The following is a 109555-nucleotide window of genomic DNA, read 5'->3' on the forward strand; positions in this document are numbered from 1 at the left end:
ATAGGGCACGATCTCCTTGGAGAAATAGAGCGCCCGGTGATCTTCGCCAAATACCGCCGTGGTGCCTCCGACCCGACCGTTCTGGCGGTCTTCGACAAACATGTCATAGGTCGCCGGATCGCATTGCAGCACCGGCGTGGCCATTTGCGCGCCGGGATCGGCCTTCATCGCAGCGATCAGCTCTTCCACGAACCAGGGCGGCGTCAGCGGCGCGTCGCCCTGGAAATTCACCACCAGATCGGCCGAGATCGCGCCATTGGCCAGCGCCTCGGCGCAGCGGGCGGTGCCGTTCTCGGCCTCGGGCGAGGTCATGATCACCGAGGCGCCAAAACCCTCCGAGGCCTCGCGGATGCGGTCGTCATCGGTGACCACATGCACCTCGTCGACGCCGGCGATCTGGCGCGCGGCCTCCCAGGACATCTGGATCAGGCTTTTCCTGCTGCCGTCCTTCTGTGTCAGCTCGGCCAGCGGCTTGCCGGGATAGCGCGCCGAGGCATAGCGGGCGGGGATCAGGATAACGGTTTTCATGCAACACCTGCGCGCAGAACATCGTGGATATGGAGAATGCCGACCGGGCGGCTGTCGTCATCGACAACCATCAGTGCACCGATCTTGCGCTCGTTGAGCAGTGCCAGCGCCTGGGCGGCAAAGACATCCGGCGTCACCGTCACCGGGTTGCGGCTGGCCAGTTCGCCGGCGGTCATCTTCATCAGCCCGGCCATGTTGCGCCGCAGGTCGCCATCCGAGATCACCCCCACCAGCCGGCCGTCCTCGACCACAGCCGCGATGCCAAAGCTTTTCGAGGTCATGGTGATCAGCACATCCGCCATCGCCATGTCGGCCGGCACCAGCGGCAGCATCTCCGGCCCGTGCATCAGGTCTTCCACCCGGCTGAGCTGGGCGCCGAGCTTGCCGCCCGGATGGAACACCTGGAAATCCTCCGAGCCGAAGCCGCGCAGCTCCATCACCGCCACCGCCAGGGCATCGCCCAGCGCCAGGGTCAGCGTGGTCGAGGTGGTGGGAGCGAGGCCCATCGGGCAGGCCTCGGGGAGTTTCGGCAGGGTCAGCTTGAAATCGGCGGCCTGCATCAGCGTGCTGTTCGGGTTCGACGAAATCCCGATCATCGGGATCGAGAACCGCCGTGTGTGCAGCAGGATGTCGCGCAGCTCGGCGGTCTCGCCGGAATTGGAGATCAGCAGGCAAACGTCATGCCGGGTGATCATGCCGAGATCGCCGTGGCTCGCCTCGGAGGCATGCACGAAATAGGACGGCGTGCCGGTCGAGGCCAGGGTGGCCGAGATCTTGCGGCCGATGTGGCCCGACTTGCCGATGCCCGAGACGATCACCCGGCCCTCGAGCGCGGCCAGCAGCTGCGCCGCCGCCTCGAAATCCTCCGGCAGCGCCCGGCCGAGCGCCAGAAGCGCCTCCGCCTCGGTCTGCAACACCCGGCGCCCGGTCTCTGCCACCGCTGCGAAATCCGCCGCTTGTCTGGTCATGCTGCTGCCTTCATCGCTGTCTTTGCCCTCGGATACACCTTTGCCGGCGCAGGCGCCAGCCCGCCGGCCGCTCAGCCCGCCGGGCCGTGACCAAAGATCGCCGAGGCGTGATCGGCCATGTAGATGCGCATCCAGGGGGTGTAGATCTGCGGCATGGCGGCGATCTCGGCCACCAACTCGGCCCGCGTCACCCAGCGCACCGCCTGCACCTCGTCGGGGTTGGGAATGACCGGCAGGTCGCGGCTGGCCTCAACGGTGAAGATCTCCACCACCTCATGCTCGATCATGCCACCGCCGACATCGGCCCGGTATTCCGCCTGGTGCCGCCAGATCGGGGTGACGGCGGTGATGCCCAGTTCCTGCTCCAGCCGCCGCATGGCACAGGTCTCGGCCGCTTCGCCCCAGAGCGGATGGGTGCAGCAGGTGTTGGCCCAGAGCCCTGGCGTGTGGTATTTGCCCGCCGCGCGCTGCTGGATCAGCACTGCATCGCCAGCCAGCACGAAAACTGACACTGCCTTGTGCCGAAGCCCGCGTTCATGCGCCTCGAGCTTGCCAACGGGTGTCAGCTCTCCGTCAACCCAGGCGGGCACCATGTCTTCCATTATGCCCCTCCTGTCGGTGTCAAAGGCCCCCACGCCCCGGCCGGGGCGCGGCATCTTGTCCGACCGCCTACCCTTTCAGCGCCAAGGAAATCAAGGCTCTGGCGCCATGGCGGGCAGGATTTGCCAAAACGTCGCGCTTGACCTAATGGCCCCGAACCTATGTCCTGAAAGAATTGCTGAGGAGATTTGACCGATGAAGACCCTAGCCCTGACATCGCTTCTGGCTATGGCGCTTGCCATGCCCGCGATGGCCGACAGCCACGGCCCCGACCTAACCGCCACCGGCGATGCAGATGCCGGAGAACAGGCGTTCCGCAAGTGCCAGTCCTGCCACGTCGTCACCAACGACGCCGGCGAGGTGCTGGCCGGCAAGAAGGCCAAGACCGGCCCCAACCTCTATGGCGTCGTCGGCCGTACCGCCGGTACCGTCGAGGATTTTCGCTATGGCAAGGACATGATCGCCGCCGGCGAAGCCGGGCTGGTGTTTGACGAGGCGAGCTTCGTGGCCTTCGTGATGGATCCGAAAGGCGCGGTTCAGGAAGCCACCGGCGACGGTTCTGCCCGCTCCAAGATGAGCTTCCGGGTGCGCAAGGAAGACGAGGCGAAAGACCTCTATGCCTTCCTCAAGAAGATCGGCCCCGATATGGGCGCGGATGGCAGCTGACCGGGCATCCGGGCGGCGCGCCAGAGGCTGACACCGGCGCCCGGAAAGAACCGGGCATGTAACACGCGGCGGGGCAATCCCGCCGCGCTGACGTTGCCGGGCCGCGCTCAGCCCGGGATCACCCCAGAACCAGGCTCACCGCAACGCGGGTCTTTTCCGCCACCTCGTCGGCCTCGGCCGGGGTCAGGCAGAACGGCGGCGCAAAGCCCAGGATATCGCCCTGCGGCATCGCCCGGCCGATTACCCCCTGTTCCAACAGCGCGGCGGCGACCCGGGGGCCGACCTTTTCGGAAGCGTCAAAGAAGCCACGGCTGTCGCGGTCCTTGACGAATTCCACGGCGCACATCATGCCCTCGCCGCGCACGTCGCCGACATGGGCATGCCCGCCCAGCGCCTCGGCCATCACCTTGTTGAAATAGGCGCCGGTCTCGCCGGCGTTCTTGACCAGCCCGAGCGTGTCGATCAGCTTGAGGTTGGCCACCCCGGCTGCGGCTCCGATGGGATGGGCGGAATAGGTCCAGCCGTGGCCAATCGGGCCGTTCTCGTCGGTGCCCTGCTCCAGCACCTTCCACATCTTGTCGGACACGATCGAACCCGAGAGCGGAGCATAGGCCGAGGTCAGCCCCTTGGCGATGGTCATCAGGTCGGGCTTCAGCCCGTAGTGATCCGAGCCCATCATCGAGCCCAGACGGCCAAACCCGGTCACCACCTCGTCGGCCACCAGCAGGATGTCGTGCTTTTGCAGCACCTTCTGGATCGCCGGCCAATAGCCCTCCGGCGGCGGCACGATGCCCCCGGTGCCCAGCACCGGCTCGCCGATGAAGGCGGCGATGGTATCGGCGCCTTCGCGCGCGATCAGCGCTTCCAGCTCGGCGACGCAATGCGCCACGAACTCCGCCTCGCTCTGATCGAGATCGTCCCGGCGGAAGTAATAGGGCGCTTCGGTGTGGACCACCTGCGCCAGTGGCAGGTCGAATTTCTTGTGAAACAGCTCGAGCCCGGTGAGCGAGCCGGTCATCAGACCCGAACCGTGATAGCCGCGCCAGCGCGAGATGATCTTCTTCTTTTCGGGCCGGCCGAGAATGTTGTTGTAATACCAGATCAGCTTGACGTTGGTCTCGTTCGCATCCGAGCCAGACAGGCCGAAATAGACCTTGGACATGTGGTCGGGCGCGCGGTCGAGGATCATCTTGGCCAGGGTGATCGAGGCTTCGGTGCCATGGCCGACATAGGCATGGTAATAAGCCAGCTCATGCGCCTGATCCGAGATCGCCTCGGCGATCTCCTTGCGCCCGTAGCCGACATTGACGCAGTACAGCCCGGCAAAGGCATCGAGCAGGCGATTGCCGTCGCGATCCTCGATGTGACAGCCATCGCCGGTGGTCACCACACGATGTGCGACCTCGCCTCGCGCGAAATCGGCCAGATGGGTGGAGGGGTGAAAGAAATTCTCCCGGTCCCATTGTTCGAGCATGTCGTTTTTCAGCATGATCTTCCTTTCCGCAAGAGGCCGCGCCAGCCGCCCGTCCTGCTATTCTCCAAAACAATCCGCAGCCCCGTGGCCGCCCGCGCCTCGCAGCCGGGTAGGAATGCGGCCCGGCTTGCCCGCCGCGATCGCGTCGGGACTTGCGTGGTGCACCCGCAGAGATGCACCCGCATGAGAGGAGCGTTTCACGGCGGATCGGCGATTGCAAGACGGCTTGGATCAGCCGATCAGCTCGTCCTTGCGAAGCTGCGAGATCAGCCCGGCGCGCCGCAGCGTCGGCACCGGATAAGCCGGATCGTTGAGGAAACGGTCGAGGGTGAAATCAGGCTCCAGCGCCTGAATCTGGCGCATGTAGCGTTGCGCCCCCTTGATGTCGCCGGCGTGGGCGCACAGCACCACAAGCTGCCGCTTGGGGGTGATGAACCCGGGCGCGGCACGGCTGGCACGGGCGGCGGCAAGCCGCGCCTCGTCGAGCTTGCCGGCCGAAATGCAGATCAGCGTGTGAAACAGATCCCAGAGGTGGCTGAGATCATCGTCCGGCTCCGAGGCCCGCGCCGCGATCGACAGCCGGTAGGCTTCGGCCGGATTGCCCAGCGTGCTGTGCGCCAGCGCCAGCGTCTGCTGCGCGAACAGGTTGTACTGATTGAATTTCATCGCCTGCATCGCGAGATCGGCGGGGGCTTCGGGATCATGCTGCAACCCGATCCGGGTCAGCGCCACCAGCGAGATCGCCAGCGCATTGTCGGGCGCGCTTTCCAGCGCCTGGGTGATCAGCGCATCGGTCTCTTCGCGGTCGGCGGGGCCGCTGCCGTGTCCGGTCTCGAGCAGTTGCGCCATGCGGACATAGGCCTGCCAGGCGAGGTAGACACCATTGCCGTCAGCTTCATGGGCGCGGCGGAAAAACTGGTTCGCCTCTTGCAGCGAAACCTTGTCGAATTGCGCCAGCTTGCGCATGCCGAGGCTGCCATACCCGGCCGCGGCGGCTTCGGGCCGGTCGAGCGGCACCATGGCGGGCAACCGGTGCAGGATGCGCGCGGCGGCGGAATGGGCCAGCCCGGTGACGGTCTCGGCGCTGATCATCTCGGTCACCGGCCCGGCCATGCTGCGATAGTCCGAAAACATCACCCGCCCGTCGCTGCCGTTCTCCACCCGCAGGAAAGCCACCGCGCGGCCGCCGTCCTCGGCCACGTCGCAGCGCACCTCGATATCGGGAAGCAGGTCGGCCGGCATCTTGTCGCCCCAGGCAAAACGCACCACGGAGAAGCGCTCTTCGAGGCTCTTGGCGACCTGATCGGCGAGGATCTGGCCGGTGATGCGTTCCGCCGCCGGCCCTTCGCCGGCGGGCGCCGAGCGTACCACCAGCCCGACGCTGCCGCGCGGCCGGATGATCTGGGCCATCGACACCTCGGCGGGCGGCGCATGGCGGCGGATCAGATCGGCCTTCCATTTGGTAAATTCGGGGTCGCGGACGGTCAGCCCCTCAAGCATCTCGCGATCGGCCCGCGGCAATCCCCCCGCCGGATCGAGGTCGGTGCGGATGCGCCCAGGCTCGAGCCAGACGTTCAGCCGGCTGGCCTCGAAGATCGTCTCGTCATCAGGCAGAGCGGCGCGGATCTGGCTCAGGGTCTGGCGCAGGCTGCCGCTGGCCTGGGTCTGCGAGCGGTCGCTCCAGAGTTTGCCCTCGAGCCAACGCCGCCCTCGCCGCATGTCCTGCGCCGCCGCCAGCAGCGCCAGAACCGCGCGCGCCTTGGACCCGCGCGGTGTGACATCGCGGCCGTCAGGCGCCTGCATCGAGAAGGTGCCAAAGAATCTGATTTCGTAAACGCCCGCCATCCGTCCGCCCCCATTTTGCGGTCTAGATGACTGTTGTTACACACTTCTGCCAAGAGGCCCACGCGCTTCAATCGTGAAAAAATCGTGAAATCGCACAACTTCCGGTCGCTGGCGAGGGCAGGATGTGATCCCTGCGTTGCTGCCCGCGCAATTTTGCGCGGCAGTTTCATCCCCGTGCCAGGCCAAGGTCAAGCCCGCATGCGGTCGTTTCCGGGATCGTACATCGGCCGCAGCGAAACTTCGGCCGGCACCCGCTGCCCGGCGACGTCGATCTCGTAGCGCGAGGCCTTGACCTCGGCCGCGCTTTCGCCGGCGCAAGGAACATACCCCAGCCCGATGGCGCCGCCCAGATGGTGGCCATAGGCACCCGACGACAGGTAGCCCACGATCTTGCCGTCGCGCAGGATCGGCTCGTTGTGATAGAGCAGCGGCTCGGGATCGGTCAGGCGGAACTGAAGCAGGCGCCGGTCGAGCCCGGCCTCCTTCTTGCGCAGCACCGCGTCGCGGCCGATGAACGCCGGTTTGGCGGACTTGACCGCAAACCCGAGGCCCGCCTCGAGCACGTGATCCTCGCAGGTGATGTCGTGGCCGAAGTGGCGAAAGGCCTTCTCGATCCGGGCGCAATCCATCATGTGCATGCCGCAGAGCTTGAGCCCGTGGTCCGCCCCCGCCGCCCGCAGCGTTTCAAACACATGCGCCGCCATGTCCGAGCTGACGTACAGCTCCCAGCCCAGCTCGCCGACGTAAGAGACGCGATGCGCCCGCGCCAGCCCTAGGCCGATTTCGATCTCCTGCGCCGTGCCGAAGGGGTTGACCGCGTTCGAGAAATCATTGGGCGAGACCGATTGCAGCAGCGCCCGGGCGTTCGGCCCCATCACCGCCAGCACGCCTTCGGCGGCGGTCATGTCGGTGATCGTGGCACGGTATTCGCCCTGGTGGCGGCGCAGCCAGGTCTCGTCGGCCAACCGTGTGGCCGCCGGCGTGACCACCAGATACGCGGTCTCGGAGAGGCGGGTGACGGTGACATCGGCCTCGATCCCGCCGCGCGCATTGAGAAACTGGGTATAGACGATGCGGCCCGCCGGCACCGACATGTCATTGCCGCAGACATGGTTGAGAAAGGCCTCGGCATCCGGCCCCTCGACGCGCAGCTTGCCGAAAGAGGTCATGTCGTACATGCCGACAGAGCTGCGCACCGCGGCCACTTCATCGGCGACATTGTCGAAGAAATTCTGCCGCTTCCAGGAATATTCGTAATCGCGCGCCTGCCCGTCGCGGGCGAACCAGTTGGCGCGTTCCCAGCCCGCCAACTCGCCAAAGACCGCGCCTTCGGCGGCCAGATGCGCATGGAAAGGCGTGCGCCGGATACCGCGCGCGGTGGCCTTCTGGCGAAAGGGGAAGTGATCGGCGTAGAGCAGGCCCAGCGTCTCTTTCGACCGCTCGAACAGGTAATGGCGGTTGTTCTGCACCGGCGCCATGCGGGCGATATCGACGTCCCCCAGGTCGAACGGCTTTTCGCCGCTGCCCATCCAGTCGGCCAGCGCCATGCCGGCGCCACCGGCCGACTGGATGCCGACCGAGTTGAAGCCGGCGGCGACCCAGACATTGTCCATGCCAGGACAGAGGCCCAGGTGATAGGCGTCGTCGGGGGTGAAGCTTTCGGGGCCGTTGAAAAAGGTGTGGATGCCGGCCTCGGCCAGCATCGGCAGGCGATTGACTGCCTGCTCCAGGATCGGCTCGAAATGGTCGAAATCCTCGGGCAACTGGTCGAATTCGAAACTGTCGGGAATGCCCGCCATGCCCCAGGGTTTCGACACCGGCTCGAAGGCGCCCAAAAGGATCTTGCCGGCGTCTTCCTTGTAATAGGCGCATTCATCGGGAACCCGCAGCACCGGCAGCTCGCTGAGCCCGGCAATCGGTTCGGACACGATGTAGAAATGCTCGCAGGCATGCAGCGGCACGTTGGTGCCCAGCATCGCGCCCACCTCGCGGCCCCACATTCCGGCGCAGTTGATGACATGTTCGCAGGCGATATGGCCCTGGCTGCCGTCCTCGGCCTGCCAGTCGACGCCGGTGATGCGGCGGCCCGTGCGGGTGACGCCGGTGGCCTTGGTGCGCTCGGCGATCACCGCGCCGCGCTGGCGCGCGCCCTTGGCCAGCGCCAGCGCGATATTGCCGGGGTCGCCCTGCCCGTCCTTCGGCAGATAGACGCCGCCGACCACATCCTCGCGGTTGAGATGGGCATACCGCCGGCCGATGTCGTCCGGGCCGATCTCTTCGATCTCGACCCCGAAGGCGCGCGCCATGCCGGCGGACCGGGCCAGTTCCTCCATCCGTTCGCCGGTCAATGCCACGGTGATCGACCCGACCCGCTTGAAGCCGGTGGCAACGCCGGTCTCTGCCTCGAGCGCGCCATAGAGCTCCTGACTGTATTTCGCCAGCTTCGTCATGTTGGCGGTGGCGCGGAGCTGGGCGATCAGCCCGGCGGCATGCCATGTGGTGCCCGAGGTGAGTTGTTTGCGTTCAAGCAGCACGACGTCTTTCCAGCCCAGCTTGGTCAAGTGATAGGCGACGGAACAGCCGATGACACCGCCACCGATGATGACGGCGCGGGCGTGAGCGGGAAGATGCGGCATGGGGCAGACTTTCCTGGCAGGCCGGGCCTCGCGGGGCGCGTCCCCGGACCCGGAAAGAGTTGGAACGGGTGAGGGTTCAGACGATGCTGTGGCCTTCGGTTTTCAGGCGGCGGGCGATCTCGGCGATATGGGCGGGGCTGACCTCGCAGCAGCCGCCGATGATGGTGGCGCCCTGGGCAACCCAGCGCAGGGCGTGCCGGGCGTAGATTTCCGGCCCCATGTCGCGGCGCGGCGCCAGCGCGTCGACGGTGGGATTGGCCTTGAGGAACTCCTTGGTGATCTGCGTGAAGCCGTTGGCATAGGCGCCCGTCGGCAGCCCCGCCCCGGCCATGGCATCCAGCGCCGCGGGCATCGCCTCTGGAGCCGAGCAATTGGCCAGCACGGCGGCGGCGCCCTCGCCGACGGAGATCCGGGCGACCTCGGTGACCGGCTCGCCCGAGCGCAGCCGGCTGCCGTCCTCGTCATCCACGGTGCAGGCCAGCCAGACCGGCTTGCCCCCCGGCACCGTCGCGGCGAGGATGTCACGGGCATGGGCCAGAGAGGCGACGGTTTCGCAGAGGATCAGGTCGACCCGCGGAATGTGCAGCGCCGCGATCTCGCGATAGATCGCCACGGCCGCATCCGACGCCGGATGCAGATCGGGGCGGTAGGAGGCGCCGATCGGGCCGATGGCACCGGCAATGCGGCCCGCACCATGCGCCCGGCGCGCGGTCTCGGCCTCGTGCAGGGCCCGGTCATGCAGCGCGGCGAACTGCGCTTCGATGCCGGCCTGGGTCAGCCGATCACGCAGGATGGCATAGCTGTTGGCAGTGGCGACGGTGGCGCCCGCGGCAAAGAAATCGGCATGCACCTGCGCCACCAGGCCGGGATGGTCGCGCATCACCTGGGTCGACCAGAGCGGCGTCGGCCGGTCTCCGGCGCGGTGCACCAGCTCCTGGCCCATGCCGCCGTCGAGGAGGGTGATCCGGCTCATCGTGCCACGCCTCGGCCGGGGTGGGTGCGGCAGGCCGGGCATTCTGCGGCGCCGCCTCTGTCCCCGCGCGCGAGGACACTCCCGAGGGCAATTGGACACAAAAGAAAGGCCGGATCGGTCATGCGCGGATTCTTTCGTTCCTGGGGTCCCAGAGGCCGCCGACCGGGTGAACCCGGGCGGGACAACGTGTGCCGAAAATATCGACTTCGATCTCGCTGCCCGGCGCGGTCAGATCGCTGCGCAGCATCGCCAGCGCGACCGAGCCGCCGACCCGATGACCCCAGTCGCCCGAGGTGACCTCGCCGACCACCTCGTCGCCTTTCCACAGGGTCGCCATGTAAGGCGCGTCGCATTCCCCGGCATCGATTTGCAGCGAGACGCAGCCTTTGACCGAACCCTGCTGTTTCTCTGCCGCCAGGGCTGCCTTGCCGGGAAACTCCTTGGACCAGTCGATAAAGCGGTCCAGCCCGCCTTCGAGCAAGGTGTAATCGGTCGACAGATCGCCCTTCCACGCCCGATAGCCCTTTTCCAGTCGCAAGGCATTGAGAGCGAACATGCCGAAGGGCTTTGCCCCGGCTTTGGTGACGGCATCCCAGATCGTCGGCGCGTCCTCGGTGGCGCAGTGGATTTCCCAGCCCAGCTCGCCGGCGAAGGAAACCCGGAGCAAGGCGCAGGGCCTGCCCGCGACCGCGCCTTCGAAACTGGCCGAAAGCCAGGGTTTCGTCAGGTCGTGATCGGTGAGCGGCCCGAGGATCTCGCGCGCCTTCGGGCCGGTGACCAGCAGGCATTCGACCGCGTCGGAATGATCGGTCACGGTGATGCCCTCGGGCGCCTGCCGCCAGAGCAGCTCGGCGTCGTGCCACTGCGCCACCGCGGCGGTGATCAGCCCGACGTCATCGGGCCCGTGCACCATTGCCGTCATCTCGGTCAGGATCCGGCCGCGTCCATCGGGGAAATAGCAAAGCCCGACCCGGCCTTCGCCAGGCAGCCGCGAGGCGGTGAGACTATCGACGTAATCGCGCGCGCCGGGGCCCTCGACCTTGAGCCGGGTAAAGCCCGAGATCGCGAGAATGCCGCAGTGATCGCGCACCGCCTCGCATTCCTCCTGCACCCGCGGCGCCCAGGGGCCGGAGCGGGCCCAGGTGTGGGTGGCCTCTTCGGAGGTGTCGTCGCCGGGTTTGGCAAACCAGTTCGCCCGTTCCCAGCCGTTGTAATCGCCAAAGACCGCCCCCGCCGCTTGCAACCGGCCATGCAACGGCGACAGCTTGCGGTCGGGTGCGGCGGGCCAGCGATGATGCGGGAAATGCATGGCATATTCGTGGCCATAGACCTCCATCGCCTTGGCCTGGCAATATGCCGGATCGGTGTAGTCGGTGAAACGGCGCGGATCGACGGCCCACATGTCCCATTCGGTCTGGCCCTCGGTGACCCATTCCGCCAGCACCTTGCCGGCGCCCCCCGCCTGGGTGATGCCGAAGGTGAAGACGCAGGCCTCATAGGCCTCCGGCACGCCGGGCATCGGGCCGATCAGCGGCAGCCCGTCGGGGGTATAGGGGATCGGCCCGTTGATGACACGGCCGACACCGGATTGCCCGAGAAGGGGCACCCGCGCCATGGCGTCCTCGATATACCATTCCAGCCGTTCGAGATCGTCGGGGTAGAGCTGGAACGAGAAATCCTCGGGCATCGGATCGTCGGGCGTGACCCAATGTGCCTTGCAGTTGCGCTCGTAGGGGCCGAGGTTGAGACCGAATTTCTCCTGCCGCAGGTAATACGAGCTGTCGACGTCGCGCAGGAGCGGCAGCTTGCCGTTCTCCTGCGACCAGGCCTCGAGTTCGGCCACCGGCTCGGTGAGGAAATACTGGTGGCTCATCACCGTCATCGGCACGCTGCGCCCGCCATAGGGTTTGAACCATTCCCCCACCCGCTGGGCATAGTAACCAGCGGCGTTCACCACCTTTTCGCAGGTGATGTCGCCTTTGTCGGTGTGCACGACCCACTGGTCGTTGCTGCGGCTCACACCGGTCGCCGGGCAGAATCGTTCGATCCGCGCCCCGGCCTGGCGGGCGCCCCGCGCCAAGGCCTGGGTGAGCTGTGCCGGGTCGATATCGCCGTCGTCCGGATCATAGAGCGCGCCCGCCAGATCGTGGGTTTCCATGAAGGGATAGCGGTCTTTTAGGTCAGAGACCTGCATCATCTCGAGCGAGAGGCCCTGGTAGTTGCCCATGCTGCACGCGCGCTCGAACTCCATCATCCGTTCCTTGCCGTGCCCCAGCCGGATCGAGCCGGTGACATGATAGTTCATCGGGTAATCCACCTCGTCCGACAGGCGGCGATAGAGCTCCAGCGAATAGCGCTGCATGTTCATCACCGCCCAGGAGGTGGAGAAGTTCGGGCAATTGCCCGCCGCATGCCAGGTGCTGCCAGCGGTTAGCTCGTTCTTTTCCAGCAGCACAACCTCCCAGCCCGCCTTGGCGATGTGATAGGCGCAAGAGGCGCCGACGGCGCCGCCGCCGATGATGACCACGCGGGCCTGGGTGGGAAAATCGCTCATGGTTCGGTCCTGTGCTTGTCGGTTTCAGTAGACCGGCGGGGCAATCACCCAGATTGCCACCGCCGGCTCGTCATAGGGGTTGATCCAGCGAAACGGCTCGCCACGGATGCGAAAGCTGTCGCCCGGCTCCAGCGTGAAGCGGCGCGCGCCGATCTCGAGATCGAGCCTGCCGGTGATCAGATACCCCACCTCCTGGGTCGGGCGGCGGACGGTCTCGCCGATCTCGCTCCGGGGCAGAAAGGTGGAATGCACCATCTCGAAATCATCGGTCAGATCGGGCGAGAGCAGCTCTTCCACCAGCCCGGCCGCGCCGGAACCCAGCCGCCGCCGGGCATCGCGGCGCACCACCAGGCCGGCTTCTTCGGCGGGAATCGGCGTATGGCCGAACAACATCGAGATCGGCGCCTCAAGCACCGCGCCGATCTGGCGCAGATCGTCGATCGAAGGCTCCGAGAGATCGCGTTCGACCTGGCTCAGCCAGCCCACCGACCTTTCGAGCCGCGCCGCCAGTTCGGCCAGAGTCAGCCCCCGCGCCCGGCGCAAAGCGCGCAGGTCGGCCCCGAGGCTCTGACTGTTGGTGCTGTGATGGTCCATCGGCCTTCCCGTGCGAACGATCCCGGTGAAAATCCGGGCCTGTTTTTCACGGTGAACCGAGTCGTGAAATTTCGCAAGAAAATTTCACGCCGCGCTGCGGCGCTCAGACTTGGCCGAAAACCTGCGTCAGCAGGCCGGCCAATCCCCGGGCATCCGCTTGCGTGAAGGCCGCCGGCCGGTCGCTGTCGATGTCGAGCACGCCGATCAGCCGGCCATCGCCGCGCCGGACCGGCAACACGATTTCCGACCGGGTCGACGTGGCGCAGGCGATGTGGCCGGAAAAATCCTCCACATCCTCGACAAGCTGCACCTCGCCGGTCCGCGCCGCCGCACCACAGACCCCGCGCGAAAATGGAATGGTCAGGCAGCCATGGCCGCCCTGATAAGGCCCGATCTTGAGCACCTCCGGCCCGGTCACGCGGTAGAATCCGGTCCAGTCGAAGCGGTCGTCGGCGTGATGCAGCTCGCAGGCCATTGTTGCCATGAGCGCGACCTCGTCGCTTTCCCCTTCGGTCAAGGCGGCAAGCGTCTTGGAAATCTCGGAATACTCAATGCGTGTCATCGCGTGCGCCCCGGCTGTCACAAAAGAGCCGCAGGGCTCTTTTTCTGTTCGATAGTACCCTCAGCGGAAGGCCGCAGGCCGGGGGGCAAAGCCCCCCGTACCCGTCGTCTCAGATCTCTTTCTTCAGCGCGTCGACCAGATCGGTCTTTTCCCAGCTGAAGCCGCCGTCGGCCTCCGGCTCGCGACCGAAGTGGCCATAAGCCGCGGTGCGGGCATAGATCGGCTTGGCGAGGTCCAGGTGCTCGCGAATGCCGCGCGGCGTCAGGTCCATCACCTTGGGGATCGCCCGTTCGATCGCTTCGACATCGGCCTTTTCGGTGCCGAAGGTGTCGACGTAGATCGACAGCGGCTTGGCCACGCCGATGGCATAGGAAAGCTGCACGTTGCACTTGTCGGCCAGACCGGCCGCGACGACGTTCTTGGCGACGTAGCGCGCGGCATAAGCCGCCGAACGGTCCACCTTGGTCGGATCCTTGCCGGAGAATGCGCCGCCGCCGTGCGGGGCGGCGCCGCCATAGGTGTCGACGATGATCTTGCGGCCGGTGAGGCCGGCGTCCCCATCCGGGCCGCCGATCACGAAGGTGCCGGTCGGGTTGACCCACCATTCGGTTTCCTCGGTGATCCAGTCGGCGGGCAGCACTTCGCGGATGTAGGGCTCGACGATGGCGCGGATGTCGGCGGATTTCTGGTATTCGCTCTCGTGCTGGGTCGAGAGCACGATCGAGGTCACGCCCACCGGCTTGCCGTCTTCATAGCGCACCGAGATCTGCGATTTCGCGTCCGGGCGCAGGGTCGGCTCATCGCCGGATTTGCGCGCCTCGGTCAGCCGGCGCAGGATGGCATGGGCGTATTGGATCGGCGCCGGCATCAGCTCGGGCGTCTCGTTGGCGGCATAACCGAACATGATGCCCTGGTCGCCGGCCCCGTCCTTGTCGACACCCTGCGCGATATGCGCCGATTGCTCGTGCAGGAAGTTCAGCACGTGGCAGGTGTTCCAGTGGAACTTCTCCTGCTCGTAGCCGATCTCGCGGATACAGTCGCGGGCGATCTGGCCGATGCGGCCCATGTAGTTCTTGAGCAATTCCTGATCGGTCAGCCCGACCTCGCCGCCAATGACGACAAGCCCCGAGGTGGCGAAGGTTTCGCAGGCGACGCGGGCCATCGCATCTTCGGCCAGCAGCGCGTCAAGCACGGCGTCCGAGATTCGGTCGCAGACCTTGTCGGGGTGCCCTTCCGAGACGGACTCGGAGGTGAAAATGTAGTTCTGACGAGACATTGGGATTGCTCCATTGATTGCCGGCGTCACGCCAGGAAGCCGTTGTGACGCCCGAATGAATTGACGCGCTATGCCGCGCCGGGGGCAAGGTCAACCAGGAATGCGCCGGCGCCGCGCGATTGCGGCAAGTCCGAGAGCAATCAGCAACACCAGCAGCGGCATGTCGCCCGTCCGGGCATAAGGCGTGGGCGGCAGCGCGGGGGGCAGCGCCGCGTCGAAATAGCCGGCCGCGTTCAGCGGCAGCGCCTCGACGATGCGGCCCTTGGCGTCGATCACCGCCGAGACGCCGGTATTGGCTGCGCGCACCAGCGGCAGCCCGGTCTCGATGGCGCGCATCCTTGCCTGTGCCAGATGCTGATAGGGCCCGGTATGGGCGCCGAACCAGGCGTCATTTGTGAGCTGGATCAGCACGTCCGGGCGCGGCCGGTAGCGGGCATATTGCGGAAAGACCGCCTCGTAACAGATCAGGGGCAAGGCCTGGGCAAAGCCGAGGTCGAGCAACGCCGGACCGGGGCCCGCCGCATAGCCGCTCTCGACCCGCGCGGCGAGACCGGTGATGCCGAGACGCTGCCAGAAGCCGGGAAAGGGCATGTATTCGCCGAACGGCACCAGGTGATGCTTGTCATAGACCTGCCCGGCACGGCCCTCTGCGTCCGCCAGCACGGCGGAGTTGTAGAACGCCCGCCCTTCGGCCCGCTGGATGCCCAGCAGCAGCGGCACGCCCCCCACCTGCTCGGAAATATAGGCCAGAGTCGGCGCCGCATCCTCGAGCAGCACCGGCACCGCGCTTTCCGGCCAGAGGATCAGATCGGGCCGCGGGCCCTCGGCCGAAAACGCCACCATGCGATTGAAAAAGACCGGGATCATGTCGGGATCCCATTTCTGATACTGCGGTGCATTGGGCTGGATCAGACGCAGCACCGGCGCCGCCTCGGACGTCTCTGGCAGCACCCGGGCCTCGAGCGTCACCGCCGCATACCACAGCAGCGTGCCCAGCCCGACGGTGAGACCGAAGACCCGGCCGGCCTTGAGCAGCGGCAGCGAGACCGTGAGGCGCTGCCAGAGCCAGACCGGCAGGGCCGCCATGGCAAGGGTCAGGGCCGTCAGGCCGTAGGGGCCGATCCAGGCCGCCAGCTGGGCAAAGACCGTCTCGATCCAGATGTAGCCCGGCAGCGCCCAGGGAAATCCGGTCAGAACATAGCCCCGCGCCAACTCCACAGCGGCCAACCCGAGGGCAAGGCGCAGCGGCCCGCCGCCCAGCCGCGCCGCGCCCCAGAAGGCCAGCGCCCAGAACAGCGCCAGCCCGCCGGCAAGGCCGATCAGGCCGAAGGGTGCCATCCAACCGTAGGTCTCCGGCTCGACGAGAAAGGGCTCGACGATCCAGTTCAGCCCGGCGGCGAAATAACCGGTGCCGGCGAACCAGCCGAGGACGGCCGCCCGGCGCGGCGCCATCGGCTCACTGGCGAGGGCGAAAACGCCGATCAGCGCGACAAAGCCCAGCGCCGCCCAGCCCAGAGGCGCCAGGCCGGTGGCGGCAAGCGCGCCCAGCAAGGCGGCGCAGAGCCGCTGACGCCAGGGATGCCGGCGAAGCCCTCGGGCCAGGCCCTGCGCCATGCCATCTGCCGGAGCTGCCGGCATCGCTAGGAGGCGTCCGCGACGGGGGGCTGACCCACACCGTTTCGTGCCAGCGCCTGGAGCCGCACCCGCAGCCGCTTGATGCGGCGCGGATCGGCGTCCACCACCTCGAATTCGGGCCCGTCGGGATGCGGCACCATCTCGCCGCGCGCCGGCACATGGCCGGCCAGCACGAAAACCAGCCCGCCGAGGGTGTCGATCTCTTCGGCGTCGACCTCGTCGGTGGCGGTGAGATCCATGCCGATCTCGGCCTGGAACTCATCCAGCGGGGTCTTGGCCAGGGCCAGGTAAGTGCCGGATTTCTCTACCGTCCAGAGCTTGTCCTCGTCGAGATCGTGTTCGTCCTCGATCTCGCCGATCACCTGTTCGATCAAGTCCTCGATGGTCACCAGCCCGTCGACGCCGCCGTATTCGTCGATCACCAGCGCCATGTGGCGGCGCTCGGCCTGCATCTTGGTGAGCAGCACGCCGATCGGCATCGAAGGCGGCACATAGAGCAGCGGCCGCAACATCGCCTTGAGCGAGAATCGCCCGCCCTTACCGTTGAAGCCGTGCTTGAGGGCAAAATCCTTGAGGTGGACCATGCCGACGGGCGTGTCGAGCGTGCCGTTGTACACCGGCAGCCGCGACAAACCGCTGTCGCGAAAGACATCGACAAGATCGTCGCGGGTGATGGTGATCGGCACGGCGACGATATCGGCCTTGGGGATGGCCACGTCCTCGACCGCGAGGCGGCGGAGGTTGATCATGCCGTGGGTCTGTGGCAGCGGCGCCGGGAGGTTGGCGCGAAGGTCTGCCGCTTCGTCGGTGTCCGACGGGCGCAACACCTGGAACATCCTGCCAAAGAGGCCGGGACGCTGGGGTGTGTCTGTGTCGAGGTCGGGAAGCGCGCTTTGCGCTGCCTTAGAGCTGGGGTCTATGTCGTCCATCAATCTGTCCGTTGCGGGCCTGACGGGCCCTGATCGCTCCTATATGGGTCTGAAATACCCAGTTTGCCAAGTATGGCACGTTCATGTGCCTCCATCACAGTGGCATCCTTGTCGCGGATATGGTCAAACCCGAGCAAATGTAACACCCCATGCACCATCAGATGGGTGACATGAGCGGCAAATGGCTTGTCCTGCTCTGCCGCCTCGCGCTGGCAGGTCTCCCAGGCGATGGCGACATCGCCGAGGTGATGCGGATCGGCTTCGTCGCCCGGTTCCGGCGCCTCGGGGGCGGCGCCCGCCGCTTCGGGGGCCAGATCCTCATCGGGCCAGCTCAGCACATTGGTGGGCCGGGGCTTGCCGCGGAAATCGGCGTTGAGCACGGCGATGCGGGCGTCGTCACAGGCCAGAACGGCAATCTCGTATTCCGCCGCCCTGTGGCCGAGATGCGCCAGAGTCGCCGCCGCGGCGGTTTCGGCCAGCGTCTCGAGGCCGGCCTCCTGCCAGCGGTCGTCTTCGAAGATGGTTTCGGTGAGCATATGGCTGATCGCCGGGGCGCTGCCCCGGACCCCGCGGTATTTTCAAACAGAAGAAGACGGATGGGCGGTGCCCGCCCGGCGGCCGGTCACGGCGTCTCGGCATCCTTGTCATAGGCCTCGATGATGGCGGCAACCAGCGGATGGCGGACCACGTCCTTGGCGGTGAAATAGTTGAAGGCAATCTTGGGGATGGTCTTGAGCAGCCGTTCGGCATCGGCCAACCCCGATTGCACGCCGCGCGGCAGGTCGACCTGGGTGCGGTCGCCGGTGATCACCATGCGCGAGCCTTCGCCCAGACGGGTGAGGAACATCTTCATCTGCATCGAGGTGGCGTTCTGTGCCTCGTCGAGCACTACGAAGGCATTAGCGAGCGTCCGGCCGCGCATGAAGGCCAGTGGCGCGATCTCGATCTTCTTTTCCTCGATCAGCTTGCCCAACTGCTTGGCCGGAAGGAAATCGTTCAGCGCGTCATAGAGCGGCTGCATGTAGGGATCGACCTTGTCCTTCATGTCGCCGGGCAGGTAGCCGAGCTTTTCGCCGGCCTCGACCGCCGGGCGCGACAGGATGATCCGGTCGACATGGCCGTTGATGAACATGTTCACCCCGACGGCCACCGCGAGATAGGTCTTGCCGGTGCCGGCGGGGCCGATGCCAAAGGCCAGCTCTTTTTCGAACAGGCTCTGCACATAGGCCTTCTGCGCCTCGGTGCGCGGCTCGACCAGCTTCTTGCGGGTCTTGATCTCGACCGCGCCCTTGGGAAACATGTCGAGCTGATCGCCGTCGCGGGCGCCGGTGGCCTCGGCGGGGCCGCCCATGCGCAGCTCGCGGTCGATGTCGGCGGGCTCGACCGGGCGGCCGGCTTCGAGCCGCTCGTAAAGCGCGGTGAGCACGGCGGCAGCCTGGTCGCGAGCCTCGGTCTCGCCAATCACGGCAAGCTGGTTGCCGCGGCGCAGAATCTGCACCGATAGCCGCGCCTCGAGCGCCGCGAGATTGGCGTCGAATTCACCGCAGAGGTCGATCAGCAGGCGATTGTCGGGGAACTCAAGCACCGTCTCCTGTAGGGTGTCAGGGGTGATCGGGTCGTCGAGATGCGGTGCGCTCAAGGGGGTCTCCGTCGTGTATCCAGGTCGAGCGTGGCCGAGTGTGCGGGGCTTGGCAAGGGGGCGGATGGAAATGTCATTGCCGGGTCACGAAAAACAGCCGCGGAGCGGTTCCGCGGCTGTCGGCTTCGTCAGGCGCCCTGCCCCGGATCAGTTGGGATCGGCGATCGGCGAGCCGCCCTTGAAATCGCCGGCGGTATAGGTCGGCGGGGCCACGCCCGAGCACACCGGTTTGCCGTAGCGGTCGAGACGGTTGACCTGATAGCCCTCGACGCCATCGTCGGAGATCCAGTGATCGCAGCCGTCGGGATCGACATAGACGCCCCACTTCAGCGATTTCAGCGAATGCGCATTGATTCCGCGGTCGATGGTCTTGTCGGCGGGATAGCCGCGCGGACCTTCGTCACAGGCCGAAACCGCAAAGCCCAGCGTCAGGGCGGCACAGAGTTTGACGATGTTCATATCTCTTGTCCCCTTACTGGAAGCACAGGATTTCGACGCGGCGGTTGCGCGCCATGCCTTCGACCGAGCTGTTCGGTGCGACCGGCGCGGTTTCGCCCATGCCGCGGACATCGGCGATCTTGGCGCCGACCGATTCCGCCACCTTGGCCACGGCGATGGCGCGGTTGTAGCTGAGGCGGAGGTTGTATTCATGGCTGGCGCGGCTGTCGGTATGGCCGACGATGGTATAGGCGAAGGCCGAAGACCCCCGGAAGAACTCTTGCAGCCGGGCGCGGCCGTTGGCGTGAATGCGATAGCTGTCGGTGGCAAAGAACTGATCGGTGTTGACCCGCCCGCAGGGCGTCACGTCGTGGCAGATCGGCGTGCCCTTGCGCGTCAGCCGGTTGGAGGCATAGCCCTCGGCACCGTCATCGGCGGCCCAGACCTCGCAGCCATCCGGCGTGAGCACGATATTGGGTATGTACTGGCCCTGATCGCGCCCCTGTTGCGACGGCGTGTCGCGTGCGAAACCCTGTGCATTGGCCAAAGTGGCCGTCAGCAGGGCGGCCGCGGCAACGGCGGCGCATCCGGTGGCAGCGGCCCGAAAGGCTTTGGTGATTGTGATCCCCACAGCGTCTGTCCCTTGTTCGAAATTGTTTCCCCCAGAGATCCCGGCACGAGAATCGCTGCACCGGGACCTGAACTCATTTGACATCAACACATTAGCAAACAATTGATAGGTGTGAAGGAGAAAATCCAGATATTGCGGTGACTTGCGGGTCATGCCGCTATATCGTCCATTGCCGCCGGGTTCGGTCGCAGAATAGTGCAAAGATTCTCAGGCGGTTAGACAACCGTGACGAGATGTTCATCATCGGCCGCTGGCGCGCCCACACCACAGGATTGCGCAGAAAGACAGGACAATCGCCATAAAATGGCGTGTTTGGCGCGCTGCGGGCAACAAAGTTAAAAATTTCTTTTGAAAATCTTAACGGACCGGTACTCTGCCGCACAGTCTCGTTGAGATGCGCTGGATGGGCTGCCCCGCGAAACCGGGCAGACAGCGTTTGTCTGGGCGTATGCTTGGCCGAAGAATTGGCCTATGATTTAGGTTAGGGTAAACTTATGAAAAAAGCACTTGTACTGGCCGCTGTCTGCGCGGCGCTCGCGGCCCCCGCCATGGCCGGCGGCAAATATCACAAGAAACACAACCGCGAATATGGCCCGACCGACAACACGATCGTCGTGAGCTGCTTTCGCGGTCCGTGGAACGAGGTGATCTGGGATCGTCCGAACGCGGTCTTCGTCGACAGCCTGGTGGCGGTCGGCTACGAATACCCCACCGCACATGCCATTGCCGAGCGGGTCTGCCGCGACAAGGCGCTGGTGGGCAATCCCGAGGGGCTGAAATCGACGATGCGGAACATCTATCGCAACCGCGCCTCGCACCGGAAACACAACTACTGACACCCCGCAGGGGAGCAGGAGATGCAGGGGCGGGCCTCGGTCCGCCCTTTTGTTGTGACGGGCCGGCGGGCCGCGCCGCCTAGATCAAGACGCCTGCGAGGGAATTCGCGGCGCTATCGACGATGCGGACGCGGGCGATCTCGCCCCGGGCGACATTGGCCTTGGCGACATGAACGGCGTGCAGATATTCCGACTTGCCGACCATCTGGCCGGGCAGACGGCCTTCCTTTTCGAACAGCACCGAAACCTCGCGGCCGACCATGGCGTCCTGCAATTCACGCTGCTGCTGATTGATCAGCGCCTGGAGACGCTGGAGCCGGTCGCTCTTGACGTCCTCGGCCACCTGATCGCGCTCGGCGGCCGGGGTGCCGGGGCGGGTGGAATACTTGAAGGAAAATGCGGTGCCGTAGCGGGCGGCCCGGATCAGATCAAGCGTGGCCTGGAAATCCTCTTCGGTCTCTTCGGGGAAACCGACGATGAAATCGCCAGACAGATGCAGATCGGGACGCACCTCGCGCAGCCGGTCGATCAGCTTCAGATAGCTTTCGGCGGTATGGGCGCGGTTCATCCGCTTGAGGATCTTGTCCGAACCGGCCTGCACCGGCAGGTGCAGATAGGGCATCAGCTTGTCACACTCGCCATGCGCCGCGATCAGATCGTCGGTCATGTCGTTGGGATGCGAGGTGGTGTAGCGGATTCGGGCCAGCCCGTCGATCTTGCTCAGGCCCCGGACCAGCCGCGCCAGCGACCAGTCGCCGCCTTCTCCGGCGCCGTGATAGGCGTTGACGTTCTGCCCCAGCAGGGTGATCTCGCGCACCCCGCGATCCACCAGATCGCGGGCCTCGTCGAGCACCTGCGACGCCGGGCGCGAGACCTCGGCGCCGCGGGTGTAGGGCACGACACAGAAGGCGCAAAACTTGTCGCAGCCTTCCTGGACAGTGAGAAAGGCGGTCGGGCCGCGCGCCGCCTTGGGGCGCGATTTCAGCCGTTCGAACTTGTCTTCCTCGGGGAAATCGGTGTCGAGCGCCTTGGCCCCCTCGCGCGTCTTCGCCTCCATCTCGGGCAGGCGGTGATAGCTCTGCGGGCCGACCACCAGATCGACCAGCGGCTGGCGGCGCATGATCTCCTGGCCCTCGGCCTGCGCGACGCAGCCGGCAACGCCGATCTTGAGATCGGGTTTCTCGGCCTTCAGCCCCTTGTAGCGGCCCAGCTCGGAATAGACCTTTTCCGCCGCCTTTTCACGGATATGGCAGGTGTTGAGCAGGATCATGTCGGCGTCGTCCGGCGAAGACGTCTCGACATAGCCCTGCCCGCCCAGCGTCTCGGCCATGCGTTCGCTGTCATAGACGTTCATCTGACAGCCATAGGTCTTGATAAAGAGCTTCTTCGGTTCGGGCTTCAATTCGGACATTGGGGGATTCCTCGGACGCGCGTCTGAGCCGCGTGCCTACATCAAAAGCCCCCTCTCTTGCAATGCACACAAAATTCACCGATTCTCCGGCAAAACGAGGCCGAGATGCAGTATTCGTCGCTTTCCGATTTCCTCGCCCGAGGCAAAGACGCGCTGGCCAGAGGGCCCGTGGCGCTGATCCTCTGCGAGGATGAGGCCGAGGTTGCCTCGACCCTGCGCCACCACCAATATCAGGGCTTCGAGGCGGTCGTGGGGTTCATGCCCTCGCGGATCACCCTGCCCGAGGATCTGGTGGACAGCATTCACCGGGTCGACCACAGCCACGTGCGCGACGGCGGCATCGACACCATCGTCAACGCGGTGATCCCCCGGGCCGGCGATAACTGGGTCTATTACTGCTACAACGCCGAATACCTGTTCTATCCCTTCTGCGAAACACGGACCATCGGCGAGATGCTGGCCTTTCACAGCGAGGAACGGCGGGATGCGATGCTGAGCTTTGTCGTCGATCTCTATGCCGGGGATCTGCGGCGTTTCGGCAATGCCGTCTCGCTCGAGAGCGCGCATCTCGACCGCACCGGCTATTACGCTCTGGCCCGGCCCGATCCCGCGAACAACAATCATCCCAAGGAACGACAGCTCGATTTCCACGGCGGGCTGCGCTGGCGTTATGAGGAACATGTGCCGGCGCACCGGCGCAAGATCGACCGGATCTCGATCTTTCGGGCCCGGCCCAAGCTGAAGATGCGGCCCGATCACACCTTTTCCGACGAGGAATACAACACCTATTCCTGCCCGTGGCATCACAACATCACCGCGGCGGTGGCCTCGTTCCGCACCGCCAAGGCACTCAAGCTCAACCCCGGTTCGACCTATGACATCGCGGCCTTCACCTGGCACAATTCGGTGCCCTTCGAATGGCATTCGCGGCAATTGCTGGATCTGGGGCTGATGGAGCCCGGGCAGTGGTTCTGACCGCTAGTCCGCGTCGCAGAGCCGGTCGGCCTGCATCGCAAGCGCCAGGTCGCCCTCGCCCTTGAGCATACATGTCGCCCGGACCGCATGTTCGCCGGCGGCGCCGGTCACAGTGCAGCGCAGGTCTTGCGCGCGGGTGAGTTCCTCAAGCCCGTCCGTCGCCCTGCGCCCGGCCTCGGTGTCGGGGGCGGCGCAGACCAGGCTGTCGAGCACCACCGGCACGCCGCCCAGCATGAAGGCATTGCCGGCAATCACCGCCTCTACCGGGCCGGTCAGCCTGCGCGGCCCGGCCGGGCTTTCGGATCGGCGCACCGCAACGCGATCCTCGAACATCTCCGGTGCCGGCGCCTGCCGCGGCGCGCTGTCCTGCATCTCTTCCAGCCTTGCGGCACCGGCCATGGCGTCCTGTTGCGCGCGCTCCTTGGCGAGCACCGCCAGCACCGTCGCGACGCCATCATCCAGCATCGCACGGATCTCGGGCGTCTGAAGCACGCCGCGGGTGATCATCAGCGACAGCGCGACAAACAGCAGCCGGATTGTCCAGCGAAAGGCGCGGGACTTCGGCCGGGCAGCGGCGCGCGGCGGTTTCGCGGGCTTGCCCTTCGGCTGGGCCGCGTCGCCCATCATGGCGGTTTTCAGAGCCTGATCTGGTGTCATGGAAAAAAATTAGCCCCGCTCCTTGGCAGGAACGGGGCGTAAAACCTCCAGAGTTGTGGCGATTTATCGAAATTCGCGCATCAGAGGTATTCCGCCTGCGGCATGCCCAGGACGTGAAAGCCGCCATCGACGCGGATGATCTCGCCGGTGGTGCAGGCTCCGGCATCGGAGGCCAGATAGACCGCGGTGCCGCCCACCGCCTCGAGCGTGGCATTGGCCCGCAGGGGCGCGTTCTGATCGGTGTGCTTGTACGTCTTGCGCGCGCCCCCGATGGCCGCGCCGGCCAGCGTCTTCATCGGGCCGGGCGAGATCGCGTTGACGCGAATGCCTTCGGGGCCGAGGTCATTGGCGAGATAGCGCACCGAGGCCTCGAGCGCCGCCTTGGCGATGCCCATCACGTTGTAATTCGGCGTCACCCGGTTCGATCCCATATAGGTGAGCGTCAAGAGCGTGCCGCCGTTCTCTACCATCAGCGGATGCGCCCGGCGGGCCACCTCGATGAAGGAATAGGCCGAAATGTCCATCGAGTTCTTGAAGTTGTCGCGGCTGGTGTTGAGCACCCGGCCGGTCAGCTCGGTCTTGTCGGAAAAGGCAATGGCATGGACCAGGAAATCGATGGTCGGCCAGCGCGCGCCCAGTTTTTCGAAGGCCTGGTCGAGCGAGGCATCGTCGGTGACGTCGACATCGACCAGGAAATCGCTGCCGACCGACGTCGCCAGCGGCTCCACCCGCTTGCCAAAGGCCTCGCCCTGGTAGGAGAAGGCCAGTTCGGCCCCGGCCCCGGCCATCGCCTTGGCGATTCCCCAGGCGATCGAGCGCTCGTTGGCGACGCCCATGATCAGCCCGCGTTTGCCCTGCATGGAATGAGACATCTTCAAATCATCCGTTGTACTTGCTCAGGATCATCGACCCGTTGGTGCCGCCGAACCCAAAGGAATTGGTCATCACCGAATCCAATCCGGCGTTTTCGACCAGCGAAGTGGCGATCTCCTCCGGCTTCAGCGCCGGATCGAGGCTGTCCACATTGATCGAGGGGGCAATGAAATCATGTTCGAGCATCAGCAGGCAGTAGATCGCCTCCTGCGCGCCGGTGGCGCCCTGGCTGTGGCCGGTCATCGATTTGGTCGAGCTGACCGGCGGGGTCGTGCCCTCGCCAAAGACCCGGCGCACGGCTTCGATCTCGCCGACATCGCCCACCGGGGTCGAGGTGCCATGGGCGTTGATGTAGCCCACCTTGCGATCCGCGCCGAGGCTCTGCAATGCCAGCCGCATCGCGCGTTCGCCGCCCTCGCCCGAAGGGGCCACCATGTCATGGCCGTCCGAGGTGGCGGCGTAGCCGGTGACCTCGGCATAGATCTTGGCGCCGCGCGCCTTGGCGTGCTCGAGGTCTTCCAGCACCACGATGCCGCCGCCGCCACCGATGACAAACCCGTCGCGGTCCTTGTCGAAGGCGCGGCTGGCTTTTTCCGGCGCGTCGTTGAATTTCGAGGACATCGCGCCCATCGCGTCGAACAGGCAACTCAGCGTCCAGTCGAGCTCTTCGCCACCGCCGGCGAACATCACGTCCTGCTTGCCCAGCATGATCTGCTCGGCGGCATTGCCGATGCAATGCAGCGAGGTCGAGCAGGCCGAGGTGATCGAATAGTTGATGCCCTTGATCTCGTAGGCGGTCGAGAGATTGGCCGAAATCGTCGAGCACATGGTCTTGGGCACGGCAAACGGCCCGATGCGCTTGGTGGCGCCGGTTTTCAGCACGGTCTGATGGGCCTGCAACATCGCGCTGGTCGAGGGCCCGCCCGAGCCGGCGACAAGCCCGGTGCGCGGGTTCGAGATCACGTCGGCGTCGAGCCCGGCATCGGCAATTGCCTGGCCCATGGCGATATAGGCATAGGCCGCGCCCGGCCCCATGAATCGCAGGGTCCGCTTGTCGACGTGATCTGCGACATCGAGCTTGATATCCCCCGCGATCTGGCTGCGGAAGCCATGTTCTTTCATCTGTTCGTTGGCGGTGATGCCGGATTTTCCGGCCTTGAGCGAGGCGAGGACCTCCTCGACATTGTTGCCGATGGAGGAAACGATCCCCAACCCGGTGACGACGACACGGCGCATGAACGCACTCCCTTTGGCCTGTTGGCGCCCTGTGTAAGACAGGCAGGGGTTTAGGGGCAAGCAGATTGGGCGCCGCCGGCGCAGGCCCCAATGCAACGCGGCGCCGAAGGGTTCCCCGGCGCCGCGCACTGTACTTTCAGGTCCGGCTTAGCCGATGGTCGCACCGTCCTCGCGCCAGACGGCGACGATGGACGAACGCGGGGCGCCTTCGCCGTCGGGCCATGCGCCGCCCGGGTGCTGCACGCCGACAAAGGCCACCGACTTGTCGAGCGAGAAGCACAGGCCGGTCACCTCGGCGCCGTTCGGCACCGTCATGAAGCGGGCGATCTCGCCGGTTTCGGGGTTGCCCACCAGCATCTGGTTGTTGCCCATGCCGGCGAAGTCGCCTTCGTTGTCGTCGTCGCCGTCGGTCTGGATCCAGAGCATGCCGTCGGAGGAAAAGATCATCCCGTCGGGCGAGTTGAACATGTTGCCCTCGGTGATATTCTCCGAGCCGGCATAGGCGTTGTCATACACCGCCGGGTTGCCGGCCATGACATAAAGATCCCAGGTAAAGGCCTCGGCGGCGTGATTGCCGTCTGCCGGGGTCCAGCGTGCGATCTGACCGAAGTTGTTGGTCTCGCGCGGATTGGCGGCGTTGGTCGACATGTCGTCGCCGCCGGCGTTGGTGGCACCTTCGCCCCGACGCGAGTTGTTGGTCAGCGCCACATAGGCCTCGGGTTTCACCGGGTTCACGGCGACCCATTCCGGGCGGTCCATGGTGGTGCCGCCCGCAGCGGAGGCCGCCATGCGGGTGAAGGCGAGGATCTCGGGCAGCGCCATGCCGGTGGTTTCCGGCGTCAGCGCCAGCCATTCGCCCGTCATGTCGTCATTGAACTTGGCGACATAGAGCGTGCCGTCGTTCAGCAGATCGCCGCCGTCCTGGCCTTCTTCCCAGGTGCCGTTCGAGACGTATTTGTAAAGAAACTCGCCGCGCTCGTCGTCGCCCATATAGACAACGACACGGCCGTCAGCGGCCTGGGTCATGGCCGCGTTCTCGTGCTTGATGCGGCCCAGAGCAGTGCGCTTGATCGGGGTCGAGGCCGGATCGGCGGGATCGATCTCGGTCACGAAGCCATGGCGGTGCGGTTCGTTCGGCTCTTGCGAGATGTCGTAACGCGGATCGAAGGTCTCATAGGCGTAGCGGCCTTCGCCACCGATGCCATAGCGGCTGTAGCCCTCGCCTTCCGGCATCTCGCCGGTGGCGCCGAAGTAGCCGTTGAAGTTCTCTTCGCAGGTCAGGTAGGTGCCCCAGAGTGTCCGGCCGGAACCGCAGTTGTTCATCGTGCCCTTGACGGTGCGGCCTTCGGGATCGGCATTGGTCTTGACCAGGTCATGACCGGCCAGCGGCCCTTCGAGGGTCATCTCGGTCTCATGGGTGATGCGGCGGTTCAGCGGGCTGTCCTTGACCACCTCGTAACCGGCGTCGCCCCGGGTCACCTCCATCACCGTGACACCTTGCAGGTTCTTCAGCAGGGTCACCTCGTCGGCGGTCTGCGGCACACCTTCCGAAGCGGCGGGCAGGTTGATCTTGGGGTTCACGTATTCCGAGTTGACGGCGATCACCTCGCGGCCGTCGACCTCGAAGAGCTCCATGCCGTCGGTGTTTTCGCCAAAGACCTTGTCGGACATGTCGACCGACACGCCGGTCTCGGGCGAATAGGCACCATCGGCCTCGGACCAGAGCGCATCGCCCCAGCGAACCAGAACCTTGTGGGCATAGCCGGCGGGCACATGGATCTCGTGGTCGGTGGCTATGCCGATCGGCTCGAAGGCAAACCCGCCGTGACCGGCCGCGCGCGACGCGGTGGTCGACGACAGCAGGCCGGTGCCGAAGACGGCCGCGCCCGAACCGAAGGCGAGCGCGCCGCCAAGAAAGCCGCGGCGCGAAATTGCACGGTCGACGACGGCGTCGAACTGGTTGCCCGCGGGGCGCGGATCGCGCTGTTCGTCGAAGTCATCCCACGAAAGGTCGATGAGCGATTTGTCCACCATGTCAGTAATCCCTTGCTAGACTGTCTGGCTGAGAAGGGCGCCGCCTTTCGGGGCCGCGCCGGTTCGCTCTGCGCCTAAGCCCGGATCGTAACGCTTTTGCGACCGCGCCATGACATTGCGGTTAAGGCACTCGCCATGGCCCGGTCTTACCCTCCTCGCGCACAAAAACGCCGGCTGCGATGCTGCGCAGCCGGCGTCCGACACATCTCGCTGGCGGGCGCCAATCAGCTCTCGCTGAGCGCCACCTTCATGTCCTTGACCTGATAGATCACCTCGCCGTCGGCCTCGACGATGCCATCGGCCACGCCCATGGTCAGCCGGCGGGTCTGCACCGCCTTGGTGAAATCCACCTTGTAGGTCAGCATCTTGCGGTCGGGCCGCACCATGCCGGTCAGCTTGACCTCGCCCACGCCCAGCGCATAGCCGCGCCCCTGCCAGCCGCGCCATCCGAGGTTGAAGCCGGTGAGCTGCCAAAGACCGTCAAGGCCGAGACAGCCAGGCATGATCGGATTGCCGGGGAAGTGGCAGTCAAAGAACCACAGGTCCGGGGTGATGTCGAATTCGGCGCGCACATGGCCCTTGCCGTGTTCGCCGCCATCCGCCGAAACCTCGGTGATCCGGTCCATCATCAGCATCGGCGGTTCCGGCAGCTGCGCATTGCCGGGTCCAAAGAGCTCGCCCCGCGCGCATTTCAGGAGGTCGTCTTTGTCGAAGCTGGTGGGAAAATCGGCCATTCAGGCGCCTTTCTGGAAGGGTCATCACAAGTTTGAACCGGTCTAGCATTCCGCCCGCGACCCATGCAAGGCCACCGCTTTTTCAGCCCATTGGCCGCAAATCAACCGTCCCCGAGGTCAGCTGGACATTGAAAACCATTCGCGAAGGCCCCTATATTGAAACCGTGCATGACAAGCGAGGCATGAGAATGACGTCCCCAGCTTTGGACCGCGGTGCCACCTGGCTCTCTGGCGCGGGCTTGCGCCCGACGCGGCAGCGGTTGACATTGGCGCAGCTGCTGGTGGGCGACGGCAAGAACCGCCATGTCACCGCCGAGAGCCTGTTTTCCAAGGTTCAGGAAGCCGGCGAAAGCGTGTCGCTGGCCACCGTCTACAACACCCTGCGCGCCTTTTGCGACGCCGGGCTGATGCAGGAGGTGACGGTGGATGGCCAGAAAAGCTATTTCGACACCAACACCCACGACCACCCGCATTTCTACTGGGAAGACGACGGCTATCTGACCGATGCCCCGGCCGACCAGCTCAAGATCGTGGCCCTACCCGACGCGCCCGAGGGCGCCGAAATCGCCAGCGTCGACGTGGTGATCCGCCTGCGGCGCAGAGAGGGCTGAGCGCCCCGCCGCCGGCAATTCCCCATCTCGGCCGCAGTTCCGCCGCATTTCGCGTCAAAGCTCGGGATCGGGGACGCGAAATGCCGGAGGACATCATGCCGAAACTCACTCTCAGATCCATCGGATCATGGCTGCTCATGACCGCCATGCTGGCGCTCTTTCTCGCCGCAACCTGGCACCTGGCAATGGGTGTGATGACAACCCGGATCGAAAGCGTGATGGCCGGCGGTTCGATGATGTTCGGCGCGGTCACCCTGGCCTGGCTGCGGCTCTGGCTGGCCAATGCGTTGACCAGAGAGGTCGCCGCGACGCGCCTGCGCTGGGCCAGCGTGATGGACCCCGAGGCGGTCTGACCGCTGGGATATCCCGATCTTCGCTGGTACCCGCGGCCGGACTCGAACCGGCACGGCCCAGGGGCCTGGAGATTTTAAGTCTCCTGTGTCTACCATTCCACCACGCGGGCCAGCGGGGCCGACCATAAGCCCCTCTGACGCGGTGGAAAACCGCAAAATCACGCTAAAGATCGGTTTCCTCGGGCCCCGGCGTCAGTTGATCGAGAAAGCGCCGTTCCGGCAGCCAGGGATTGAGCGCCAGCGCCGCCAGCAGATCCGCCCGCGCCTCGGCCGTCCGGCCCAGCGCCATCAAGGTCAGCGCCCGCCCCGTCAGCGCGCCGGTGTGACGCGGGTTGAGCGCGATCACCCGGTCGAGGTCGATCAACGCGGCGGGATAATCCTGCCGGATGAAGCTGACGAAGCCGCGCTGGTTGTAGCCTTCGGCGTAATCCGGGCAATAGGCGATCAACCGGTCGAAATCCTGCATGGCCCCGAGAAAATCGTAAGCCGACCGCCGCCGCATCCCGCGATCAAGGATTTCCTGCGCGCGCGCATCGGGCGCATCCGCCCAGAGCGCCCACATCCGGTTCACCACCTGCTGCGCGGCACCCGCGTCGGGCGCGGCCTGCACCTCTTCGAACAGCCCATCAAAGGTCTCGGTATGATCCGGCGGCGGGGGGCAGGTCTCGGCCCGGGCCGTGAGTGGCAACAGCAGGACAAGAACGATCAGGGCAAGGCGCGACATGCCCCATGGTGCCACGCGGACGCCAGCGATCAAGTCACATCGCCGAGACCGCTTTCCTTGATCGCCTGCATCGCCACATAGGTCGAGGTGTTCGAGACATGCGGCAGGGTCGAGATCTTCTCGGCCAGCACCTTGCGATAGGCCCGCATGTCCGAGGTGCGCACCTTCATCAGATAGTCGAAATTTCCCGCAATCAGATGGCATTGCTCGATCTCGGGAATTTTCGCCACCGCCGCGGCAAAGGCCGCCAGCGCCGCCTCGCGTGTATCCTCGAGCCGGACCTCGACAAAGGCCACATGATCCAGCCCCAGGCGGATCGGATCGAGCAGCGCCCGGTAACCGCGGATCACCCCGGCCTCTTCCAGCCGCCGCAGCCGCGCCTGGGTGGGTGATTTCGACAGGCCGATGCGCTTGGCCAGATCGGTGATCGAGATGCGGCCGTCCTCGGCCAGAACGGTGACGATGGACCGATCGAAACGGTCGAGCTCTATTTGGTCAAGATGCACTGCGAATACCCGAAAATTCGATGAATATGGCTTCCAATAAAGCAAACTCCGGGAGAAATGGCCAGTGGAATCGCGATATCCTGGGCGCAAAGACAACCCTCGGGGATTCGAATGACACAGAATGACTTGGCGGCGCTGCGCGACCGCATCGACGTGCTCACCTATGCGGACGAGGCCGACACCGTCGCGCGGCTGATCGAGACCGCGGCGCTCTCGCCCGAGGACCGGGCGCGCATCTCGGCCGCCGGCGCCGGACTGGTCCGCCGCATCCGCGACAATTCCGACCCCGGAATGATGGAGGTCTTTCTGGCGGAATACGGTCTCTCGACCGACGAGGGTGTGGCGCTGATGTGCCTGGCCGAGGCGCTGCTGCGGGTGCCCGACCCGGAAACCATCGATGCGCTGATCGAGGACAAGATCGCGCCGTCGGACTGGGGCCGCCACATGGGCCATTCCACCTCGCCGCTCGTCAATGCCTCGACCTGGGCGCTGATGCTCACCGGCAAGGTGCTGCGCGAGGATGCCGAGCCCGGCCCGGTCGGCCACCTGCGCGCCGCCGTCAAGCGGCTGGGCGAGCCGGTGATCCGCACCGCCGTCGGCCGCGCGATGAAGGAGATGGGCCGCCAGTTCGTGCTGGGCGAGGACATCCGCGCCGCGATGAAACGCGCCAGCGGCATGGAGCAGAAGGGCTATACCTACAGCTACGACATGCTGGGCGAGGCCGCGCGCACCGATGCCGACGCGATGCGCTATCACGCCGCTTATGGCCGCGCCATCGAGGCCATTGCCAAGGGCTGCGGCTCGGACGACGTGCGCAGGAACCCCGGCATTTCGGTCAAGCTCTCGGCGCTGCATCCGCGTTACGAAGAGGCGCAGAAAGACCGGGTGATGGCCGAGCTCTATCCCCGCCTGCGCGACCTGGCGCTGATGGCGCGCGGCCGCCGGATGGGGCTCAACATCGACGCCGAAGAGGCCGACCGGCTGTCGATCTCGATGGATCTGATCGAGCGGCTGATGCGCGATCCGGGTCTTGCCGGCTGGGATGGCCTGGGCGTGGTGGTGCAGGCCTTTGGTCAGCGCTGCGGCGCGGTGCTCGAATATCTTCACGCGCTGGCCGAAGAGACCGACCGCCGGATCATGGTGCGGCTGGTCAAGGGCGCCTATTGGGACACCGAGATCAAGCTGGCGCAGGTCGAGGGGCTGGCGGGGTTCCCGGTGTTCACCTCGAAACCGGCGACCGACGTGAGCTATATCGCCAATGCCCGCCGTCTGCTGAACATGACCGACCGGATCTATCCGCAGTTCGCCACCCACAACGCCCATACCGTGGCCGCGATTCTCGACATGGCCGAGGACAAGGACAGCTTTGAATTCCAGCGTCTGCACGGCATGGGCGAGGCGCTGCATGACATCGTTCTGAAATCCGAAGGCACCCGCTGCCGGATCTACGCCCCGGTCGGCGCGCACAAGGACCTGCTGGCCTATCTGGTGCGGCGGCTGCTGGAAAACGGCGCAAATTCGTCTTTCGTCAATCAGATTGTCGACGAAGATGTGCCGCCAGAGGTGGTGGCGCGCGATCCTTTTGAGGCGGTGGGCGATCCGCAGCCCCATCTGCCGAAGGGACCGGAGCTGTTTCAGCCCGAGCGGGTGAATTCGCGCGGCTGGGATCTGGCGCACCGCCCGACGCTGGCGGAAATCGATGCCGCCCGCGCGCCCTTCGCGACGCACCAGTGGCAGGCCGCACCGCTGCTGGCCGGCAAGGCCGCACCGCGCGAGGCCGTGCCCGTCACCAACCCGGCGCTGCCCTCCGAAACCGTCGGCGCGGTCGCCTTTGCCAGCCCCGCCGACTGCGAAACCGCCCTGGACACGGCCCGCCCATGGCAGGCCTCTGCGGCTGAACGTGGCGCCATCCTCAACAAGGCCGCCGATCTCTACGAGGCCAATTACGGCGAGATCTTCGCCCTGGTCGCCCGCGAGGCGGGCAAAAGCCTGCCGGATGCGGTGGCCGAGCTGCGCGAGGCGGTCGATTTCCTGCGCTACTACGCCGCCAATGCGCCCGAGGACGCGCCGGTCGGCACCTTTACCTGCATCAGCCCCTGGAACTTTCCGCTGGCGATCTTCACCGGTCAGGTCTCGGCGGCGCTGGCGGCGGGCAATGCGGTGCTGGCCAAACCTGCGGAACAGACCGGGCTGATCGCCTGCCGCGCGGTCGAGCTGTTGCACGAGGCCGGTGTGCCGCGCGACGTGCTGCAATGCCTGCCCGGTGCAGGTGACGTCGGCGCGGCGCTCACCTCCGATCCGCGCGTCGGCGGCGTGGCCTTTACCGGCTCGACCGAGACGGCGCTGAAAATTCGCCGCAGCATGGCCGACACCCTCGCCCCCGGCGCGCCGCTGATCGCCGAAACCGGCGGGCTGAACGCGATGATCGTCGACAGCACCGCCCTGCCCGAACAGGCGGTTCAGGCCATTGTCGAAAGCGCCTTTCAGTCCGCCGGCCAGCGCTGTTCCGCCCTGCGCTGTCTCTACGTGCAGCGCGACATTGCCGGGCCGTTCATCGAGATGCTGACCGGCGCGATGGAGGCGTTGCAACCCGGGCTGCCCTGGCAGCTCTCCACCGATCTCGGCCCGGTGATCGACGCCGAGGCGCATGAGGGCATCGCCACCTATGTCGCCAAGGCCAAATCCGAAGGTCGCGTCATCAAGCAGATCTCGGTGCCGAAAACCGGCCATTTCATCCCCCCCACACTGCTACGCGTCAGCGGCATCGAAGAGATGGAACGCGAGATCTTTGGCCCGGTGCTGCATTTCGCCACCTTCGAGGCCGATCAACTCGATCAGGTGATCGACACGATCAATGCCACCGGCTACGGCCTCACCTTCGGGCTGCACACCCGCATCGACGACCGGGTGCAACATGTGTCCGAGCGCATCCATGCCGGCAATATCTACGTCAACCGCAACCAGATCGGTGCCATCGTCGGCAGCCAGCCCTTTGGCGGCGAGGGGCTTTCGGGCACCGGGCCCAAGGCGGGCGGGCCGAACTATCTGGCGCGCTATTCCAGCCATCCCGCCCCCCTCGCAAGCGAGAGCCCCGGCGCGCAGGTCGACAGCCTGGCCCTCCAAGAGGCGCTGAAGGCCCGCGAACTGCCCGAGGCCGATCAGCCGCTCTCGCTGCCGGGGCCGACCGGCGAATCCAACCGGCTCACCGCCCTGCCGCGCCCGCCGCTGCTCTGCCTCGGGCCGGGGGATGCCGCGGCGCAGGCGCAGAAAGCGGCCGTCGAGGCGCTTGGCGGCAGCGGCGTCCGCGTCGCCGGCGCGCTGGAACCGGCGGCATTGGGCGCGCTGGAGGCCATCTCGGGCGCGCTCTGGTGGGGCGACGCATCCACCGGACGGGCCTATGCGCAGGCGCTGGCCGGACGTGACGGGCCGATCCTGCCGCTGATCACCGGCCTGCCCGACAAGGGGCACGTGGCGCATGAACGCCATGTCTGCGTCGACACCACCGCCTCGGGCGGCAATGCCGCGCTGCTCTCGGGAATGTCATGACCGGCGTGTGATCTCTTGACCTTCGGGGGGAAAGCCACAAGCTTTCCCCCATGTTCCCGATCCGCGATCACAACCCCTCCGGCCGGACGCCCTTTGTCACCTATGCGCTCATGGCGATCAATATCGTCGTGTTCCTGTCATATGTGGACATGGGCGACCGGGCGCTGTCCTATTTCTACTGGGATTACGCGCTGATCCCGGCCAAGGTCAGCGCCGGCGAGGGGATCACCGGGGTTTTCACCTCGATGTTCCTGCATGGCGGTTTTCTGCACCTTGCGGGCAACATGCTGTTTCTCTTCATCTTCGGCGACAATATCGAGGATGAGATGGGGCACCTGCCCTATTTGGGCTTTTACCTCGCCTGCGGGCTGGCCGCCGCGGTGCTGCAATGGGCCAGTGCGCCGCAATCGATGGTGCCGGTGGTCGGCGCCTCGGGGGCGATTGCCGGGGTGATGGGCGGCTACCTGTTGCTCTACCCTCGGGCCAAGGTGGATATCCTGCTGATCTTCATCGTCTTTTTCAAGGTTCTGCCGCTGCCGGCCTGGATCATGCTGGGGCTGTGGTTCGGCATGCAGCTCTTTGGCGGCTTCAGCACGCCGGGCGATGGCGGCGGCGTCGCCTATTGGGCCCATGCCGGCGGCTTCGTCGCCGGGATCGTGCTCTGCCTTCCGCTGTGGATGCGGCTTGGCGGGCCGCGCTTCTGGGCGAAAACCCAAGGCCACCCGCCGCATCCCGATGCCACGTATCCGCTGTCACGCAGTTCGATCCCGCGCGCCGGGCGGCGGCGGCGGCGCTGATCAGCTCAGCGCGCGGGTGATCATCAGCCCCGCCCAGGCGGCAAAGCCGGTGAGGAAAATGCCCCAGCTCAGATCGGTCAGCAGCATCGACCAGGACCAGCCTTTCAAGGTCGCCAGATTGGTGAACTCGTAGGTGCCATAGGCCAGCGCCCCCAGAAAGGCCCCGCCCAGCGCCGCCTGCGCCGGCGCTTCGGCCCGCAGGGCCGGCAGGCTGACGAACCAGATCAGCCCTGCGACGTAGAACAGGTAGAAGACCAGCGCCGGAACAAGGCGGAACCCGTCGACCAGAAGGTCGCCGACATGGCGTTCGAACACCGGGCGGATCAGGAGCCGCAACCCGATGACATCGAGGCCGAGAAAGACCAGCGCGGTGGCGAAATACAAGATGAGAATCTGCATGCAGCGAAGATAGGCCGCAGGCCGGCAAAGACCAGTGGCTCAGCCCCGTCGCGCGACGGCGAGCGCCTCGGGCAGTGCGGCGGCAAAAGCGTCGAGCATCTCCGGCGTGCCGGCGCTGATCCTGATGCAGCGGTCTTCCGGCGCAACAAAGGGCATTCGCACAAAGACCCCCTGTGCCAGCAGGCCGGTCAGAACCCGGCGGGCGAAATCGCCGTCGGCGCCGCAATCCACCGCCACGAAATTGGTGGCCGAGGCCAGCGGCCGAAGCCCGTTGTCCCGCGCGATCGCCGCGATTCTGTCGCGCGCCGTGGCCACGTCGCGCTGCACCCGGGCCAGCCACGCGCGATCCTGCAAGGCCGCCAGCGCGCCCGCCTGGGCCGAGCGGTTCATCCCGAAATGGTTGCGCACCTTTTCATAGGCGGCGATCACATCCGCCTGGCCGATGGCATACCCCACCCGCGCGCCGGCCATGCCATGCGCCTTGGAAAAAGTCCGGAAGCGCAGAACCGCCGGGTCCGTGACGTCAAACGCCGGCACCGAATCCTCGGGCGCGAATTCGACATAGGCCTCGTCGAGCACCAGCACACAGCCCGCCGGCAGCGCCGCGATCATCGCCTCGACCTGCGCCGCCGAGAGCCAGCTGCCCATCGGATTGTCGGGGTTGGCCAGATAGATCAGCTTTGCCCCGACCGCGCGCGCCTTGGCGAGCAGCGCCTCGGGATCCTCGTGATCGTCGCGATAGGGCACCCGGTGCAGCGTGCCGCCATGGCCCGCCACGTGAAAGTTGAACGTCGGATAGGCGCCATCCGAGGTCACCACCTGATCTCCGGGGCCGACCATCAACCGCACGGTGGATTCCAGCAGCCCGTCGATCCCGGCGCCGAGGACGATATTGTCGGCACCGATGCCCAAATCCTCGGCCAGCGCATGCCGCAGATCAAAGCTGGTGCTGTCGCCGTATTTCCAGATCTCGGCATCTGCTGCCTGCATCGCCCGGCTGGCAAGCGGCGACGGGCCGAAGACGCTTTCATTGGCGCCAAGACGGGCCACGAAAGGCGCGCCCCGGTCACGCTCCATCTGTTCCGGGCCGACAAAGGGCACGGTGGGCGGCAGGGCGGCGACGATATCGGTGAAACGCGGTCCTCTCATCCCCCTGCACTATCCCGAGCCGGCCGAAGGATGCAAGCGCTCCGCCATCGCGCCCGAACAACACAATCGCGACAGCCCGCGCGGCGCCGCGGCATTCGCCGCTTGACCCTTGCGGCCCCTTTGACCAATTTCCGCGCGAAACAAGGAAAGCCCATGAGCAGAGCCACTCCGCGCAGCCCCGCGCCCTTCGCCGCCTTCGAATGGATGATCGCCTGGCGCTACCTGCGCGCCAAACGCGCCGAAGGCGGCGTCAGCACCATGACCTGGATCAGCCTGATCGGCATCACGCTGGCGGTCTTTGCGCTGATTGCCACGCTGGCGGTGCGCTCGGGGTTTCGCGAGGAATTCGTCGATACCATCGTCGGCACCAATGCCCATGTCACCGTCTACTATCAGCAGCAGATCAACGAATTTGGCCAGATCGAACGCAGCATCGAGGATTTCGACGCCTTGCGGGCGCGGATCTCCGCGCTCGATTTCGTCACCCGCGCCGCGCCGCTGGTCAAGGGCCAGGTCATGGCCACCGCCAATGGCCGAAACTCCGGTGTCGAGGTCTTCGGCATTTCTGCCGCCGATCTCTCGACCATTCCGCGCGTCGCCAACCCGAGCGACAGCCAGGGCGATCTCTCCGGTTTTGGCCCGGGCCTGGCCATCGGCTCGGGCGTGGCGCGCGAGCTTGGGGTGACGGTCGGTGACCGGATCAAGCTGATCTCGCCCGACGGGGTCAAGACGCCCTTCGGCACCTCGCCGCGGGTGCAGGCCTATGAGGTGGGCTATGTCTTCACCGCCGGCCGCCACGACATCGACCGCACCCGCGTCTACATGCCCTTTGCCGAGGCGCAGAGTTATTTCAACCGCGAAGGCGTGGCAGACGAGATCGAGGTCATGGTCTCGGACCCCGACACCGTCGACAGCTATGCGCTGCCGCTGCTCGAGGTGGCGGGCGAGCGGGCGCTGGTCTGGACCTGGCGCGACGCCAGCGGCGCCTTCCTCCGGGCGCTGGAGATCGAGGACAACGTGATGTTCGTGATCCTCGCCATCTTGGTGCTGATCGCGGCGATGAACATCGTCTCGGGGCTGATCATGCTGGTCAAGAACAAGGGCCGCGACATCGGAATCCTGCGCACCATGGGCCTGTCGGAAGGCTCGGTGTTGCGGATATTCTTCATCTGCGGCGCCTTCACCGGTCTGATCGGCACGCTCCTTGGCGTCATCCTCGGCAGTCTCTTTGCGATCTACATCGATCCGATCTTTGCGGTGGTGAACTACCTGTCCGGCGGCGGCGTCTGGGACCCGTCGATCCGCGGGCTTTACGCGGTGCCGGCCAAGCTCGAGATGGGCGATGTGCTCTCGGCGGTGACGCTGTCGCTGGGGCTGTCCTTCATCGTCACCATCTTTCCCGCCCGCCGCGCGGCGCGGCTCAACCCTGTGGAGGCGCTGCGGTATGAGTGATCCGGTGCTGGCGCTGGACGGCGTGCAAAAGACCTACAACCAGGGTCGCGAAAACGAGGTGGCGGTGCTCAAGGGCGTCGACCTGAGCCTCGCCCCCGGCGAGGTGGTGGCGCTGGTGGCACCCTCGGGGGCGGGCAAGTCGACGCTGCTGCATATCGCCGGGCTGCTCGACACCGCCGATGCCGGCTCGGTCCGGATCGGCGGCCAGGAGATGACCCGGCTGAGCGACCGCAAGCGCACTGCCGCGCGGCGGCGCGACGTGGGCTTCGTTTATCAGTTCCACCACCTGCTGCCGGAATTCACCGCGCTGGAAAACGTCGTGCTGCCGCAGCTCGCCAATGGTGTGGCCCGCGGCGCGGCGGAGGCCCGGGCCGAGACTCTGCTGGCAACCGTCGGCTTGCAGGGCCGCGCCGGTCATCGCCCCGGCGCGCTCTCGGGCGGCGAACAGCAGCGGGTGGCCTTCTGTCGCGCGCTGGCCAATGCGCCGCGCCTGCTGCTTGCCGACGAGCCCACCGGCAACCTCGACCCCGCGACCTCGGACACGGTGTTCGAGGCACTGATGCATCTGGTGCGCGAAACCGGACTTTCGGCATTGATCGCCACCCACAACCTCGAGCTGGCGGCGCGGATGGACCGGCAGTTGCGGATGACCGACGGCCAACTCGACCCGGCATGACCGCCGGCACTTGACCCCGCCCCGGCCACCGCGCCGGGGCCCCCGGACCGGTCACATCCGGCGCGTGCGGCCCCGGGTCGGGCCCGGGGCGCGAAAACCGCAGGCGATTGGCGAAAACTTTAGATGACAGGCGCGCCGGGCGGTCTATTCTTGACGGCGCCGCAGTTTGCGCGAGGTGCCGCATGTACCACCGATCCCACGACCGCCCCGTCGGGCGCGCGCCCGATTACACCGCCGCGTGCCTGGTGATGTTCGGCGTGAATCTGATCTGGATGCTGTTTGCCCTGCTGGCGGCCTTCGGGCTGGCGGCGGTCGTGCTCGCCGGGCTGACGCTCAACACCTGGATCAGCTGGCTGGCGGCGCGGCGGCGCTGATCACCCGTGTGGCGGCCTGGATGCCGCCGGCGTGGTGCGGAATGTCGAGCGCGGCAAGCCCCGCCTCGATCGCCCCTAGCACGCCCAGGATCATGTGGCTGTTCACATGCCCCATGTGGCCGATGCGAAAGAAACCGTGCCGCTCCTGGCTGTCGGGCGGCGCCATGCCGAGGCCAATGCCCAGCGTCACGCCGGCGTTGCGTTCGCACCAGTCGCGCAGCCGCTGGCCCTGGGGCGTTCCGATACCCAGGGTGGTGACCGCATGGCTGCGATGCGCCGGATCGGCGATATTGAGCCGGAGCGGCCCGGCCTGCCCCCAATGCTCCACCGCCGCCCAGATCGCCCGGGCCAGCGTGGCATGTCGCTGCCAGATCGCCTCCATCCCCTCGTCCTTCATCATGTCGAGCGCGACGCGCAGGCCATAGAGGTGATGGGTCGGCGCGGTGCCGCCGAAATACTGGTAATACATCTCGGGCCGGGCGCGCGGCGTCCAGTCCCAATAGCGCGACACCCGGTCGGGGCGATGCGCGGCGGCCTTGGGCGAAAAGAACACAAAGCCCATGCCCGGCGGCACCATCAGCCCCTTTTGCGAGCCGGCGACCAGCACGTCGACACCCCAGGCATCCATCTCGAAGCGGTCGCAGCCCAGCGAGGCGACGCAATCGGCCATCAGGAGCGCCGGGTGCCCTGCCGCATCCATCGCCGCCCGCAGCGCGGGAATGTCGTTGCGCACCGAGGTGGCGGTATCCACATGCACCGCCAGAACCGCCTTGATGCGCCGCGCCGTGTCGGCGCGCAGCCGCGCTTCGATGCGGTCCGGGTCGAACGGGCTCTGCAAGCCGAATTCCAGGATCTCCGCGTCGATGCCCAGGCCCTGCGCCATTTCCACCCAGCCGTGCGAAAACCGCCCCGTTGCCGGCACCAGCACCAGATCGCCGGGGTTCAGCACATTGGCCAGCGCGGCCTCCCAGGCGCCGTGACCGTTGCAGATATACATCGCAACGTCATGTTCGGTCCGCGCCACCCGGCGCAGATCCGGCAGCAGGCCCTCGGTCAGTTCGACGACCTCGCCTTCGTAGATATTGACCGAGCTGCGGTGCATCGCGCGTTGCACGGCGTCGGGCGTTTCCGAGGGACCGGGGATTGCCCGGTAGGTGCGGCCATTGGCGAGGGGCATGTTGCGTTCTCCGTGGATCGACGCGCAGCTAACCCCGGCGCGGCGCCTTCGTCAATCGCCACCGCCCGGCTTGCCAGCCGGGCCCCGAGCGCCTACACCCGCGCCAGCGAAACCCCGGGAGGCGGCCACCGGCCGCAGTGTCGATGATCAAAAAGATGATGACCTGGTTGGAGGACCGCAACCGGCGGTTCAGCCGGTCCTTCGGCAAGGATATCTCCACGCCGAAAGGCCGGTTCTGGGGCAATGTGCATTACAACGTCGTCGACCATGCCTTCCTGCGCGTGCTCTGGACCAATTTCTTCGAGATCGCGCCGGGCGTCTATCGTTCGAACCATCCCGGCCCGCGCCGGCTCAAACGCTATCGGGAGCTCGGCATCAAGACCGTGGTGACCCTGCGCGGCGAAGAGAAATTCGCCCATTACCAGTTTGAAAAGGAAGCCTGCGAAGCGCTTGGCATGGAGTTCCGCGTCACCAAGCTCTGGGCCCGCAATGCCACCAAACGGGATCGGCTTCTGGCAGTTCTGGACACCTTCCGCGATATCGAGAAGCCGTTTGTCTTTCATTGCAAGTCCGGCGCCGACCGCGCCGGGATCGTTGCCGCGATGTACCTGATGGTGTTCGAAGGCCTGCCGGTGGAAGAGGCGCGCAAGCAGCTATCGATGAAATACCTGCACATGAAATGGACCAAGACCGGGGTGCAGGATTACATCCTCTCGGTCTACGAGGCTCGCAAGAACGCCGAGCCGATCGGCTTCGAGGACTGGCTGCGCAGCGAATATCGCGCCGCCCGGCTGAACGACGCCTGGGATGCCCGGAAGACCCCGGCCGAGACCGCGCAGATGCTGCGCGACCGAAAGGACGAGGCGTGAGCGAGACCCCGCCCAATTCGCGCGGGCTGGCACGCTGGCTCTGGCGCAAGTACCTGCGGCGGCACATCTGGCTGCTGGCGGTGGCGCTGGTCTTCATGTCGCTCGAAGGCGCGATGTACGGCGCCATCAGCTACATGATGAAACCGATGTTCGACCAGATCTTCATCGGCGGACAAGGGGACAAGCTGGTGCTTGTGGGGCTTGCCATTCTGGGCATCTTTGCCCTGCGCGCGACGGCCTCGGTGGTGCAGAAGGTGGTGCTGACACGACTGGCCCAGGTCACCTCGGGCGAGATTCGCACCGACCTGGTGGACCACCTGATGACCCTGGAAGGCCAGTTCCATCAGACCCACAGCCCCGGCTACCTGATGCAGCGGATCGAGGGCGATGTCGGCTCGATCAACAAGGTCTGGAAGACCCTGGTCACCGGCGCCGGCCGCGACGTGGTGGCATTGGTGTCGCTGTTCGGGGTGGCGCTGTCGATCGACTGGCGCTGGACGCTGGTGGCGCTGATCGGCGTGCCGGTGATGGTGGTGCCGGTGGTGGTGCTGCAACGCTATGTCCGCCGCCATGCACGGGTGGCGCGCGACGTGGCAGCCGGGCTGTCGGTGCGGCTCAACGAGATCTTTCACGGCATCGTCCCGATCAAGCTGAACCGGCTCGAACGCTACCAGTCGCGGCGCTATTCCAAGCTGACCGACAAGCGGATCAGGGTCGAGGTCAAATCCTCGCTCGGCCAGGCGCTGATCCCCGGCATGGTCGACCTGATGGCCGGTGTCGGGTTCTTTGGCGTGCTGCTCTATGGCGGGCGCGAGATCATCGACGGCACCAAGACGGTGGGCGATTTCATGGCCTTTTTCACCGCTCTCGGCCTGGCCTTCGAGCCGCTGCGCCGGCTGGGCGCGGTCTCGGGTGTCTGGCAGGTGGCGGCGGCGGCGATCGAGCGGCTGCGCGAGCTGCTCGAGACCCGGCCGGGGCTGGCCTCGCCGGCAACCCCGCGGCCCGCGCCGCAGGGCGCGCCGGAAATCGTACTGGATGACGTGCACCTCGCCTTTGGCGACGCGCCGGTGCTGCGTGGCGCCTCGCTGGTGGCCGAGGCCGGCAAGACCACGGCGCTGGTCGGCGCTTCGGGGGCGGGGAAATCCACCGTCTTCAACCTGATCACGCGGCTGGTCGACGTGCAGCGCGGCCAGGTCACCATCGGCGGCACCGACGTGCGCGACATGGCGGTGCCCGAGGTGCGCGGGCTGTTTTCCGTGGTCAGCCAGGAGGCGCTGCTGTTCGACGAGAGCCTGCGCGACAATATCGTGCTCGATGGTCGCGAGGTCAGCGAAGACCGGCTGAACGCGGCGCTCGAGGCGGCGCATGTGGCGGATTTCCTGCCGCGGCTGGCGGAAGGGCTCGACAGCCCGGCCGGGCCGCGCGGCTCGAACCTCTCGGGTGGTCAGCGGCAGCGGGTGGCAATTGCCCGCGCAGTGCTGCGCGATCGGCCGATCCTGCTGCTCGACGAGGCGACCTCGGCGCTCGACACCGCTTCCGAGGCGCTGGTGCAGGAGGCGCTGGACCGACTGGCGCGGGGCCGCACCACGCTGGTGATCGCGCATAGGCTGTCGACCGTGCGCCATGCCGACAAGATCGTCGTCATGGATCAGGGGCGGGTGGTCGAGGAAGGCACACATGAGACGCTTCTGGCGCGGAACGGTGTCTATGCCGGGCTGTACCGGATGCAGGACGGCGCCTAGGACCGGCCGGGACTGGGGGCGCTGCCCCCGGCCTACGGCCTCCCCCGCGGTATTTTCGGCAAGAGGAAGATCAGGAGCGTCGGTGGTAGCCTTTCGCCAGGGTCTCGGGCGGGGTGCCGGTGGCGTAGCGGACCAGGGTGACGAGATTGCGCGCGCCGCGGCGCAGCCAGCCGTCGCGGCGGTAGCGGTCGGCGGAGGTGAGCGCCTTGGCGGGCAACAGTGTGATCTTGCCCTTGAGGGCGCGGGCCAGGGCCACATCCTCCATCAGTGGCTGGTCGGGATAGCCGCCGGCGGCGTCATAGAGCGCGCGCGGCAGCAGCAGCGCCTGATCGCCATAGGGCAGCTGGAACAGTCGGCTGCGCAGGTTGGCCCAGCCTTCGGTCAGCCGCGCCATCGGGTGGCGGCTGTCGAAGCGGAGGCGGAAGGCGGCGGCGGAATCGCCGGAAAGATGCGCCAGCACCGGCGCGGTCCAGCCCGGGGCGAGCCTGGTGTCGGCATGCAGCACCAGCAACCAGTCGCCCTGCGCCCGGGCGGCGCCGCGCCGGAGCTGGCCGCCGCGCGAGGCCGGGCCGGTGACGATCCGGGCGCCGGCGGCCTCTGCGGTCGCGAGGGTGGTATCGGTGGAACCGCCATCGCTGACGATCAGCTCGCGGATCAGCCCCTCTTGCAGCCCTTCGCCCAGCGCCATCAGGCAGGCGGGCAGCGCCGTGGCGGCGTTCAGCGTCGGGATGATGACCGAGATCGGGGCGCGCATCTTGCCTCTTCTGCTTGCTCACGGGATGTCTATATGGGACGTCAGGGCCGGAAGGAATTGTCAAATGAACACTTATGCCGGGAAACGCCGCGTGCTGCGCCTTGCAGGCGGCGATGTCAGGGACTTTCTGCAAGGGCTGGTCAGCAATGACGTGGCGCGGCTGGATCGGGGGCTGGTCTATGCCGCCATGCTGACGCCGCAGGGCAAGCTGATCGCCGACTTCTTCTTGCAGGCGGACGGTGCGGATGTGCTGATGGATCTGCCGGCCGAGCTGGCCGAGGGGCTGGCCAAGCGGCTGACGATGTACAAGCTGCGCGCCGATGTGACGATTGGGCCGACCGATCTGGCGGTGTCGCGTGGCACCGGTGCGGCGCCGGCGGGCGCCCTGCCCGATCCGCGCGACGACCGCCTGGGCTGGCGGCTGATCGCGCCGGAGGCGGTGGAGGCGGACGACACCGACTGGGATGCGCTGCATGTGGCGGCGATGGTGCCGCGCTGGGGCCGCGAACTGGGGCCGGACAGCTATCTGCTCGAGATGGGATTCGAGCGGCTGGCGGGGGTGGATTTCCGCAAGGGATGTTACGTCGGCCAGGAGGTGACGGCGCGGATGAAGCACAAAACCGAACTGCGCAAGGGGCTGGCCCAGGTGGCGGTCGACGGCGCCGCCGATCCGGGCAGCGAGATCACCGCCAACGGCAAGCCGGTGGGCGTGCTTGGCACCCGCGCCGGCGACCGGGCGCTGGCCTATCTGCGATTTGACCGGGCCAGGGGCGAGATGCAGGCGGGGGCGGCGCAGGTTTCGCTGGTGGCGCGCGGGCCGGGCTGAAGCCCGACCACCGAGGTGTGTCGCGGGGCGGTTACGAGGGCTGCGGCAGACGGCGGCGCAGCCGTTCTTCGATGCCGCGGCGGCGCCAGCCCGGGGCGACGTAGAGGCGCTCGATCTCCGGCGCGTCCCCGGCCCCGCGGCTCCAGAGCAGGTAGCCGCGCAACACGCCTTCGGTGCGATAGCCGAGCAGCCCGGCGCCCCGGGCCAGCCGGCGGGCGATGGCATCGATGCGGGCGGTGTCGCCGCGATGCAGGGCGGCGATGGCCGCGAGGTCGGGATGGTCTGTGGACATGAAAAAAGCCTCCTTGGCGTTGTGCCGGAGGCCTTTGATCATGAAATGCGCGCCCCCGGCTGTCCGGGGGATATGCGCGCGGGCCCCGAGGTCAGGCGCGCTCGGAATACTCCATGGTTTCGGTGTTGACGACGATATCCTCGTCCTGGCCCACGAAGGGCGGCACCATGACCTTGACGCCATTGTCGAGCACGGCGGGCTTGAAGCTGTTGGCGGCGGTCTGGCCTTTGACCACCGGCTCGGTCTCGACCACCTTGCAGGTGACCTTCTGCGGCAGCGAGGCGTTCAGCGCCTCCTCTTCGTGGAATTCCACCACGATGGTCATGCCGTCTTGCAGGAAGGGGCGGCGCTCGCCGAGGATCTCGGCGTCGAGCTGCACCTGGTCGTAGGTCTCGGTGTCCATGAAGATCAGCTGGCCGCCGTCTTCGTAAAGGAACTGCATGTCCTTCTGTTCCAGCCGCACGCGCTCGACCTTGTCGGCGGAACGGAAGCGTTCGTTCAGCTTGGAACCGTTGCGCAGGTTCTTCATTTCGACCTGCGCAAATGCACCACCTTTGCCGGGTTTGACATGATCGACCTTGACGGCGGCCCAGAGATGGCCGTCGTGCTCGAGGACATTGCCGGGGCGGATTTCGTTACCGTTGATCTTGGGCATTGTGGCAGGACCTTGTCGAGAGGTTGAAGACGATTTGACGGGACCTATATATCGCGTTCATGCCCAGAGCAAGCTTACCATATCCTGTGCTGCATGCGCAGAAAGCTATGCAAGTATCACATAAGTGGTATGCGTTTGCGGGGTATCCGAATCAATAAAAAGCGGCCATAAGGGCCTTCACGCCAGAAACACAAGAGCAAGAATAAAGGACGATACATGACTGATTTCGTTGATGGTACAGCCTTTAACAGCGAACAGGGCAGCCGTGCCCGCAAGCTGTTTGCCGCCGTGGTCTTGGCTGCACTCGACGACGCCATTGCCGATGACAAGAAATACGGCAACGGCCCCGAACAGATTGCCCGCTGGGCGCGCTCGCGTGATGGACGCGAGGTGCTGTCCTGTGCCGGGATCGACCCGAACGAACGTGTCGTTCAGGGTCTGATGGAATTCGTGGGCAAGGGTGTGCGGACTTCGGTCGCCCTGTCGCGCGAAGAAAGCGAACGGCGCAATGCGGCCGCAGCGGCGGAACGCGAAGCCGCCTGATCTTCCATCTTTTCCAAGACTTGCAAACGCGCCCCGTGATCGGGGCGCGTTTGCGTTTGCAGGGTCAGTCGAGTTCCTGACTGGCCAGGGCGCGATGAATTTCGCGCCGGACAAGGCGGCGAACATTGCGGGTGATCCGCTCGCCCAGTGCGCCCTGAAGCTCCTCGCGGACGATCTCGACCACCATGTCACGCAGGGCCTCCTCGTCGATTGCGCCAAGATCGGACGCGGTCGACACCAGTTCCTCGGAGGCATCGGTGTCGCCATCGTCGCCGGCCTCCGCCTCGGGCGCCGCTTCGGGGCCCGGCACGCTGTTGCGCGAGACAAAGACAAACGGCTTGGCCGGCGGCTGATCGTCGTCCTGATCCAGAGCCTCGGATGTGTCGTCCTGCTGCGCCTCTTCCTGCGCTGCCAGGGTGTCCTGCTGCTCGGCCGGGGTGTCCTGGGGGGCCTCCTCGGCGGCATTCGGCGCGGCTTCGGCCTCGGGCGCATCGGGGTCGTGATCTTCCCAATCCAGCGCCTCCTCCGGTGCCGGATCGGGCGCCATATCGGTGGTATCGGTGGTCTCCGCCTCCGGGGCGTCCGGTTCGGCGGCAGGTGCCTCGGACAGCGCCGCCGCGCCTTCGTTGCTGCCGGCAATCAGCGCTTCGAGCGCCGCGATCTTGGCCTCGAGCGTCTCGGGCTCGGCCGGCGCCTCGGGCAGATCATCCGCAGATACACTCTCGGCTACGGCCTCCTGCACCGCCTCCGCGGCCGGCTCCGCGACATGATCGGCGAAGACCTCGGGCGCGGCTTCGGCGCCCTCGTCGACAGCCTCTTCGAAGGGCGCTTCCTCGATCGCTTCCGGGGCCGGCGAGTCGGGCTCTGCCCGGCCGCCGTCGTGCACGCGCAGCGCCGGGGTCAGCACCAGGGCTTCCGGTTCCTGGGGGGCCCTGGCCTCTGGCGGCACGGCCTTCTCGGCCTCCGCCCGCCGTGCCTGCATTTCTTGACGTGCCTCTTCGGACACCAGCCTGCGAATAGATGACAGGACATCCTCGATCTCCGAGGATTTGACAGGATCTGACATTATTTTCACCACTTTGCCTCGCCGGGAGGATACCCCGGCGGGGCGCACCGCACAACCGATAGCGAAAATTGCGCGGGGTTTGTGGCGGGTGGACCTCAGTCGCCGATGCGGCGCAGCACCCGGTCGAGCTTGTCGCCCTGAAGGCTCTTGACCGGCGCGTTCCTGATCAGCCGATAGTATTCCGCCGGGTCGTAAAGCTGCACGTTCAGACCGAGATGCTTGGCGGTCATCAACCCCATGGCCGACAGGACCTGATAGGCGGCAATCGTGCGGTCGGCCACGGCGGCGGTATAGGCCACCTCGGCGTCAAGCAGATCCTGCTCGGCGGTCAGAACGTCCAGCGTGGTACGCTGGCCCAGGGTCGCCTCTTCGCGCACCCCCTGAAAGGCGACACGGGCAGCGCGGATCTGCCGCTCGGTCGCCTCGATCGAGGCATTCGCCACGCGCAGCGTGGCCAGCGCGGTGCCCACGTCCTGCGCCACCCCAAGCTGCACCACATGCAGGTTGCTCCGCGCGGCATCGGCGCGCGCCTTGGCCTGACGCTCCAGTGCCGACAGCTGGCCCCCGCGATAGATGGGGCCGCCGAAATCGACCGAGACCGACCCGGTGTTGGAATAATCGCCGCTGTTGAAATCGCCGGATTTGGTGACCCGTCCCGAGAGCGAGACCTGCGGCTTGACCGCCGCTTCGGCCCGGCGCAGGTTGATATCGGCGGTAGAGACCTGGTATTGCGCCTGGCGCATCGACGGATGCGTACGCACGGCGATCGCCTTGGCCGCGTCTTCGTTGCGCTCGACATCGGGCAGCCGCGTCACCGCAACGAGATTGTCCGGCCCCGAACCCACAGCGGCACGGTATTCCTCGATCGCGCGCAACAGATCGCCTTCGGCCGCAGCAAGATTGGCCCGGCTGGCCGCCAGCCGCGCCTCGGCCAGCGACACGTCGGTGCGCGTCACCTCGCCCACCTCGAACCGGTCGCGTGCGGCCCGCAGCTCCTGCTGCACCAGCCGCAGGTTGTTCTGCCGCAGGGACACGGTTTCCGAGGCGCTGCGCACACCCACATAGGCCACGACGGCGCGCAACAGCACCTGCTGCTCGATCACCACAAGCCCTTCGCGCGTGGCCAGCACCGCCTCCTTGGCGGCATCGACCTGAAGCCGCGAGGCGCCGAAATCATAAAGCAGCAGTTCGGCCACGATGGAAAAGCTGGCGCTGTCATCCTGAAAACCGGTGCCGGCGCCGGTCGTGGCGGAATAGCTGTAACCGAAATCGCGGCTGAACGAAGAGCTCCAGCTCACGATCGGGCGCAGCGCGGCAACCGCCACCGCGACATCCTCGTCGGCGGCGCGCAGCAAGGCGCGGTTCTGCTGCAACAGGCCGGAATGCGTATAGGCGCTGGCCAGCGCATCGGCCAGCGTCTCGGCCTTGGTCGCCACCGGCGCCAGCGCCAGTGCGATAGTCAAGGCGCCCCGCCTCATTGCATTGCGGATCATTGCCTGTCTCCTGAACTTGCCACTCGTTGATACGCCATCTGGGCCCGCCTCCGTCGCTGCAAAAGCCACGCGGTGCCGCTACAGCGCAAATTCCCTGGAACTCTGGTATCCGGGCAACACCGGCGCCGCCGCGTTGAAGGCAAACCGCCACGAGATCGCACCGTTCTGCTTGTAACCCAGCCGCACCGTGCCAAGCGCGCCCTCCATGAAGAGCGCGGCAATGCGGCCGCCGTCCTTGAGCTGATCAGCAATGGCCTCGGGCAGATGCTCGATGCCGCCCTCGATTACGATGACATCGTAGGGCCCGTGTTCCGGTGCGCCGGCGTCCAGCGCCGCCTCGTGCATGATCACCCCGTCGGCGCCGTGATCCGACAGCGCGCCCTGCGCCTCGGACACCCGGTCGGCGTCGTCCTCGACGGCAACAACCGCCTCGGCCATCCGCGCCATCACCGCTGCCGCATAGCCGTAGCCCGCGCCGATATCGAGCACCAGCTCTCCCCCCGAGATCGCCAGGCCATCCAGCATCTTGGCCAGCGTCCTGGGTTCGAGCATCACCCGGCCCGGCGCGAATTCGATATTCTCGCCGACATAGGCGGCCTCGCGCTTGTCACGCGGGGTATAGACCTCACGCGGGACGCTGAGCATGGCATCGATGATGGGAAACTTGGTCACGTCGGACGGGCGGATCTGGGTATCGACCATGAAGGTCCGGCGCTGGGCATAGTCGGTCATGTCTAAACTCGTCGGTTCAGGAACGTCAGCTCCGTCTTGCCACAAACCCTCTCGCCCGGCAATGACCGCATCGGGGTTTTCCGGCGCGGCGCAGCCGGCAGATGGCCCGGGCCGGCCGCGTGCCGCGCCTCCCGGCTCAATGCCGGCGGTTCAGCAGCCCCGACAGCTCGCAGGCGATCGCCAAGGCGGCCTCGTCATGCACCGCCGGCCCCGGAAGCTCGCGCGCGGCGGCCTCTTCCATCGGGTCGAAACGCATGCCGGCGGTGCCCTGTGTGCGGGCCGCGGCCGAGGCGCGCAGCTCGACGATCGCCGCCACCTTGGGCCGCAGCGCCTCCAGCATGTCGGCGGTCACAAATAACGGATCGGCTTCCGCGTCGGGCTCGTTCGACGGCGCCCGGTCGGCCAGCCAGAGCAACACCACCGGCCCCTTGATCCGGCTGATCAGCAAGGTCATCCGCGCCAGCCAGGCCGCCTGAAGCTCCTCGCGCACCATGCGGAACCGATCGGGGCTGATCGCCGCCAGCTCGCCCAGCAGGTGCCGGGTAAAGTGGAACTCGGTGAAATCCACCTCGCGAAACACCGCCTTGAGCATCGCCGAGGCGTTGATGAAGCGGTCGTTGCGGCGCGGGTGCACGCTGTACAGCCGGTTCGACATGTTCTGCGCCCCCATGATCTGCACCACCGTGGCCCGCGCCCGGCCCGCCGCCTCGAGCAGGGCACTGTCGTTGACAAAGGCATCCACCCCGGCATTTACACAGCCGAAATTCACGCAGGCCAGGCCAAGCGCCTCTTCGGTCAGCGCCGGAAACGGCGTTTCAATGAATTTTCCATAGGTCTCGGTGCCGCCGAAAAAGGCGACATATTCGCCCTCGAGCCGGCGCCGGGGCCCCCGGAACACCAGCCGCGACGCCCCGTAGCGACAAGGAAGATAGTCGGGGGCCGCACCCCCGGTCATGTCATAGGTCATCTCACCCACCTGATTTTTCTCACCCGGGACGAGCCTCACCCGATTCGATTTCGAAATGCCTAAACGATGGATTTATGGCGATGTTTAACGGAAACTCCGCGGCCGCCCGCCCTTGCCCTCGGCCCGCGTTGCTGCCTATTGTCTGGCGAGCAGAACGAGGGCAGGTCATGGAAATTCAATCGATCGGTGTGATCGGCGCGGGCCAGATGGGCAACGGCATCGCCCATGTGATGGCGGTGGCCGGCTATGACGTGGTGATGACCGATATCTCCCAGGAGGCGCTTGACGCGGCGGTGGCGCGGATCGGCAAGAACCTCGGCCGACAGGTCTCCAAGGGCACGCTGAGCGCCGCAGACCAGGCCGCGGCCCTGGCGCGGATCCGCACCACGCTTGAGACCGCGGAGGTGGCGCAGACCGATCTGGTGATCGAAGCCGCGACCGAACGCGAGGAGATCAAGCAGAAGATTTTCGACGCTCTGCTGCCGCATCTCAAGCCGAACACCATCCTGACCTCGAACACCTCGTCGATCTCGATCACCCGGCTGGCCAGCCGGACCGACCGGCCCGAGAAATTCATGGGCTTCCACTTCATGAACCCGGTGCCGGTGATGCAGCTGGTCGAGCTGATCCGCGGCATTGCCACCGACAAGGACACCTATGACGCCTGCCTCGGCGTGGTCGAGCGGCTGGGCAAGACCGCCGCCTCGGCCGAGGATTTCCCCGCCTTCATCGTCAACCGCATCCTGATGCCGATGATCAACGAGGCGGTCTATACGCTGTACGAAGGCGTCGGCAATGTCACCTCGATCGACAAGGCAATGAAGCTCGGCACCAATCACCCGATGGGGCCGCTCGAGCTGGCCGATTTCATCGGCCTCGACACCTGCCTGGCCATCATGAACGTCCTGCACGACGGTCTGGCCGACACCAAATACCGCCCCTGCCCACTGCTGACGAAATATGTCGAGGCCGGCTGGCTCGGCCGCAAGACCAAACGCGGCTTCTACGACTACCGCGGCGAGCCCCCCGTGCCGACCCGCTGACCCCGGGGACCACGCCCCGGCTGCTTCCTCTTGCCGAAAATACCGCGGGGGTGAGGCCGCAGGCCGAGGGGGCTGGCCCCCTCCTGCCGCCATCGCCCCGGCGCGGCTGCTGTCTAGCCTCCCAGCCCGAGCGTATGGGCGCGCAGCCAGGCCATCATGCGGCGCGGCTTGCTGTCCCAGCTGCGGATTTCCTCGGGCGTGATCGGGGTGCCGATGATCGGCGCCTGCGGCCGGTTGCAGGCATGCATGACCTCGTGGATCAGCAGCCCCTGCCGAAGGGTGGCCGACACCTTGTTGGCGATCTGGTAAAGGCGCGAGTTCTGGCCGGGGAAATGGATCGGCACCACCGTGGCGCCGGAGCGGGTGATCATCTTGGCGGTAAAGGGATTCCAGACCGCCTCGACCGCCTTGCCGAAGAAGGTGTCGCTGGCGGCGACAACCCCCGAGGGGAACAGCACGATCACCCCGCCCTGGCGCAGGTGATCCATCGCCGCCTTGCGCATCTCCAGGCTCTCGACACGGGCGTTTTCCTCATGCGGGAACGGCACCGGGATCATCAGGTCCTCGATCTCGCTCACTCCGGAAAGCAGGTTGCGCGTCAGGATCTTGTAGTCGGTGCGCACCCGGCCCACCAGTTCCGCCAGGACCATGCCGTCCACCAGCCCGTGCGGATGGTTGGCCACCACGATCACCGGGCCGGTCGCCGGGATGCGGGCGATCTGCTCGGCCGGGGTGCGCAGCTCGATCCCCATCAGCTCGAGCGCCTGGCTGAAGAAGGCCGGCCCCTCTTTCGGCCCCTGGCGCTCGAACCGGCGCACCAGGCGCAACAGCGGCAGCTTGCCGGTCAGCCATTCCATCGCCCGGATGGTATTGGCCTTCCACGGATTGGTGAAGGTATTGGCATAAGACAGCTTGCGCTTGTCATAGGGTACCTGCTGGCCCGCCGTTGACGCCTTGCGCCCGGCTGAGGATTGCGCGGTTTCCACCATGGTTGCGTTCAGCATCCTTCCCCGGCAGGCCGTGAGCCGGCCTAGCAGTCTTCTCCGAACCGATCCGCCACCAGGGCTTCGACGGCATCAGCCAGCGCCTCGGCGTCCGGGCCCGAAGTCTGAACCTCAATAGTGCTTCCTTTCGAAGCTGCCAACATCAAAAGCCCCATGATCGAATCCCCCGAGGCGTCGAGGCCGTCGCGCGAGACTTCGGCCCGGGCATCGAATCCCTCGACCACCTCGACCAGCTTGGCCGAGGCGCGGGCGTGCAACCCCTTCTCGTTCACGATCTTCAGAGTGCGGGTCACGGTGTCTGTCATGTAGTCTGATCCGATGAGATATTCTGGCTGTCGATATACTTGCGTCCCGCCTCTGTCGCACGCCTGACGGCGTCGGCAACACCCAAATCGCGGCTTTTCGCCAGTTTGATCAGCATCGGCAGATTGGCGCCATAAAGAATGCGCCGGTTCTCGGGCGCACAGGCCATGAGAGAAAGGTTGGAGGGCGATCCGCCGAACATGTCGGTCACGATGACCACGCCGCCGCCCTGGTCGACGGAATCGGCAGCGCGGCAGATCTCGATCTGCTTGTCGTCGCGCACATGGTCGGGCTCGATCGAGATCGCGCGGATGCCCGGCTGTGCCCCGACCACATGTTCGATCGCGGCCAGGTACTCCCTGGCCAGTCCGCCATGCGCCACAATCACGATGCCGATCAAGGTCGCCGGTCTCCCGTTCATTTCCCGGTCACCGTTGGACAGGGTCCAGCGGCGCCAGCGCGCGCCGCTCAAGCTCTCGGTGCCTAATTGACACCCCCCAGCCCGCCGTTGCAAGCCCTCGGGCAATGCTTTCCGCGAGGGCAACGGAGCGGTGTTTGCCACCGCTGCACCCGAAGGCGACCGAGAAATGCGCCTTGCCCTCATCACGTGCAGCGGGCAGCTGGAAGGTCAGCAGATCAAAGACCTTGTCGCGGAAAACGGCAAAGCGCGGATCGGTGGCAATGTGATCGGCGACCCGGCTGTCCTGCCCGGTCAGCGGGCGCAGGTCGGGCTGCCAATGGGGGTTTTTCAGGAAGCGGCAGTCGAACACCACATCCGCCGCCAGCGGCAGGCCGCGCTTGTAGGAAAAGGACTGCACCGAAACCGCGAGATCATGTCCGCCGCTGCGGGCAAAGATCCGCTGCATCTCGGCCCGCAGATCATGCGGCGACAGCGCCGAGGTGTCGATCAGCACGGTGGCCTGATCGCGCAGCGCGCCCAGCATCTCGAGCTCGATCGCGATGCCGGCCTCGGGCGTGCCGTCGGGCGCCATCGGATGGCGGCGGCGGGTCTCGTTGTAGCGGTTGGCCAGCACGCCGGCCTCGGCCTCGAGCACCACAAGCTCGGCGTTCTGCCCGGTGAGCTGGGCGATATTGGCCAGCAGCGTCGTCAGGGCCGCCGGCGAGAAATCTCGGGTGCGGACATCGATTCCCAGCGCCATGTCGCGGCTCAGCCCGCCGTCGAGCAGCGTCGGCGCCAGCGCCAGCGGCAGGTTGTCGATGGTCTCGAACCCCATATCTTCGAGCGCGTTCAGAGCCGTAGACCGCCCCGCCCCGGAGGGGCCGGTGAGCAGAACAAGGCGGTTGGGTGCATCGGGATGCATGGGGTCTTCGTCTCCTGGGGCGCCGGGGGTCAGTCGCGGCGACCATGCACAAGATACTGCCTGATTGCAGCAGGGAAATACCTTTCGTCGCGATTGTGAACCAAAGCGAGCGAAACGCCGGCGATTTCGGTCTGCCGCAGGGGCGGCAGCCGCTGCTGCTCCATCCGGTCGAGATCGACGGCGAGGGCCAGGGTCACCGGCGGATGCGGGTCGGCCCCAAGAAGGCCCAGGAACCTGGCCTCGATCCGCCCCGAGATCGCCGGCGGGCAGGAGGCGACCAACGCGCCGTCCTGCACCTCGACCAAGGTGCGGTCATCGGCCACCAGGCCTGCCCCCAGCGCCATCAGTTCGAGCGCCAGCGCCGATTTGCCGCTGCCGGACGCGCCCAGAATGACAACACCGCGGCCCCGGAAGGCCACGGTGCTTGCGTGCAGAAGCTGCGCCATTTTCTAGACCGGAAGCCCCACGACGAAACGCGCGCCCAGCGGCTCGGAGGTGATGTCGGCCTCGGTGGGGCGAATGTTCTCGGCCCAGATCACCCCGTCATGCGCCTCGACGATCTGTTTCGAGATCGCTAGGCCAAGGCCGGAATTGTTGCCGAAGTCATGCTCGGGCCGGTGCGAGTAGAAGCGCTTAAAAATTTTGGTCAGCGCTTCTTCCGGGATGCCGGGGCCGGTGTCTTCGACCACGATGAGCACGCGGTTCTCGCGCTGACGGGCCCAGACGCGGATCGCATCGCCGGCCTCGCAGAAGCTGATCGCATTGGTGATCAGATTGACGAAGACCTGCGCCAGACGCGCCTCGAGACCATGCACCATGATCGGCGCCTCGGGCAGATCGGTGATGAATTCGATCTCCTTGGTCTGCGCTTCCTTGCCGAGGAAGTCCCCGAGGTTGCCCAGGAGGTCGAGCAGGTTGAACTGCGCCTGTTCTTCCTTGACCAATTCGCTGTCGAGCCGCGAGGCATCGGAGATGTCGCTGACCAGCCGGTCGAGCCGACGCACGTCGTGATCGATCACGTCGAGCAGCTTGTCGCGGTGATCCTCGCGCTTGACCATGCGCAGCGAGCCCACCGCGGAACGCAGCGAGGCCAGCGGATTCTTGATCTCGTGGCTGACGTCGGCGGCGAATTGTTCGTTGGCGTCGATGCGGTCATAAAGCGCCGTGACCATGCCGCGCAACGCGCCCGACAGCCGGCCGATTTCATCGGGGCGTGCGGTCAGGTCGGGGATGCGGATGCGGCCCTTGGCGTCCTTGCGGCGGTCGCGGTCGCGGCCCAGCTCGGCGGCTTCGGCGAGATCGGAAATCGGGTTGGAAATGGTCGAGGCCAGCACCAGCGACAGGCCGATCGAGACCAGCGTCGCCACGAGGAACATCTGCAAGACCCGCTCGCGCTCGGTGCGCACCAGCTTGTCGATCTCGCCAGAGGCCGAGACCAGGACGATGGCGCCGATCGGCGCGCCGCCCTGTTCGATCGGCGTGCCGACGGTAAAGACCGTGCCGCCATCGGCGGATTCGGTGGTGCGTACGGTGGTGTTGCCGGCCAGCGCCGGGCCAGCCAGATCGATCAGGTGTTCCTCGAAGGCGGCAAGGCGCTCTTCTTCGGAATCGGTGACCAGCCGCGCCACCGCGTCCCAGATCGAGCCGAGCAGATCGGTGATGACGGTATTTCCCTCATCCTCGGGCGCATCGATGCTGTCCGAGGCGGAACGGCCGACGATGGCCTGCGCCGGGTCGAAGACAAAGACCTCGGCGCCGCGGCGCAGCTCGATCCCCTCGAGCGTTGCGGCGACATCGACGCCATCGCCGGTGACGAGGCTGACCGGCGCGCTGCCCGGCAGCTGCGCCTCGAAGACATCGGCGATCAGTTCGGCCTCGCTGACGAGGCCCGAGGCGCGCTGTGCCGCCAGACCGTCGCGCGAGGAGTTGAGATAGAGAATGCCACCGACCAGCACGTTCAGCGCGATCAGATTGAACATGATGATCTTGCGGGTGAGCGGCGACGTGCGCAGCGAGAACAGCCCGCGTCGGGCGCGGCTGTCCTGAAGCTCCTGCTCGACGGTGCCGTCGGGCGCGACCCAATCGTCGCCCAGAACAACGTCACCCCGCCGTTTGGAGCCTGTCTCGGGCACGCCCATTTCCTCGACCAGAGCCATTATTCTTCGTTGTACCGGTAACCGATACCATAAAGCGTCTCGATGGCAGAGAAATCATCGTCGACGCTGCGCATCTTCTTGCGCAGGCGCTTGATGTGGCTGTCGATGGTGCGGTCGTCGACATAGACCTGATCGTCATAGGCGACGTCCATCAGCTGATCGCGCGACTTGACGAAACCGGGGCGCTGGGCCAGCGCCTGCAACAGCAGGAATTCGGTCACGGTGAGCGACACGTCCTTGCCCTTCCAGGCCACCGCATGGCGCAGCGGATCCATCCGCAGTTCGCCGCGTTCGATCACCTTGGTTTCCTCGGTGTCGCCGACGGCGCCGGTCTCGACCGCGTCCTGGCGGCGCAGCAGCGCGCGGATGCGTTCGACCAGAAGCCGCTGCGAAAACGGTTTCTTGACGTAGTCGTCGGCGCCCATGCGCAGGCCCAGAACCTCATCGATCTCGTCGTCCTTGGAGGTCAGGAAGATCACCGGCATGGTCGATTTCTGGCGCAGGCGCTGGAGCAGGTCCATGCCGTCCATCCGCGGCATCTTGATGTCCAGCACCGCCATGTCGGGCATCTTCTTGTTGAAGGCTTCAAGCGCCGTCTGGCCGTCGTTGTAGGTTTCGACTTCGAAGCCCTCGGCCTCAAGCGTCATTGCGACCGACGTCAGGATGTTCCTGTCATCGTCCACCAAGGCGATTTTAGACATTGGGTGTGTCCTTATGCTGCTCAACTGTCATATTTTTTTGCGCCATTATGCCTTGATATGCGGCGGGCAATCAATCGTTAACTGCGAATCACGTCGCCAGCCCCCCGGAAGCAGACCCGAAAAGTACGAAGGAATGGCTAAATTGCCTCACCTTTCGGACCCCGCGTCACCGACGCGAAATATGATTGCGCTAAACCGTGATTTGGTGGCGCTAACTGCGTCCCTGCGTCCTGTTCACCCTAAGAAACCCCATGTTACACCAGTTGGACCGAGGCCCGGGACAGGGCCGCGGGGGCGGCGCGTTCTGCCGTCAGCAACAAGACTTTCCGGCGCGAGACGCACGGATACATGGAGAAAGAAAATGGCATTTGGACGGGTGAACCCGCAGTTCCGGCTTGAAGATCAAGGGATCGAGGGTCTGGGCAATGTCTATTACAACCTCATGGAACCGGCGCTGATCGAAGAGGCTCTGCGGCGCGAGGAAGGCACATTGGGCCAGGGTGGCGCGTTTCTGGTCTCCACCGGCAAATTCACCGGCCGTTCGCCCAAGGACAAACATGTCGTCAAGACCGAGAGCGTCGCCGACAGCATCTGGTGGGACAACAATGCCGCGATGTCGCCGGAAGGCTTTGACGCGCTCTACCAGGACATGCTGGCCCATATGAAAGGCCGCGATTTCTTTGTGCAGGATCTCGTCGGTGGCGCCGATCCGGCACATTGCATCGATGTGCGCATGGTGACCGAGCTGGCCTGGCACGGGCTGTTCATCCGTCACATGCTGCGCCGCCCCGACCGTGAGGACCTGGACGAATTCGCCGCCGATTTCACCGTCATCAACTGCCCCAGTTTCACCGCCGACCCGGCGCGCCACGACTGCCGGTCGGGCACGGTGATCGCGATGAACTTTGACCGTAAGCTGATCCTGATCGGCGGCACCGAATACGCCGGCGAGAACAAGAAATCGGTCTTCACCCTGCTGAACTACCTGCTGCCGGAAAAAGGCATTATGCCGATGCACTGCTCGGCCAACCATGCGGTGGGCAACCCGGTCGACACGGCGATCTTCTTTGGCCTGTCGGGCACCGGCAAGACCACCCTCTCGGCCGATCCGGCGCGGGTGCTGATCGGCGATGACGAACATGGCTGGTCGGATCGCGGCACCTTCAACTTCGAAGGCGGCTGCTATGCCAAGACCATCAACCTCAGCGCCGAGGCCGAGCCCGAGATTTTCGCCACCACGACGAAATTCGGCACCGTGATCGAGAACATGGTCTATGACGAAGAGACCAAGGAGCTCGACTTCGAGGACGATTCCCTCACCGCCAACATGCGCTGCGCCTACCCGCTGGAGTACATCTCCAACGCCTCGCACAGCGCGCTGGGGGGCCACCCAAAGAACATCATCATGCTGACCTGTGACGCCTTTGGCGTGCTGCCGCCGATCGCGCGGCTGACCCCGGCGCAGGCGATGTATCACTTCCTGTCGGGCTTCACCTCCAAGGTGGCCGGAACCGAACGCGGCGTGACCGAGCCCGAGCCCACTTTTTCGACCTGCTTCGGCGCGCCCTTCATGCCGCGCCGGCCCGAGGCCTATGGCAACCTCCTGCGCGAAAAGATCGCCAAGCACGGCGCCACCTGCTGGCTGGTCAACACCGGCTGGACCGGCGGCGCCTATGGCACCGGAAGCCGGATGCCGATCAAGGCCACCCGCGCCCTGCTCACCGCCGCGCTGGACGGATCGTTGGCCGATGCACAGTTCCGCAAGGATCCGAACTTCGGCTTTGACGTGCCCACCGGCGTGCCCGGTGTGCCCGAGGTGCTGCTGGATCCGCGCCGCACCTGGGACAATCCGACGGCTTATGACGCCCAGGCCGAGAAACTGGTGCAGATGTTTGCCGACAACTTTGCGCAATACACGCCTTTCATCGATGACGATGTAAAGGCGGCCGCCATCGGCTGATCTTTTATTGACGCCCTATCAATAAAACCCCCGATGCCTGGCATCGGGGGTTTTTTATCGCTTTGCTGAATGCCCGCGTCTCACTCCGGGCAGTATATATTTCGACCATTCGGTCAGGAAATAAGCATCTCTTCCGGCGAGGTCCCGCGCTCCAATGCCTGGGCGAACCAGCCGGGCTTGCGGCCACGGCCTGTCCAGGTTTGTGTCGGATCATCGGGGTTCTGATACTTCGGCGCCGAAATCTTGCCGCCTTTGCCGGTGGTCAGGTCGGAAAGGGAGAACCCCATCTCCGCCGCCTTGGCCTCGAGGGCTGCCAGTGCTTCTTTTTTCTTTCTGTCCTCGAAAGTACTGATCGCCTTGGCCACCTGTTTTTGCAGCTGCTTCAGTTCTTTCAGAGACAATCCGTCCAGATCGATTTCCGGCATGTTCTCTCCGATAGCTGTCGTTTTGACAATTTAGATCGTTAATTCATCGTGATTAGGCAGTCAATTCCGATATTTGTGACATCAGGTCAACAAATAAATTGTTAACGGCCTCTCCAGAGTGGCAATTCCACCACCAAGACCATCGGAACAATCCGGTTGGTCTCATTCTGATGCAACATATAGGCGACTACTCGACAGAAAGTCAGCCTTGGATTTTCAGTTGGCAAAATTCAGCCAATTTCCGCAATTGACGCTGATGCGCATCGGCTGGAATTGCCATTTCTGGCGTGGCTTGCAAAGCCGCTGAAATCACCGATTGCAGATCGGACGATTGTGGCGCACCCTCACTCAATGCAAGGCCTAGGCCCTTAGAAACAAGGCAGAACGGGAGGTGAGGGAATGAATATCGCGATGTGGTCGGGGCCGCGCAATCTCTCGACTGCGCTGATGTATTCCTTTGGCGCCCGCCACGACTTCGACGTCTGGGACGAGCCGTTTTACGCGGCCTATCTCGCGCAGAGCGGACGGGCCCACCCAATGCGCGATGCAATCCTTGCCGCCGGCGAGGCCGATCCCGCATTGGTTGCACGACGCTGTATGGCGCCAGCTCCGGGCGGTCAGAAAAATTTTTACCAGAAACACATGAGCCAGCACATGCTGCCGGGAATCGACCGAGACTGGTTTGCCGCTGTCGCGCATGTCTTCCTGATCCGGCACCCCGCCCGCGTGCTCGCCAGCTTCGATCGCAAGCTGGAGCGTCCCGGACTCGAGGACATCGGATTTCGGCAGCAGGAAGAGATCTTCGACCAAGTCTGCGCCGAGGGCGCCCCCGCCATCGTGATCGACAGCGCCGATATCCGCCGTGCGCCCGGGACGATGCTGACCCGGCTTTGCGCCGCCCTGGGCATTGCCTACGATCCGGCCATGTTGCACTGGCCCGCCGGTGGCCATGCCCGCGATGGCGTCTGGGCGCCCCATTGGTACGATGCGGTGCACCGCTCGACCGGCTTTGCTGGCCCCGAGGGCCCCCTGCCGGCGCTCTCCGACCAGTTGCAGACGGTCTCGGAGGCCGCTCTGCCGCATTACCGCGCCCTGCGCTCCCACGCCCTCCCCTGCCCCCAAGAGGCCCCGGAATGACCCAGCAAGACCGCCCCCCCCCGCGCCCCCGAACAGGCCGGCGCCGACGAGGGGCTGATGCTCGATCCGCATGGCTTCGTGAACACCACCAACGTCTTCATCGTCCGGCGCGGCGAGGTTTGGACCTCGACCGGCGATTACTGCATGAACGGGGTGACCCGGTAAAAGGTGATCGACCTCTGCCGCGACAATGGCATTCCCGTGTTCGAAAAGAACTTTTCGCTATACGAGGTCTATGGTGCCGACGAGGCCTTTCTGACCGGCACTTTCGGCGCGCAGACACCCGTGGCCGAGGTGGACGGCAAGAAAATCGGCACACGGTCCGGCGCCGGCCCGGTAACGGAGCATATCCGGGCGCTCTACAAGGCGTTGATTGCCGAGAATGTGGCAAAGCAGGCAAAGCGCAATTGAATGCCGCGCCAGCGTTTGAATGAGTTCCGAATTGTCCGGGAAATTTCCGCCTGTCACCCCATTTCGGGGGGAAGTGGCGGACCGAGGAGGATTCGAACCCCCGACCCCCTGATTCGTAGTCAGGTACTCTATCCAGCTGAGCTATCGGTCCGTGGAGGCGGGGTATAAGTCAGGGCCAAAGGGTCTGCAAGAGCGAATTCGAAGAAATTCACAAAGTTCCGCTCGGCAGGCGAATTTCAAAGACCGAGCCCTCCGGTCCGGTACGTTCCAGCGTCAACGCGCCGCCGTGCCCACGGATCAACTCGGCGGCAATTGCCAGCCCCAGACCGCTGCCGCCCTTGCGCGCGCCGCCCTGAAACGCCTTGAACAGATGCTCCTGCGCCTTGGCCGGCAGGCCCGGCCCGGTGTCGGTCACCCGGATCAGCCAATGCTCCTCCGCCTCTTCGGCGCAGATGTTGATTTCGCCGGGCTTGCCGGTGGCCATGATCGCCTGCCGCGCGTTGCGCACCAGATTCGACAGCACGCGATAAAGCTGTTCGCTGTCGGCGCGGATGTGCAGGGTGGCGGGCACATCTTCGGAATAGCTGAGGTCGTATTCGCCGGTCGCCAGCCGCTCGCTCTCCATCACGTCGGAAACCAGTTCCGCCAGCGGCACCCGGGTCAGCACCGGCGTCGGCTCTTCGGCGCGACCAAAGGCCAAGGTGGCCTCGCAGAGATTGACCGCACGGGTGATCGAATTCACCAGCTTCGGCGCCAGCCGCTTAACGCCGGGATCCTCGGACATCTCGATCCGGTCGGTGAAGAGCTGGGCCGAGGTCAGGATATTGCGCAGGTCGTGGCTGACCCGCGCCACCGCGCCGCCCAGCTGCGCCAGTCGCTCCTTCTGCTTGAGCGCATGGGTCAGCTCGGTTTCGAGCATCTTGAGCGCCTCCTCGGCCTCGCGCAGCTCGCGCACGCCGGCGGAGGGCTTTATGATGCGCCGGCCGTCCTCGGGCGCGGCGGCATAGGCCTGCATCTGGCCGACGACGCGCTTGATCGGTTTGACGAGGAACACCCGCACGGCGAGGAACAGCAGAAAGGCGGTGGCGATCGAGATCACCGCCGAAAGGAACAGGATGCGCAGCCCGTAGTCGATCATCGCCATGCGCAGCGGCGCGGTGTCCATCGACACCTCGATCAGCAGGCCGGCGTCGCGCAGCGGATTGCCGATCACCCGGATGATCCGCGGCTCGGGATCGACCAGCCGGCGCAGCCCATCGAGGATCAGCGTCAGCGGCGAGGCGTCGCGCAGGTCATAGGTCACGTCGACCGGCTGCGGCATCGGCGACGAAAGAATCAACTGCCGCGCCTCGTCGCGCCGGAGCACGACGTTGTAGACGCCGGCGTTGCGCAGCAGCTCATCCTCGAGATCGGCGTCGATCATGTCGTTGGCCAGCAGCGAGAGCGAGGCGATCTGCGCCCGCTCCAGATGGCCCAACAGGTAATCCTGCCGAAAGCGCGCCACCGAGGGAACAAAGACCATGACCTCCGCCAGCATCACGAAGACGGTTGTCAGGATCAGAAATCGCCCGGACAGCGAATTGAGCATTTGCGGCCAACCCCTTACGGCACCCAGCGCTGGATCAGCCCAACGATGCGTTTGACCGTTGGATTATCAAACAATCGGGGCGAGAAATAGGCCCCCGCTGCGCGTTTGTTGATCTCTCCGACCGTCGGATAAGGCGAAACCATGGCCGCCACATGCTTCATCTTGAGCTTGTTGGCGATCACCAGCGACCAGAGATTGGCCAGTTCCCCGGCCTGGTGTCCGGCGATGGAGACGCCCACGGGGCGGCCTTTCACCACCATGACCTTGATCAGCCCCGCAGTCTCGCGCTCGGTGATCAAACGGTCGCTGTGCGCGAATTCGAACCGGGTGACTTCCAGCCGGTCGCCATGCGCCGCGCGCGCCTGCGCCTCGGTCAGCCCGACCTGCGCCAGTTCGGGCGCGGTATAGGTGGCCCAGGGGATATGCGCCGTCGAGGTCTTGGCCGGCAGGCCGAAGAGCGCCGAGCGGATGACGATGCCGGCGTGATAGCCCGCCACATGGGTGAATTGCAGACCGCCCGCCACATCGCCGATGGCATAGACCCGGCGGTTGGTCGATTTGAGGCTGTCATCGACCTTGACGCCGGCCTTGGTCGTTTCCACCCCGGCCTTGTCCAGATCGAGGCTGTCCAGGTTCGGATTGCGCCCCACCGCCATCAGCAGGTGAGACCCCTTGAAAACGCGGCCGTCCTCGACCTCGACCTCGATGGCACCCGCCTGCCCGCGCACCTCGGCCGCGGCGGCCTCTTCGACGATCTCGATGCCTTCGGCGCGGAGCTGGTCGAGCACGATGGCCGCGGTTTCGGGATCGTCCTTGCCCAGCGCCTTGGCGCCTTCGATCACCGTCACGGCCGAGCCAAGCCGCCGATGGGCCTGCGCCATTTCCATGCCGATCGGGCCGCCACCGATGATCAGCAGGTGCTCGGGCCGCTCGCGCAGATCAAACAGCGTCTCGTTGGTTTCATGCGGCACCTCGTCGAGCCCCGGGATCGGCGGCACCAGCGGCGACGACCCGGTGGCGATGACGATGCGCCGGGCCGATATCAGATGTTCGCCGGCCTGCACCTCGCTCTCCGAGACAAACCGCCCGAATTCACGGATCACCCGCACGCCCAGGCCTTCGAACCGCCCCACCGAATCGACCGGGGCGATCTGTGCGATCACGCCTTTCACGTGATCCTTGGCGGCAGCGTAATCCACCTGCGGCGTCACATCGGCGACGCCGTAGCGGCGGGCATGCGCCTGACCATAGGCCGCCTTGCTGCTGGCGATCAGCGCCTTGGAGGGCACGCAGCCATAGTTCAGGCAGTCGCCGCCCATCTTGTGACCTTCGAGCAGCACCACATCGGCGCCCATCTGGACCGCGCCGGCAGCGACCGACAGCCCGCCAGAGCCCGCCCCGATCACCAGGATATCGGTCTTGATCTTATTCATGGCTCAGATCTCTTTTTTGCCGCGAACGGATTTGATCACGATGGGCAGCGCGGCCAGCGCCGAAAGACCGAGCAGGGGGCCGAGGATATGGGGCTCCCAGAGCAGACTCAGATCGGGGCTTTCGCCACGGTCGAATACCGCGCCGAGACCGACGCCGATCCAGGTAAAGACGATGGCGCCCGGCACGATGCCCAGGGCGGTGGTCCAGAGGAAATTGCGGAATTTCACGCCGACCAGCGCCGGCAGCAGATTGGCCACAAAAAACGGCACCGCCGGCACCAGGCGCAGCAGCAGAAGCACGCTGATCTCGTTTTCCCGCAGCCCTTCCTTGAGCCGGCGCAGCGTGCCCTCCGAGGCCTCGAGCTTGGCGGTCAGCGTCTTGCCCAGGCCCCATCGCGCGGCGAGAAAGATCGCCGTGGCGCCGATGGTGGCGGCGGTGACGTTAAACACGGTGCCGGCCGCAAGGCCGAACAGAAAGCCGCCGGTGACCGAGGCCACGGCCGCGCCGGGCAACGAAAAGGCGACGATGGTGACATAGACCGCGACAAAGCCCAGCGCCACGAGCAGGTAGTTGCTGTCGCGCCAACCCAGCAGAAGCTCGCGATTCTCGCGCAGCGTCTCGAAGGTGAGATAATCGCGCAGGGTAAAGAACCCCACGATTGCGACCGTCAGGATGGCGATCAGCGGCAGATTGCGCACGAACGCCGGGCGGGCCTTGGTCGGCGGCTGTGGGGATGTCATATCGGTCATTCTATCGACTTTCTCAGGTCTGGCCTGTCTTTTCTCTCCTGAAACATGAGGCCGCGGCCAGAGCGGGCACAGCACAATCACGCCCGCTTGATGCAAGGTGACGGGATCGAGGGCTTTTGAAAGGCCGAAAGCGGGTTTTGAAACATTTGACGACCCCTGCGACAAAAAATGTTGCAGTGCCGGGCGAATGGGCTCATGCGGGGTTTGACTTGGCGGCGCATGGCCCCTATAGCACGGGCTTCAGATTGCCGCCGCACGCGAATCCGCGTGGCCCGTGATGGTGTGCGGCCCGGAATGGCCAGGGATGGCCCAGTAATTGGAGACGGAGCGATGAAACGCACCTATCAACCCTCGAACCTCGTGCGCAAACGGCGCCATGGCTTCCGCGCGCGCATGGCCACCAAGGCCGGCCGCAAGATCCTGAACGCCCGCCGCGCCCGTGGCCGGAAGTCGCTGAGCGCATAAGCGCTCGTCGCGTTCTGACAGATGACACCGCCGGAGGCCCCCGAACTTGGCAGCGATGCCAGCCGGGGAACCCATGCCCCGGCGGTTTTGTCATGCCCGGAAATCCGGGTTCTGAAAAAGCGTGCCGCCTTTCTCGCCGCCGCCCGCGCGCGGCGTCAGGGCACCGGCGGCTTTCTGTTGCAGGCCCGCCGGCGCGGCGATGACGATGCGGCGATCGGGGTGGGCTTTACCTGCTCCAAGAAGGTGGGCAATGCCGTCGCCCGAAACCGCGCCAAGCGCCGCCTGCGCGAGATTGCCCGGCTGATCCTGCCGGAGCTCGGCCAGCCCGGCTGGGATTACGTGCTGATCGGCAAGGCCGAGGCCACCGCCGCCCGCGATTTCACCGATCTACAGAATGACCTGCGCTATGCGCTGCGCAAGGTGCACGGGGGCGGCAGGTGAGCCCGCTGGCCTTTGTCGTGTCGCTGCCGGTGCGCGTCTATCGGCTGATCTTCTCGCCCTGGGTCGGGCACAATTGCCGTTATCACCCGACCTGCTCGGCCTATGCGATGGAAGCGCTGGAGAAACACGGCGCGCTGCGCGGCGGCTGGCTCACCCTGCGCCGCCTGTTGCGCTGCCATCCCTGGGGCCGTGGCGGCATCGACAACGTGCCGGACTGACCGGCCCCGGGCCGGGCTATTGCACATTGGGCTGCGGCGCGGTCGGGCGTTTCTTTGCCAATCCCTCGCGCCAGGCCAGAAGCACCCCGCCCGCAATGATCACCGCCGCGCCCAGCATCGAAACCGGCACCGGCATCGTGCCGAAGACCGTGAAATCGATCACCGCCGCCGAGAGCAGCGTGGCATAGCTGAAGGGCACCACGAGGCTTGCCTCGGCGCGGGCCACGGCGTTGAAAAAGCAGCTTTGCGCCAGCGCCATCGACAGACCGACGCCCGCCATCCCGGCCCATTGCGCCGGCGAGGGCCAGACCCAGAACGGCAGCATCACCGCGGTGGCGATGCTGAGCCCGATCAGGTTGTTGACCAGGAGCACCTGCACCGGTGCCTCGCGCCCGGCCAGCCGCTTGATAAAGATCACCTCGAGCCCCAGCGCCAGCGCCGCGCCCAGTGCCAGCAGGGCGCCGGACTGAAACGCCCCGGTGCCCGGCCGCAGCAGGATCATCGCGCCACAAAAGGCCAGCCCGGCGGCGGCCCAACGCACCGGCCCCACCCGTTCGCCCAAAAGCGGGATGGCAAAGATCATCGCGAAGACCGGGTTGAGAAAGGAAATCGCCGTGGCATCGGCCAGCGGGATCGCCGCCACCGCGGCAAACATCAACGTCACCCCGGCCCAGCCGCAGGAGGTCCGCTGCACATGCAGCACCCAATGCACGCGGGTAAAGCGTGGCCGCAGCACCGCAACCACGCCGGAAAAGAACAGCCCGGCAAAGAGGAACCGGCCGAAAGTGACCTGAAGCGGATGCAGAATGCCGCCCAGCGTGCCGGAGCCCAGCGCCTTGGCAAAGGCTGTCGAGCTGGCAATGAAAACGGTCGCCAGCAGCATCAGCGCGATGGCAAGGGGGGGATTTTCGGCCTTGGCTTTGAACATGCTGCGCAGTTGCGCTTGCCGCGCCTGATTTGGCAAGCCCCGACGTGCCGTTCAGCCAAAGGCGGCGGGATAGACCAGCGTCTTGGCCGGGATATTCTCACCCGGGGCGAGAATCAGCGTGTGGTCGACCGGATACGGCGAGGCGAGCCCGGCCGCCCGGTCGCGCGAAAAGCCACAGCCCGTGTAAAAGCCCGGCTCGCCCAGCACCACCACGGTCTGCCCGGCGGCCCCGGCCCAGCCCGCCAGCATCTTGATCATGCGCCGGCCATGGCCCCTGCCCTGCCATTCCGGGTGGATCGCCACCGGCGCCAGACAAAGCCAGCCCCGGGGCTGGCGCATCTGCGACAGGGCGAAGTATCCCACCACTTCCGCCTGCCCCTCTGGCCCCGGCAGCACGCTTTCGCCGGCCATCGCGCCCGCCTTGCGCAACCTGGCCACCAGCCGCACCTCCGCGTCACCGCCAAAGGCCGCGCGCAGCAGGCCGTCGACGGCAGGCTCTTCGCCGGGTTTCATCGCGCGCAGGAATCCGGGGGTTTGCAACATCTCGTTTTTCCGATTGCCGGGACAGGTGGCGCGAGGCTAGCCTCTGCCCATGTCAGAGACCAGCCAAAGCGGCGCCTGCCATTGCGGCACGGTGCAATTCACCGCCCGCCTCGCGCGCGGCCTTGCCACCGCCAGCCGCTGCGATTGCAGCTTTTGCCGGATGCGTGGCGCGGTGGCGGTGACGGCCGAGGCGATCGACATCCATCGGGGCCGCGAAGCGCTGACGCTCTATCAATTCGGCAGCTTCACCGCCCGGCACTTCTTCTGCGCCAAATGCGGCATCTACACCCACCACGAACGCCGCTTTCCGCAAGGCCAGGTGGCGGTGAACGCCGCTTGCCTCGCTGGCGTCAGCCCCTTCGACCTTGCCGAGGTGCCGGTGTTCGACGGGCAGGAGCATCCCTCGGATCGGGGCGGCGTGGAACGGCTGGCCGGCGTGTTGCGGTTCACCGCCAAGGCGTGATCAGCGCCCCGACAGATGCAGCAAGGCGCGGCGCAGCGCGACGACATCCTGCGGATCGAGACCGGCGACAAGCCGCGCCTCGTAGTTTCTGGCCACCCCGCGCAGATCGCGATAGGCAGCCTGCCCCGCCGAGGTCAGCGTCAGATGCTCGACCCGCCGGTCGGCCGCATCCTCCTCGCGCAGCAGGAACCGCCGCGTCTCGAGCCGCGCCACCGCCCGGCTGATCTTGGTCTTGTGCACCTGCGCCATGCGGCCGATGTCGCGCGCCGTCATCCGCCCGTAGATGCCGAGGTGAAACAGCACCCGCCAATCGGTGCGCAGCATGCCGTAGCGGTCCTTGTAGATCTTCTGAAACCCGTCAGACGCCACCTCGGAGGCCTGATTGAGCAGATAAGGCAGGAAGAACTGCACATCGAAATCGTCTTTTTCGTCCATGTTTCCGCGATTACCCGTTGTTAGTTACAAAATCAACTATTACCTCAGAGCGCAACAGGAGGACGCGCCATGAAAGACACCCCGCAATCCGCCCCGCTGACCCAGGCCAAGACCCCGGTTGGCACCACGCCGGGCTATATGCCCGGGTTCGGCAATGATTTCGAAACAGAGGCCCTGCCCGGAGCCCTGCCGCAAGGCATGAACAGCCCGCAGAAATGCGACTATGGGCTGTACGGCGAACAGCTCTCCGGCACCGCCTTTACCGCCGATCCGCCCGAGCGGACCTGGACCTACCGGATCCGCCCTTCGGTCAAACATTCGCACCGCTATACCAAGATCGATCTGCCGCAGTGGAAGAGCGCCCCCAACGTCAACCCCGATGTCGTCTCGCTTGGACAGTACCGCTGGGATCCGGTGCCGCATACCGAGGATCACACCTGGTTGACCGGCATGCACACGATGACCACGGCAGGCGACGTCAACAGCCAGCTTGGCATGGCGAGCCATGTCTACCTGGTCACCGAGTCGATGGTCGACGAATATTTCTACTCCGCCGACAGCGAGCTTCTGGTGGTGCCGCAGGAGGGCAAGCTGCGCTTTGCCACCGAGCTTGGCATCATCGACCTTGAACCCAAGGAAATCGCCATCCTCCCGCGCGGGCTGGTCTATCGCGTCGAAGTGCTGGAAGGCCCCTGCCGCGGGTTCGTCTGCGAGAACTACGGCCAGAAGTTCGAGCTTCCCGGCCGCGGCCCGATCGGCGCCAACTGCCTCGCCAATCCGCGCGATTTCAAGGCTCCCGTGGCGGCCTTCGAAGACCGCGAAGTGCCCTCGACCGTCACCGTCAAGTGGTGCGGCCAGTTCCACCGGACCGAGATCGGGCAAAGCCCGCTCGACGTCGTTGCCTGGCACGGCAACTACGCGCCCTACAAATACGATCTGCGGACCTATTGCCCGGTCGGCGCGATCCTTTTTGACCACCCCGACCCCTCGATCTTTACCGTGCTCACCGCCCCCTCGGGCGTACCCGGCACCGCCAATATCGATTTCGTGCTGTTCCGCGAACGCTGGATGGTGGCGGAAGACACCTTCCGCCCACCGTGGTATCACAAGAACATCATGTCTGAGCTGATGGGCAATATCTATGGCCAATATGACGCCAAACCACAGGGGTTTGTGCCGGGCGGCATGAGCCTCCACAACATGATGTTGCCGCACGGGCCGGACAGAAACGCCTTTGAAGGCGCCTCGAATGCCGATCTCAAGGCCGAGAAGCTGGAAAACACCATGTCCTTCATGTTCGAGACGCGGTTTCCGCAGCAACTGACCGAATTCGCCGCCAAGGAGGCGCCGCTTCAGGACGACTACATCGATTGCTGGACCTCGCTCGAGAAGAAGTTCGACGGCACGCCGGGGCGCAAATGACCGCCCCTGGCAGGACAGGCCGCGCGGCATGAGCGGCGTCGGCCTGAAACTGCTGGTGATCCTGCCGGTCCTTCTGGGGGGCGGCCTGTTCTTTTATGCCCTGCACCGGCGCAACCGCGCCGAGCGCAGGCAAGACAAGGATGACGACACGACATGAAGCTTTATTCCTACTGGCGCTCGACCACCTCGATCCGGGTCCGCGCCGCGCTCAACCTCAAGGGGCTGGACTATGATATCCAGCCGGTCGATCTTGTCGCCGGCGTCCAGCGCGGCGCCGACTATACTGCGGTAAACCCCGGTCGCGGCGTGCCGGCGCTGGTGCTGGATGACGGCACGGTCCTGACCCAAAGCCTCGCCATCCTCGACTATCTCGACGAGGCGCACCCCGAACCGCCGCTGCTGCCCCAAGGCGCGGTGGCCCGGGCGCAGGCCCGCGCCGCGGCACATCAGATAGCGCTCGACATCCATCCGGTCAACAACCTCAAGGTGATCGGCCAGCTCAAGGCGCTGGGTCACAGCCAGGCGGACACCGTGGCCTGGATGCTGCACTGGATGCGAGAAGGGTTCACCGCCTTCCAGGGCCTGATCCGCCCCGACACGCCCTTCTGCTTCGGCGAGGCCCCCGGGCTTGCCGATCTCTGCCTCGTGGCGCAGATCTACAACGCCCGGCGCTGGGACGCCGACCTCGCACCCTTTGCGCGGCTGGTGGAGATAGACGCCCGCTGCCAGGAAATCGAGGCCATCGCCCGCGCCATGCCCGATACCCAACCCGACGCCCCCTAGGCTGTGCCTGCATGGCGCAGCAAGACTGACAAAGGAAGACATATGCCCCTGATGAAAAGCTGGGTCGACAGCGCCAATGCGCCCGACTGCCCCTTTCCGCTCAACAACCTGCCCTACGGCGTCTTTTCCACCGGCGAGGAAGAGCCGCGCTGCGGCGTGGCCATCGGCGACAAGATTCTCGATTGCCGCGCCGCCGAATCCGTCGGCCTGCTGAATTTCGGCGACGAGCCGCTGTTTGACGTGCCGTTCTGGAATGAGGTGATGGAACAGGGCCCGGAGCTCTGGGAGCGGCTGCGCAACAGGCTCACCGGCCTGCTGGCCGAAGGCAGTTCATCGCGCCCCTCGGTCGAGCCCTTCCTCGTCGAGCAGGCGGCCGCCACGATGCACATGCCGTTTCTGGTCTCGGAATACACCGATTTCTATGCCGGCAAGCATCACGCCACCAATGTCGGCACCATGTTCCGCGGCGCCGAGAACGCCCTGCCACCGAACTGGCTGCACATTCCGATCGGCTATAACGGCCGGGCCTCCTCGGTCGTGGTCTCGGGCACCGATGTGCGCCGCCCCTGGGGCCAGCTCAAGGGGCCGAACGACGACGCCCCGCGCTTTGCCCCCTGCGCCCGCTTCGATCTCGAGCTGGAGATGGGCGCCATCGTCGGCAAGGAATCCGACGGGCCGGTCACGGTCAAGGAAGCCGATGACATGATCTTTGGCTACGTGCTGCTCAACGACTGGTCGGCGCGCGACATCCAGGCCTGGGAATATCAGCCGCTGGGGCCGTTCCAGGCCAAGGCCACCGCCACCACCGTCAGCCCCTGGATCGTCACCCGCGCCGCGCTCGAGCCGTTCCGCTGCAACACGCCGGCGCGCGAAAAGGAGCTGCTGCCGCATTTGCGCGACAACGGGCCGATGCTTTATGACATCGACCTGGCGGTCACCCTTGCGCCTGAAGGCAAGGCGGCGAGCACCGTTGCCGAGACCAATTACAACGTGATGTATTATTCGGCGGCGCAGCAGCTGGCCCATCACACCACCTCGGGCTGCCCGATGAACCCCGGCGACCTGCTCGGCTCGGGCACCATCTCCGGGCCGGAAAAACACCAGCGCGGCTCGCTGCTCGAGCTGAGCTGGGGCGGCAAGGAGCCGGTGACGCTCGACACCGGCGAGAGCCGCACCTTCCTCGAAGACGGCGATCGGCTCACCCTGACCGGCACCGCCAGGGGCGACGGCTTCACCCTGGGATTCGGCGAATGCACCGGCCGCGTTCTGCCGGCTTTGAAAGACCCCTACGCGCGCTGAGCCGCCCGCTCGCCCGGCGCGCAGCCCCGCGCCGGAACCCCCAGCAACCAATTGCGCGCCCCGGACCGGGGCCGGGGCGCGCGCCTCCGGGCTGGCCCGGCCCCGCGATCTGGCCTAAGTCTTGGCCATCTTTGCAAACGAGGCCCCCATGACCCGGATCATCCATTCGCTCTCCGACATTTCCGACCGCTACGACGCCACCTTTGTCGATCTCTGGGGCTGCGTGCACAATGGCGTCGCGGCCTTCCCCGATGCCGTCGCGGCGCTTCAGGCGTTTCGCGCCGGCGGCGGCACCGTGGTGCTGCTGACCAACGCCCCCCGGCCGCGCGACGAGGTTGCCGACCAGCTGCGCAGGTTGCAGGTGCCCGACGACGCCTGGGACACCATCGCCACCTCCGGCGACAGCGCCCGCGCCGCCATGTTCACCGGCGCGGTGGGCAGCAAGGTCTATCATATCGGCACGCCCGGCGATGAACGGTTCTTCGGACCGTTGCACCTGATCGCCGATCCGGTCGAGATCACCCGTGTGCCGCTGAAAGAGGCAGAAGGCATCGTCTGCACCGGTCCGTTCGACGCCCATGCCGACCCGGCCGATCTGCGCCCCGATCTGCTCTGGGCCAAGCAGAAAGACCTGCCGCTGCTCTGCGCCAATCCCGACATCGTGGTCGACCGCGGCGAGACCCGGGAGTACTGCGCCGGGGCCATCGCCGCGCTATATACCGAGATGGGCGGCACCAGCCTCTACTTCGGAAAGCCGCATCCGCCGGTCTATGACCTCGCCCGCCGCCGCCTGGCCGAGGTGCGCCCCGGCGTCGCCGATACCGCGATCCTGTGCATCGGTGACGGCCCGCATACCGACATCGACGGCGCGATGGGCGAGGATATCGATTCTCTCTTCATATCTGGCGGCCTGGCCGCGCAGGAAACCAAAACGTCGCAGGATCCCGAAGAATCCGCTCTAAATGTTTATCTCACCAAGGAAAATATCAATCCGACCTATACGATAGGTCGCCTTCGCTGACCTAATAAGGCTTGATTTTCTGCGCGTGCGAAGTAATTATATTGCGAATGTCGCCCCGGTGACGCCCTATAATTACGCTCACGGTCACGAAAGGGAGCCTCATGTTGGACAATATGCCCCGCGGCACGATCTGCATCGAAGACATCGAAATGGGCATGACCCGTCACCTGCGCAAACAGGTGACGGATCTGGATATCGAGCTCTTTGCCCAGGTCTCCACCGACCGCAATCCGGTGCATCTCGATGACGATTATGCCCAGGACACGATCTTTGAAGGCCGGATCGCCCATGGCATGCTGACCGCGGGGCTGATCTCGGCGGTGATCGGCGAGCAGCTTCCGGGCCATGGCACCGTCTACATGGGCCAGACGCTCAAGTTTCTCGCCCCGGTGCGGCCGGGTGACATGGTCTATGCCGAAGTCAAGGTGGTCGACATCGATCACGCCAAACGCCGGGTGACCTTGGAGTGCCATTGCGCGGTCGATGGCAAGAAGGTGCTGATCGGCGAAGCCAAGGTTCTGGCGCCGTCGCGCAAGTTCGACTGACCGGGCGGTGGGGTAAAACCCCACCCTACGGCGGACGGCCTTGGTCAGACCGGCGTCCGCGGGGCCGTGTCGCCCAGGCTCGGCTGACCCTGCCGCCGTCCCGGACTTGATCCGGGACCTCCCCCCTTACCACCGTTCCCGGACGCGGCCCTGTGGCCCTGCACCCAGCCAGCCTCCCGCAAAAGAAAGACCCCCGCCGATCTCTCGGCGGGGGTCTTTTTGCGTAGGGTGGGTTTCTCAACCCACCGAACTTACCAGTCCTCGCGAACCACGACCCGGGTCTTGATCGGCAGCTTCATCGCCGCCAGACGCAGCGCTTCGCGCGCCACATCTTCCGACACGCCGTCGATCTCGAACATCACGCGGCCCGGCTTGACCTTGGCGGCCCAGAAATCCACCGAACCTTTACCCTTACCCATCCGGACTTCGGTGGGTTTGGAGGTCACGGGGGTATCCGGGAAGATCCGGATCCAGACGTGGCCCTGACGTTTCATGTGACGGGTCATGGCACGACGCGCCGCTTCGATCTGGCGCGCAGTCACACGCTCGGGCTGAAGCGCCTTGAGGCCATAGGTCCCGAAGTTCACATCGCTGCCGCCTTTTGCCTCACCGGCAATGCGGCCCTTGAACATCTTGCGGAATTTTGTGCGTTTGGGTTGCAACATGGCTTAGTTCCTCCGGCCACCGGCGCCGCGGGGGGCGGGGCCATCCTGGATTTCCTGGGCCTTGCGGTCACGCGCTTGCGGGTCGTGCTCCATGATCTCGCCTTTGAAGATCCAGACCTTGATCCCGATGATGCCGTAAGGCGTGGTCGCCTCGACATGTGCGTGGTCGATATCGGCCCGCAGGGTGTGAAGCGGCACGCGGCCTTCGCGGTACCATTCGGTCCGGGCGATCTCGGCGCCGCCAAGACGGCCCGCGACGTTGACCCGAATGCCCAGGGCACCCATGCGCATGGCGTTCTGCACCGCGCGCTTCATGGCGCGACGGAAGGACACCCGGCGCTCGAGCTGCTGAGCGATGCTTTCGCCGACCAGGCGGGCATCCAGCTCGGGCTTGCGCACTTCCACGATGTTGAGGTGCAGCTCGCTGTCGGTCATCGCGGCAATCTTCTTGCGCAGCGTCTCGATGTCCGCGCCTTTCTTGCCGATGATGACACCGGGGCGCGCGGTGTGGATCGTGACGCGGCACTTCTTGTGCGGACGTTCGATGATCACACGGGCGACACCGGCCTGCTTGCATTCTTCGTGAATGAAGTCGCGGATTTTCAGGTCTTCCAGCAGAAGATCCCCGTAATCCTTGGTATCGGCGTACCAGCGGCTGTCCCAGGTGCGGTTGACCTGGAGGCGCATGCCGATCGGATTGGTCTTGTTACCCATTAGGCTTGCTCCTCGATCTGACGCACCTTGATGGTGATTTCCGAGAACGGCTTGTGAATCTTGCCGAACCGGCCACGGGCCCGCGGGCGACCGCGCTTCATGATCAGGTTCTTGCCGACATAGGCTTCGGCGACGATCAGCTCGTCGACGTCAAGACCGTGGTTGTTCTCGGCGTTGGCGATGGCCGACTGGAGGCACTTGCGCACGTCCACGGCAATCCGCTTCTTCGAGAAGGCCAGATCGGTCAGCGCCTTTTCCACCTTCTTGCCGCGGATCAGACCGGCGACGAGGTTGAGCTTTTGCGGGGACGTGCGAAGCATGCGCAGTTTTGCCATTGCTTCGTTGTCGGCCACGCGGCGGGGGTTCTTTTCCTTGCCCATGACTTACTTCCGCTTCGCTTTTTTGTCGGCGGCATGACCGTAATAGGTCCGGGTCGGCGAATATTCACCGAACTTCTGACCGATCATGTCTTCGCTGACGTTGACAGGGATATGTTTCTGACCGTTGTAGACGCCAAACGTCAGGCCCACGAACTGGGGCAGGATCGTCGAGCGGCGCGACCAGATCTTGATGACTTCGTTGCGACCGGATTCGCGCGACGCTTCGGCTTTTTTCAGCACGTAGGCATCGACGAAAGGCCCTTTCCATACAGAGCGCGACATGAATTAGCGACCCTTCTTCTTGGCGTGACGCGAGCGCAGGATGAGCTTCTGCGACGCCTTGTTCTTGTTGCGGGTGCGCGCACCCTTGGTCGGCTTGCCCCAGGGCGTGACCGGGTGACGGCCACCCGAGGTCCGACCTTCACCACCGCCGTGCGGGTGGTCGATCGGGTTCATCACGACACCACGGACCGACGGGCGGATGCCCTTGTGGCGCATGCGGCCGGCTTTACCGTAGTTCTGGTTCGAGTTGTCGGGGTTCGACACGGCGCCAACGGTGGCCATGCACTCCTGACGCACCAGGCGCAGCTCGCCCGAGGACAGGCGGATCTGGGCGTAGCCACCGTCACGGCCGACGAACTGGGCATAGGTGCCCGCGGCGCGCGCGATCTGGCCGCCCTTGCCGGGCTTCAGCTCGATGTTGTGCACGATGGTACCGATCGGCATGCCCGAGAACGGCATTGCGTTGCCCGGCTTGATGTCGGCTTTCTGCGCGGCGACGACCTTGTCGCCGATCGCGATCCGCTGCGGAGCCAGGATATAGGCCTGGTCGCCGTCGACATATTGCACGAGGGCAATGAAGGCGGTGCGGTTGGGGTCATATTCGATGCGCATCACGACGGCTTCGACGTCATGTTTGCTGCGCTTGAAGTCAACGATGCGGTAGAGGCGTTTCGCCCCGCCACCCCGGCGGCGCGAGGTAATACGTCCGGTGTTGTTCCGGCCGCCCGATTTCGTCAGACCCTCGGTGAGGGCTTTGACGGGGCGTCCTTTCCACAGCTCCGAACGGTCGATCAGCACCAGCCCGCGCTGGCCCGGCGTCGTCGGCTTATACGACTTGAGTGCCATGCTTTCTGTCTTCCGTTTAGCAATGCGAGGCTTTCCGCCCCGCTATGTTTGGGCTCTTGCGAGCCAGAGTATAGGGCCCCGAAGGTCCCCGGTTCGTGCGCCACCTGCCCCGCCCATCGCGCCCCGGGCTTGCCCCGGGGCCCCCTGGCCCATGAGGTCCCGGGGCAAGCCCGGGACGGGGTATCTGGCTTTGCCGGCCCGCGCGATGCACCAAGACGACAAAACACACAGCCCCAGACGAATCTGGGGCGGTGCGGATGGGGTCTGATAGGGGAAGGCGGCGTTGGGGTCAAGCGCCATGGGGTGCCAGGCACATCATCGCGACACAAGCGGCCTTCGACATGCCGAACGCTCCGTCATTCCATCCGCTCCGGCACCGGTTTTTGGGAATTTTTCCAAATCGCCTCGGAACCAAACCGCCGCCGAATTCGTAGTGTCGATGAAGACAGACACGAAGGAGACTATCACATGACACGTCTGACCACACTCGCCCTCACTACCGCTCTGGTTGCCGGACCGGCGTTTGCCGCGTCCCACGTGGATGCCAATGACGCCACCATGGATGATAGCGCAAGCACGATGGAATCGAGCGCGACGACCATGGGTGACGCCGAACCCGCCATGGATGCCGACTCACCGCTGGACTATGCCCAGCTGATCCGCTCGCGCGACATTACCGGCGGCGAGATCTACACCATCAACGGCCCGATGGACGACGACACCTGGGGCAACTGGGATTACGAGGGCGTCGGTCCTGACTGGAACGACATCGGCGAGATCGAGGACATCGTGCTCGACCGCAGCGGACAGATGGTCGGCGTGGTAGCCGAGGTCGGCGGCTTTCTCGACATCGGCGACAAACACGTGCTGATCCGCATGGACGACGTGCGCCTCTCGGCCGTCGACGACGAAACCTATGTGCTCGTGACCCGGAAGACCGAGGAAGAGCTGGAGCAGATGGAAGCGGTCGACGAAGGCTGGTGGGACTGAGTTTCCCTCGGTAGGTTAATCAGTGAAGGGGTCCGGTTCGGACCCCTTTTTTCGTCCGCGCCTGCCCCGCCGGCGCATGCGGCACATCAGGGGCGCCGGACCCTTGCGACGGCACGCGGCATCTCTGGGCGCCCCGGAGCCGTGCCGCGGCGGGTTCCAAGCACACGACGCAGGACGGGTGACAACCCGCCATGGCGCCCCCCTCGCTTCCCTCAAGCCCGTCACCGCCCCAGCAGCCTCGGTCATATCCAGCGGCGCCCCCGGCCCCCGAGCCTTGCAAAAGAAAACCCCCGGCCGCTCGCGCAGCCGGGGGTCATGATCCTGACCTTCGATCCTGTCTTTACAGACCGGTGGTCACGTCGATGGTGTTGCCCTCTTCGAGCATCACATAGGCCTTCTTGACGTCTTTCCGCTTGCCCATCTGGCCGCGGAAGCGCTTGACCTTGCCTTTGGTGATCGTGGTGTTGACCGCCTTGACCTTCACACCAAAGAGCGCCTCCACGGCCTCCTTGATCTGCGGCTTGGCGGCGTCAATCGCCACTTCGAAAACCACCGCGCCATGTTCCGACGCCATGGTGGATTTCTCGGTGATGACCGGCTTGCGGATCACATCGTAATGTTCTGCCTTCGCGCTCATTTCAGACGAGCCTCCAGTGCTTCGACAGCCGCCTTGGTGAGCACCAGGGTGTCACGCTTGAGGATGTCATAAACGTTTGCGCCCACCGACGGCAGAACGTCGAGACCGTCGATGTTGCGCGCGGCCTGCGCGAAACCTTCGTTGATCTCAGCACCGTCGATCACAAGCGCCCGCTTCCAGCCCAGGTCCTTGACCTGTTTGGCCAGCGCGCTGGTCTTGCCTTCGGACGCGGCGTTTTCGATCACGACCAGCTGACCGGCTTTCGCCTTGGCCGACAGGGCGTGCATCAGGCCCAGCTTGCGGACCTTCTTAGGCAGATCGTGGCCATGCGACCGCGGGGTCGGGCCCTTGTAGATACCACCCTTGCGGAAGATCGGCGCATTACGGTCACCGTGGCGCGCGCCGCCGGTGCCCTTCTGGCGATAGATCTTCTTGGTCGAATAGCTGGTTTCCGAGCGGGTCTTGACCTTGTGGGTGCCGGCCTGTGCGTTGTTGCGCTGCCAGCGGACCACCCGGTGCAGGATGTCGGCGCGGGGCTCGAGGCCGAAGAGCGCGTCGTCCAGCTCGACCGAACCGGCGGAACCGCCGTCGAGTTTGATCACGTCGAGTTTCATTCCTCGCCTTCCTTCTTCTCGGCTTCGATTTCCGCTTCGGCGGATTTCAGAGCCTCGGCTTCGGCTGCGGCCTGTTCCTCGGCCAGGCGAGCTGCCTCGGCTTCGGCTTCTGCGGCGGCTGCGGCAGCGGCTTCTTCAGCGGCTTTCGCAGCTTCGTCGGCAGCAGACTTCAGCGCGGCAGGCAGGATCGCGTTCTCGGGGAACGGTTTCTTGACGGCATCGCGCACGGTGACCCAGCCACCCTTGGAGCCCGGAACCGCGCCCTTGACCATGATCAGGCCACGGTCGGCATCGGTTTTCACCACTTGCAGGTTCTGCGTGGTCACACGCACGGCACCCATGTGGCCGGCCATCTTCTTGCCCTTGAACACCTTGCCCGGGTCCTGACACTGACCGGTCGAACCATGCGACCGGTGCGAGATCGAGACACCGTGCGTGGCGCGGAGGCCGCCGAAGTTGTGGCGCTTCATCGAACCGGCAAAACCCTTACCGATCGAGGTGCCGGAGACGTCGACGAACTGGCCTTCGAAGTAGTGATCGGCGGTGATTTCCTCACCGACGTTGATCATGGCTTCGGGGGCCACGCGGAACTCGGCCACCTTGCGCTTGGGCGCAACGTTGGCTTTCGAGAAATGGCCGCGCATCGCCTTGGAGACCCGGTTGGTCTTGGCGGAACCGGCGCCGAGTTGAACGGCGGAATAGCCGTGCTCGTCCGCGGTGCGCTGCGCGACAACCTGAAGGCCATCGAGTTGCAGCACGGTCACGGGAATCTGCTTGCCGTCTTCCTGGAAGAGGCGGGTCATCCCGACTTTCTTTGCAATGATACCAGAGCGCATCATGGTCGTGCCCTCCTTACGCTTGCAGCTTGATCTCGACGTCCACACCAGCGGCCAGGTCGAGCTTCATCAGCGCGTCCACGGTCTGGGGGGTCGGATCGACGATGTCGAGCAGGCGCTTGTGGGTCCGGATCTCGAACTGGTCGCGCGATTTCTTGTTCACGTGGGGGCCACGCAGAACGGTGAATTTCTCGATCTTGTTCGGCAGCGGGATCGGGCCGCGCACATTGGCGCCGGTCCGCTTGGCGGTGTTGACGATCTCCTGCGTGCTGGCATCGAGCACACGATAGTCAAACGCCTTGAGCCGAATGCGAATGTTTTGGCTTTGCATTGGTCTTAGCCTTCATTGGCGTTGAGGTTGAGAGGAGGATGGACGACCACCGCCGACCCTCGTCGAACCTTGAGGGCGGGGAATCACCCCGCCCTCACATTCCCATCGGGAACCCGCGCGCTATACAGGGGGCGCGGCAGTGTGGCAAGGGGGCAAGCGGCGGTTTTGTCCCCTGCCCCGGCCGCCAGGGCGGGGCCGCCCGCGGGCGATGCCGCGCGGCCTTGTCGTTTGCCGCGAAACTCCGGGGCGAGCCCTGAAGCCTGTCTGGCGCGATCGGGCGAGAGGTCCCGGATCAGGTCCGGGACGGGGCCGCGGGTGGCCTCGCGCCCCGGCTCCGCGCCGGGGCCTCGTGGTGGCGATGCGGCGCCTGGCATCGGGCACAAAAAAGCCCGGCGACCCGCAGGGGCCGCCAGGCTGGAAGTGCTGTCCCGGGTCAGGCCCGGGACGGGATCGCGATCACTCGATGATCTTGGAGACGACGCCCGAGCCCACGGTGCGGCCGCCTTCACGGATGGCGAAGCGCAGGCCTTCTTCCATCGCGATCGGGGCGATCAGCTCCACGGTGAACTTCAGGTTGTCGCCCGGCATCACCATCTCGGTGCCCGAGGGCAGCTCCACGGTGCCGGTCACGTCGGTGGTCCGGAAGTAGAACTGCGGGCGGTAGTTGGCAAAGAACGGCGTGTGACGGCCACCTTCGTCCTTGGTCAGGATGTAGCTTTCCGCCTCGAACTTGGTGTGCGGCTTGACCGAACCCGGCTTGCAGAGAACCTGGCCACGCTCGACGCCCTCACGGTCGACACCGCGCAGCAGCGCGCCGATGTTGTCGCCGGCTTCACCGCGATCGAGCAGCTTGCGGAACATCTCGACACCGGTGCAGGTGGTCTTCTTGGTGTCGCGGATGCCGACGATCTCGATCTCGTCGCCAACGTTGATCACGCCACGCTCGACACGGCCGGTCACAACCGTACCGCGGCCGGAGATCGAGAACACGTCCTCGATCGGCATCAGGAAGTCCTGGTCGACGGCACGGGCCGGCTGCGGGATGTATTCATCCACGGCCGCCATCAGTTCCTTGATCTTCTCTTCGCCGATTTCCGGGTTGTTGCCTTCCATCGCCGCCAGCGCCGAGCCGGCGATGATCGGAATGTCGTCGCCCGGGAAATCGTACTCGGAGAGCAGTTCGCGGACTTCCATTTCCACCAGCTCGAGCAGCTCCTCGTCGTCGACCTGGTCCACCTTGTTGAGGAAGACGACCATGGCGGGGATGCCGACCTGACGGCCGAGCAGGATGTGCTCGCGGGTCTGCGGCATCGGGCCGTCGGCCGCGTTCACCACCAGGATCGCGCCGTCCATCTGGGCGGCACCGGTGATCATGTTCTTGACGTAGTCGGCGTGGCCGGGGCAGTCGACGTGGGCGTAGTGCCGCGCCTCGGTCTCGTATTCCACGTGGGCGGTCGAGATGGTGATGCCGCGGGCTTTCTCTTCCGGTGCGCCGTCGATCTGGTCATAGGCCCTGAAGTCACCGAAGTACTTGGTGATCGCCGCGGTCAGCGTCGTCTTGCCGTGGTCAACATGGCCGATGGTGCCAATGTTGCAGTGCGGTTTGGAACGCTCAAACTTTTCCTTTGCCATGGTAGTGGCTCCCTTGATTTGGTCTTGCGGTGCGCATCAATGCGCACCCTACGGGGGGTTGTAGGGTGCGCCTTTACGGCGCACCGCTCGCTTATGCGTATTTGGACTGGATCTCGTCCGAGATGTTCTGCGGCACCGGATCGTAGTGATCGAACTGCATGGTGAACTGGGCGCGGCCCGAGCTCATCGAACGCAGAGTGTTGATGTAGCCGAACATATTGGCCAGCGGCACCATGGAGGCGATCGCCACGGCATTGCCGCGCGGCTCCTGGCCGGTCACCTGGCCGCGACGCGAGGTCAGGTCGCCGATGATGCCACCGGTGTATTCTTCCGGGGTCACCACTTCGACCTTCATGATCGGCTCCAGCAGCTTGGCGCCGGCTTTCTTCATGCCTTCGCGCATGCCCATGCGGGCGGCGATCTCGAAGGCCAGAACGCTGGAGTCCACGTCGTGGAATTTACCGTCAACCAGAGCCACCTTGAAGTCGATCACCGGGAAGCCTGCCAGCGGACCGGAGTCCATGACCGACTTGATGCCCTTTTCGACGCCGGGGATGTATTCCTTGGGAACGGCACCGCCGACGATGCGGCTCTCGAAGGAATAGCCTTCGCCCGGCTCGGTGGGCGTGATGATGAGCTTGACCTCGGCGAACTGACCGGAGCCACCCGATTGCTTCTTGTGGGTGTAGGTGTGCTCGACCTCGTGACCGATGGTCTCACGATAGGCCACCTGCGGCGCACCGATGTTGGCTTCGACCTTGAATTCGCGCTTCAGGCGATCGACGAGAATGTCGAGGTGAAGTTCCCCCATGCCCTTCATGATGGTCTGACCGCTCTCGATGTCGGTCTCGACGCGGAACGACGGGTCTTCCGCCGCCAGACGCGCCAGGCCGGCCGACATCTTCTCCTGGTCGCCCTTGGTCTTGGGCTCGACCGCGATCTCGATCACCGGATCGGGGAAGGTCATGGTTTCCAGCACCACCGGATCGGACTTGTCGCACAGGGTGTCACCGGTCGTGGTGTTCTTCAGCCCGCCAAGCGCGATGATGTCGCCGGCATAGGCTTCGGAAATCTCGTCCCGGTTGTTCGAGTGCATCATCATCATCCGGCCAACGCGCTCGGTGTTGCCCTTGGTCGAGTTCAGCATCGAGTCGCCCTTGTTGAGCACACCCGAATAGATCCGCACGAAGGTCAGCGAGCCGACGAAGGGGTCGTTCATGATCTTGAACGCCAGGCCCGAGAACGCCATGTTGTCATCCGCGCGGCGCGGGATGTTGCGGGTCTCGGTCTCGTCGCCGGGCTTGAAGCCCATGTAGTCGACCACGTCCAGCGGGCTGGGCAGATAGTCGATCACGGCGTTGAGCAGCGGCTGGACGCCCTTGTTCTTGAAGGCGGAACCGCCCAGAACCGGAACGAAGGACAACGAAAGCGTGCCCTTGCGCAGCAGTTTGCGCAGGGTGGCCACGTCGGGCTCTTCACCTTCGAGGTAGGCTTCCATCGCGTCGTCGTCCATTTCGACGGCCGCTTCGATCATCTTGCCGCGCCATTCCTCGGCCACGTCCTTGAGGCTGTCGCGGATCTCTTCCTGGAACCAGGTCGCGCCGAGGTCTTCGCCCCGCCAGACCCATTCCTTCATGGTCACCAGGTCGATCAGGCCTTCGAGCTCGTTCTCGGCACCGATCGGGATGCCGACGGGCACGGCGGTGGCGCCGGTGCGGTCTTCGATCATCTCGACACAGTTGAAGAAGTCGGCGCCGATCTTGTCCATCTTATTGACGAAGACGATGCGCGGAACCTTGTAGCGGTCAGCCTGACGCCACACGGTTTCGGTCTGGGGTTCGACACCGGCGTTGGCGTCGAGCACACAGACGGCACCGTCGAGAACCGCCAGCGAACGCTCGACTTCGATGGTGAAGTCGACGTGGCCGGGGGTGTCGATGATGTTCAGGCGGTGCTTGGGGCTGTCGGGTTCGGTGCCGTTCTCGGTGCGCTCCCAGAAGGTCGTGGTCGCGGCCGAGGTGATGGTGATCCCGCGTTCCTGCTCCTGCTCCATCCAGTCCATGGTGGCGGCGCCATCGTGCACCTCACCGATGTTGTGGGATTTGCCGGTGTAAAACAGGATCCGTTCCGAGCAGGTGGTCTTGCCTGCGTCGATATGGGCCATGATGCCGAAGTTGCGGTAGCGGTCGAGCGGATAATCGCGTGCCATTGGATAAAGCCTCTGAATTTACCAGCGGTAATGGCTGAACGCTTTGTTCGCGTCGGCCATCTTGTGGGTGTCTTCGCGCTTCTTAACAGCAGAACCGCGGGAATTGACAGCATCCAGCAGCTCGCCTGCGAGGCGTTCTTCCATTGTGTTTTCGTTGCGGGCGCGGCTGGCGTTGATCAGCCAGCGGATGGCCAGCGCCTCGCGGCGCTCGGGGCGTACCTCGACGGGCACCTGGTAGGTGGCACCACCCACACGGCGCGAGCGGACCTCGACCGAGGGTTTGATGTTGTCGAGCGCTTCGTGGAACAGTTCCACCGGGGCGCGCTTGACCTTGCCTTCGATGCGGTCGAGCGCATTGTAGACGATCTTCTCTGCGACCGACTTCTTGCCGTCGATCATCAGGTTGTTCATGAATTTTGTCAGAACCCGGTCACCATATTTGGCGTCGGGCAGGACTTCGCGTTTTTCAGCGGCGTGACGACGAGACATATCCTGATCCTCTTACTTAGGACGCTTCGCGCCGTATTTCGAGCGGCGTTGCTTACGATCTTTGACGCCCTGGGTATCCAGAACACCGCGAAGGATGTGATAGCGCACACCGGGAAGGTCTTTGACACGACCGCCGCGGATCAGCACAACCGAGTGCTCTTGCAGGTTGTGGCTTTCACCGGGGATGTAGCTGATCACTTCGTAACCGTTGGTCAGGCGCACCTTGGCCACCTTCCGCATCGCCGAGTTCGGCTTTTTCGGCGTGGTGGTGTAGACACGGGTGCAGACGCCGCGCTTCTGCGGGCATTGTTCCAGGTGCTGCGACTTGGACCGTTTGACTTTCGGCTGCCGCGGTTTGCGGATCAGCTGTTGGATCGTTGGCATAGAGGTATCGTCTCCGCTTTCGCTCTCATTTCTTGCATGAGGGCGCCCCCATGCGGTGTTGTTCAGTCCCGCGCCCGCCTTCCCCGTGCATGCAGGGGGCTCACAAGCGCAAAATCCGCGATCACAGCCATTCCGAGGTCTGCGACGCGGTTGGTTATCAGAGGATCGGAGCGCTAACTGCCCGGATCTTGACCACTGCAATATGATGTCGGCACGCGGGATGGCCCCGAAACCGAGATGAGGGTGGCGTATAGGGGGAGTCGCAGGCCTTGTCAACAGCGCGCCCCGGGCGGTCCGGGCCGCTTGCCAAGCGCGGCGCGGCAATGCAAGGCTGCGGCATTGATTAGCACCCCCACAGGCGGAGAAAAAGCAGTGCAGGTCATTGGATTGTGCCGATTTTCCTATCCGGCGCTCGGCGGCTTCCAGGTCGAGCATGACAGCATCGAGGACCGCATCGCCTATCTCTACGCGCCCGCGCGCATGGAAGAGCGGTTCCGGCATTTCGAGGCGGTCACCCTGCCCGGCCTCAAGGCCCAGACCGACGGCGATTTCACCTTTCTGATCGTCGTCGGCGACCAGCTGCCGAAACCCCATGCCGACCGGCTGCATGACCTTGTCGCCGATTTTCCCCAGGCCCGGATCATTGCCCATCCGCCACGAGAGCATCGCCCGGTGATGGCCGAGGTGCTCAATGACGCCCGCCAGGATCTGGGCCAGCCCTGCCTGCAATTCCGCCACGACGATGACGATGCCATTGCGGTCAGCTTTGTTCAGCGCCTGCGCGAGGCGGCAGCCGATTGCCCCGGCCTGATGCGCGATCACCGGCTGGTGGGCTTCGACTTCAACCGCGGCTTCATCGCCCGGCCCGACAGCGGCGGCCTTCTGGCGCAGGAGACGGTCACCCCCTATTGGGGCGTGGCCCTGGCCATGGCGGTCAAACCCTGGGCGCGGCACACGATCATGAATTTCGGCCACAACCGGATCAACCGCTTCATGCCGACGGTCACCTTTACCCACGAAGACATGTTTGTCCGCGGCCACAACGACCACAACGACAGCCGTCAGGGCCGCAAGGTCACCAAGGTCGATCTCCGACGGCTCGACGGTGCCGGAGAGCGGCATTTCGAAACCACCTTCGCAATCTCATCGGACCGGGTACGCGAGATTTTTGCGGGAACGCCGCGCCTCGCGCCATAGGGTAAAGACCCCCATGGCCACCACGATGAAGGCCCCCAGCAGCGTCAGCGGCTCGGGCCAGTCGCCCCAAACCAGAAAGCCCAGGATCAGCGCCCAGATCAGCCCGGTATAACGAAACGGCGCGGTAAAGCTCACCTCGCCGACCCGCATCACCATCACCGAGCAGAGATAGGCCGCCAGGATGAAGCCGGCCGCGACCACGATAAAGAGTGCGTTCTGCGGCGCGATCGGCTGCCAGCCGCCCGGCAGGCTGGCCAGCCCGGCAAATCCCATGACCGAAACCGCCCCCATGAACGACACCATGAGAGAGGGCACCTGAACCGACATCGCGCGTGTGGCCAGATCGCGCAGGGTGGAACAGACAACCGCCACCAGAGCGAACAGTGTTGCGTCGGAAAACCCGTCCGGCCCCGGCCGCACGATCAGCAACATGCCGCCAAAACCCACCGCGATGGCGCTCCACCGCCGCCAGCCGACCGGCTCGCGCAAAACCAGCGCCGCCCCGAGCGCGACGCTCAGCGGCAGGATCTGAAGGATCGCGGTGACATTGGCCAGCGGCATGCGGAACAGCGCCGAGAGAAAAAACACCGTCGCCCCCACCTCGGTCAGCGAGCGCACGGCGACCAGGGCCCAGTCGCGCCGCGAGAGGCCGAGCCGCAGCGCGCCCAGGTGCCGCGCCAGAAAGAACAGGAACAGGCTGGCGATCACCCCGCGCAGGAAGATCAGCTGAAACAGCGGCACCTCGCCCGCCGTCAGTTTCACGAAGGTATCGTTGAAGGTGAACCCCGCCATCGATCCCATCATCAACAGCGCCCCGCGCGTATTGTCCTGCATGTGCCTGCCCCTCGTCTTGCCCGATAATCGCCCGCAAGAGCCGCCCTTCCCGAGACGCGACGCTCGGGCCGGATCGGGCAGGCTCTTCCGGCTGAACCAGAACACTGCGCGCCGCTGACGCACAATGAAAAAACCCCGCCCGGTTCGCACCGGACGGGGCTGAAGCTGTCAGCGAGCTGCGATCAGTCGCGGCTGTCTTCGTCCATCACCGGCTGGGTAAAGGCATCGCCCCCCACCATGTCGTCCGAAGGCGCTGCCAGGGCGGCCGCCGCTTCCGCTTCCTCGCGGCGCGCGCCGATCACCACGTTGTCGCGGTCCTGGGCAATGCGGCGGACCTTCTGGGTCGCGCCACCGGTGCCCGCCGGGATCAGGCGGCCGACGATGACGTTCTCCTTGAGCCCCACCAGCTTGTCCTTCTTGCCCTGCACCGAGGCCTCGGTGAGAACGCGGGTGGTCTCCTGGAAGGAGGCCGCCGAGATGAACGACCGGGTCTGAAGCGAGGCCTTGGTGATCCCCAGGAGGATCGGTTCGCCCTGCGCCTCGCGCCCGCCTTTCGACAGCGCCTTTTCGTTGGCGGCGTCGAACTCGGCCTTGTCCACATGTTCGCCCTTGAGCAGCGTGGTGTCGCCCGAATCCTGGATTTCCCACTTCTGCAACATCTGGCGCACGATCACTTCGACATGCTTGTCGTTGATCTTCACGCCTTGCAGTCGATAGACGTCCTGGACCTCGTCGATCATGTAGTTGGCCAGAGCCTCGATCCCCATGATGGCGAGGATGTCGTGCGGCGCCGGGTTGCCGTCCATGATGTAGTCGCCCTTCTGGACGAAGTCACCTTCCTGAACCGGAATGTGCTTGCCCTTGGGCACCATGTATTCGACCGGCTCCAGGCTGTCGTCGGCGGGTTCGATCGCGATTCGGCGCTTGTTCTTGTAGTCCTTGCCAAAGCGCACATAGCCGTCGATCTCGGCGATGATCGCGTGATCCTTGGGACGCCGGGCTTCGAAGAGTTCGGCCACACGCGGCAGACCACCGGTGATGTCCTTGGTCTTGGCGCCTTCACGCGGAATACGCGCCACGACGTCACCGGCCTTCACATCGACACCGTCATCGACCGACAGAATGGCGTCGACCGACATCGGATAGGTGATCGGGTTGCCCGCCTCGTTGCGCACCGGCTCGCCGTCGCCGTCGATCAGGATGATCTCGGGCTTGAGCTCGTTGCCCTTCGGAGCCGCACGCCAGTCGGCGACGATCTTCTGGGTCATGCCGGTGGCATCGTCGGTCTCCTCGCGCACGGCGACACCGTTCACCAGGTCGACGTGACGGGCGATACCGTCCTTCTCGGCGATGATCGGCAGCGTATAGGGATCCCATTCGAACAGCTTGTCGCCGCGGGCCACCTGCTGGCCTTCCTTGACAAACAGCTTGGTGCCGTAGCCCAGCTTAAAGCTGGCCCGTTCGGCGCCGTGCTCGTCCTGGATCACCAGCTTCATGTTCCGGCCCATCACCAGGGTCTCGCCAAGGGCGTTTTCCAGTGTGTTGGCCGCCTCGAAGGCCACGACGCCATCGGTGCCCGCCTCCTGGAAGGACTGCTGACCACCCTGGGCAACGCCGCCGATGTGGAAGGTCCGCATCGTCAGCTGGGTGCCGGGTTCGCCGATCGACTGCGCCGCGATGATGCCCACCGCTTCGCCGGAGTTGACCATGGTGCCGCGTGCGAGGTCACGGCCGTAGCACATGGCACAGACGCCCTCTTCGGCCTCACAGGTCAGCGGGCTGCGGATGCGCATCTTCTGCACCCCCAGATCCTCGATGGTGTCGGCCATGCGCTCGTCGATCAGGGTGCCTGCCTTGCAGACCACGTCCTCGGTGCCGGGGGCCAGCACATCGTCGGCCGCGACACGGCCCAGGATACGCTCGCCCAGCGACGACACGATCTCGCCGTCGTTGACCGCCGCTTCCGCGGTGATCGCCCGGTCGGTTTCGCAATCGTGCAGACGCACGATGCAATCCTGCGCCACGTCCACCAGACGACGGGTCAGGTAGCCCGAGTTCGCCGTCTTCAGAGCGGTGTCCGACAGACCTTTCCGCGCGCCGTGGGTCGAGTTGAAGTATTCAAGAACGGTCAGACCTTCCTTGAAGTTCGAGATGATCGGCGTCTCGATGATGTCGCCGTTCGGCTTGGCCATCAGGCCGCGCATCCCGCCCAGCTGCTTCATCTGCGTGACCGAGCCCCGGGCACCGGAGTGCGCCATCATGTAGACCGAGTTCGGCTCCATGACCGAGCCATCCTCGGCGTGACGTTCGGCCGAGATTGTCGACATCATCGCTTCGGTGACCTTGTCGTTACACTTCGACCAGGCATCGACGACCTTGTTGTACTTCTCACCCTGGGTGATCAGACCGTCCATGTACTGCTGTTCGAAGTCCTTCACCTGATCACGCGTCTCTTCGACGATCGGCCATTTGGTGTCGGGGATGACCATGTCGTCCTTGCCGAAGGAGATGCCGGCCTTGAAGGCTTCCTTGAAGCCCATCGACATGATCTGGTCGCAGAAGATCACCGACTCTTTCTGACCGCAATAGCGGTAGACGGTGTCGATGACGCGCTGCACGTCCTTCTTCCGCAGAAGCTGGTTGACCAGTTCGAAGGGCGCCTTGGCATTCAGCGGCAGCAGACCGCCAAGCCGCAGGCGGCCCGGGGTGGTCTCGTAACGCTTCATCACCTCGAGGCCTTCGTCGTCGATCTGCTTGACCCGCGCGGTGATCTTGGCGTGCAGATGCACTTCACCGGCGCCGAGCGCGTGCTCGACTTCCTCGATCGAGGAGAAGGCCATGCCCTCGCCCTTCATGCCATCGCGCTGGATGGTGAGGTAGTAGAGACCGAGAATCATATCCTGCGACGGAACGATGATCGGCGCGCCGTTGGCGGGCGACAGGACGTTGTTGGTCGACATCATCAGCACGCGCGCTTCGAGCTGGGCTTCCAGCGAGAGCGGCACGTGTACGGCCATCTGGTCGCCGTCGAAGTCGGCGTTGAAGGCCGAACAGACCAGCGGGTGCAGCTGGATCGCCTTTCCTTCGATCAGCGTGGGCTCGAAGGCCTGGATGCCCAGACGGTGCAGCGTCGGCGCACGGTTCAGCAGAACCGGGTGCTCGCGGATCACCTCGTCGAGGATGTCCCAGACCTCGGGGCGCTCTTTCTCGACCAGCTTCTTGGCCTGCTTGACGGTCGAAGACAGACCCTTGGCTTCAAGCCGCGAATAGATGAACGGCTTGAACAGCTCGAGCGCCATCTTCTTGGGCAGACCGCACTGATGCAGCTTCAGTTCCGGCCCGGTCACGATGACCGACCGGCCCGAGAAGTCGACCCGTTTCCCCAGAAGGTTCTGACGGAAGCGGCCCTGCTTGCCCTTGAGCATGTCCGAGAGCGATTTCAGCGGACGCTTGTTGGCACCGGTGATGACGCGGCCGCGACGGCCGTTGTCGAACAGCGCATCCACCGATTCCTGAAGCATCCGCTTTTCGTTGCGGACAATGATATCCGGCGCGCGCAGCTCGATCAGCCGCTTGAGGCGGTTGTTCCGGTTGATCACGCGGCGATAGAGGTCGTTGAGGTCGGAGGTCGCAAAGCGGCCACCGTCCAGCGGCACCAACGGGCGCAGTTCCGGCGGGATGACCGGAATGACGGTCATGACCATCCATTCCGGGCGGTTGCCGGATTCGAGGAAGCTCTCGACGACCTTCAGACGCTTGATGATCTTCTTGGGCTTCAGTTCGCCTGTCGCCTCTTTCAGATCGGCGCGCAGGGTCTCGGCCTCGGACTCGAGGTCGATGGCGGCCAGCATCTCGCGGATCGCCTCGGCGCCGATGTTGGCGGTGAAGGCGTCCATGCCATAGGCGTCCTGGGCGTCCATGAACTCTTCTTCGGTCATCATCTGACCGTAGGTGAGGTCGGTGAGGCCCGGTTCGATCACTACGTAGTTCTCGAAGTAGAGCACGCGTTCCAGATCACGCAGCGTCATGTCCAGCATCAGGCCGATGCGCGAGGGCAGCGACTTGAGGAACCAGATATGGGCGCAGGGCGCGGCCAGCTCGATGTGGCCCATGCGTTCGCGGCGGACCTTTTGCAGCGTGACTTCGACACCGCATTTCTCGCAGACGACGCCGCGATACTTCATGCGCTTGTACTTGCCGCAGAGGCATTCGTAATCCTTGATCGGGCCAAAGATACGCGCGCAGAACAACCCGTCACGCTCGGGCTTGAACGTGCGGTAGTTGATGGTTTCCGGCTTCTTGATCTCGCCATAAGACCACGAGAGGATCCGCTCGGGCGAGGCAAGAGACACCTTGATCTCGTCGAAGGTCTTGACCGGGGCGACGGGGTTGAACGGATTGTTGGTCAGTTCCTGGTTCATTTGATGTCCTCAAAACGGGAGGGTGCGGGGAAGGTCGGCAGGGCGGGCGTAGGGTGGGGTTTTACCCCACCGATGCGCCTCACTCATCCTCCTCCGCATCCAGGAGTTCCATGTTCAGGCCGAGGCCGCGGACTTCCTTGACGAGCACGTTGAAGCTCTCGGGAACGCCCGCCTCGAAGTTGTCCTCGCCCTTGACGATCGATTCATAGACCTTGGTCCGGCCGGCCACATCGTCCGACTTCACGGTCAGCATCTCTTGCAGGGTATAGGCGGCGCCGTAAGCTTCCAGAGCCCAGACCTCCATCTCCCCGAAGCGCTGGCCACCGAACTGCGCCTTACCGCCCAGCGGCTGCTGGGTGACGAGGCTGTAGGGCCCGGTCGAACGCGCGTGGATCTTGTCGTCCACCAGGTGGTGCAGCTTGAGCAGGTACTTCACGCCCACGGTGACAGGACGCGAGAACTGCTCGCCGGTGCGGCCGTCGAAGAGCACGGATTGGCCCGACTCCGAGAAGCCCGCACGCACCAACGCATCGTTGACGTCGCCTTCCTTGGCACCGTCGAAGACCGGTGTCGCGATCGGCACACCACGGGCGACGTTGCCCGCCGCCTCGAGCAGGCGGTTCTCGTCCATGTCCGACAGGCCTTCTTCATAGACCTCGTCACCATAGGCGATCCGCATCGCTTCGCGCACCGGGGTCAGATCACCCGAGCGGCGGTATTCGTCCAGCGCGTCGTCGACCTTGATGCCCAGACCGCGTGCGGCCCAGCCCATGTGAGTCTCGAGGATCTGACCGACGTTCATCCGCGAGGGAACGCCGAGCGGGTTGAGGCAGAAGTCGACCGGCGTGCCATCGGCGAGGAACGGCATGTCCTCCATCGGCACCACGCGCGAAATCACACCCTTGTTGCCGTGACGGCCGGCCATCTTGTCGCCCGGCTGAAGCTTGCGCTTCACCGCGATGAAGACCTTGACCATCTTCATCACGCCCGGCGGCAGGTCGTCGCCGCGGCGGACCTTCTCGACCTTGTCCTCGAAGCGGGCGTCGAGCTGGCGTTTCTGCGCCTCGTATTGCTCGTTCAGCGCCTCGACGATCTTGGCGTCTTCCTCGTCCTCGATCGCCAGCTGCCACCACTGGCCACGGCTCAGGCTGTCGAGCAGATCCTGGGTGATCTCGGAGTTCGGGCGCACGCCGCGCGGACCCTTGACCGCCACCTTGCCGAGGATCAGATCGCTGAGACGCGCATAGATGTTGCGGTCGAGGATGGCGAGCTCGTCGTCCCGGTCACGGGCCAGACGCTCGATTTCCTCACGCTCAATCTGCAACGCCCGTTCGTCTTTCTCGACGCCGTGACGGTTGAAGACACGCACTTCCACGACGGTGCCGAAATCGCCCGGCTTCACCCGCAGCGAGGTGTCGCGCACGTCCGAGGCTTTCTCACCGAAGATGGCGCGCAGGAGTTTTTCCTCCGGCGTCATCGGCGATTCACCCTTCGGAGTGATCTTGCCCACCAGGATATCGCCCGGTTCCACATCGGCGCCGATGTAGACGATGCCCGCCTCGTCGAGGTTGCGCAGGGCTTCCTCGCCGACGTTGGGGATGTCGCGGGTGATCTCTTCCGGCCCGAGCTTGGTATCGCGGGCGGCGACTTCGAATTCCTCGATGTGAACCGAGGTAAAGACGTCGTCACGCGCGATGCGCTCGGAGATCAGGATCGAGTCTTCGTAGTTGTAGCCGTTCCACGGCATGAAGGCGACGATCACGTTCTTGCCGAGGGCCAGTTCGCCCATGTCGGTCGAGGGACCGTCGGCAATCACTTCGCCCTGCTGCACCGTGTCTCCCACCTTGACCAGCGGGCGCTGGTTGATGCAGGTGTTCTGGTTCGACCGCTGGAACTTGCGCATCCGGTAGATATCGACGCCGGGGTCGCCGACCTCGAGATTGTCGGTGGCCCGGATCACGATCCGCTGGGCATCGACCTGGTCGATAATGCCGCCACGGCGCGCGGTCACCGCCGCACCGGAGTCGCGGGCGACGATTTCCTCGATGCCGGTGCCCACAAGCGGCGCTTCCGAGCGCAGCGTGGGAACCGCCTGACGTTGCATGTTCGAGCCCATCAGAGCGCGGTTGGCGTCGTCGTTTTCAAGGAACGGAATGAGCGAGGCAGCGACCGAAACCAGCTGTTTCGGCGACACGTCGATCAGGTCCACGTTCTCGTTCGGCGACAGGGTGTAGTCGCCCGACTTCCGGGTCGAGACCAGATCGTTCACGAACTTCATGTTCTCGTCGAGGTTGGCGTTGGCCTGCGCCACGGTATGGCGCATTTCCTCGGTCGCGGACATGTAGTGCACCTCGTCGGTGACGGTGCCTTCCTTGACCACACGGTACGGTGTTTCGATGAAGCCGTATTTGTTCACGCGGGCAAACGTGGCCAGCGAGTTGATCAGACCGATGTTCGGGCCTTCCGGCGTTTCAATCGGGCACATCCGGCCATAGTGTGTCGGGTGAACGTCGCGCACCTCAAAGCCGGCGCGCTCGCGGGTCAGACCGCCCGGGCCAAGGGCCGAGAGACGGCGTTTGTGGGTGACTTCCGACAGCGGGTTGGTCTGGTCCATGAACTGCGACAGCTGCGACGAGCCGAAGAATTCGCGCACGGCGGCCGCCGCCGGTTTGGCGTTGATCAGATCCTGCGGCATGACGGTGTCGATCTCGACCGAGGACATGCGCTCCTTGATCGCGCGTTCCATGCGCAGCAGACCCACGCGGTACTGATTTTCCATCAGCTCGCCGACCGAACGCACACGGCGGTTGCCAAGGTGGTCGATGTCGTCGATGTCGCCACGCCCGTCGCGCAGATCCACCAGCGCCTTGATGCAGGCGACGATATCCTCGCGGTCCAGCGTGCGCTGGGTGTCGGGCTTATCGAGCGCCAGACGCATGTTCATCTTCACCCGACCAACGGCCGAGAGGTCATAGCGCTCGCTGTCGAAGAACAGCGTATCGAAGAGTGCCGAAGCGGCCTCGACGGTGGGCGGCTCGCCCGGACGCATCACGCGGTAGATATCCATGAGCGCGCTGTCGCGGCCCATGTTCTTGTCCTGCGCCATGGTGTTGCGCATGTAGGCGCCGACGGTGATGTTGTCGATGTCCAGCACCGGGATCTCGGTGACGCCCGCGTCGATCAGCTCTTTCAGAGTGCCGCCGGTGACATCGCCATCCTTGTCGACTTCCCAGGTCAGCTCGTCGCCGGCCTCGACGTAGATCGCGCCGTTTTCCTCGTTGATGATGTCCTTGGCGGCGAACTTGCCGACGATCTGCTCGAAGGGCAGCAGCAGATCCTTGACCTTGCCTTCGTCGATCAGCTTCTTGACCGCGCGCGGCGTCACCTTCTTGCCGGCCTCGCCGATGATCTCGCCACTGTCGGCATCCACCAGGTCATAGGTCGGGCGGGTGCCGCGCACACGCTCGGGGAAGAACTTGGTCACCCAGCCCTCACCCTTGCGCAGGGAATAGGTCACGGTGTTGTAATAGGCGTCCATGATCGCCTCTTGATCGAGCCCCAGCGCATAGAGCAGGGTCGTCACCGGCAGTTTGCGGCGACGGTCGATCCGGGCAAAGACGATGTCCTTGGCGTCGAATTCAAAGTCGAGCCAGGAGCCACGGTAGGGGATGATCCGGCAGGCAAAGAGCAGCTTGCCCGAGGAATGGGTCTTGCCCTTGTCATGGTCAAAGAACACGCCCGGCGAACGGTGCATCTGGGAAACGATGACCCGCTCGGTGCCGTTCACGACAAAGGTGCCGTTCGGCGTCATCAGGGGCATGTCGCCCATGTAGACATCTTGTTCCTTGATATCCTTGACGGATTTCGCGCCGGTATCCTCATCGATATCAAACACGATCAGCCGCAGCGTCACCTTGAGCGGCGCGCTGTAGGTCAGGTCGCGTTGCTGACATTCCTCGACATCGAACTTCGGCTTTTCCAGCGCGTAATCGACGAATTCGAGAACCGCGGTCTCGTTGAAATCCTTGATCGGAAAGACCGACTGGAAGACACCCTTGATGCCCTCGCCATCCATCGGCTCGAGCTGGTCGCCGGACTTCAGGAACAGGTCATAAGAGCTTTTCTGAACCTCGATGAGGTTCGGCATTGCGAGGACTTCACGGATTTTGCCGTAGTACCGGCGAAGACGTTTCTGGCCAAGGAAGCTTTGCGCCATGAGGGGAGTGCCCTTTCGATTTTCTCTGCCCGAACGCGCGCAGTGCCGGGGCTGCAACGGCGCATTCTCGTCAGTGACGGCGTGAAACGGATCCATTCTCGGCGCACGTCCCACCGCGCGTCACTCGATCTCGATTTCCCTGCCTTGGAAAACTCCCCGATCGGGGGGCTTGCCAAGAAGGGCCTGCGAACCATCTGTTTGGAAAGATCGGAATATGGGGGTTACTACGATGATTTCAATGCGTCGCCGCCACCTCACATTCAGAACGAAACACGCACGGGTTCGAATCGGTCGAACCCGCGGGAGACTTCCGAATATTCGGTGAACAGCGCGAACGCAAGACCCCTCAGGAGGGTTTCGCGTTTTCTTGACATCCGCCGAGTGTGACAAAAACCGGCGGGCTGGTCAAGCAGCGAGGGCCGTTGCATAGCGGCCCTGAACGCCAATGTTGTCGAAAATGCGCGTGATCTGACCGCGGCAACCGTCACTTTTCCGCTTGCGCGCCTCACGGGATCGTGACGTGCGCCACAATGGTCACTTCACGCTCAACCGGCACAACAGGGTGTTGCTCTGCTCCAGGTCGGGGCCCCAGATCAGCGCCGCCTCTTCGGCCCAGTCGATCTCGTCATAGCCCTCCTTCGGGCCGACCTCCTCTTCGGAATAGACGCTGGCGGCGGTCCAGCCCGAGGCATCGAAGCCCGCATGATCCCAGCCGACCGGCTCGTCCTCCGCCTCGAACCCGCAGGGCGCGCTGCCCGCCACCGGCGTTTCCTCGGCGGCACAGGATTTGTCGAGCGGCGCGGTATGGATGACGCGGCATTGCCAATCGGCGTCGCTGACCGCGACCAGCTCGCCCGCCGCGTCGCGGATCTGAAGGATCAGCCCGCCGTCACCCATCTGCTGCCGATCGGTGCCGATATACTCGAGACCGGTATCGTCCTGCCTGTAGTCCATCGCCACCACCCCGATCACGAAGGGCCGGTCGGCATCGAAGCTGAAGCTTTCGGCGTTGAAAGACCGTTCGGTGCTGATCGGCACACTGTCTTCGGCAACGGTTTCGCCGTTGATCCGCATCTCGAACCAATTGTCGGCCCAGACATCGGCCTGGAATGTTTCAGCCGAGAGCGTGCCCGAGGACATAGCAAGCAGGGTTGCGGCGGCAAAAATACGGGTCATGAGGTCATCCTTGTCACTGGTAAGGGCCGGATACGCGGCTGTGCCCTGTTGATCCGAAACGATAGGTGGGACCGGCAAAAAAACAAGCGCCCCCGAAACGGAGGCGCTTGCGCTAATCCAACCCTGAGGCGGAGACCCGGAGGATGTCCGGCGTGACCCCGCCGTCAGGCCGCGATCACTTGAGCTCGACTTCGGCGCCAGCTGCTTCCAGCTTGCCTTTGATCTCTTCGGCTTCTTCTTTCGAAACCTGCTCTTTGACAGCCTTGCCGCCGGCTTCGACCAGCTCTTTGGCTTCTTTCAGGCCCAGGCCGGTGATGCCACGGACTTCTTTGATGACGTTGATCTTCTTGTCGCCTGCGGCTTTCAGGATCACGTCAAATTCGGTTTGCTCCTCAGCAGCCGCGGCGCCTGCGCCGTCTGCCGGGCCGGCCATCATCACTGCGCCGCCAGCTGCGGGCTCGATGCCGTACTCGTCTTTGAGGATGGTTTTCAGTTCTTGTGCTTCCAGCAGGGTCAGACCAACGATCTCTTCTGCCAGTTTCTTCAGATCAGCCATTTTTGACTCTTTCCGTATCTAGATGTGTTCCAACGTGTGGGCGCATGCCCCACGAAAGTCTTCGGTTTGCCTTACGCCGCTTCGGCCTTTTCCTCGATGGTCGAGAGGATGGAAGCGATGTTCGAAGCAGGTGCGCCAATGGCACCGGCGATGTTCGAAGCAGGTGCGCCGATCATGCCCGCGATGGTAGCAATGAGCTCATCACGCGACGGCATTTTCGACACGGCCTCGACACCGGCACGGTCCAGAGCGTTTTCACCCATTGCACCGCCAAGGATTTCGAACTTCTTGTTCTCCTTGGCGAAGTCCTCGGCGACCCGGGCTGCTGCCACGGGGTCCTCGGAATAGGTGAGCACGGTCATGCCCGAAAGGTAGTCAGCAATGCTTGCGCAGGGCTTTCCCTCAAGGGCGATCTTGGCGAGCCTGTTCTTGGCGACACGTACAGCACCACCCGCATCGCGCGCACGCGAACGGAGGTCTTGCATCTCGGCAACCGTGAGACCTTCGTAGTGGGCAACCACCACGACGCCAGAGCTTTCGAAGATCTGGCCGAGTTCGTCGACCAATTTCTCTTTCTGGGCTCTATCCACAGTTTCACTCCAATTGTGGGGGTTTCCCCCCGGCTCGGTTCTGCCGGGCTTGCACCCGGCGTTCAGGTCCTTTTTACGGGGGTCCGCCAAGAACGCCCGAGGCGCAAAGCCCTCGGCCAATCTGGTCTTCTCCCGTCTCAGGCAGGAAATTAAGCCGCGGATTTGACCCGGGGCACCCACCGTCTCGGACGAAATGTACCACGCGGCCCGAATCGGACCTGCGGCACAGGTGCGTGCAGTAAGACGGATCGGGGCCGGGATCAAGGCCCGAGTAGGCTCGGCGCCTTTCCGCCTCTGCCCCCCTGTCGCACAGGAAACCACTGGCGCCAACCCGCTACATCTGACAGTCTAGTATCCCAGATAGCTTTCCCGCTATCTCGATCACAGCATTTGGGAGGACACTGTGAACCACCTTCTTCGGAATTCCATTCTGCTGGGCGTCGCCTCGGTTTTCGGGACGCAGGCCTTTGCCAATACCGCGTGTGACGGTATCGGCAGCCTGACCATCGTCTCGGCGACCGACGACGGCCTCTACGAGGAAACCCACGGCCCCGAGAACACGATCGATGGCAATTTCGACCCGGATTCGCGCTGGTCGAACCAGGGCCAGGGCACACCGAAAAGCCTGCTGCTCGATCTCGGCGCCGAGCAGACTGTGAAATCGCTGGCGATTGCCTGGTACAAGGGCGACAGCCGCAAATCCACCTTCGAAGTCGAGACCTCACCCGATGGCGCGCGCTTCGAAACCGTGCGGGCCGAAGGCCAGTCGGGCGGCGGAACGCGGGATCTCGAGCGCTACGACATCGCGCCGGTTCAGGCGCAGTACCTGCGCATCAACGCAAAGGGCAACGAGGCCAACGACTGGAACTCCATTGTTGAAGTGGCGGCCTATGGCTGCGGCACACCGGTGGACAAACCCGACCAGCCGGTGCTGACCGAGCGGCAGGGGGCCGGGCTGTACGGCCTCGACCCTGAAAAGACGCCGGGCGAGAATTTCGACCTCGCGGGCTGGTACGTGACCACCCCCGCCGATGATGACGGCGACGGCACGTCCGACAGCGTCTATGAAAACGAGCTTGCCGCCGGCTGGACCGACCCGCGCTATTTCTACACCGATCCGGCCACTGGCGGCATGGTGTTCCGGGTGACACCGGCGGGGGCCAAGACCTCGGCCAATACATCTTATACCCGCACCGAGCTGCGCGGCATGCTGCGCCGGGGCGATTATGCCATCCAGACCCGGATCGAGGGCGGATATCCCAACAAGAACAACTGGGTCTTTTCCTCGGCCCCGTTTTCGGCCCAGGCTGCATCGGCGGGCGTCGATGGCACGTTGCGCGCCACGCTCTCGGTCAATCAGGTCACCCGCCAGGGCAAGGCCTATCAGGTCGGCCGCGTGGTCATCGGGCAGATCCACGCCAAGAACGATGAGCCGATCCGGCTGTACTACCGCAAGCTGCCGCAGAACAAATACGGCTCGATCTATTTCGCGCATGACCCCGAGACCGGCAAGGAGGTCTGGGTGGACGTGATCGGCGGCCGGGGCGACCGGATTGCCAACCCCGAGGACGGCATCGCGCTGGACGAGATCTTCAGTTACGAGATCAAAGTCACGGGCAGGCCCGAGGGCGACCGGATCATTCCCATGCTGCACCTCAAGATTATCCGCGACGACGGGACGGAGGTGTCGGCCGAGCCTTTCGACATGCGCGACAGCGGATTTTCCGTCGAGGACGAGTTCATGTTCTTCAAGGCCGGCGCCTATACCGGCAACAACACCAGCCCCGCGCCCGAGACCGATTTCGACCGGGTGATCTTTTACGCGTTGGACTACACGCACGACGCGCCGCCGGCCGACGGACCGCCGCTGACCAAGACCACCGCGCAACGCTCCCCGGCGCCGGCTGCCCCGGCCAGCCCCGGCATCGTGTTTGACGACAGTTTCGCCGATGGCGGCCGCGACGACGGCTCTGACGCCAGCGACAGCAACTGGTGGACCACCTCGAACAGCAGTTCGATCGAGGTCTCCCAGGGCCGGCTGGGCCTGGTCTCCGGCGGCTCGGGCCGGGGCATCCGCACCACCTTTGCGCCGCAGATGCTGACCGAGGGGCATACGCTGAAGGCCAGTTTTACCTTCGAGACGCCGGCGACCACAGGTCACGACCGGGGGGCCGCCTTCCGCGTCGGGCTGTTTGATACGCTGGGCCGTGGCGCGCTCGAGGGCGACCTTTCGGCCTCGTCAAAAAGCCCGAATGCCACGTATGACGGGCTGCCGGGGTATCTGATCACTTACGACGTCAACACCGCCGAAGCCGCCAATATCGAGGTCCGCAAGCACAACGACCAAGCTCTCGGCCGGCTGCTCGGCGGGCTCGACGCATGGGACATGCTGGGCGAAGGCGGCGCGTCCTATCGGTTCGCGGCCGGTCAGACCTATACCGGCACGCTCGCGGTGGCAAAACGCGCCGAGGGCGTCGAGATCACCGGCACGCTGATGCAGGATGGCGAAGTGCTCAGCACCTTCAGCCAGATCGACCCGGGCAGTGATATCGACACCCTGGGCATGCTGGCCTTTCACGTGAACTCCAAGACCTTCGGCTCTTCCAAATCGCCGGGCGAGACCGACAATGGCCTCGATTTCACCAATGTGAAACTGGAAGTGCTGGCCGAGTGATCTGCCGCCAGGATCATGGCAAGGGCGCCCCTCGCGGTGCCCTTGCTGCACCCCAGAGAGCTCAGGCAGCGCCGGCAACCGCGGCGGGATCGGCCGGCGCGGCATCCAGCTTGGCCAGAAGCGTCTTTTTCGACACCGGCTTGCCGATCACGTCGTTCATGCCTTCTTCCAGGTAGCCGCGCCTTTGATGTTCCATGATATTCGCGGTCACCGCGATGATACGCACCGGCGGCCGGTCGTTTGCCGACTCGAGCCGGCGAATGCGGCGGGTGGCCTCGATCCCGTCCATCACCGGCATCTGGATATCCATCAGGATGATGTCAAAATCCGTGGCCTCGACCGTGGCCACCGCATCGGCGCCATCGGCGGCCTCGGCAATTCGGCTGGCCCGATCTTTGAGAAAGCGCCGCAGCAGCAGCCGGTTGGTGGCATTGTCATCGACCACCAGCACCCGCGGCCCGGCGCGCGATGCGGCGTCCGGCGCCGGCCCGGCGTCCACCGCGGCGGCGGCCGTATCGGCGGGGTCGACCGCGGGCAGATCGAGATCGAACCAGAAGATCGCGCCCTCGCCCACCGCGCTCTCGAGGCCGATGTCGCCGCCCATCGCCTCGATCAGCTGGCGCGAGACCGACAGGCCGAGGCCGGTGCCACCGTGTTTGCGGGTGATGCTGACATCGGCCTGGGTGAAAGGCCGGAAAATCATCGCCTGGTCTTCCGGCGCGACCCCCGGCCCGGTGTCACGCACCGATATGCGGATGCGGTCGGTGTCGGGCAGCCGCTCGGCGGTGATCCGAACTTCGCCCTCGGCGGTGAATTTCAGCCCGTTGCTGATCAGGTTGTGCAACACCTGCCGCAGCCGCGTGCCGTCGCCCATCACCCGGCGCGGCAGGTCCGGCGCAAGCTCGGTGCGCAGCCGCAGCCCCTTGTCCCGGGCGGTGGATCGATAGAGCGCATGGGCAACCCCGATCGCCTCGGCCAGATCGAAGGGGCGGCGATCGATCACCAGTTCGCCGGCCTCCACCTTGGCCAGGTCGAGCACATCGTTCAGCGTGTTCAGAAGCACCTCGCCGGATTGCCGGATGATCTTGACGCAGGCGGTCTGATCGGTGTCGAGCCGGGTTTCGGCCAGCTCGCCCGCCATGCCGAGGATGCCGTTCAGGGGGGTGCGGATCTCATGGCTGACATTGGCCAGAAAGCGGGTCTTGGCCTCGCTGGCCTGGGCCGCCGCCTGCCGCAGCCGCATCTCGCGCTTCTGCGCCACGCCGGCATAGATGATCTCGGCGATGACATACATCACCAGCAGGCCCATCAGCGCGACGATCAGCGTCTGCAACCGTTCGGAACCGGCATCCTCGAGCGTGCGCAGGGTCAGCTCGGCAAAGCTTCGGTTCTGGAAAGTGGCCAGCCAGATCACGCGCAACTCGCGTGCGATACCCGACATCTCTTCGGCGAGGCTGACCGCGACCCGCGGCGGGATCAGCGGCCGCTCGAAGATCGCCTCTTCCTCGGCAGCAAGCAGCGCGCGGAACCGGGTCAGGATCTCGCGCATCTCCTCGGTCGCTCCGACGGCGGTGTTGTCGACCACATCGACCCGGCTCCAGAGCAGCTCGAAGCTGAATTCCACATCGGCGCGCTTGACCTCGCCGGTGGCATGCAACCGCAACGCCATCGAAAAGCGCAGCGTCTCGAACACCAGCTCGCTGACCTTCCAGGAGGTCGCCGAAACCCGGTCCATCGCGCGCTCCTTGGTCCGGGTCATATCCGCCTGCTGCGCGACAAAGAGCACCGCAAGCGCCACGATCACGGCGACCGCCACAATCGCGCGGATGCTGCGCCCATGCTCGACCAGCGCGCCCTTGACCGCGGCCAGCCGGGTCACGGCCCGACGTGCACCTTTGCCAACTGCCAGACCATCTGGTTGTCAAACGGCGCATCCGCCGCCTCGGTCTCGGTCAGCGGAAAGACAATCCAGATCGGGCCCTTGTCGCGAATTCGCATCGGCCGCCCGGCATGATCCATCGCCAGCAGCGCCCCATGTCGCACCGCCAGATCGCGGGGAAAGGAAACCGCGTAATCGTTCAGCGCCGTCACCGTCAGAGTATCGCCACGGGCCTGCGCCGCCGCCAGCACCGATGCCAGGGTCGGCCCGGCAAAGACCTGCGGCCCCTCGGTGAAGGAGGTGAAGGTCTCGATCTCGCGCCAGTCCAGCGCCATGAGCATGTCGCGGTCGAACTCGGCCATGTCTTCGGTGTTGGTGGCCGAGATATCGCCGGAAACGGTAAGCAGAACCCGCCCCTCCGGCGCGGAAAGCTCGGCCCGGGCGGCGGGCACCGCGCAGGCCATGGCCAGAAACAGGGTTGTCAGGATCTTGGGTAACATGGCGCAGCTCTCCTTTGTCGCCGGTGTCGAAAACGCCGGCAGGATGCGCGCAATTGCCTAAGAAACCCTTGCCCAAAAACGAAAAAACGCGCCCCAAGGGACGCGTTTTTCCTTAAATCTTGAAACGGATTATTCGGCGTTGGCCGATTCCACCGCCACCGACACGCCCGGGCCCATGGTCGAACTGAGCGAGATCTTCTTCATGTAGGTGCCCTTGGCGCCGGCCGGCTTGGCTTTCGACACGGCACCGACAAAGGCGCGCACGTTCTCGGCCAGTTTCTCGGCATCGAAAGAGGCTTTGCCCACGCCAGCGTGCACGACACCGGCCTTCTCGACCTTGAACTGAACCTGGCCGCCCTTGGCGGATTTGACCGCTTCGGCCACATCCATGGTCACGGTGCCGACCTTGGGGTTCGGCATCAGGTTGCGCGGGCCCAGAACCTTGCCCAGACGGCCGACGATCGGCATCATGTCCGGGGTGGCAATGCAGCGATCGAACTCGATCTTGCCGGATTGCACGGTTTCCATCAGGTCCTCTGCACCGACGATGTCGGCACCGGCGGCTTCGGCTTCCTCGGCCTTGGCGCCACGGGCAAAGACGGCGACGCGCACGGTCTTGCCGGTGCCGTTGGGCAGGCCGACGACGCCGCGGACCATCTGGTCGGCGTGGCGCGGATCGACGCCGAGGTTGACGGCGATTTCGACGGTTTCGTCGAATTTCGCGTTGGCATTGCCCTTGATCAGGTCAATCGCCTCTTCGACCGAGACGTTTTCCTTGCCGGCAAAGGCTTCGCGGGCGGCGCGGCTGCGTTTTCCAAGTTTCGCCATCTTACTTCACCTCGATGCCCATGGAGTTGGCCGAGCCAACAATGATCTTCATCGCCGCTTCGATATCGTTGGCGTTGAGATCCTTCATCTTCGCTTCGGCGATTTCACGCACCTGCTTGACAGTGACCGAGCCCACGGTTTCCCGCGACGGGGTCTTGGCGCCGGATTTCAGCTTGGCGGCCTTCTTCAGGTAGTAAGACGCGGGCGGCGTCTTGATGTCCATGGTGAAGGACTTGTCCTGATAGTAGGTGATCACGGTCGGGCACGGCGCGCCGGGCTCCATGTCCTGCGTCTTGGCGTTGAACGCCTTGCAGAATTCCATGATGTTGATGCCGCGCTGACCGAGCGCGGGGCCGACGGGCGGCGACGGGTTGGCTTGCCCTGCGGGCACTTGCAGCTTCATGCTGCCGACGAGCTTCTTGGCCATTGGCCTTCTCCTTTGTCATCGGCGGGTTTGAAACCCACCCTATGAGACCGGAACGCGTTCCGGGCTCCTGCTAGCGTGGTGGGGCTCCGGCACGCGTGCCCTTGCCTCCCACGAACGAACGGACCTTGCGGCCCGCAGGGTGGGTGTTCAACCCACCGCTCCCTCAGCCCTGTTTCGAGACCTGAGTGAATTCCAGTTCCACCGGCGTCTCCCGGCCAAAGATCGAGACCGACACCTTGAGGCGCTGGTTGTCCTCGTCGACCTCTTCGATCATGCCGTCGAAATCCTCGAACGGTCCGTCCGAGACCTTGACCTTCTCGCCGACCTCGAAGTGGATCAGCGTGCGCGGCGTCTCTTCGCCTTCGGCAACACGGCCCAGGATCGCCTCGACCTCGGCATCGCGCATCGGCATCGGGCGGCCCTGCGGGCCGAGGAAACCGGTGACGCGGTTGATCGAGTTGATCAGGTGGTAGCCCTGGTCCGACATTTCCATCCGCACCAGCACATAGCCCGGCATGAAACGGCGTTCGGTCGTCACCTTCTTGCCACGGCGGACCTCGATCACCTCTTCGGTGGGCACCAGAACCTCTTCGATCTGATCCTCGAGCCCCTGCTCTTCCACCGCTTGCTTGATCTGTTCGGCAATCTTCTTCTCGAAGTTCGAGAGGACGCTGACCGAATACCACCGTTTTGCCATCTGGCGCTCACCTTGCGTTGACCCGGCCTGCCCGACCGAAAGCGTTTTTGTTCATTGCCATGGGCCTGGCCCGGCATGAGTCCCGGAAACAAAAAATCGGCGCGTGAACCGAATCGCCACGCGCCAGATGTCTTGGGATGGCGGCTGTTTACTGCCCCATCGGAACGATTTCAAGGGGGCTTACCCCAGCCCGAGCCGATACATGACGGCCTTAATCCGGTCCTTGCGGCGCCACATGTCGCCGGCCACCACCCGGCGCATCTCCTTTTCGGAGATCTGCCAGGTCGCAAAGCTCACCCGGTTCTTGGCCGCCGGCAGCCGTACCACGGTGGGAAAATGCGTCGCAATGCGGGCCTGCCACCACTCCGGCGGCTGCACCGTCGCATGGGCGTTCTCGCCACTGTCGAGCACCTTGGAAGCCGGTGCCGTGGCGATATTGAAATAGGCATGATCGGTCAGCCCACGCACGTCCGAGATCAGCAGGTCCACCTCGGTCTCGTCGAGATGCTCGAGCACGTCGGTGTTCATCACCAGATCGGCCTGCGCCACCGGAAGCGTCTCGAGGCCGGGAATGGCCGGATCATAAAGGTAATGCGTCAGCCCCAGCTTTTTTGCCACCCGCTCGGCCGCCTGCGATTTGCCGCAGCCGAAATCCAGCAGCGTCTTCGGCTGCCAACCCGGGGTGGTGGCCTGACCGGCGCGCACCGCATCGGCGATCAGCCCGACCAGCTTTTGCGACGAGCGGCCGTACCGCGGATCGGTGCGGTGGATCTCGCGGTAATGGGCCAGATTGCGCGTTGCGGAACTCTTCAGATCTGCCATGGGACCTCCTTGACCTGATGGAATACCCAGCCTCCCGGGCGCAAGGCCCGGACCGGCTGGCAGCTGACATGCCCCGGCCGCCGCGCGGCGCGGGAGCGGGAGGTCAGCCGAACATGTTCAGGACAGCCTGAAGCCCGCCGCGGATCAGCAGATCGACGATGGCAAAGAAGATCGCCGTCAGGGTCGCCATGATGAATACCATCACCGTGGTCAGCAGCACTTCGCGGCGGGTGGGCCAGACGACCTTGGCGATCTCGGCGCGCACCTGCTGGATGAACTGAAGGGGGTTGGTCATTGCCATTGGTCTGTCCTTGCAAGGGTCAGGGGGCGACTTACGCGCCTCGCCGACAGATTTCAAGGTCCGCCGCACCGGCTTTGCCGGCGAGGCCTGCCTGTTTTCTAGGCAGCGACGGTCAATTACGCACCAGCGACACCCGCCATCTGTGGCGCCTTGGCTGCCGGCTGCCTAGTCTTTGAGCATGACTCGCGCCCTGCCCCTCCTCGTGTTCTCCGATCTCGACGGCACCCTGCTCGATCACGAAGGCTATTCCTTCGCCCCCGCCTGGCCCGCGCTGGCCGCGCTGGCAGAGATCGGCGCCGGCGTGGTTCTCGCCACCAGCAAGACTGCCGCCGAGGTGGCACCGCTGCGCGCGGCACTCGGCCTCGCCGGCTGGCCCGCCATCGTCGAGAACGGCGCCGGGCTGCTTGCGGCGGGCGCCGAGGCGGGCTTTGACGACAGCGCCTATCGCGCCATCCGAAAGACCCTGCGTCAGTTGCCGCAAGGGTTTTGCGCCTTCGACGGTTTTGGCGACATGAGCGACGCCGAAGTCGCCCGCGTCACCGGGTTGCCGCGCGCGCAGGCCGCCCTCGCCCGGCGCCGCGAATTCAGCGAGCCGGGGCGCTGGACCGGCACGCCGGCCGGGCTGGAGAAGTTTCTCTCCAGCGCCGGCAAGGCCGGGCTGCACGCCCGGCGCGGCGGCAGGTTTCTCACGTTTTCCCACGGTCAGACCAAGGCCGATCAGATGGCGGCGCTGATCGCGCAATACACGCCGCGAATGACGCTGGCGCTCGGCGATGCGCCCAACGACATTGAAATGCTGGAAGCGGCCGATCGCGGCGTCATCATCCCCAACCCCCACAGCCGCCCCCTGCCGCGCCTGCCGGGCGAGGACAGCGGCCGGGTGCGCCGCGCCGAAACGCCGGGACCGGAGGGCTGGAACGCCGCCGTGCTGGCCCTAGTACAAGACGTGAAGCACAACAAAGAGGCGCCTTCAGATGGCTGATTTCCACCAGAACGGCAATATCACCACCCTGCACAATCTGCGCACCCGCGAGTTGCACGATCTCGAATACGAGCTGACCACCTATGCCCAGACCCGGCGCATTTCGCTGATCCTGCTGTCGCTCTATTCCGAGCTTGAAGGCGCGGCGCTGCCGCACATCCTCGAAGAGCTCTCGCATGTGCCCTACCTGCACCGGATCATCATCGGTCTCGACCGCGCCGACGAGACCGAATACCGCCATGCCCGCAAGTTCTTTGACCGGCTGCCGCAGACCCATACCGTGATCTGGAACGACAGCCCGCGGATGCAGGCGCTGGATGCAAGGCTGGCGCGCCACGGGCTGGCGCCGCAGGAACAGGGCAAGGGCAAGAACGTCTGGTCCTCGATCGGCTATCTCATCGCCTGTGCCGACAGCGCAGTTCTGGCACTGCACGACTGCGATATCCTGACCTATGAACGCGAGATGCTGGCGCGGCTGGTCTATCCGGTGGCCAACCCGTCGTTCCCCTACCAGATGTCCAAGGGCTATTACCCTCGAATCGGCGGCGACAAGCTGAACGGCCGGGTCACGCGGCTGCTGGTATCGCCGATCCTGATCGCGCTGAAAAAGGTGATCGGCGACCGCGACTATATCGACTACCTGCGCTCCTTCCGATATCCACTCTCGGGCGAGTTTGCCATGCGCACGCCGATCCTGCCCGACTTGCGCATTCCCTCGGACTGGGGGCTGGAGATCGGCACGTTGTCGGAGGCCTGGCGCAACCTGGCGCCGAAATCGGTCTGTCAGGTCGAGATCTCGGACGCCTATGACCACAAGCACCAGGATCTCTCGCCCGAGGATGCCAGCAAGGGGCTGAGCCGCATGTCGACCGACATCTGCAAGGCGATCTTCCGCAAGCTGGCGGCCGATGGCACCGTGTTCACACCCAATGTCTTTCGCACGCTCAAGGCCACCTATTACCGCACGGCGCTCGACCTGCTCGACAGCTACGCCAATGACGCGACGATGAACGGGCTCAGCTTTGACCGGCATCGCGAGGAAAAGAGCATCGAACTGTTTGCCGAGAACATCATCTCGGCCGGTCAGGTCTTTCTCGACAATCCGCACGAGACGCCCTTTATCCCCACCTGGCACCGCGTCCACGCCGCCGACCCGAGCTTCCTGGCTGATCTGCGCACTGCCGTCTCTGAGGACGAGGCCGAATTCGACCCGGCCTGAGGCGCCCCCTTTACCAGCGGTTGGTAATCCAGCGGCATTGATAGGGTGCAAAGACGGTATCTTCGCCGTTGGCGTCGATCTCTTCGCCTGTCAGCAGATCGAGCCAGGTCTCGCCTTCGATCAGGTTCACCGCCGTGGGCGAGACGCGCAGCTCTTCGTCGCTGACATTGTGCAGCGCAAAGATCGACTGGTCGCGGTCGAGGCTCTGCCGCCAGAGGCCGAAAACACGTTCGTCCAGCGACAGGGTGAACTGGGTGGCATTAGGGTGGAAAGCCGTCTGCCGGGCACGCAGCTTCAGCCGCTCGGACATCCGCCGCAAGACCTCGGAGTTTGTGCTCTCGGGATCGTCGAGCTTCTCCAATAGCGTCGGGTAATCCCAGCGATGCCGGTTGATCGCCCGGTTCATGCCGCGCCGCGCGACCGCCTCGTGATCGTTCGGTGTGGCCAGCATCGAATGGATATAGAAGGCCGGGATGCCTTCGAGCGACATGACGATGGTCTGGGAACAGAGGAAACGGTCGATGTGATGCTCGTCTTCGCCCTTGAAGGTGCGGCGCACCGCCTCGAAGAAGGCACAGTTCAGTTCGTAGGGCTCCTGGCCGCCGCCAGGCAGCGAGCGCATCGAGACCAGCCCGCCGGCGGCCTGCGCCGTCTCGATCATGCGTGCCTTTTCCTGCGCTGGCAACACGCCGTCGGCCGGGCGCATGCCGATGCCGTCGTGGCTGGCGGTGAAGTTGAGATAGGCACAGCCCAGTTGCGCCGGCGGCATCGCGGTCTGCCAGCGGTGCAGAAAGCGGGCACTGCCGGATTGCATCGCATGCAGGATCAACGGTGGCAGCGGGAAGTTGTAGACCACATGCGCCTCGTTGCGGTTGCCGAAATAGCTCAGGTTCTCGGTCCGGGGCACGTTGGTCTCGGTCAGGAGCACCACTGTCTCGGTGGCGAAATCGCACAGCAGTCGCATCAGCTGCACCACCGCATGGGTCTGGCGCAGGTGGATGCAGGAGGTGCCGATCTCCTTCCACAGGAAGGCCACCGCATCGAGCCGCAGGATGCGCACGCCGTTGTCGATATGCAGGCGAATGATCCGCAGCATCTCGATCAGCACCTCGGGATTGCGGAAATCGAGATCGACCTGATCGTGGCTGAAGGTGCACCAGACATGGCGCGGGCCTTGCGGCGTCTCGACTTCCTGCAACAGCGGCGTGGTGCGCGGGCGGACCACTTCGTTCAGGTCGTCCTCGGGACTGGCCTCGAAGAAATAGCGATCATAGGGCGCCTGCCCCTGCCGGTAGGCATTGAACCAGGGACCTTGCGAAGAGACATGGTTCAGCACCAGATCGGACATCAGATGGAATTCATCGGCGATGCGCCGGATATCGGCCCAGCCGCCCAGTTCGGGATTGACCGCGCGATAATCGGTGACGGCAAAACCGTCGTCGGAGGTATAGGGAAAGAACGGCAGGATATGCACGCCGTTGACCACGCCCTTCATCTTGCGCAGCAGGAAATCATGCAGCAGGTCGAGCGGCTTGTGCTGACCGTCGACGATCGAATTTCCATAGGTGATCAGCACCGCGTCATGTTCCGACCAGAGCTTGTTCGACGGCACCCGGCCGCGTTTGCGGCGGTGGGCGTCGTCGGGCCAGAAGGCCTCGATGATCTGGCTCGAAAGGATATGCGCGTCGAGATCGGGATAGATTTCCTGGACCAGCTTGGTCAGTCGGGTGGAGAATGTGGCGGAGGGGGACGCCATGCGCTGGTGATCTCCTATTGATTACCTCGGGCGGTCAGCCTTTGCCGAGGATTGACGCCCTTCGGCCGGGTGGAGTCAATTCCGGCGCCAAGTGACCGCAACCTGAGCGGGCAATGTCGCGGCAATTCCTTCGCGCTGCTCAGATTTTCAGCGTAGTGGCCGCTCCGGTCGAGTGCAAGCCAACGCCTGGCGCACTTCGCTCGGACTGGTCCGCGCATCGCATGTCATGGGAAAATGGCAGGGGCAGCAGGGTTCGAACCCGCGACCT

108 protein-coding genes, 3 tRNA genes, 1 pseudogene and 1 riboswitch (2 of these 113 only partly in view) are annotated in these 109555 nt (G+C 65.0%); of the genes and pseudogenes, 33 read left to right on the forward strand and 79 right to left on the reverse strand.

Annotated elements, in window-relative coordinates; genetic code table 11:
• From AC0J5K_RS13645 to idi, 3 genes are all read right to left on the reverse strand, one after another.
• On the reverse strand, positions 1–528 hold the 5' portion of the coding sequence (locus AC0J5K_RS13645; RefSeq protein WP_048532842.1) for a 3-deoxy-manno-octulosonate cytidylyltransferase. The gene continues 264 nt to the left of window position 1, outside the view; only the first 528 of its 792 coding nucleotides appear in the window; it begins with the start codon at positions 526–528; the stop codon falls past the left edge of the window.
• Complete coding sequence (locus AC0J5K_RS13650; protein WP_274566038.1) at positions 525–1496, reverse strand: KpsF/GutQ family sugar-phosphate isomerase; 972 nt, start codon at positions 1494–1496, stop codon at positions 525–527. The genes AC0J5K_RS13645 and AC0J5K_RS13650 overlap by 4 nt, the downstream gene beginning before the upstream one ends.
• Positions 1497–1567: 71 nt before the next feature.
• Complete coding sequence (idi, locus tag AC0J5K_RS13655) at positions 1568–2098, reverse strand: isopentenyl-diphosphate Delta-isomerase (RefSeq protein WP_048532844.1); 531 nt, start codon at positions 2096–2098, stop codon at positions 1568–1570.
• Between the two features lie 193 nt (positions 2099–2291).
• Here idi and AC0J5K_RS13660 point away from each other — a divergent pair, with 193 nt between their 5' ends.
• A complete protein-coding gene (locus AC0J5K_RS13660; protein WP_274566039.1) occupies positions 2292–2762 on the forward strand; it encodes a c-type cytochrome in 471 nt (156 codons plus the stop codon).
• A 118-nt stretch (positions 2763–2880) separates the two neighbouring features.
• On the opposite strand, the gene AC0J5K_RS13665 is transcribed toward AC0J5K_RS13660, so the two are convergent.
• The 14 genes from AC0J5K_RS13665 to AC0J5K_RS13730 all read right to left on the reverse strand — a co-directional run bounded on the left by AC0J5K_RS13665 (position 2881) and on the right by AC0J5K_RS13730 (position 19948).
• Positions 2881–4251, reverse strand: coding sequence for an aspartate aminotransferase family protein (locus AC0J5K_RS13665; RefSeq protein ID WP_048532846.1), 1371 nt, complete (start codon positions 4249–4251; stop codon positions 2881–2883).
• A 216-nt stretch (positions 4252–4467) separates the two neighbouring features.
• A complete protein-coding gene (locus tag AC0J5K_RS13670) occupies positions 4468–6081 on the reverse strand; it encodes a tetratricopeptide repeat protein (RefSeq protein ID WP_074836185.1) in 1614 nt (537 codons plus the stop codon).
• Positions 6082–6269: 188 nt separating this feature from the next.
• Positions 6270–8717, reverse strand: a complete 2448-nt coding sequence (locus AC0J5K_RS13675; protein WP_274566040.1) for a GcvT family protein — start codon at positions 8715–8717, stop codon at positions 6270–6272.
• Between the two features lie 76 nt (positions 8718–8793).
• Positions 8794–9690 carry a homocysteine S-methyltransferase family protein gene (locus AC0J5K_RS13680; protein WP_274566041.1) on the reverse strand — a complete coding sequence of 299 codons (897 nt, stop codon included), beginning with the start codon at positions 9688–9690 and terminating at the stop codon, positions 8794–8796.
• 118 nt (positions 9691–9808) lie between these two features.
• Entirely contained in the window at positions 9809–12244 is a 2436-nt protein-coding gene (locus AC0J5K_RS13685; RefSeq protein ID WP_274566042.1) for a GcvT family protein, read from the reverse strand.
• 24 nt (positions 12245–12268) lie between these two features.
• On the reverse strand, positions 12269–12838 hold the full coding sequence (locus AC0J5K_RS13690; RefSeq protein ID WP_048532857.1) for a helix-turn-helix domain-containing protein: 570 nt from the start codon (positions 12836–12838) through the stop codon (positions 12269–12271).
• A gap of 103 nt (positions 12839–12941) precedes the next feature.
• The gene (locus AC0J5K_RS13695) at positions 12942–13400 is read right to left on the reverse strand and encodes a GAF domain-containing protein (RefSeq protein WP_274566043.1); all 459 of its coding nucleotides are present in this window, start codon (positions 13398–13400) and stop codon (positions 12942–12944) included.
• 109 nt (positions 13401–13509) lie between these two features.
• Entirely contained in the window at positions 13510–14676 is a 1167-nt protein-coding gene (metK, locus tag AC0J5K_RS13700) for a methionine adenosyltransferase (RefSeq protein WP_274566044.1), read from the reverse strand.
• A 6-nt stretch (positions 14677–14682) separates the two neighbouring features.
• Positions 14683–14730, reverse strand: a riboswitch (SAM-SAH riboswitch).
• A 36-nt stretch (positions 14731–14766) separates the two neighbouring features.
• Positions 14767–16290 (reverse strand): apolipoprotein N-acyltransferase, encoded by a 1524-nt coding sequence (lnt, locus tag AC0J5K_RS13705; protein ID WP_274566045.1) that lies wholly within the window; start codon positions 16288–16290, stop codon positions 14767–14769.
• 26 nt (positions 16291–16316) lie between these two features.
• Positions 16317–17240, reverse strand: a complete 924-nt coding sequence (locus tag AC0J5K_RS13710; protein ID WP_274566046.1) for a hemolysin family protein — start codon at positions 17238–17240, stop codon at positions 16317–16319.
• Positions 17240–17776, reverse strand: a complete 537-nt coding sequence (gene ybeY / locus AC0J5K_RS13715; RefSeq protein ID WP_274566047.1) for an rRNA maturation RNase YbeY — start codon at positions 17774–17776, stop codon at positions 17240–17242. The genes AC0J5K_RS13710 and ybeY overlap by 1 nt, the downstream gene beginning before the upstream one ends.
• An 86-nt stretch (positions 17777–17862) precedes the next feature.
• Positions 17863–18879: a PhoH family protein gene (locus tag AC0J5K_RS13720; RefSeq protein ID WP_048532864.1), complete on the reverse strand. Its 1017-nt coding sequence runs from the start codon at positions 18877–18879 to the stop codon at positions 17863–17865.
• Positions 18880–19026: 147 nt separating this feature from the next.
• Complete coding sequence (locus tag AC0J5K_RS13725; RefSeq protein WP_274566048.1) at positions 19027–19338, reverse strand: hypothetical protein; 312 nt, start codon at positions 19336–19338, stop codon at positions 19027–19029.
• 13 nt (positions 19339–19351) lie between these two features.
• Positions 19352–19948: an OmpA family protein gene (locus AC0J5K_RS13730; RefSeq protein WP_048532867.1), complete on the reverse strand. Its 597-nt coding sequence runs from the start codon at positions 19946–19948 to the stop codon at positions 19352–19354.
• Positions 19949–20442: 494 nt separating this feature from the next.
• Between AC0J5K_RS13730 and AC0J5K_RS13735 the strand changes: the two genes are divergently transcribed.
• Positions 20443–20784, forward strand: coding sequence for a hypothetical protein (locus tag AC0J5K_RS13735; RefSeq protein WP_048532868.1), 342 nt, complete (start codon positions 20443–20445; stop codon positions 20782–20784).
• Positions 20785–20863: 79 nt separating this feature from the next.
• Here AC0J5K_RS13735 and miaB read toward each other — a convergent pair whose 3' ends face one another.
• The gene (gene miaB / locus AC0J5K_RS13740) at positions 20864–22195 is read right to left on the reverse strand and encodes a tRNA (N6-isopentenyl adenosine(37)-C2)-methylthiotransferase MiaB (RefSeq protein ID WP_274566049.1); all 1332 of its coding nucleotides are present in this window, start codon (positions 22193–22195) and stop codon (positions 20864–20866) included.
• Between the two features lie 105 nt (positions 22196–22300).
• Between miaB and AC0J5K_RS13745 the strand changes: the two genes are divergently transcribed.
• Complete coding sequence (locus AC0J5K_RS13745) at positions 22301–23170, forward strand: hypothetical protein (protein ID WP_274566050.1); 870 nt, start codon at positions 22301–22303, stop codon at positions 23168–23170.
• Positions 23171–23173: 3 nt separating this feature from the next.
• Here the strand turns inward: AC0J5K_RS13745 and AC0J5K_RS13750 are convergent, their stop codons facing one another.
• The 5 genes from AC0J5K_RS13750 to fabA all read right to left on the reverse strand — a co-directional run bounded on the left by AC0J5K_RS13750 (position 23174) and on the right by fabA (position 28704).
• Positions 23174–23827 (reverse strand): hypothetical protein, encoded by a 654-nt coding sequence (locus AC0J5K_RS13750; protein ID WP_074836174.1) that lies wholly within the window; start codon positions 23825–23827, stop codon positions 23174–23176.
• Between the two features lie 80 nt (positions 23828–23907).
• Positions 23908–24699: an enoyl-ACP reductase FabI gene (locus AC0J5K_RS13755; protein WP_274566051.1), complete on the reverse strand. Its 792-nt coding sequence runs from the start codon at positions 24697–24699 to the stop codon at positions 23908–23910.
• Positions 24700–24706: 7 nt separating this feature from the next.
• Positions 24707–25936 (reverse strand): beta-ketoacyl-ACP synthase I, encoded by a 1230-nt coding sequence (fabB, locus tag AC0J5K_RS13760; protein ID WP_074836172.1) that lies wholly within the window; start codon positions 25934–25936, stop codon positions 24707–24709.
• Positions 25937–26083: 147 nt separating this feature from the next.
• Positions 26084–27970 (reverse strand): PhoX family protein, encoded by a 1887-nt coding sequence (locus AC0J5K_RS13765; protein WP_274566052.1) that lies wholly within the window; start codon positions 27968–27970, stop codon positions 26084–26086.
• A 224-nt stretch (positions 27971–28194) separates the two neighbouring features.
• Complete coding sequence (gene fabA / locus AC0J5K_RS13770; protein WP_048532875.1) at positions 28195–28704, reverse strand: bifunctional 3-hydroxydecanoyl-ACP dehydratase/trans-2-decenoyl-ACP isomerase; 510 nt, start codon at positions 28702–28704, stop codon at positions 28195–28197.
• Between the two features lie 188 nt (positions 28705–28892).
• On the opposite strand from fabA, the gene irr reads away from it, so the two are divergent.
• On the forward strand, positions 28893–29315 hold the full coding sequence (irr, locus tag AC0J5K_RS13775) for a Fur family transcriptional regulator Irr (protein WP_048532876.1): 423 nt from the start codon (positions 28893–28895) through the stop codon (positions 29313–29315).
• A gap of 95 nt (positions 29316–29410) precedes the next feature.
• Positions 29411–29668, forward strand: coding sequence for a hypothetical protein (locus AC0J5K_RS13780; protein WP_274566053.1), 258 nt, complete (start codon positions 29411–29413; stop codon positions 29666–29668).
• Between the two features lie 24 nt (positions 29669–29692).
• On the opposite strand, the gene AC0J5K_RS13785 is transcribed toward AC0J5K_RS13780, so the two are convergent.
• The 3 genes from AC0J5K_RS13785 to AC0J5K_RS13795 all read right to left on the reverse strand — a co-directional run bounded on the left by AC0J5K_RS13785 (position 29693) and on the right by AC0J5K_RS13795 (position 30898).
• Positions 29693–29778 (reverse strand) — tRNA-Leu (locus AC0J5K_RS13785).
• Between the two features lie 53 nt (positions 29779–29831).
• A complete protein-coding gene (locus AC0J5K_RS13790; protein ID WP_274566054.1) occupies positions 29832–30392 on the reverse strand; it encodes a tetratricopeptide repeat protein in 561 nt (186 codons plus the stop codon).
• Between the two features lie 29 nt (positions 30393–30421).
• Positions 30422–30898 (reverse strand): Lrp/AsnC family transcriptional regulator, encoded by a 477-nt coding sequence (locus AC0J5K_RS13795; RefSeq protein WP_048532880.1) that lies wholly within the window; start codon positions 30896–30898, stop codon positions 30422–30424.
• Positions 30899–31009: 111 nt separating this feature from the next.
• On the opposite strand from AC0J5K_RS13795, the gene putA reads away from it, so the two are divergent.
• Together putA and AC0J5K_RS13805 are read left to right on the forward strand one after the other, a co-directional pair.
• Positions 31010–34444, forward strand: coding sequence for a bifunctional proline dehydrogenase/L-glutamate gamma-semialdehyde dehydrogenase PutA (gene putA / locus AC0J5K_RS13800; RefSeq protein ID WP_274566055.1), 3435 nt, complete (start codon positions 31010–31012; stop codon positions 34442–34444).
• A 50-nt stretch (positions 34445–34494) separates the two neighbouring features.
• Complete coding sequence (locus AC0J5K_RS13805; RefSeq protein WP_048532884.1) at positions 34495–35241, forward strand: rhomboid family intramembrane serine protease; 747 nt, start codon at positions 34495–34497, stop codon at positions 35239–35241.
• On the opposite strand, the gene AC0J5K_RS13810 is transcribed toward AC0J5K_RS13805, so the two are convergent.
• Both AC0J5K_RS13810 and AC0J5K_RS13815 read right to left on the reverse strand, forming a co-directional pair.
• Positions 35242–35640 (reverse strand): DUF2177 family protein, encoded by a 399-nt coding sequence (locus tag AC0J5K_RS13810; protein ID WP_074836165.1) that lies wholly within the window; start codon positions 35638–35640, stop codon positions 35242–35244. It lies immediately after the preceding gene.
• 39 nt (positions 35641–35679) lie between these two features.
• The gene (locus tag AC0J5K_RS13815) at positions 35680–36789 is read right to left on the reverse strand and encodes a pyridoxal phosphate-dependent aminotransferase (protein WP_274566056.1); all 1110 of its coding nucleotides are present in this window, start codon (positions 36787–36789) and stop codon (positions 35680–35682) included.
• Between the two features lie 153 nt (positions 36790–36942).
• On the opposite strand from AC0J5K_RS13815, the gene AC0J5K_RS13820 reads away from it, so the two are divergent.
• The 3 genes from AC0J5K_RS13820 to AC0J5K_RS13830 all read left to right on the forward strand — a co-directional run bounded on the left by AC0J5K_RS13820 (position 36943) and on the right by AC0J5K_RS13830 (position 39291).
• Positions 36943–38241: a lipoprotein-releasing ABC transporter permease subunit gene (locus AC0J5K_RS13820; RefSeq protein ID WP_274566057.1), complete on the forward strand. Its 1299-nt coding sequence runs from the start codon at positions 36943–36945 to the stop codon at positions 38239–38241.
• The gene (locus AC0J5K_RS13825) at positions 38234–38917 is read left to right on the forward strand and encodes an ABC transporter ATP-binding protein (RefSeq protein ID WP_274566058.1); all 684 of its coding nucleotides are present in this window, start codon (positions 38234–38236) and stop codon (positions 38915–38917) included. The genes AC0J5K_RS13820 and AC0J5K_RS13825 overlap by 8 nt, the downstream gene beginning before the upstream one ends.
• Before the next feature lie 182 nt (positions 38918–39099).
• The gene (locus AC0J5K_RS13830) at positions 39100–39291 is read left to right on the forward strand and encodes a hypothetical protein (RefSeq protein WP_048532891.1); all 192 of its coding nucleotides are present in this window, start codon (positions 39100–39102) and stop codon (positions 39289–39291) included.
• Here the strand turns inward: AC0J5K_RS13830 and AC0J5K_RS13835 are convergent.
• Positions 39263–40468 carry a pyridoxal-phosphate-dependent aminotransferase family protein gene (locus tag AC0J5K_RS13835; RefSeq protein ID WP_274566059.1) on the reverse strand — a complete coding sequence of 402 codons (1206 nt, stop codon included), beginning with the start codon at positions 40466–40468 and terminating at the stop codon, positions 39263–39265. The genes AC0J5K_RS13830 and AC0J5K_RS13835 overlap by 29 nt on opposite strands.
• 155 nt (positions 40469–40623) lie before the next feature.
• On the opposite strand from AC0J5K_RS13835, the gene AC0J5K_RS13840 reads away from it, so the two are divergent.
• Both AC0J5K_RS13840 and AC0J5K_RS13845 read left to right on the forward strand, forming a co-directional pair.
• Positions 40624–41337 carry a phosphatase domain-containing protein gene (locus AC0J5K_RS13840; protein WP_338020380.1) on the forward strand — a complete coding sequence of 238 codons (714 nt, stop codon included), beginning with the start codon at positions 40624–40626 and terminating at the stop codon, positions 41335–41337.
• A complete protein-coding gene (locus AC0J5K_RS13845) occupies positions 41334–43079 on the forward strand; it encodes an ABC transporter ATP-binding protein (RefSeq protein ID WP_274566060.1) in 1746 nt (581 codons plus the stop codon). Before AC0J5K_RS13840 ends, AC0J5K_RS13845 begins: the two co-directional genes overlap by 4 nt.
• A gap of 70 nt (positions 43080–43149) precedes the next feature.
• Here AC0J5K_RS13845 and AC0J5K_RS13850 read toward each other — a convergent pair whose 3' ends face one another.
• Positions 43150–43833, reverse strand: a complete 684-nt coding sequence (locus tag AC0J5K_RS13850) for a TIGR04283 family arsenosugar biosynthesis glycosyltransferase (RefSeq protein WP_274566061.1) — start codon at positions 43831–43833, stop codon at positions 43150–43152.
• A gap of 64 nt (positions 43834–43897) precedes the next feature.
• Here AC0J5K_RS13850 and ygfZ point away from each other — a divergent pair, with 64 nt between their 5' ends.
• A complete protein-coding gene (gene ygfZ, locus AC0J5K_RS13855; protein ID WP_074836154.1) occupies positions 43898–44659 on the forward strand; it encodes a CAF17-like 4Fe-4S cluster assembly/insertion protein YgfZ in 762 nt (253 codons plus the stop codon).
• Positions 44660–44690: 31 nt separating this feature from the next.
• On the opposite strand, the gene AC0J5K_RS13860 is transcribed toward ygfZ, so the two are convergent.
• Both AC0J5K_RS13860 and efp read right to left on the reverse strand, forming a co-directional pair.
• On the reverse strand, positions 44691–44951 hold the full coding sequence (locus tag AC0J5K_RS13860) for a hypothetical protein (RefSeq protein WP_274566062.1): 261 nt from the start codon (positions 44949–44951) through the stop codon (positions 44691–44693).
• A 91-nt stretch (positions 44952–45042) separates the two neighbouring features.
• Positions 45043–45606, reverse strand: a complete 564-nt coding sequence (gene efp, locus AC0J5K_RS13865; RefSeq protein WP_048532899.1) for an elongation factor P — start codon at positions 45604–45606, stop codon at positions 45043–45045.
• Between the two features lie 216 nt (positions 45607–45822).
• Between efp and AC0J5K_RS13870 the strand changes: the two genes are divergently transcribed.
• Positions 45823–46149: a DUF6280 family protein gene (locus AC0J5K_RS13870; protein ID WP_048532900.1), complete on the forward strand. Its 327-nt coding sequence runs from the start codon at positions 45823–45825 to the stop codon at positions 46147–46149.
• A gap of 64 nt (positions 46150–46213) precedes the next feature.
• Here the strand turns inward: AC0J5K_RS13870 and AC0J5K_RS13875 are convergent, their stop codons facing one another.
• The 4 genes from AC0J5K_RS13875 to AC0J5K_RS13890 form a co-directional block, all read right to left on the reverse strand.
• Positions 46214–47215: a prolipoprotein diacylglyceryl transferase gene (locus AC0J5K_RS13875; protein ID WP_274566063.1), complete on the reverse strand. Its 1002-nt coding sequence runs from the start codon at positions 47213–47215 to the stop codon at positions 46214–46216.
• Positions 47216–47310: 95 nt separating this feature from the next.
• Complete coding sequence (locus tag AC0J5K_RS13880) at positions 47311–48678, reverse strand: TolC family outer membrane protein (RefSeq protein WP_274566064.1); 1368 nt, start codon at positions 48676–48678, stop codon at positions 47311–47313.
• A gap of 108 nt (positions 48679–48786) precedes the next feature.
• On the reverse strand, positions 48787–49440 hold the full coding sequence (locus AC0J5K_RS13885; protein ID WP_048532903.1) for a protein-L-isoaspartate O-methyltransferase family protein: 654 nt from the start codon (positions 49438–49440) through the stop codon (positions 48787–48789).
• A 136-nt stretch (positions 49441–49576) separates the two neighbouring features.
• On the reverse strand, positions 49577–50407 hold the full coding sequence (locus tag AC0J5K_RS13890; RefSeq protein ID WP_274566065.1) for a DUF6473 family protein: 831 nt from the start codon (positions 50405–50407) through the stop codon (positions 49577–49579).
• A 167-nt stretch (positions 50408–50574) separates the two neighbouring features.
• Here AC0J5K_RS13890 and AC0J5K_RS13895 point away from each other — a divergent pair, with 167 nt between their 5' ends.
• On the forward strand, positions 50575–51450 hold the full coding sequence (locus AC0J5K_RS13895; RefSeq protein WP_274566066.1) for a 3-hydroxybutyryl-CoA dehydrogenase: 876 nt from the start codon (positions 50575–50577) through the stop codon (positions 51448–51450).
• Positions 51451–51563: 113 nt separating this feature from the next.
• Here AC0J5K_RS13895 and AC0J5K_RS13900 read toward each other — a convergent pair whose 3' ends face one another.
• The 7 genes from AC0J5K_RS13900 to AC0J5K_RS13930 are packed head-to-tail and all read right to left on the reverse strand — an operon-like array spanning position 51564 to position 56936.
• A complete protein-coding gene (locus tag AC0J5K_RS13900; protein ID WP_274566086.1) occupies positions 51564–52439 on the reverse strand; it encodes a lysophospholipid acyltransferase family protein in 876 nt (291 codons plus the stop codon).
• Between the two features lie 41 nt (positions 52440–52480).
• Positions 52481–52759 carry an HPr family phosphocarrier protein gene (locus AC0J5K_RS13905; RefSeq protein ID WP_048532906.1) on the reverse strand — a complete coding sequence of 93 codons (279 nt, stop codon included), beginning with the start codon at positions 52757–52759 and terminating at the stop codon, positions 52481–52483.
• A complete protein-coding gene (locus AC0J5K_RS13910) occupies positions 52756–53157 on the reverse strand; it encodes a PTS sugar transporter subunit IIA (protein WP_048532907.1) in 402 nt (133 codons plus the stop codon). The genes AC0J5K_RS13905 and AC0J5K_RS13910 overlap by 4 nt, the downstream gene beginning before the upstream one ends.
• A gap of 28 nt (positions 53158–53185) precedes the next feature.
• Entirely contained in the window at positions 53186–54079 is an 894-nt protein-coding gene (gene rapZ, locus AC0J5K_RS13915) for an RNase adapter RapZ (protein ID WP_048532908.1), read from the reverse strand.
• Positions 54080–54108: 29 nt separating this feature from the next.
• Positions 54109–54525 (reverse strand): HPr kinase/phosphorylase, encoded by a 417-nt coding sequence (locus tag AC0J5K_RS13920; RefSeq protein WP_074836145.1) that lies wholly within the window; start codon positions 54523–54525, stop codon positions 54109–54111.
• Between the two features lie 3 nt (positions 54526–54528).
• Positions 54529–56235 carry a sensor histidine kinase gene (locus tag AC0J5K_RS13925; RefSeq protein ID WP_048532910.1) on the reverse strand — a complete coding sequence of 569 codons (1707 nt, stop codon included), beginning with the start codon at positions 56233–56235 and terminating at the stop codon, positions 54529–54531.
• Positions 56235–56936 (reverse strand): response regulator transcription factor, encoded by a 702-nt coding sequence (locus AC0J5K_RS13930; RefSeq protein ID WP_048532912.1) that lies wholly within the window; start codon positions 56934–56936, stop codon positions 56235–56237. Before AC0J5K_RS13930 ends, AC0J5K_RS13925 begins: the two co-directional genes overlap by 1 nt.
• A 361-nt stretch (positions 56937–57297) precedes the next feature.
• On the opposite strand from AC0J5K_RS13930, the gene AC0J5K_RS13935 reads away from it, so the two are divergent.
• The gene (locus AC0J5K_RS13935; RefSeq protein WP_048532913.1) at positions 57298–58896 is read left to right on the forward strand and encodes a phosphoenolpyruvate carboxykinase; all 1599 of its coding nucleotides are present in this window, start codon (positions 57298–57300) and stop codon (positions 58894–58896) included.
• Between the two features lie 113 nt (positions 58897–59009).
• Here AC0J5K_RS13935 and AC0J5K_RS13940 read toward each other — a convergent pair whose 3' ends face one another.
• Positions 59010–59321 (reverse strand): H-NS histone family protein, encoded by a 312-nt coding sequence (locus AC0J5K_RS13940; RefSeq protein WP_048532915.1) that lies wholly within the window; start codon positions 59319–59321, stop codon positions 59010–59012.
• Positions 59322–59720: 399 nt separating this feature from the next.
• On the opposite strand from AC0J5K_RS13940, the gene AC0J5K_RS13945 reads away from it, so the two are divergent.
• Positions 59721–60458 carry a sulfotransferase-like domain-containing protein gene (locus tag AC0J5K_RS13945; RefSeq protein ID WP_274566067.1) on the forward strand — a complete coding sequence of 246 codons (738 nt, stop codon included), beginning with the start codon at positions 59721–59723 and terminating at the stop codon, positions 60456–60458.
• Between the two features lie 30 nt (positions 60459–60488).
• Positions 60489–60869: pseudogene (locus AC0J5K_RS13950) on the forward strand (aminotransferase class IV); the annotation flags it as partial.
• A gap of 74 nt (positions 60870–60943) precedes the next feature.
• On the opposite strand, the gene AC0J5K_RS13955 reads toward AC0J5K_RS13950, so the two are convergent.
• The 4 genes from AC0J5K_RS13955 to AC0J5K_RS13970 all read right to left on the reverse strand — a co-directional run bounded on the left by AC0J5K_RS13955 (position 60944) and on the right by AC0J5K_RS13970 (position 64640).
• Positions 60944–61020: transfer RNA gene (locus tag AC0J5K_RS13955), tRNA-Arg, on the reverse strand.
• Positions 61021–61077: 57 nt separating this feature from the next.
• Positions 61078–62457: a sensor histidine kinase gene (locus tag AC0J5K_RS13960; protein ID WP_048532917.1), complete on the reverse strand. Its 1380-nt coding sequence runs from the start codon at positions 62455–62457 to the stop codon at positions 61078–61080.
• Between the two features lie 14 nt (positions 62458–62471).
• Complete coding sequence (locus AC0J5K_RS13965) at positions 62472–63890, reverse strand: dihydrolipoyl dehydrogenase family protein (RefSeq protein WP_274566068.1); 1419 nt, start codon at positions 63888–63890, stop codon at positions 62472–62474.
• A 3-nt stretch (positions 63891–63893) separates the two neighbouring features.
• Positions 63894–64640, reverse strand: a complete 747-nt coding sequence (locus AC0J5K_RS13970; RefSeq protein WP_274566069.1) for a TVP38/TMEM64 family protein — start codon at positions 64638–64640, stop codon at positions 63894–63896.
• Positions 64641–64970: 330 nt separating this feature from the next.
• Between AC0J5K_RS13970 and rpmH the strand changes: the two genes are divergently transcribed.
• From rpmH to yidD, 3 genes are read left to right on the forward strand one after another with little or no spacing between them, the layout of a single operon-like run.
• Positions 64971–65105, forward strand: coding sequence for a 50S ribosomal protein L34 (gene rpmH, locus AC0J5K_RS13975; RefSeq protein ID WP_005980833.1), 135 nt, complete (start codon positions 64971–64973; stop codon positions 65103–65105).
• Positions 65106–65126: 21 nt separating this feature from the next.
• Positions 65127–65546: a ribonuclease P protein component gene (rnpA, locus tag AC0J5K_RS13980; RefSeq protein WP_074836140.1), complete on the forward strand. Its 420-nt coding sequence runs from the start codon at positions 65127–65129 to the stop codon at positions 65544–65546.
• On the forward strand, positions 65543–65764 hold the full coding sequence (yidD, locus tag AC0J5K_RS13985) for a membrane protein insertion efficiency factor YidD (protein WP_074836138.1): 222 nt from the start codon (positions 65543–65545) through the stop codon (positions 65762–65764). Before rnpA ends, yidD begins: the two co-directional genes overlap by 4 nt.
• Positions 65765–65780: 16 nt before the next feature.
• Here the strand turns inward: yidD and AC0J5K_RS13990 are convergent, their stop codons facing one another.
• The gene (locus tag AC0J5K_RS13990; RefSeq protein ID WP_074836137.1) at positions 65781–66692 is read right to left on the reverse strand and encodes a DMT family transporter; all 912 of its coding nucleotides are present in this window, start codon (positions 66690–66692) and stop codon (positions 65781–65783) included.
• A gap of 51 nt (positions 66693–66743) precedes the next feature.
• Positions 66744–67235, reverse strand: a complete 492-nt coding sequence (locus tag AC0J5K_RS13995; RefSeq protein WP_274566075.1) for a GNAT family N-acetyltransferase — start codon at positions 67233–67235, stop codon at positions 66744–66746.
• Positions 67236–67284: 49 nt separating this feature from the next.
• Here AC0J5K_RS13995 and AC0J5K_RS14000 point away from each other — a divergent pair, with 49 nt between their 5' ends.
• The gene (locus tag AC0J5K_RS14000; RefSeq protein WP_074836134.1) at positions 67285–67698 is read left to right on the forward strand and encodes a GFA family protein; all 414 of its coding nucleotides are present in this window, start codon (positions 67285–67287) and stop codon (positions 67696–67698) included.
• Here the strand turns inward: AC0J5K_RS14000 and AC0J5K_RS14005 are convergent, their stop codons facing one another.
• The gene (locus AC0J5K_RS14005) at positions 67699–68133 is read right to left on the reverse strand and encodes a MarR family winged helix-turn-helix transcriptional regulator (protein WP_074836132.1); all 435 of its coding nucleotides are present in this window, start codon (positions 68131–68133) and stop codon (positions 67699–67701) included. It abuts the gene before it with no gap.
• Positions 68134–68202: 69 nt separating this feature from the next.
• Here AC0J5K_RS14005 and hmgA point away from each other — a divergent pair, with 69 nt between their 5' ends.
• The 6 genes from hmgA (at position 68203) to AC0J5K_RS14035 (ending at position 73203) form a co-directional block, all read left to right on the forward strand.
• A complete protein-coding gene (hmgA, locus tag AC0J5K_RS14010) occupies positions 68203–69555 on the forward strand; it encodes a homogentisate 1,2-dioxygenase (RefSeq protein ID WP_420398607.1) in 1353 nt (450 codons plus the stop codon).
• Between the two features lie 28 nt (positions 69556–69583).
• Positions 69584–69712 (forward strand): hypothetical protein, encoded by a 129-nt coding sequence (locus AC0J5K_RS14015; RefSeq protein ID WP_274566076.1) that lies wholly within the window; start codon positions 69584–69586, stop codon positions 69710–69712.
• Positions 69709–70338, forward strand: coding sequence for a maleylacetoacetate isomerase (gene maiA, locus AC0J5K_RS14020; protein WP_274566078.1), 630 nt, complete (start codon positions 69709–69711; stop codon positions 70336–70338). The genes AC0J5K_RS14015 and maiA overlap by 4 nt, the downstream gene beginning before the upstream one ends.
• A 42-nt stretch (positions 70339–70380) precedes the next feature.
• Complete coding sequence (gene fahA, locus AC0J5K_RS14025) at positions 70381–71637, forward strand: fumarylacetoacetase (RefSeq protein WP_274566079.1); 1257 nt, start codon at positions 70381–70383, stop codon at positions 71635–71637.
• A gap of 148 nt (positions 71638–71785) precedes the next feature.
• Positions 71786–72658 (forward strand): TIGR01459 family HAD-type hydrolase, encoded by an 873-nt coding sequence (locus AC0J5K_RS14030; RefSeq protein ID WP_274566081.1) that lies wholly within the window; start codon positions 71786–71788, stop codon positions 72656–72658.
• A gap of 101 nt (positions 72659–72759) precedes the next feature.
• A complete protein-coding gene (locus AC0J5K_RS14035) occupies positions 72760–73203 on the forward strand; it encodes a MaoC family dehydratase (protein ID WP_048532932.1) in 444 nt (147 codons plus the stop codon).
• A gap of 251 nt (positions 73204–73454) precedes the next feature.
• Here AC0J5K_RS14035 and rplP read toward each other — a convergent pair whose 3' ends face one another.
• From rplP to rplB, 5 genes are read right to left on the reverse strand one after another with little or no spacing between them, the layout of a single operon-like run.
• Entirely contained in the window at positions 73455–73868 is a 414-nt protein-coding gene (gene rplP / locus AC0J5K_RS14040; RefSeq protein WP_048532933.1) for a 50S ribosomal protein L16, read from the reverse strand.
• A gap of 3 nt (positions 73869–73871) precedes the next feature.
• A complete protein-coding gene (gene rpsC, locus AC0J5K_RS14045; RefSeq protein ID WP_048532934.1) occupies positions 73872–74582 on the reverse strand; it encodes a 30S ribosomal protein S3 in 711 nt (236 codons plus the stop codon).
• The gene (gene rplV / locus AC0J5K_RS14050) at positions 74582–74962 is read right to left on the reverse strand and encodes a 50S ribosomal protein L22 (RefSeq protein ID WP_048532935.1); all 381 of its coding nucleotides are present in this window, start codon (positions 74960–74962) and stop codon (positions 74582–74584) included. Before rplV ends, rpsC begins: the two co-directional genes overlap by 1 nt.
• A gap of 3 nt (positions 74963–74965) precedes the next feature.
• Positions 74966–75244 carry a 30S ribosomal protein S19 gene (rpsS, locus tag AC0J5K_RS14055; protein WP_048532936.1) on the reverse strand — a complete coding sequence of 93 codons (279 nt, stop codon included), beginning with the start codon at positions 75242–75244 and terminating at the stop codon, positions 74966–74968.
• Between the two features lie 3 nt (positions 75245–75247).
• Positions 75248–76090 carry a 50S ribosomal protein L2 gene (gene rplB / locus AC0J5K_RS14060; protein WP_048532937.1) on the reverse strand — a complete coding sequence of 281 codons (843 nt, stop codon included), beginning with the start codon at positions 76088–76090 and terminating at the stop codon, positions 75248–75250.
• 558 nt (positions 76091–76648) lie between these two features.
• Between rplB and AC0J5K_RS14065 the strand changes: the two genes are divergently transcribed.
• Positions 76649–77080 (forward strand): PRC-barrel domain-containing protein, encoded by a 432-nt coding sequence (locus AC0J5K_RS14065; RefSeq protein ID WP_338020382.1) that lies wholly within the window; start codon positions 76649–76651, stop codon positions 77078–77080.
• A 340-nt stretch (positions 77081–77420) separates the two neighbouring features.
• Here the strand turns inward: AC0J5K_RS14065 and AC0J5K_RS14070 are convergent, their stop codons facing one another.
• From AC0J5K_RS14070 to rpsL, 8 genes are all read right to left on the reverse strand, one after another.
• Positions 77421–77717 (reverse strand): 50S ribosomal protein L23, encoded by a 297-nt coding sequence (locus tag AC0J5K_RS14070; protein WP_048532938.1) that lies wholly within the window; start codon positions 77715–77717, stop codon positions 77421–77423.
• Positions 77714–78331 carry a 50S ribosomal protein L4 gene (rplD, locus tag AC0J5K_RS14075; protein WP_048532939.1) on the reverse strand — a complete coding sequence of 206 codons (618 nt, stop codon included), beginning with the start codon at positions 78329–78331 and terminating at the stop codon, positions 77714–77716. The genes AC0J5K_RS14070 and rplD overlap by 4 nt, the downstream gene beginning before the upstream one ends.
• Positions 78328–79170: a 50S ribosomal protein L3 gene (gene rplC, locus AC0J5K_RS14080; protein WP_074836123.1), complete on the reverse strand. Its 843-nt coding sequence runs from the start codon at positions 79168–79170 to the stop codon at positions 78328–78330. Before rplC ends, rplD begins: the two co-directional genes overlap by 4 nt.
• 13 nt (positions 79171–79183) lie before the next feature.
• Positions 79184–79498, reverse strand: a complete 315-nt coding sequence (rpsJ, locus tag AC0J5K_RS14085; protein ID WP_048532940.1) for a 30S ribosomal protein S10 — start codon at positions 79496–79498, stop codon at positions 79184–79186.
• A gap of 456 nt (positions 79499–79954) precedes the next feature.
• Positions 79955–81130, reverse strand: a complete 1176-nt coding sequence (gene tuf, locus AC0J5K_RS14090; RefSeq protein WP_074835899.1) for an elongation factor Tu — start codon at positions 81128–81130, stop codon at positions 79955–79957.
• 91 nt (positions 81131–81221) lie between these two features.
• Positions 81222–83339, reverse strand: coding sequence for an elongation factor G (fusA, locus tag AC0J5K_RS14095; RefSeq protein ID WP_074840296.1), 2118 nt, complete (start codon positions 83337–83339; stop codon positions 81222–81224).
• Between the two features lie 18 nt (positions 83340–83357).
• Positions 83358–83828, reverse strand: coding sequence for a 30S ribosomal protein S7 (rpsG, locus tag AC0J5K_RS14100; RefSeq protein WP_048532943.1), 471 nt, complete (start codon positions 83826–83828; stop codon positions 83358–83360).
• Positions 83829–83840: 12 nt separating this feature from the next.
• Positions 83841–84212, reverse strand: a complete 372-nt coding sequence (gene rpsL / locus AC0J5K_RS14105) for a 30S ribosomal protein S12 (protein ID WP_005862801.1) — start codon at positions 84210–84212, stop codon at positions 83841–83843.
• Positions 84213–84584: 372 nt separating this feature from the next.
• On the opposite strand from rpsL, the gene AC0J5K_RS14110 reads away from it, so the two are divergent.
• Positions 84585–85409, forward strand: coding sequence for a putative rhamnosyl transferase (locus AC0J5K_RS14110; RefSeq protein WP_074840294.1), 825 nt, complete (start codon positions 84585–84587; stop codon positions 85407–85409).
• Here AC0J5K_RS14110 and AC0J5K_RS14115 read toward each other — a convergent pair.
• From AC0J5K_RS14115 to rplJ, 6 genes are all read right to left on the reverse strand, one after another.
• Positions 85356–86243 (reverse strand): DMT family transporter, encoded by an 888-nt coding sequence (locus AC0J5K_RS14115; RefSeq protein ID WP_048532945.1) that lies wholly within the window; start codon positions 86241–86243, stop codon positions 85356–85358. The genes AC0J5K_RS14110 and AC0J5K_RS14115 overlap by 54 nt on opposite strands.
• A gap of 182 nt (positions 86244–86425) precedes the next feature.
• A complete protein-coding gene (gene rpoC / locus AC0J5K_RS14120; protein WP_274564059.1) occupies positions 86426–90664 on the reverse strand; it encodes a DNA-directed RNA polymerase subunit beta' in 4239 nt (1412 codons plus the stop codon).
• A 79-nt stretch (positions 90665–90743) separates the two neighbouring features.
• Entirely contained in the window at positions 90744–94880 is a 4137-nt protein-coding gene (gene rpoB, locus AC0J5K_RS14125; RefSeq protein ID WP_048532947.1) for a DNA-directed RNA polymerase subunit beta, read from the reverse strand.
• Between the two features lie 534 nt (positions 94881–95414).
• Positions 95415–96056 carry a PEBP family protein gene (locus AC0J5K_RS14130; RefSeq protein WP_274564063.1) on the reverse strand — a complete coding sequence of 214 codons (642 nt, stop codon included), beginning with the start codon at positions 96054–96056 and terminating at the stop codon, positions 95415–95417.
• A 175-nt stretch (positions 96057–96231) separates the two neighbouring features.
• Positions 96232–96612: a 50S ribosomal protein L7/L12 gene (rplL, locus tag AC0J5K_RS14135; protein ID WP_048532949.1), complete on the reverse strand. Its 381-nt coding sequence runs from the start codon at positions 96610–96612 to the stop codon at positions 96232–96234.
• 71 nt (positions 96613–96683) lie between these two features.
• On the reverse strand, positions 96684–97202 hold the full coding sequence (gene rplJ / locus AC0J5K_RS14140) for a 50S ribosomal protein L10 (RefSeq protein WP_048533964.1): 519 nt from the start codon (positions 97200–97202) through the stop codon (positions 96684–96686).
• A gap of 403 nt (positions 97203–97605) precedes the next feature.
• Between rplJ and AC0J5K_RS14145 the strand changes: the two genes are divergently transcribed.
• On the forward strand, positions 97606–99876 hold the full coding sequence (locus AC0J5K_RS14145) for a polysaccharide lyase family 7 protein (RefSeq protein ID WP_274564066.1): 2271 nt from the start codon (positions 97606–97608) through the stop codon (positions 99874–99876).
• A 61-nt stretch (positions 99877–99937) separates the two neighbouring features.
• Here the strand turns inward: AC0J5K_RS14145 and AC0J5K_RS14150 are convergent, their stop codons facing one another.
• The 7 genes from AC0J5K_RS14150 to secE form a co-directional block, all read right to left on the reverse strand.
• A complete protein-coding gene (locus AC0J5K_RS14150; RefSeq protein ID WP_274564068.1) occupies positions 99938–101755 on the reverse strand; it encodes an ATP-binding protein in 1818 nt (605 codons plus the stop codon).
• Positions 101752–102255, reverse strand: a complete 504-nt coding sequence (locus AC0J5K_RS14155; protein ID WP_074840282.1) for a putative pterin-binding protein — start codon at positions 102253–102255, stop codon at positions 101752–101754. The genes AC0J5K_RS14150 and AC0J5K_RS14155 overlap by 4 nt, the downstream gene beginning before the upstream one ends.
• A 129-nt stretch (positions 102256–102384) precedes the next feature.
• Entirely contained in the window at positions 102385–103083 is a 699-nt protein-coding gene (rplA, locus tag AC0J5K_RS14160; RefSeq protein ID WP_048532953.1) for a 50S ribosomal protein L1, read from the reverse strand.
• A gap of 1 nt (position 103084) precedes the next feature.
• A complete protein-coding gene (gene rplK, locus AC0J5K_RS14165; protein WP_048532954.1) occupies positions 103085–103510 on the reverse strand; it encodes a 50S ribosomal protein L11 in 426 nt (141 codons plus the stop codon).
• 163 nt (positions 103511–103673) lie between these two features.
• On the reverse strand, positions 103674–104207 hold the full coding sequence (gene nusG, locus AC0J5K_RS14170; protein WP_048532955.1) for a transcription termination/antitermination protein NusG: 534 nt from the start codon (positions 104205–104207) through the stop codon (positions 103674–103676).
• A gap of 180 nt (positions 104208–104387) precedes the next feature.
• On the reverse strand, positions 104388–105029 hold the full coding sequence (locus AC0J5K_RS14175; protein ID WP_048532956.1) for a hypothetical protein: 642 nt from the start codon (positions 105027–105029) through the stop codon (positions 104388–104390).
• A gap of 103 nt (positions 105030–105132) precedes the next feature.
• Positions 105133–105330 (reverse strand): preprotein translocase subunit SecE, encoded by a 198-nt coding sequence (gene secE / locus AC0J5K_RS14180; RefSeq protein WP_048532958.1) that lies wholly within the window; start codon positions 105328–105330, stop codon positions 105133–105135.
• Positions 105331–105508: 178 nt separating this feature from the next.
• Here secE and AC0J5K_RS14185 point away from each other — a divergent pair, with 178 nt between their 5' ends.
• Both AC0J5K_RS14185 and AC0J5K_RS14190 read left to right on the forward strand, forming a co-directional pair.
• Positions 105509–106312, forward strand: coding sequence for an HAD-IIB family hydrolase (locus tag AC0J5K_RS14185; protein WP_274564079.1), 804 nt, complete (start codon positions 105509–105511; stop codon positions 106310–106312).
• Positions 106305–107531 (forward strand): glycosyltransferase family protein, encoded by a 1227-nt coding sequence (locus AC0J5K_RS14190; RefSeq protein ID WP_274564081.1) that lies wholly within the window; start codon positions 106305–106307, stop codon positions 107529–107531. The genes AC0J5K_RS14185 and AC0J5K_RS14190 overlap by 8 nt, the downstream gene beginning before the upstream one ends.
• A gap of 10 nt (positions 107532–107541) precedes the next feature.
• On the opposite strand, the gene AC0J5K_RS14195 is transcribed toward AC0J5K_RS14190, so the two are convergent.
• Both AC0J5K_RS14195 and AC0J5K_RS14200 read right to left on the reverse strand, forming a co-directional pair.
• Positions 107542–109287 (reverse strand): sugar phosphorylase, encoded by a 1746-nt coding sequence (locus AC0J5K_RS14195; protein ID WP_274564083.1) that lies wholly within the window; start codon positions 109285–109287, stop codon positions 107542–107544.
• A gap of 235 nt (positions 109288–109522) precedes the next feature.
• Positions 109523–109555, reverse strand: a tRNA-Trp gene (locus tag AC0J5K_RS14200); it runs 43 nt beyond the window's last position.

The sequence above is a fragment of the Marinovum sp. E3 genome (genome assembly GCF_055755275.1).

Excerpts from the sequence above, each read along its gene's own strand:
- AC0J5K_RS14035 (WP_048532932.1), top strand. The coding sequence starts at position 72,760 with ATGTTGGACAATATGCCCCGCGGCACGATCTGCATCGAAGACATCGAA.
- AC0J5K_RS13900 (WP_274566086.1), bottom strand. The coding sequence starts at position 52,439 with ATGGTGGAAACCGCGCAATCCTCAGCCGGGCGCAAGGCGTCAACGGCG.
- AC0J5K_RS13825 (WP_274566058.1), top strand. The coding sequence starts at position 38,234 with ATGAGTGATCCGGTGCTGGCGCTGGACGGCGTGCAAAAGACCTACAAC.
- AC0J5K_RS13870 (WP_048532900.1), top strand. The coding sequence starts at position 45,823 with ATGACTGATTTCGTTGATGGTACAGCCTTTAACAGCGAACAGGGCAGC.
- AC0J5K_RS13945 (WP_274566067.1), top strand. The coding sequence starts at position 59,721 with ATGAATATCGCGATGTGGTCGGGGCCGCGCAATCTCTCGACTGCGCTG.
- nusG (WP_048532955.1), bottom strand. The coding sequence starts at position 104,207 with ATGGCAAAACGGTGGTATTCGGTCAGCGTCCTCTCGAACTTCGAGAAG.
- AC0J5K_RS14070 (WP_048532938.1), bottom strand. The coding sequence starts at position 77,717 with ATGAGCGCGAAGGCAGAACATTACGATGTGATCCGCAAGCCGGTCATC.
- idi (WP_048532844.1), bottom strand. The coding sequence starts at position 2,098 with ATGGAAGACATGGTGCCCGCCTGGGTTGACGGAGAGCTGACACCCGTT.
- efp (WP_048532899.1), bottom strand. The coding sequence starts at position 45,606 with ATGCCCAAGATCAACGGTAACGAAATCCGCCCCGGCAATGTCCTCGAG.
- rpsC (WP_048532934.1), bottom strand. The coding sequence starts at position 74,582 with ATGGGTAACAAGACCAATCCGATCGGCATGCGCCTCCAGGTCAACCGC.
- AC0J5K_RS13755 (WP_274566051.1), bottom strand. The coding sequence starts at position 24,699 with ATGTCTCATTCCATGCAGGGCAAACGCGGGCTGATCATGGGCGTCGCC.
- ybeY (WP_274566047.1), bottom strand. The coding sequence starts at position 17,776 with ATGCTCACCGAAACCATCTTCGAAGACGACCGCTGGCAGGAGGCCGGC.
- maiA (WP_274566078.1), top strand. The coding sequence starts at position 69,709 with ATGAAGCTTTATTCCTACTGGCGCTCGACCACCTCGATCCGGGTCCGC.
- AC0J5K_RS13735 (WP_048532868.1), top strand. The coding sequence starts at position 20,443 with ATGAAAAAAGCACTTGTACTGGCCGCTGTCTGCGCGGCGCTCGCGGCC.
- fabA (WP_048532875.1), bottom strand. The coding sequence starts at position 28,704 with ATGGCCGATTTTCCCACCAGCTTCGACAAAGACGACCTCCTGAAATGC.
- putA (WP_274566055.1), top strand. The coding sequence starts at position 31,010 with ATGACACAGAATGACTTGGCGGCGCTGCGCGACCGCATCGACGTGCTC.
- irr (WP_048532876.1), top strand. The coding sequence starts at position 28,893 with ATGACGTCCCCAGCTTTGGACCGCGGTGCCACCTGGCTCTCTGGCGCG.
- AC0J5K_RS13830 (WP_048532891.1), top strand. The coding sequence starts at position 39,100 with ATGTACCACCGATCCCACGACCGCCCCGTCGGGCGCGCGCCCGATTAC.
- metK (WP_274566044.1), bottom strand. The coding sequence starts at position 14,676 with ATGTCTCGTCAGAACTACATTTTCACCTCCGAGTCCGTCTCGGAAGGG.
- tuf (WP_074835899.1), bottom strand. The coding sequence starts at position 81,130 with ATGGCAAAGGAAAAGTTTGAGCGTTCCAAACCGCACTGCAACATTGGC.
- miaB (WP_274566049.1), bottom strand. The coding sequence starts at position 22,195 with ATGTCCGAATTGAAGCCCGAACCGAAGAAGCTCTTTATCAAGACCTAT.
- AC0J5K_RS14195 (WP_274564083.1), bottom strand. The coding sequence starts at position 109,287 with ATGGCGTCCCCCTCCGCCACATTCTCCACCCGACTGACCAAGCTGGTC.
- rplP (WP_048532933.1), bottom strand. The coding sequence starts at position 73,868 with ATGTTGCAACCCAAACGCACAAAATTCCGCAAGATGTTCAAGGGCCGC.
- AC0J5K_RS13815 (WP_274566056.1), bottom strand. The coding sequence starts at position 36,789 with ATGAGAGGACCGCGTTTCACCGATATCGTCGCCGCCCTGCCGCCCACC.
- AC0J5K_RS13710 (WP_274566046.1), bottom strand. The coding sequence starts at position 17,240 with ATGGACGACATAGACCCCAGCTCTAAGGCAGCGCAAAGCGCGCTTCCC.
- AC0J5K_RS13970 (WP_274566069.1), bottom strand. The coding sequence starts at position 64,640 with ATGACCGATATGACATCCCCACAGCCGCCGACCAAGGCCCGCCCGGCG.
- AC0J5K_RS14030 (WP_274566081.1), top strand. The coding sequence starts at position 71,786 with ATGACCCGGATCATCCATTCGCTCTCCGACATTTCCGACCGCTACGAC.
- AC0J5K_RS14155 (WP_074840282.1), bottom strand. The coding sequence starts at position 102,255 with ATGTTACCCAAGATCCTGACAACCCTGTTTCTGGCCATGGCCTGCGCG.
- rplL (WP_048532949.1), bottom strand. The coding sequence starts at position 96,612 with ATGGCTGATCTGAAGAAACTGGCAGAAGAGATCGTTGGTCTGACCCTG.
- AC0J5K_RS13805 (WP_048532884.1), top strand. The coding sequence starts at position 34,495 with ATGTTCCCGATCCGCGATCACAACCCCTCCGGCCGGACGCCCTTTGTC.
- AC0J5K_RS13990 (WP_074836137.1), bottom strand. The coding sequence starts at position 66,692 with ATGTTCAAAGCCAAGGCCGAAAATCCCCCCCTTGCCATCGCGCTGATG.
- AC0J5K_RS13930 (WP_048532912.1), bottom strand. The coding sequence starts at position 56,936 with ATGTCTAAAATCGCCTTGGTGGACGATGACAGGAACATCCTGACGTCG.
- AC0J5K_RS13875 (WP_274566063.1), bottom strand. The coding sequence starts at position 47,215 with ATGTCAGATCCTGTCAAATCCTCGGAGATCGAGGATGTCCTGTCATCT.
- rpsG (WP_048532943.1), bottom strand. The coding sequence starts at position 83,828 with ATGTCTCGTCGTCACGCCGCTGAAAAACGCGAAGTCCTGCCCGACGCC.
- lnt (WP_274566045.1), bottom strand. The coding sequence starts at position 16,290 with ATGGCGCAGGGCCTGGCCCGAGGGCTTCGCCGGCATCCCTGGCGTCAG.
- AC0J5K_RS13660 (WP_274566039.1), top strand. The coding sequence starts at position 2,292 with ATGAAGACCCTAGCCCTGACATCGCTTCTGGCTATGGCGCTTGCCATG.
- AC0J5K_RS14000 (WP_074836134.1), top strand. The coding sequence starts at position 67,285 with ATGTCAGAGACCAGCCAAAGCGGCGCCTGCCATTGCGGCACGGTGCAA.
- rnpA (WP_074836140.1), top strand. The coding sequence starts at position 65,127 with ATGACACCGCCGGAGGCCCCCGAACTTGGCAGCGATGCCAGCCGGGGA.
- AC0J5K_RS13675 (WP_274566040.1), bottom strand. The coding sequence starts at position 8,717 with ATGCCGCATCTTCCCGCTCACGCCCGCGCCGTCATCATCGGTGGCGGT.
- fabB (WP_074836172.1), bottom strand. The coding sequence starts at position 25,936 with ATGCGCCGTGTCGTCGTCACCGGGTTGGGGATCGTTTCCTCCATCGGC.
- AC0J5K_RS13835 (WP_274566059.1), bottom strand. The coding sequence starts at position 40,468 with ATGCCCCTCGCCAATGGCCGCACCTACCGGGCAATCCCCGGTCCCTCG.
- hmgA (WP_420398607.1), top strand. The coding sequence starts at position 68,203 with ATGAAAGACACCCCGCAATCCGCCCCGCTGACCCAGGCCAAGACCCCG.
- AC0J5K_RS14015 (WP_274566076.1), top strand. The coding sequence starts at position 69,584 with ATGAGCGGCGTCGGCCTGAAACTGCTGGTGATCCTGCCGGTCCTTCTG.
- AC0J5K_RS13920 (WP_074836145.1), bottom strand. The coding sequence starts at position 54,525 with ATGGCGCAGCTTCTGCACGCAAGCACCGTGGCCTTCCGGGGCCGCGGT.
- AC0J5K_RS13790 (WP_274566054.1), bottom strand. The coding sequence starts at position 30,392 with ATGTCGCGCCTTGCCCTGATCGTTCTTGTCCTGCTGTTGCCACTCACG.
- rpmH (WP_005980833.1), top strand. The coding sequence starts at position 64,971 with ATGAAACGCACCTATCAACCCTCGAACCTCGTGCGCAAACGGCGCCAT.
- AC0J5K_RS14115 (WP_048532945.1), bottom strand. The coding sequence starts at position 86,243 with ATGCAGGACAATACGCGCGGGGCGCTGTTGATGATGGGATCGATGGCG.
- AC0J5K_RS13665 (WP_048532846.1), bottom strand. The coding sequence starts at position 4,251 with ATGCTGAAAAACGACATGCTCGAACAATGGGACCGGGAGAATTTCTTT.
- rplD (WP_048532939.1), bottom strand. The coding sequence starts at position 78,331 with ATGAAACTCGACGTGATCAAACTCGACGGCGGTTCCGCCGGTTCGGTC.
- AC0J5K_RS13820 (WP_274566057.1), top strand. The coding sequence starts at position 36,943 with ATGAGCAGAGCCACTCCGCGCAGCCCCGCGCCCTTCGCCGCCTTCGAA.
- AC0J5K_RS13860 (WP_274566062.1), bottom strand. The coding sequence starts at position 44,951 with ATGTCCACAGACCATCCCGACCTCGCGGCCATCGCCGCCCTGCATCGC.
- AC0J5K_RS13905 (WP_048532906.1), bottom strand. The coding sequence starts at position 52,759 with ATGACAGACACCGTGACCCGCACTCTGAAGATCGTGAACGAGAAGGGG.
- rpoB (WP_048532947.1), bottom strand. The coding sequence starts at position 94,880 with ATGGCGCAAAGCTTCCTTGGCCAGAAACGTCTTCGCCGGTACTACGGC.
- AC0J5K_RS13650 (WP_274566038.1), bottom strand. The coding sequence starts at position 1,496 with ATGACCAGACAAGCGGCGGATTTCGCAGCGGTGGCAGAGACCGGGCGC.
- AC0J5K_RS13885 (WP_048532903.1), bottom strand. The coding sequence starts at position 49,440 with ATGACCGACTATGCCCAGCGCCGGACCTTCATGGTCGATACCCAGATC.
- AC0J5K_RS13680 (WP_274566041.1), bottom strand. The coding sequence starts at position 9,690 with ATGAGCCGGATCACCCTCCTCGACGGCGGCATGGGCCAGGAGCTGGTG.
- rplB (WP_048532937.1), bottom strand. The coding sequence starts at position 76,090 with ATGGCACTCAAGTCGTATAAGCCGACGACGCCGGGCCAGCGCGGGCTG.
- AC0J5K_RS14175 (WP_048532956.1), bottom strand. The coding sequence starts at position 105,029 with ATGGCAGATCTGAAGAGTTCCGCAACGCGCAATCTGGCCCATTACCGC.
- rplV (WP_048532935.1), bottom strand. The coding sequence starts at position 74,962 with ATGGGCAAGGAAAAGAACCCCCGCCGCGTGGCCGACAACGAAGCAATG.
- rplA (WP_048532953.1), bottom strand. The coding sequence starts at position 103,083 with ATGGCGAAACTTGGAAAACGCAGCCGCGCCGCCCGCGAAGCCTTTGCC.
- fahA (WP_274566079.1), top strand. The coding sequence starts at position 70,381 with ATGCCCCTGATGAAAAGCTGGGTCGACAGCGCCAATGCGCCCGACTGC.
- ygfZ (WP_074836154.1), top strand. The coding sequence starts at position 43,898 with ATGAACACTTATGCCGGGAAACGCCGCGTGCTGCGCCTTGCAGGCGGC.
- AC0J5K_RS13810 (WP_074836165.1), bottom strand. The coding sequence starts at position 35,640 with ATGCAGATTCTCATCTTGTATTTCGCCACCGCGCTGGTCTTTCTCGGC.
- AC0J5K_RS13765 (WP_274566052.1), bottom strand. The coding sequence starts at position 27,970 with ATGGTGGACAAATCGCTCATCGACCTTTCGTGGGATGACTTCGACGAA.
- rpoC (WP_274564059.1), bottom strand. The coding sequence starts at position 90,664 with ATGAACCAGGAACTGACCAACAATCCGTTCAACCCCGTCGCCCCGGTC.
- AC0J5K_RS13690 (WP_048532857.1), bottom strand. The coding sequence starts at position 12,838 with ATGGACCATCACAGCACCAACAGTCAGAGCCTCGGGGCCGACCTGCGC.
- AC0J5K_RS13750 (WP_074836174.1), bottom strand. The coding sequence starts at position 23,827 with ATGACACCAGATCAGGCTCTGAAAACCGCCATGATGGGCGACGCGGCC.
- AC0J5K_RS13780 (WP_274566053.1), top strand. The coding sequence starts at position 29,411 with ATGCCGAAACTCACTCTCAGATCCATCGGATCATGGCTGCTCATGACC.
- AC0J5K_RS13840 (WP_338020380.1), top strand. The coding sequence starts at position 40,624 with ATGATGACCTGGTTGGAGGACCGCAACCGGCGGTTCAGCCGGTCCTTC.
- AC0J5K_RS13940 (WP_048532915.1), bottom strand. The coding sequence starts at position 59,321 with ATGCCGGAAATCGATCTGGACGGATTGTCTCTGAAAGAACTGAAGCAG.
- AC0J5K_RS13850 (WP_274566061.1), bottom strand. The coding sequence starts at position 43,833 with ATGCGCGCCCCGATCTCGGTCATCATCCCGACGCTGAACGCCGCCACG.
- secE (WP_048532958.1), bottom strand. The coding sequence starts at position 105,330 with ATGGCAATGACCAACCCCCTTCAGTTCATCCAGCAGGTGCGCGCCGAG.
- rapZ (WP_048532908.1), bottom strand. The coding sequence starts at position 54,079 with ATGCATCCCGATGCACCCAACCGCCTTGTTCTGCTCACCGGCCCCTCC.
- rpsJ (WP_048532940.1), bottom strand. The coding sequence starts at position 79,498 with ATGCAAAGCCAAAACATTCGCATTCGGCTCAAGGCGTTTGACTATCGT.
- AC0J5K_RS13960 (WP_048532917.1), bottom strand. The coding sequence starts at position 62,457 with ATGCTCAATTCGCTGTCCGGGCGATTTCTGATCCTGACAACCGTCTTC.
- fusA (WP_074840296.1), bottom strand. The coding sequence starts at position 83,339 with ATGGCACGCGATTATCCGCTCGACCGCTACCGCAACTTCGGCATCATG.
- AC0J5K_RS14005 (WP_074836132.1), bottom strand. The coding sequence starts at position 68,133 with ATGGACGAAAAAGACGATTTCGATGTGCAGTTCTTCCTGCCTTATCTG.
- AC0J5K_RS14185 (WP_274564079.1), top strand. The coding sequence starts at position 105,509 with ATGACTCGCGCCCTGCCCCTCCTCGTGTTCTCCGATCTCGACGGCACC.
- AC0J5K_RS13995 (WP_274566075.1), bottom strand. The coding sequence starts at position 67,235 with ATGTTGCAAACCCCCGGATTCCTGCGCGCGATGAAACCCGGCGAAGAG.
- AC0J5K_RS13685 (WP_274566042.1), bottom strand. The coding sequence starts at position 12,244 with ATGAGCGATTTTCCCACCCAGGCCCGCGTGGTCATCATCGGCGGCGGC.
- AC0J5K_RS14130 (WP_274564063.1), bottom strand. The coding sequence starts at position 96,056 with ATGACCCGTATTTTTGCCGCCGCAACCCTGCTTGCTATGTCCTCGGGC.
- AC0J5K_RS13725 (WP_274566048.1), bottom strand. The coding sequence starts at position 19,338 with ATGAACATCGTCAAACTCTGTGCCGCCCTGACGCTGGGCTTTGCGGTT.
- rplC (WP_074836123.1), bottom strand. The coding sequence starts at position 79,170 with ATGATGCGCTCTGGTATCATTGCAAAGAAAGTCGGGATGACCCGCCTC.
- AC0J5K_RS13895 (WP_274566066.1), top strand. The coding sequence starts at position 50,575 with ATGGAAATTCAATCGATCGGTGTGATCGGCGCGGGCCAGATGGGCAAC.
- rpsS (WP_048532936.1), bottom strand. The coding sequence starts at position 75,244 with ATGTCGCGCTCTGTATGGAAAGGGCCTTTCGTCGATGCCTACGTGCTG.
- rplK (WP_048532954.1), bottom strand. The coding sequence starts at position 103,510 with ATGGCCAAGAAGCTCGTCGGCAGCATGAAGCTGCAAGTGCCCGCAGGG.
- AC0J5K_RS13935 (WP_048532913.1), top strand. The coding sequence starts at position 57,298 with ATGGCATTTGGACGGGTGAACCCGCAGTTCCGGCTTGAAGATCAAGGG.
- AC0J5K_RS13695 (WP_274566043.1), bottom strand. The coding sequence starts at position 13,400 with ATGACACGCATTGAGTATTCCGAGATTTCCAAGACGCTTGCCGCCTTG.
- rpsL (WP_005862801.1), bottom strand. The coding sequence starts at position 84,212 with ATGCCAACGATCCAACAGCTGATCCGCAAACCGCGGCAGCCGAAAGTC.
- AC0J5K_RS13670 (WP_074836185.1), bottom strand. The coding sequence starts at position 6,081 with ATGGCGGGCGTTTACGAAATCAGATTCTTTGGCACCTTCTCGATGCAG.
- AC0J5K_RS13925 (WP_048532910.1), bottom strand. The coding sequence starts at position 56,235 with ATGGCTCTGGTCGAGGAAATGGGCGTGCCCGAGACAGGCTCCAAACGG.
- AC0J5K_RS13745 (WP_274566050.1), top strand. The coding sequence starts at position 22,301 with ATGCAGTATTCGTCGCTTTCCGATTTCCTCGCCCGAGGCAAAGACGCG.
- AC0J5K_RS14190 (WP_274564081.1), top strand. The coding sequence starts at position 106,305 with ATGGCTGATTTCCACCAGAACGGCAATATCACCACCCTGCACAATCTG.
- AC0J5K_RS14065 (WP_338020382.1), top strand. The coding sequence starts at position 76,649 with ATGGATGATAGCGCAAGCACGATGGAATCGAGCGCGACGACCATGGGT.
- AC0J5K_RS13965 (WP_274566068.1), bottom strand. The coding sequence starts at position 63,890 with ATGAATAAGATCAAGACCGATATCCTGGTGATCGGGGCGGGCTCTGGC.
- AC0J5K_RS13890 (WP_274566065.1), bottom strand. The coding sequence starts at position 50,407 with ATGACCTATGACATGACCGGGGGTGCGGCCCCCGACTATCTTCCTTGT.